The sequence below is a fragment of the Streptomyces sp. NBC_01006 genome, from assembly GCF_045162725.1.
Lineage (GTDB): Bacteria > Actinomycetota > Actinomycetes > Streptomycetales > Streptomycetaceae > Streptomyces.
The window spans coordinates 4,814,130-4,928,387 of sequence record NZ_CP108700.1; the positions used below are offsets into that span (position 1 = coordinate 4,814,130).

Here is a 114,258-nt window from a genome sequence, read left to right on the forward strand (position 1 = left end):
GACACGGCGGTGGAGTTCGTTCACCGCGGCAGCGACGTCAGCTCGGTCACCAGCGTCACAGACATCACTGTCCCAGCGAATTGGGAGCAGGCCCCCCACCTCTCTCTGGATACGCATTCATTTCTTTACCGTGCCGCGCTGCGCTGCCTGCTGGGAAAGGGTTGGCAGCGGGGGGATGCGGTCTACACATATGACTACGAATGGCGGTTGAAGCCGCTTTCGGTAACGCCGGGCGAAAATGAGGTCCGCATCCACTATGAGGCAGTCGCATGGGTTCAGAATCTCAATACGTATGAGGTGGGCCTCTGGACGCTGACGGCGAGGAGAGACCGGTGGACAATCCAACTGAGGCTTCCCCCAAATCTGGCCAAGGCGACCTGGAAGAATGTAGCCGTACGATTGGGCGGGCCGGCCGCTTTGACGGCTGTGCCACCGACGGCGGTCGGTAAAGGGCGCGCCGAGGTGATCTGGGACAAGAAGAAGCCGAACGAGGCCCCTCAGGTTGAGTTCCGGCCACCCGTAGCGCAGCAATGGGCCGCCATTTCCCAGTCACCCGGACAGGGCTGGGAAATACTGGGCGGTGGCGGTGTGTCAGGCGCGTTCGGGATTTTCGCGACAGGCATTCTAGCCTTCATTGCCGGCCGGCGGCTCCGACTAGGCCTTGGGCGAAACCCCCTCCCGGAAGAGGAGGAGGCGCTCCGGGGGCTGCGCTCATGGGCACTGATCCTGGTGCTCATCAGCCTGGTTGTCTATTTGGGCGACGATTTCTATGGTTTCCTTCAGTCGCGATTCTCCTGGAAGAGTGATTACGGGCCGGTAGTTGCCCTGTTTTCGGTGGTGTTCATCGGTGTTGCTCTGTGTTTCTTTGGGAAGCTGCGCAGATCGCTGCTCATTGCTGTGTGTGTGCTCGCTGCTTGCGCCGCTGCGCTCTACGTGAGCGCCGAAATGTCCACTTCCGGGCTGCTTCCCACCAGTGACTTTCTGATCTGGGGTCCTGGTCTGAAGCTGGCGTTGGTGTTCAATTCGCTGCCGATCTTGCTGTGTTGCCTGGGCCTCGTCTCCAGTGGGCAGCGCCTTCTGATCCTGGGTGGTAGGGGGCTGTCGCAGTGGGCGATGGTCGGTGTGGCAGCCGGGGTTTCGGCAATGACACTGCTCTGGGCATACCGTTCCTTCGGTCGCAGCTGGGAGCGCAGGACCTGGCTCAACGACTCCGTGCCGAATGCCCCTGACGCGCCGCAGATCCGCAAGTACGACCAGTGGTGGTGGTGGTTCGCCAGCGACGCAATGCCCGTACTGGCGGACATTGCGTTCTTCCTGACTCCGCTGGCCCTGCTGGTAGCCCTGCGTGTCTGTAGGGCCGAACAGTACGAGAATGACTCCTTCACGCCCAATGTGTCCGAAAAAACGCTCCTGGTAATCTTCTTCGCCGTCATTGTGGTGCCCAATTATGCAACCTATTTCGGATTCTCTGGATACATCGCGACGCTGGTTCTTGGTATTCTCGCCGCGTGGGCCCTGCTGACTGTGGGGCGGGTCAGGTCCGTTCTTGAGCAGCCCGCGGCGGAAAATGCTTCCCTGGGTCAGGTCGTTTTGCGTACTGACCGATCGGAATTGTTGCGAATGGTGCGACGATACAGGGACCTTCAGTCTCGTCTGCGTCGTCCCGCAGCGGATTCGTCGGCCGAACGGTCCGAGTCGCATGAGGCCGTCGAACGGGAAATTGAACGCATGGACCAGTGTCTGCCGCAAGGGGTCAGGCCGATTGACCTGCCCTTCGCCTTCGGCCCGATGGCCTCGTGGTGGGGAAATGCCTGCAGGTGTGCGCTTATCGCCAGCTTCATCGGCCTCCCCGCCACAGGGCTGATGTACTGGCTCGACGTGGTGGGTGGTGACTCCTGGAGCCTGACGACGGAAAGCGTCAAGGGGTTTCTGACGGTGGTGTACGAGATCCTCTACTGGCAGGTGACCTGGGCGAGCGGAGGGTTCTTCCTGGGGGCGCTGTGGCGTGATCTCCCCGGTCGGAACGGGCCGACGAAGGCCCTCTCTGTTGCCGTCGCTTTCGCCGTACCGGTCGGCGTCCACGAGATCATCGCGCAGATGACCGGCCAGGGCCTCCAGAACACGGTCCCCGCCATTGCCGCATTCGCCTCGGTGATGACCTTCTCCGGCCTGGTCATGGATGTCCAGACCTTCCGGACCGAACGACGCTATCGCTCCTCCAGCGCCAGCCTGTTGGTGTATATCTACCGGATGCCCATCGCCTCGGTGGCGGTCCTTCTCGCGCAACTCGTGGCGCTGGTCACGATCTTGAAGTACTTCCGCGAAGGAGGGTCGGTATGGCCGTTCGACATGCCCGGCGGGGATCAAGACAAGAAGCCCGAACCTGATTGATGAGAAGTCCTCGGCAGCAGCCGTCCCTGGCTCGGCTGCCCGAAGCGATCCGGTACGCGCCCGGGGTCGTGCCCGTCCAGCGGCGGAAGGCGCGGTGGAAGGCCGTGTCCTCCGAGAAGCCGAGGCGGGCCGCCAGGTCCGCTATCGGCTCGCCGCTCTCCGCCAGCCCCGCGATCGCCGCGTCCCGCCGGACGTGGTCCTTCAGCTGCTGGAACGACGTGCCCTCCTGCTGCAGCCGCCGCCGCAGCGTCGCCGGGGACACCGCCAGCCGCGCCGCCACCTCCGCCAGCGCCGGCAGCCGCGGCGAGGTACGCAACTGCCGTGCCAGGGCCCGGCGGACCTGCTCCGCGACCGTCGTCCCGTACTCCGGCCGCGACAGCAGGTCGAACGGGGCCCGCCGCAGCATCGCGTCCAGCGCCGCCTCGTCCCGTACGAGCGGTGCGGCCAGCCAGTGCGCGTCGAAGGCGGCCCCCGTACGGTCCGCCCCGAAGCGGACCGGGCAGTCGAACAGGATCTCGTACTCCGCCTCGTGCGGCGGCGGAGGATACGCGAACGCCGCGTACGCGAGCGGGATGCGCCGCCCGATCAGCCAGCTGCTCAGCCGGTGCCAGATGGCGAGCACGCACTCGGTCAGGAACCGCTCCTCGTCCCGGGTGAAGTCGTTCTGCACCGTGAAGCGCGCCTCGGCGCCCGTCACTTCCAGCGCGAGCTCCGGGCCGCCCGGGAACAGGCCGTAGAAGGTCGCGGCACGCTCCACCGCCGCGCCGAGGTCCCGGCAGCCCAGCGAGGCGCAGCACATCATCGCGAACGTCCCCGGGCGGCTCGGCACCGCCGACAGGCCGAGGAACTCGTCCTGCGTGGTCCGGTACAGCGCCCGGAACAGCCGCGCGAACTGCGCCGGCGTGATCCGCGCCCGGTCGTCGCCGAGCAGCAGCGGCGGGATCTGCGCCTCCTGGAGCAGCGGCACGGTGTCGATGCCGCCGCGCGCCGCCCCCGCGAGCACGGCACGCACATGGTGCACGGTGATCGTCCGCCTCCCCATGGGTCCGACGGTAGCCCGGATGAGCGCTGTGGTCAGGGGGCGTGACGCTTCCGGTCATGCCGCGCGCAGGGGTTGGCGCTCTAGCGTCGGTCCGACGTACGTCGTACGTACCCCAGGGAGGCGAACGCGATGGACGCTGTGCGACCGGAGACGACGGCGGTGTTCACGGAGTGGACGGGGGAGCGGTACGGCGGCGAGAGCGCCCTGCGCCACCGGGCCCCGGACGGGGGGTGGGCCACCGTCATGTACGCCGAACTGCGCGACCGCGTACGGCGAACCGGGCGGGCGCTGATCGCACTGGGGGTCGGGCCCGGCGAGCGGGTGGCGGTCCTGGCCGAGACCCGGCCGGCGTGGACGTACACCCACTTCGGGATCCTGGCGGCGGGCGCCGTCCTCGTACCGGTCTACCCGACGGCGGGGGAGGAGGAGCTGGCCTGGGTCCTCTCGGACGCGGAGGCGGTGGCCGTCGTCTGCGACGACGCGGCGCAGGCGGACCGGGTGGAGGCGCTGCGGGCGAAGCTGCCGGCGCTGCGCGCGGTCGTACGGATGGACGCGCTGGCGGAGCTGGAACAGGCGCCGGAAGCCGAACTCCTCGAACGGGCCCGGCGGGTGACGCCGTCCCACGACGCGTCCATCGTCTACACCTCCGGCACGACCGGCCTGCCGAAGGGCTGCCGCCTCACGCACGGCAACCTGGGCGCCGTCCAGGCCGCGACGCAGCCGCTGATCCAGGGCGGACCGGGCGACTCCACGTACCTCTACCTCCCCCTCGCGCACCTGCTGGCGCAGCTGATCCAGTTCACGACCCTCCTGGCGGGCGGGGAGCTGTGCTACTTCGGCGGCCGGATCGAGGACGTACTGTCCGAGCTGGCCGAGGCGCGGCCCACCCATCTCCCGTCCGTGCCGCGCCTGTTCGAGAAGGTGCATTCCGTGGTTCTGTCCATGGCGCAGGCGCAGGAGGGCGGCGCCGAGCGCTTCCGGGAGGCGGTGCGCCTCGGGGTGCTGGAGGCCGAGGGCCGCCTGCCCGAGGCCGACCGGCCGGCCTACGAGGAGGCGGAGAAGAACCTGTACTCCCTGGTCAGGGGCGTCTTCGGGGGCCGGCTGGGCTGGGCGGTGACCGGAGGAGCGCCGATCGCCCCGGCGACCTTGGACTTCCTGCGGGCCTGCGGGATCCCGGTGTACGAGGGCTACGGAATGACCGAGTCCGCCGGGCTCATCAGCTTCAACCACCCGCAGGCCGTGCGCCACGGCACGGTGGGCCGGCCGATCGCGGGCTGCGAGGTCCGCATCGCGGCGGACGGCGAGGTGCTGGCCCGGGGCCCGATGATCTTCCCTGGCTACCACGCGAACCGGGCCGCGACGACGCAGGCGCTGGACGCGCAGGACTGGCTGCACACCGGGGACCTGGGGGAACTGGACGCCGACGGGTTCCTGTCGATCACGGGCCGCAAGAAGGAGCTGATCATCACTTCGGCGGGCAAGAACATCACCCCGACGGAGGTCGAGTTCGCCGTACAACGCTCCCCGTACGTATCGCGGGCGGTCCTGATCGGCGACCGTCGGCCCCACCCGGTCGCGCTGATCACCCTGGACGCGGAGGAGATCACGTCGTGGGCGCGGCGGGAGGGCCTCGACGGCCTCGACCTGCCCGCCGCGGCCGCCCACCCCGCGGTCCGCGCCCTGGTCGAGGAGGCGGTCACGGCGGCCAACGCCACGGTCTCCCGCCCGGCCCGCATCCGCGCCTTCCACATCCTCCCCGAGGAGTTCACCATCGAGGCCGGCACCCTGACCCCGACCCTGAAACTGCGCCGCAAGGCGGTGGCGGAACGCTACGCGGCGCAGATCGACGCGCTGTACGGGTAGGCGGGCTCGGCTGAGCAGGATGCATTGTCAGTGGGGGCCGCTACGGTGCCGGCCATGGCGAACTTCGTACTGGTGGCAGGCACATGGCTCGGCTCGTGGGCGTGGGAGGAGGTGGCCGCGCCGCTGCGCGCGGCGGGGCACGGCGTCCACCCGCTGACACTGTCCGGCCTGGCCGAACGGCAGGGCGTACCGGCCGGCCAGCGGACGCACGTACGGGACATCGTGGCCGAGGTCGAGCGCCTCGACCTGCGTGACGTGGTCCTGGTCGGCCACAGCTACGCGGGCATCCCGGTCGGCCAGGCGGCCGAGCGGATCGGCGACCGGCTGGAGCGGGTGGTGTTCGTGGACGCCAACGTCCCGGTGGACGGCGGCTCGTTCGTCTCGGCCTGGCCGGACGGCCGGGCGATGGTCGAGGCGGCGATCGCCGCCAACGGCGGATTCTGGCCGCCGCTGGCGGCGGACGAGTACGCGGGCCAGGGCCTGGACGAGGAGCAGATCACCCGCATCGTCACGGCGACCCCCCACCCGGGCGCCACCCTGACGGAACCGGCGGAGCTGAAGGCTCCGCTCTCCGAGCTCCCGGCGCTGTACGTGAAGTGCCTGCTGGACGGCGAGGACCCGGGCCCGGAGGTGTCCGCGCTCCTGAAGAGCGAGCGCTGGACCCTGGTCCGGATGAACACCGGCCACTGGCCGATGTTCTCGCAGCCGGCGGAACTGGCGCAGCTCCTGGCGGGGGCGGCGGGGTAGGGGACCTCCTTCGGCGGCCGGTGGCCGGCGGGCGGCGACCGGGTCAGCCGAACTGGCCCGGCTGGTAGCCGCCGGCCGGCTGCTGGACGATCACGTTCATCCGGTTGTAGGTGTTGATCAGGGCGATGAGGGAGACCAGGGCCGCCATCTGGTCCTCGTCGTAGTACTTGGAGGCGTCCGCCCAGGCCTCGTCCGTGACACCGCCGGCCGCGTCGGCGATGCGCGTGCCCTGCTCCGTCAGCTCCAGGGCCGCCCGCTCGGCGTCGGTGAACACCGTGGCCTCGCGCCAGGCCGCGACCATGTTGAGCCGCACTCCGTCCTCCCCGGCGTGCACGGCGTCCTTGTAGTGCATGTCCGTGCAGAAGCCGCAGCCGTTGATCTGGCTGGCCCGCAGCTTGACCAGCTCCTGCGTCGCGTGCGGCAGGGTCGAGTCCGAGATGACCTTGCCCGCCGAGTTGATGTACCGCGAGAACTTGGCGGCGAGGGCGTTGCCGAAGAAGTCGAGTCGAGCGTCCATGATGATCTCCTTGCCGTGTGGGCCTGTGGACCGTTACACAGCTCTGACGGAACAGCCCCGCCAGATGTGACAGCTCGCCGACACGACCGCACGACACGTACGCCTCACCCGGGTCGGCGGGGTGGGGCGAGCCAGTCGGGGTGCAGGGGTCGGGAGCCCCTGGTTCATCCGCACCCCGCCCAGCGGGACCACCAAGCCCGGGGAGCCCGGGGGCGCGTCAGATCGCTACGCGCTCCTCTCGGCATGGCGTCCGACGGCCGTCTGGGGCTGGGGACGGCACCCGACTTGATCGGGCACAGGATGTCGGGTCCGGCATGGTGGGCGCTGCCTAGCGTGGTGATCGTAAAGAGGAAGGACACCGGGCATGTTGGAGCGGCTGAACCAGGCCATGGAGCACATCGAGCGCCATCTCGACCAGGCGATCGAAGTGGATGAGCTGGCGCGCATAGCGGCCACCTCGGAGTATCACCTGCGCCGGATGTTCTCCGCGCTGTCGGGCATGCCGCTGTCGGAGTACATCCGGCGCCGTCGGCTCACCCTCGCGGGCGCCGAAGTGCTCGCGGGACGTGAGACGTTGCTGGATATCGCGGTGCGCTACGGCTACGGCTCGGGTGAGGCGTTCGCGCGGGCGTTCCGTGCCATGCACGGCATCGGACCGGGCGAGGCCCGGCGTACCGGCGCCGCGCTCAGCTCCCAGTCCCGGATGACCTTCCGTCTCAACATCGAAGGGAGTAGCAGCATGCGCTACCGCATCGTGGACAAGCCGGCCTTCACCGTCGCCGGGCCCAAGGCCCGGGTACCCCTGGTGCATGAGGGGCCGAATCAGGCGATCGTGGACTTCGTCCGCGGGATCGACCCGCAGACATTGGAGCGCCTGGAGAAGCTCTCGGACCAGGAGCCCCACGGCATCGTCGCGGTCTGCGACGACCTGGACCCCAGCCGGGCCGAAGGTACCGAACTCGACTACTACCACGGCGTGATCACGTCCGCCGCCCCGGAGAGCGCCCTGGCCGTCCAGGCCGGCACCTGGGCGGTCTTCACCGCCTCAGGGCCGATGCCGCAGGCCATCCAGGAGCTGTGGCGGGACGTGTTCACCGAATGGTTCCCGTCGAACCCGTACCGCAGCCGCTCCGGCCCTGAGATCCTCCGCGTCCGGATGTCGCCGGACAAGACCGGCGCCGAGGCCGAACTCTGGCTCCCCGTGGAGCCCGAGCACAGCTGACCACCCGGCGAGGTCGGATACGGCTGAACGGGGACGGGAGATCAGCATCGCTGATGTGGTCGTGGGCTTGGCTGTCCCCCGGACTCCCTCTGATGCCGGTTGCCGGGACCCTGCTAGCGGGAGATCCCGCCCAGGAACGCCGCCCAGGCCGTCGGCGCGACGGCCAGCTCGGGGCCGGCCGTCACCTTCGAGTCCCGGATGTGGACGGTGTTCGTGCAGGCCGCCACCTCGACGCACTGGCCGCCCTCACCGCCGCTGTAGCTCGACTTCCGCCAGTTGACGGCGACTTCGACGCACTGGCCGCCCTCGCCGTCGCTGTAGCTGCTCTTGAACCAGGCCAGGTCCGTGGTCTTCATAGCTCTCCCAGCGTCTTCTCAATCAAAGTCAGGGACTCGTCCGGCGTAAGCGCCTGTGCCCGGATGATCCCATAGCGTTCGGTGTAGATCCTTACCTGTTCTGGGTCAGTGATGAGGTGAGGACGGTTGTACGTCTCGGTGTAGGCCACCTGTTGGCGACCCTTGGGGTGGAGCAGGCTGAATGAGCCTTCCATGGCCGCGTGTTCGCCCCTACAGAACGGCATCAGCTGTAGTTCCACTGTCCGCCGGCTGCCGATCTCCACGAGGCGGCGCAGCTGCTCCTCGTGCACCTCTCGGCCGCCCACAGGGCGCATGAGCAGGCTTTGGTCTAGGACGAAGCTGAACGTCGGGGACGGCCAGCGTTCGAAGATCTGCTGCCGAGCCATGCGGTCGGCCACACGCTTCTCGATGGTCGCCTCGTCCAGGAGCGGTCGGCGCTTGGTGAATACGGCGCGCGCGTGCCTCTCCGTCTGGAGGAGACCCATGATTCCTTGACAGCTGTAGTCATGGATCGCGTTGGCCTCAGCCTCCGCCTTCGCGTAATCCTGGAACCAATCCGGATGCCGCGTCCGCGCCCGCCTCAGGGCCTCCTTCACCTCCGGGATCGCCACCAGCAGGACGCCTCTGGCGCCCAGCGCGCGGTCGGCGTTCTCCAGGAACTCCGGCTGGGGGGTGCGTACTCCCCGTTCGATCGAGGACACCAGGTCCTCGCTCACATGCACCAGCGCGGCCAGTTCCTTCTGCTGGAGGCCAGCCGCTTCTCTGAGCAGCTTGATCATTTTGCCGAGCGCTTTGAAGAGGTGTGTCGTGCCGTCGACCTCCACTGGTCGCTCCGGCTGTTCCTCGCGGTCTGACAGGTCGTTCACAGGCTGAACCGCCCTCGTCCGTACGGGCCGTACACGCAACAGGGGCCGGCCCTACGGGACTCGGCCGTAGTGCCGCCGCCACTGGAAAGCGTACGGCGCTCCGGACACGCTCGGTGAGGTGACGACCGAAATCAGTGACATTGCACAAGAAGGCCGTGAGGGCCGCGAGACCCCCGGGACGCGCGAGTCCCGGATGCTGCTCAGCGCCACCCGCCGCGGGGCGCGGCTCGCGCGGCGGCTCGTGGGGGTTCAGCTGGACGCCTGGGGGATCCCCTACGGCTGCACGCTCGCCGAGGACGTCGAGCTCGTGATCGGTGAGCTCGCCGCCAACGCCGTCGTGCACGGGCACGTACCCGGGCGGAATTTCGAGGTCGTACTCCGGTACGACGGGCGGCGGGTGTGGGTGGAGGTCAGCGATGCGCGCGGGGAGCAGCGGCCGCCGGAGGGGCCGGTGCCCGCCGGTCCGTGGTCGGCGGAGGGCGGGCGGGGGCTCGTGGTGGTGGAGGCCGTGGCCCGGGACTGGGGGGTGCGGGACCGCCCGCCCGGGCATCCGGGGAAGACGGTGTGGGCCTGCCTGTAACGGCGGCGGGTCGGGTCGGCCCTCACTCCTCCCCGGTCAGCACCTCGTCCTGCTGCACCAGGACCTGTTGCCAGGCCGCCTCGTGCCGGTCCCGGGCGGCCTCGTCGTGGAACCCCGCGTGCGTCAGCCGCACATGGGTGCCGATCGGGTGCGGGAGGAGCTCCACGGTGACCACCGTCTCGGCGCCCTCCGTGCCGCCCCGGCCCGTCACCCAGGTCAGCTCCACCAGCCGGTTCGGGACCAGGCGCAGGAAGCGCCCGTAGTGGGGGTGCCTGGTCGCCGGAGCCCCCGGCTCCGGCGTGAACTCCGTTTCGAAGAAGTACGGCGCGTTCACTTCGGCCCTCATCAGGACCGAGCCCGGCGCCGCGAACCAGCGGTCGAACTCCTCGGTCCACCCCGCGTACAGGGTGTGTTCGGTGGCGATCATCGACCGCTCTACGGTCAGCTGGTGGGGGCGGTCCGACAGGTCGGGGACGCGGACCGGCTCGGTGGTGGTCATGGCACCCCACCGTAGGTCCGGCCGGGGCCGTCTCCGGTGTGCGGCGCGTCAGGACTTCCGGTTCAGTCAAACGGTAGGATTTCGGGGCCTTTCCCTCATGGGTCAACGTCCTTTGTGCGAACGGTCGTGAGGACCCGGTGAAGCCGAGACGAATGGTGTGTCACATCTGCGGAGGCGCCGGTGAGTCGTGTCCGAATACCTGATAGACAGTGGATATCCACGGCTCGACCCGCCGTATACCTTGTCGGCCGCCTTGGGGGGATCGCCGAACTGTGAAGCCGCTTCACCGTCACCTCGTCAACACCTCGCGCAAGGTCCTGTGCACGGCCGCGCTCGCGGCCAGCCTGACGACCGCCGCAGTGGTGACCAACACGTCCACCGCCGACGCGGGCGAGTCCGAGCCCACCCCGGACAGCCCCCAGGCCACCGACCGCGGCGATGCCCGCCTCGATCTGCCCGACCCGCTCGCCGACCCGGCCGTACCGCCCACCGCGGGTGCGGGCGCCGGCGAGGGGGCCAGCGGCATACCCGCGACCGCCCTCGACGCGTACCGGCGCGCCGAACTCTCCGTGGGCGCCGCGCTCCCCGGCTGCAAGCTGCCCTGGCAGCTGCTCGCCGGCATCGGCCGCGTCGAGTCCGTTCACGCCTCGGGCTACGGGCTCAAGGCCGACGGCTACACCGAGAAGCCGATCCGCGGACCGCGCCTCGACGGCAACGGTTTCGCCGAGGTCAAGGACACCGACAAGGGCGCGTTCGACGGGGACGCGGTCTACGACCGCGCCGTCGGCCCGATGCAGTTCATCCCGTCCACCTGGGCCACCTGGGGCGCCGACGGCAACGGCGACTCCAAGCGCGACCCGAACAACATCTACGACGCGGCGCTGGGTGCGGGTCTCTACCTGTGCGCGGGCGACCGGAACCTCTCGGACGAGGCGCAGCTCGACCGGGCGATCCTCAGCTACAACAGCTCGCGCGAGTACGTGAACACCGTGGTCGGGTACATGCACCAGTACCAGAACGGTGCCGCCGGGGTGCCGAACCCGCCCGTCGGGAACTTCCCGACGCCGCCCACGACCACGCTGCCCACGCCGAGGCCGACCCCGACCCCGACTCCCACCCCGACGCCCAAGCCCACGCCCACCCCGACTCCGACCCCGACGCCCACGCCGTCGAAGCCGCAGGAGCCGCAGAAGCCCACGCCGACGCCGACGCCGAGCCTGGCCAAGCTGGAGCTGATCGGCAGCGCGGAGCTCAAGGCCGAGGCCGGGTCCGCGTTCACGGCGGTCCCGCGGATCAAGGCGGTGCTCAGCGACGGCAAGCCGGCCGCCGCGAAGCCGATCCTGTTCGAGCTCAAGGACGACACCACGGGCTCCTTCATCGGCGCCGAGGGCAAGACCTTCCTCGTGGTCGAGACCGACTCCGAGGGCATCGCTTCCCTGCCCGGCCTGAAGGCCGGTGCCAAGGCGGGCGGTTTCACCCTGCGGGTGGCGGCGTACAACACCGAGGCGCAGCTGACGGTGAACTTCACCGGCACGGTCACGGCGAAGCCGGTCCCGGTCGCGGACAAGCTGGCCCGGACCGACGCCGGTGCGGACAAGCCGCTGGAGGTCGAGGCGGGCAAGAGCCTGAAGGGCCTGGAGGTCACGGCCACGGCGAAGGGCAAGGCCGCGGAGGGTACGCAGGTCACGGCCGGGCTGGTCGAGAAGAACGAAGAGGGTGCGTGGGTCCCGGTGGACCCGGCCAAGTCCAAGGGCCCGTGGTTCAAGGACAAGGACGGCGCCAAGGTGACGAGCCTGCTCCTGGCTCCGACCGGCGCCGACGGCAAGATCGCGCTGCCGGAGCTGTTCACGACGGACGTCGCCCCGGGCACTTACCACCTGCGTCTGATCACGAAGGACAACGTGGTCCTGATCCTGGACCTGAAGATCACGGCGGCCGCGACGCCGCCGGCTTCGTAGGCCTTCCGCAAACGCAGACCGCCCCGGTCACCGTGTCGACGGTGACCGGGGCGGTCTGCGTGGAGAGCCGGTCAAGTGGGCCCTCGAACACGGGCGGAGCAAAGGCAGGAGCCCCGCGACCTCCGCTCGCACGGAGGAGGCAGGGCTCCTTGGGTACTGCTTATCCAACCGCGATTAGGTTGGCCCAGGCGACTAGGCCGGGGTGACGTTCTCCGCCTGCGGGCCCTTCGGACCCTGCGTGACGTCGAAGTTCACCATCTGGTTCTCCTCAAGGGAGCGGAAGCCAGAGGCGTTGATCGCGGAGTAGTGGACGAAGACATCCGGGCCGCCGCCGTCCTGGGCGATGAAGCCGAAGCCCTTTTCAGCGTTGAACCACTTCACGGTTCCGGTAGCCATGAGCCCTCCTATGGGCCAAAGGGTCGCCCTGCTCCAGAACCTGCTAAGAAGTCTGAAAACTACAAAAGCCTGCGGGTCACATTCTCCGCAGGCCTCGTACTGCAAGGGAAACCAAACTGCAACTTGCGACGAGCCTAGCACGCACCCTGTGGCGGAGACCAGAGGGAAAGATCACGTCACTCGGACGTTTGAGGCCCGCCCGAAGGCTGACGCGGACGCGGGGGCTAGTCTCGCGATGTGGACGTCTATCGCAGCCGGCCCCGCGTCGGCCACATTCAGTTCCTGAACTGCCTTCCGCTGTACTGGGGACTGGCCAGAACCGGCACGCTGCTGGACCTGGAGCTGACCAAGGACACCCCGGAGAAGCTCAGTGAGCGGCTCGTCCGGGGGGAGCTCGACATGGGTCCGATCACCCTCGTGGAGTTCCTCCGCAACGCCGATCAGCTCGTCGCGTTCCCCGATCTCGCGGTCGGCTGCGACGGCCCGGTGATGTCCTGCGTGATCGTCTCGCAGGTGCCGCTGGAGCAGCTGGACGGGGCGCGGGTCGCCCTCGGTTCGACCTCCCGTACCTCCGTACGCCTCGCCCAGCTGCTGCTTTCCGAGCGGTACGGGGTCCAGCCGGACTACTACACCTGCCCGCCCGACCTGGGCCTGATGATGCAGGAGGCGGACGCGGCGGTGCTGATCGGGGACGCCGCCCTGCGCGCCTCGCTGCACGACGCACCCCGGCTCGGCCTCGACGTGCACGACCTGGGGCTGATGTGGAAGGAGTGGACCGGACTGCCGTTCGTCTTCGCCGTCTGGGCCGCCCGCAAGGACTACCTCGCCCGCGAGCCGGTCGTCGTGCAGAAGGTGCACGAAGCCTTCCTCGACTCGCGCGACCTCTCCCTGGAGGAGGTCGCCAAGGTCGCCGAGCAGGCGGCCCGCTGGGAGGCCTTCGACGCCGATCTGCTGGAGCGGTACTTCACGACGCTCGACTTCCGCTTCGGGCCCGAACAGTTGGCCGGTGTAAGGGAATTCGCCCGTCGTACGGGATCGAGTACGGGCTATGCGGCCGATGTCGAGGTGGAGCTCCTGAACGGGGACGGCGCGCGCCGCTGATCGCTTCCGGCCGGTTCCCGTGATCGCTTTACCGTGCGGTAGCCGGGGTTCCGGGCAGAGGCCGGTCGGGGGAAATGTCCTTTCCCGGTAATTCCCCATCTTTTCGCTTTACAGCAGGAATGCGGAGATCCGGATTGGAGCCCGCCGGATCCGCCCCGGCGGGACCGCGACCGCTCTAAGGTGCTCTTGGCGATCAGCGCCCAGGGGAACGACGGGGGAGGGGGACGCGATGCAGCCGCTCGAAGCCGGCGAACCGCGGACCATAGGCGCGTACCGGCTGCTCGGCCGGCTCGGCTCGGGTGGCATGGGGCGGGTCTACCTCGGCCGCAGCGCCGGCGGCCGGACGGTCGCCGTCAAGATCGTGCACCCGCACTTCGCCTCCGACGAGGAGTTCCGCGCCCGCTTCCGCCGCGAGGTCGAGGCCGCGCGCCGGGTCGGCGGCGAGTGGACCGCGCCCGTGCTGGACGCCGACCCGGAGGCGGCGGTGCCGTGGGTGGCGACCGGGTACGTGGCGGGCCCCTCGCTCGGCGGTGCGGTGGCCGCGCACGGGCCCCTTCCGGAGGCCTCCGTACGGGCCGTCGGCGAAGGTCTGGCCCGCGCGCTGGTGGCCGTGCACGGGCTGGGCCTCGTCCACCGGGACGTGAAGCCGTCGAACGTGATGCTGACCCTCGACGGCCCCCGGCTCATCGACTTCGGGATCGCCCGGGCCACCGACGGGACGGCCTCCCTCACCTCCACCGGCGTCTCCATCGGCTCCCCCGGCTACATGTCCCCCGAGCAGATCCTCGGCAAGGGGATCACCGGGGCCGCCGACGTGTTCTCGCTCGGCGCCGTGCTGGCCTTCGCAGCGACCGGGCGGCCGCCGTTCACCGGGGACAACTCGGCGACCCTCCTCTACAAGGTGGTCCACGAACCGCCCGAGCTCGACGCCGTCCCGGTCGGCGGGCTGCGCGAGCTGATCGCGGCCTGCCTGGCCAAGGCGGCCTCCGACCGGCCCGCCCCGGCGGAGATCGCGGATGCGCTCGCCGGCGCCCTGCGCGCTCCCGGCTGGCTTCCCGCGCCCGTGGTGGAGGAGGCCAGCCGCGCCGCCATGGCCCTGCTGGACCTGGAGGCCGCGCCGGCGGTCCCCTCGGAGGGTTTCGCGGCGCCCGTCGGCGAATCCGCGTCGGGGCCGGTGCCGTTCACCGCCTCCTCGTACGGGGGACCCGCGGTCGGGTTCGGAGCGCCGGACCCCTCGTACGGGAGCGCCGCCGCGTCCGGCGCCGGCGGGGCGGGCCCCTCGTACGGGCCCTACGGGCCGCCGCCGACGGGCGCGGTGCACAGCCCCACCGAGACCGCCGGGGGCGGGGTGCCGCAGCCGCGGACCTCCCCCGACCAGGCGCGCCAGGTCACCTTCAACGCGGCCGGGCGGCGCTTCAGCTGCTCGCTGGTCCTCGCGGCGGCGGCCGCCCTGGCCGTGCTGTCCGGCGGCGGGCTGTACGGGCTGGGGCTGCTCCCGGGCGGCGGCGCCGACCAGCACGCGTCGGGCGACTCCGCCGCCAGGCCCCCGTCGGCGGCGGCGTCCGGCACCCCGGCCCCGAAGGAGTCGGCCACCCCCTCGGCCGAGCCCTCCGCGACCCCCTCGACGGCCAAGCCCTCGACGGGGGCGCCGACCGGCACCCGGGGCGACGTCCCCAAGGAGCTGACGGGCACGTGGAAGGGGACGGTCACCACCGCCCGCGCCGGGGTCTCCAGCGAGTTCGAGATCACCATCAAGGCCGGCAAGGTCGGCGAGGTCGTCGCCCGGGACAAGTCGATCGTCCCGATCTTCGGCACCGACTGCAGCGGCGACTGGAAGCTGGCCTCCGCCACCGACCGTTCGCTCGTCCTGGACACGGCGGGTGGCCCCAACCCGGCTCCAGGGGTCTGCTCCAACGGCTCCGCCGACGAGCGCTTCACCCTCAACGCCAACGGGACGCTCCACTACAAGTCGGGCGACAGCCCGGCCGGAAACCCCGAAGGCGACCTGACCCGCATCCCCTGAAACCCGTCGACGGGCCCTGGCGTACGCTGGATCGGTCCGTACCTCTTGACACCGCCGAAAGGTGACGCACCGGTGACCGACCAGGCCGCTCTCCAGTCTGTCCTCGACCGCGCCGCCGCAGGGGGCCGGATCACCAAGGAAGAGGCGCTCGACCTCTACCGGCACGCCCCGCTGCACGCGCTCGGCCAGGCGGCCGACGCGGCGCGCCGCCGCCGCTACGCCGGTACCGAGCACATCGCGACGTACATCATCGAGCGCAACATCAACTACACGAACGTGTGCGTCACGGCGTGCAAGTTCTGCGCCTTCTACGCGGCCCCGAAGGACACCAAGAAGGGCTGGTCCCGCGACCTCGACGACATCCTGCGCCGCTGCGCGGAGACCGTGGAGCTCGGCGGCACGCAGATCATGTTCCAGGGCGGACACCACCCGGACTACGGCGTGGAGTACTACGAGGAGCACTTCTCCGCCATCAAGAAGGCGTTCCCGCAGCTGGTCATCCACTCCCTCGGCGCCTCCGAGGTCGACCACATGGCCCGGATCTCCGGCGTCTCGGCCGAGGAGGCCATCCGCCGCATCCACGCGGCCGGCCTGGACTCCTTCGCGGGCGCCGGCGCCGAACTCCTGCCGGAGCGGCCGCGCAAGGCGATCGCCCCGCTGAAGGAGTCCGGCGAGCGCTGGCTGGAGATCATGGAGATCGCCCACAAGCTGGGCGTGGAGTCCACCTCCACCATGCTGATGGGCACCGGCGAGACCAACGCCGAGCGCATCGAGCACATCGCGATGATCCGGGACACGCAGGACCGCACCGGCGGCTTCCGCGCCTTCATCCCGTACACGTACCAGCCCGAGAACAACCACCTCAAGGGCCGGACCCAGGCGACGGTGTTCGAGTACCTGCGCATGATCGCGATCGCGCGGCTCTTCCTCGACAACATCGCCCACATCCAGGGCTCCTGGCTGACCGTCGGCAAGGAGGCGGGCCAGCTCTCGCTGCACTACGGCGCGGACGACCTCGGTTCGATCATGCTGGAGGAGAACGTCGTCTCCTCGGCGGGTGCGAAGCACCGCTCGAACCGCCAGGAGATCATCGACCTGATCCGCAAGGCGGGCCGCGTCCCGGCGCAGCGCGCGACCACGTACGAGCACCTCCTCGTGCACGACGACCCGGCGAACGACCCGGTCGACGACCGCGTGGTCTCGCACATCTCGTCCACGGCGATCGAGGGCGGCACGGCGCACCCCGAGCTGAAGCTCATCTCCACGAACTGACGCGGCCGTGCTGACGCTTCACACCGCCGACGTCCTGCTGTCCGGGCCCGGCCGTGCGCCGCTGCCCGCCGGGGCGGTCCTGGTCGAGGGTGACCGGATCGCCCGGGTGGGCCCGTACGAGGAGCTCGCCGCGGCCTGGCCGCACGCGCGGGTCCGGCGCTGGCCCGGGGTGCTGACCCCGGGGCTGCTGGTGCGCGGGGCGGACGTGCTGCTGGAGCGGACGTACTACCCGGACGACCCGTACGAGACCGCCGAGCTCGGGGCCGACCCGATCAGCGGGGCCGAGGCGCTGGCCGACCTGAAGCTGACCGAGGCCCGCTGGGGCAACAGCGCCCGACGGGCCACGCAGAAGCTGCTGGCCCGCGGGGTGGTGGCGGTGGCCGGGAGGCTCACGGTCCCGGCGGTCCGGACGGCGGTGGTCCGCTCGGGGCTGACGCTGCTGCCCCCGGCCGCCGCCGGGGAACCCTCGCTGGACCCCTTCGCGGGCCGCGAGTCGGCCGAGGAGGCCTTCCACGGGGTACTCGAAGCGGGCGCCCCGGCCCGCTTCGCGGTGTTCGCGGTGGCCGGCCCGGCGGAGCTCCTCGCGCAGGGGGCGACCACCTGCGTGGCCACGGTCATAGGCGGCCGCCTGCTCCACCGCCGCCGCTGACCGGTCTGGGTCTCGCGGATTCGCGGGCCAGGGCGGCCAGGAGGCAGGCCTGGAGGCGGCTGATGCCGCCCAGCTTCGCTCTTATGTTGTGGACGTGGAACTTGACGGTGCTGACGGAGAGTTGGAGCTCGTCGGCCAGCTCCGCGTTGGACGCGCCGGTCGCCAGGCACAGGAACACGGCCGACTCCTGCTCGGTGAGCCGGACCTCGTCCCGCCGCGCCTTCTCCCCGGTACAGGGCGGGAACCACACAGGGACGTTGAAGTTCACGACGCGCACGGTTTCCGCTCCTCGTCCCTGGCCGGCGGCCGGCGGCCGCTCCTCTGCCCTATGGGACGGGTGGTCCTGACAGGTAGGTTCCATTTGCGTCGAACGGCCAGGCATTGGCCTTGCAGCCGAGCAGCCCCTTGATCTGCTGCATCATCGCCGGAGCGGGCTTTCCGGGGCCCGGGCAGCTCTCGTGGTCGTGGCCCAGCTCGTGGCCCACCTCGTGGTTGACGATCAGTGCCCGGTACTCCTCCACAGCCCCTTTGAACTGCGGAGATCCCTCCAGCCAGCGTTTGAGGTTCACCACCACGGTGTGACCGGCCCGGCAGTTCGTCTCGCCGATGAGCTCCGGGGTGACCACCTCGCACAGCCGGTCGGTGGTCGTGGGTGTGGCGATCTTCACGGTGAAGTCCACCGGCTGGCCGGCCCCGACGAGCTGGAAGCCGTACGCCGGGTCCTTGATCCAGCCGCGCGGGTCCCCGAGGATCTTCTCCACGGATTGCGCGGCGGCGTTCGCGTCGACCCCGCTGCCCTCCTCGACCTCGATCCGCCACTTGCGGGCGGGCCCCTTGCCCTGCGGCTGCCCCGAGTGCGAGGAGCCCGCGAAGGTGCCCGAACCGGACTGGGGGGTCTTGCCGACGACCGGGCCGCCGCCGGGCTTCGAGGCGTCCTCAGCGGGCTTCCCCGGCGCCGAGGATCCGGCCGAGGCCGAGGGGGACGCGGCCGCGGCGGCGGGGTCCGGGCCGGGCGTGCCGGAGGCGGCACCGGGCGTACCCGAGGGCGGCGCGGCCACGGAGTCGGAGACGGAGGAGGCGTCGTCCAGCGGCACGACCGCGTACGCCGTCGCCGCGAGGGCCACCACCGCGGCCGATCCGAGGAGCGTGCGGTGGAGCCGCTTGCGCCGCTCGGCCCGCCGCTGCGCGCGGGGGCCGAGACGGGTACTTCGACCGTGACCGGTGGGATGGCCTGCCGGCATCGTGGAGCCCTTTGTTCGTGAATATCGCGTTTCAGTCGGCCTTGTTCAGGCCGTACCCGCCAGTCAACGCGGGCGCGCGCGCTCCGCGTAACTGTCCATCGGGCCAGTTGTGCCCCCGGCGGTGGGGCGCGGGGCCGCCTGCGAGAATGGCCCGGTATCCGCCCACCCGTACCGCACCGCACCTGAGGGGCCAACGCCAGTGACCCGCGCTTCCCTGGACAAGCAGCCGCACGAAGTCGCCTCCATGTTCGACGGTGTGGCGGCGAACTACGATCTCACCAACGACGTCCTCTCCCTCGGGCAGGCCCGCCTGTGGCGCAAGGAGGTCGCCAAGGCGGTCGGTGCGCGCCCCGGGCACAAGGTGCTGGACCTGGCCGCAGGGACCGCGACCTCCTCGCTGCCGTTCGCCGCGACGGGCGCGTACGTCGTCCCCTGCGACTTCTCGCTCGGGATGCTCCGCGAGGGCAAGAAGCGCCACTCCTGGCTGCCGCTGACCGCGGGCGACGCGACGAAGCTGCCGTTCAAGGACGACGTCTTCGACACGGTGACGATCTCCTTCGGACTGCGCAACGTGCAGGACACGGACGCGGCGCTGCGGGAGCTGTACCGGGTGACCAAGCCGGGCGGGCAGGTCGTGATCTGCGAGTTCTCGCAGCCCACGTGGGCCCCCTTCCGGACGGTGTACATGGAGTACCTGATGCGCGCCCTGCCGCCGGTGGCCCGCGCGGTGTCCTCCAACCCCGACGCGTACGTGTACCTCGCCGAGTCGATCCGCGAGTGGCCGGACCAGCCGGCGCTGGCCGCGCTGCTGCAGAAGGCCGGCTGGTCGAAGGTGGCGTGGCGGAACCTGAGCGGTGGCATCGTGGCGCTGCACCGCGGCGTCAAGACGGCGTAGCGGGCAGCGGGCAGAGCAGGCAGAGGGCAGTGGACTACCAGGCGCTCCTGGAGCGGATAGCGGCTGACGTCGCCCCCTTGGTGGGCAGCGGCACGCCGGCCGAGTACATCCCGGCGCTCGCGTCCGTGGATCCGGGGCAGTTCGGGATGGCCGTCGCCGATCTGGACGGGAACGTCTTCGGGGTGGGGGACTGGCAGGTTCCGTTCTCGGCCCAGTCGATCACCAAGGTCTTCGCGCTGGCCCTGGCGCTGGCCGAGGGCGGTGACAGCCTGTGGGAGCGGGTCGGCCGGGAGCCGTCGGGCAACCCGTTCAACTCCCTGGTGCAGCTGGAGTACGAGAACGGCGTTCCGCGCAATCCGTTCATCAACGCGGGTGCGCTGGTGGTCACGGACCGGCTGCAGACGCTGACGGGCGACGCGAGCAGCGAGCTGCTGAAGTTCCTCCAGGAGGAGAGCGGGAACCCGGAGCTCGGCTTCGACGCGGAGGTGGCGGCCTCGGAGCACGAGCACGGCGACCGCAACGCCGCGCTGGCGCACTTCATGGCCTCGTACGGGAACATCGACAACCCCGTGCCGGCGCTGCTGGACCACTACTTCTGGCAGTGCTCGATCGAGATGACCTGCGCCGACCTGGCGCGGGCGGCGCGGTTCCTGGCCCGGCACGGGCTGCGGGCGGACGGCTCGCGGCTGCTGACGCGCAGCGAGGCCAAGCAGGTCAACGCGGTGATGCTGACCTGCGGGACGTACGACGCGGCAGGCGAGTTCGCGTACCGCGTCGGCCTCCCCGGCAAGAGCGGTGTGGGCGGCGGCATCGTGGCGGTGGTCCCGGGCGTGTGCACGCTGGCCGTCTGGTCACCGGGCCTGGACCCGCACGGCAACTCCGTTGCGGGCGTGGCCGCCCTGGACCGCTTCACGACGCTGACCGGCCTTTCCGTTTTTTGACGCGCCGCTCGCGCGGCTCGGCCCTGGCGGGCCTCCCCGGTTTCGCGCCGCTGCTCCGGACTCCGTCCGCCGGCCCCGGGCGGAGCCGTTGCCCGCGCCCGCCGGGGCTACTCGGGAGCCAGGGTGAGTTCGTAGCGGCGGCCGTGGCGGACGCCGTTGGGGAGCAGGAAGCGGTCCGCCAGGGTCATGCCCAGGCGTTCCGCCACCGCGATCGAGCGGCGGTTCTCGTCGTTGATCATCGCCACCACCTGTCCGACCCCGGCCGCGCGCACCCGCTCCAGCGTGGCCAGGGCCGCGGCGTACGCGTAGCCCTTGCCCCACGCGGAGCGGCCCAGGCGCCAGCCGATCTCGATCTCGCCGACCGGGCCCCACGCCTTCTCCTGCGGCCACGGCTGCGCGCCGGTGAAGCCGATCACCGCGCCCTGCGCGTCCAGCAGCGTCCACAGGCAGAAGCCGAGCTGTGCGTCGTGCAGCCGCTGCCGCGCCGTGAACTCCTCGTACAGGGACAGCTCGGCGGGGCCGCCGAGGAACTCCATGACGTCGGGGTCGTCGAAGACCTCGTGCCAGGCCCGCGCGTCCTCGTCGGTCGGTACGCGCAGCCGGACGGCGGGGAGCGAGGTGGGCGAGGTGGGTGACGTGGGCGAAGCGGTCATCGGGGCAGCCCTTCGGGTTCGTGATCTCTCTCGCTGCATAGACTGCACATGTCCCGTGCCGTTGGGCACCCCTTATCGAGCCTTCGGGAGACCCCGCAGTGACCGAGCCCCTCTCCGAACACTCCGCGGATGTGATCGTCGTCGGGGCCGGGCCCGCCGGCTCGACCACCGCCTATTACCTCGCCAAGGCCGGACTCGACGTCCTGCTGCTGGAGAAGACGGCGTTCCCGCGCGAGAAGGTCTGCGGCGACGGTCTGACCCCGCGCGCCACCAAGCAGCTGGTGGCGATGGGCATCGACGTCTCCGAAGAGGCCGGCTGGCTCCGCAACAAGGGCCTGCGGATCATCGGCGGCGGCCAGCGGCTCCAGCTGGACTGGCCGGAACTCGCCTCCTTCCCGGACTACGGACTCGTCCGCAAGCGCGACGACTTCGACGAGACCCTGGCCCGCCAGGCCCAGAAGGCCGGCGCCCGCCTGTACGAGCGCTGCAACGTCGGCGAGCCCGTCCGCGACCCGCGCACCGGCCACATCACCGGCGTGCAGGCGAAGCTGGGCGAGGAGAAGACCCCGGTCACCTTCAGCGCCCCGCTCGTGGTCGCCGCCGACGGCAACTCCTCGCGGCTGTCCCTCGCGATGGGCCTGCACCGGCGCGAGGACCGCCCGATGGGCGTCGCCGTCCGTACGTACTTCACCTCGCCCCGCCACGACGACGACTACCTGGAGTCCTGGCTGGAGCTGTGGGACCGGCGCGGCGCGCAGGACCGGCTGCTGCCCGGCTACGGCTGGATCTTCGGCATGGGCGACGGCACGTCCAACGTCGGCCTCGGCATCCTCAACTCCTCCTCCGCCTTCCGGGAGCTGGACTGGCGCGAGGTCCTCAAGGCCTGGTGCGCGTCCATGCCGGAGGACTGGGGCTACACCCCCGAGAACATGACGCAGCCGATCCGCGGCGCGGCCCTGCCGATGGCCTTCAACCGGCAGCCGCACTACACCAAGGGCCTGCTGCTGGTCGGCGACGCGGGCGGGCTCGTCAACCCGTTCAACGGCGAGGGCATCGCGTACGCGATGGAATCCGGTCAGATCGCCGCCGACGTCATCGTGCAGGCGCACGCCCGGGCCACCCCGGCCCAGCGCGAGCTGGCGCTGCACAGCTACCCGAAGGTGCTCAAGGAGACGTACGGCGGCTACTACTCGCTGGGCCGCGCCTTCGTGAAGCTGATCGGCAACCCGAAGGTCATGAAGGTCGCCGCGCAGCGCGGCCTGACGCACCCGGTGCTGATGCGGTTCACGCTGAAGATGCTGGCCAACCTGACCGACCCGGCGGGCGGCGACGCGATGGACCGCATCATCAACGGCCTCTCGAAGGTGGCCCCCAAGGCCTGAGGGCGAGTCCTACGGAGCGGGTCGGGCCGGGTTTGCTCCGGTTCGGCCCGCTTCGTCGTCTTCGGGCGTGCCGGGCTCTCCGCCGTGGACCGTCCGTACGCAGCGGGCCACCAGCACCGCGCCCCACAGCAGCAGCGCGAACGCAACGGACCAGCCGAGCCCCAGGATGACGGGATGTCCGGGTTTGTGCCACGGGCGGGTGGTGTTCAGCAGCCAGCCGCCGACGGCGAGCAGGAAGAGCCCGGTGGCGGCAGGTACGGGGGTGGGGTCGGGGGTGCCGTCGTGCTCCTCGTACGCGTCGGTCATCACGGTCCGCCACCTCCTGGCCTGAATCGAGCGCTGCGCCCTGCCATCCTCTCAGGGCGCCGGCGAACGCGGAAAGGGCCGGCACTCCGCCCCCGAGCGGGGGAGTGCCGGCCCTCGGGCCGTACTGGGACGTGCCGGGACGCGCTGAGAGGGGCTCGGGAGCCCCTGGGGAGCCTCAGGGGCGGCCGGCGGACGTCAGGGAGCTCAGAGGACGCGGCGGGCGCCCGTCGGCGGGTCGTAGCTCAGGGAGCGCTCGACGACGCCCGTGCCGGAGTTCTGGGCGCCCACGAACTTGCCGCCGCCGACGTAGATGGCGACGTGGTAGGCGCTGCCGCTGGGGCCCCAGTACAGGATGTCGCCCGGCTGGAGGGCGCTCAGGGAGACCGCGGAGCCCCTGGTGGACTGGTCCTGCGACACGCGCGGCAGGGAGACGCCGACCTGGCGGTAGGCGGCCTGGACGAGGCCGGAGCAGTCGAACGAGCCGTTCGCGCCGGTGCCGCCGCTGATGTACGCCTTGCCGACCTGCGCGCGGACGTAGTTGACGATCGCGGCGGCGGAGCCGGTCGCGGGGGCGGTGACGGTGCCCGAGCCCTGCTCGCCGGAGTCGGACGCGGAGGCGTTCTGCAGCGAGGTGCGCGACGAGCTGCGGGTGGCGCGCTCGGCCTCGGCCTTGCGGTCCGCCTCCTGCTTCGCCTTCTTCTCGGCGTCGGCCTTCTGGGCGTCTTCCTTGGCCTTCTTGGCCTCGGCGGCGGCGCCCGTACGGGCCTGCTCCTCCTGGGTGCGCAGCTCACCGGTGACGGCGGCGGCGGCCGTGTTCTCGGCGGCGGTGGTGACGGCGGAGGAGACGTCGGCGGCCAGATCCAGGTTCAGGACCGGCATTTCGAGCGTCGTCTCGGTCACGGGCTCGGACGGGGACGCGCTCGCCGTGCCGGCCATCGCCAGGGTGCTGAGGACGCCACCGGCAACTCCGGCGCGGACCGCGAGCTTCGAGGCGCTGCGACGGGGCTTCCGGTGGCTGGGTATGTGAGCGGTGTGGGACATGAGGACAACCGCTATCAGGGGGTCCGGGTTTCCTTCAAGAAACGTGGTCTGCGCCACAGTTGTCCGCGAACCGGGCTAACCGGGCGCGTCGCGCGTCTTATTGACGCCGTAACGGACGTATCGGACACGCCGTCACAAGGCTGTGATCAAGGGGTTTCTGTAATAAGTCCGAATTGATCCACGACCTACCATCCATGCGGACAGATGGCCAAGCCCGCTTTCGGAACCGATTATTCGGAGTGGCGCAGGTCACAGAACCGTCTCACTGTGAGGGTGCTGTGGCCCGTCCGTGATCCGTCCGTGAACTTCCCGTGGGGTGGCACCCCCGGCGGGCCGGCCGCCCGCGCCCGCCGCTCGTGAACGCGCGCACGCGTCCCGCCCCTCTTCGGGTCCGTCCACTCCCGTCCCCGGGGCCTCCCCCGGCCGGGCGACGGCGATTTCCTTTACCGTGCAAGGCTTGATCTCGCAAATTTGCCTGCACCCGCCATCGTTTGATAGTGCCGTCAGCCTTCTACCTGCGGTAACGGGGCCAGATGTCACCTTTGGTGATCATGTGGATGCTTCGCGTATGAAGATCACAGCTCATCGGACTTCATGATCGTTCGTCAGGTGGTGGAGATCACAAACTCGTTGTTGTTACCCGTGTCGCAGATCACAGACCACCGGGCATAAGATGCGCAGCAGTCCGGCTTGTGAACTGCCTCACATGCGATCTCGTCGAGTTGGGCGATCTTCGCGGGGCGGCTCGCTCGGCGCCGGCACAGCGGTCCAACGGTCAAGGACGACTGGAAGGAGCGAGGAGCGTGAATGCGTACGCGCCCATCCTCGTGCTCGGCGCCCTCGGCGCAGGGTTTGCGATCTTCTCCGTGGTCATGGCCACGCTGATCGGCCCAAAACGGTACAACCGGGCGAAGCTTGAGGCGTACGAGTGCGGCATCGAGCCGACGCCCACGCCGGCCGGCGGCGGTCGCTTCCCCATCAAGTACTACCTGACGGCGATGCTCTTCATCGTCTTCGACATCGAAGTTGTCTTCCTCTACCCCTGGGCCGTCACCTTCGACTCCCTGGGGATCTTCGGGCTCGTCGAGATGCTGCTCTTCGTGCTCACCGTCTTCGTCGCCTACGCCTACGTGTGGCGCCGCGGCGGCCTGGAATGGGACTGAGGGGCTGAATTTCCCATGGGACTGGAAGAGAAGCTGCCGAGCGGCTTTCTGCTGACCACCGTCGAACAGGCCGCGGGCTGGGTGCGCAAGTCATCCGTGTTCCCCGCGACCTTCGGCCTGGCCTGCTGCGCCATCGAGATGATGACCACCGGAGCGGGCCGGTACGACCTGGCCCGCTTCGGCATGGAGGTCTTCCGCGGATCCCCGCGCCAGGCCGATCTGATGATCGTGGCCGGTCGGGTCAGCCAGAAGATGGCGCCGGTGCTGCGGCAGGTGTACGACCAGATGCCCGCTCCCAAATGGGTCATCTCCATGGGGGTTTGCGCATCTTCAGGCGGAATGTTCAATAACTACGCGATTGTCCAGGGCGTCGACCACATCGTCCCGGTGGACATCTATCTCCCCGGCTGCCCGCCGCGCCCCGAGATGCTGCTCGACGCGATCCTCAAGCTCCACCAGAAGATCCAGGGCGGAAAGCTCGGCGTGAATCAGGAAGAGGCGGCGCGCGAGGCGGAGGCGGCGGCCCTCAAGGCCCTCCCCACGATCGAGATGAAGGGGCTGCTCCGGTGAGCGAGACCTCCCCCGGCACCGACGACAACGGCACCGGGAACAACGTTCCTGCCCCGCGGGGCTCCGCCGGCGGCCCTGAGGTGATCGGCGTCCGCAAGGGCATGTTCGGCGCCCGGGGCGGCGGTGACACCAGCGGTTACGGCGGCCTCGTCCGCACCGTGGCCATGCCCGGCGCGAGCCACCGCCCGTACGGCTCGTACTTCGACGAGGTCGTCGACGAGCTCGAAGGGGCCCTGGAGGAGCAGGACCTGCTCCCGGAGAACGCGATCGAGAAGGTCGTCGTCGACCGGGGCGAGCTGACGCTCCACATCGCCCGCGAGCACCTCGTCCGCGTCGCGAAGACCCTGCGCGACGACCCGGCCCTGCGCTTCGAGCTCTGCACCGGGGTGTCCGGCGTCCACTTCCCCGACGACAAGAGCCGCGAGCTGCACGCCGTCTACCACCTGCGCTCGATCACCCACGGCCGGGTGGTGCGCGTGGAGGTCACGGCCCCGGACGCCGACCCGCACGTCCCGTCGCTCGTCTCCGTCTACCCGACGAACGACTGGCACGAGCGCGAGACGTACGACTTCTTCGGCCTGGTCTTCGACGGGCACCCGGCGCTCACCCGGATCATGATGCCGGACGACTGGCAGGGCTTCCCGCAGCGCAAGGACTACCCGCTCGGCGGCATCCCCATCGAGTACAAGGGCGCCCAGATCCCGGCTCCCGACCAGCGGAGGTCGTACAGCTGATGTCAACGTCAAACAACGCCTCCTCGGACCACGCGGCCTCCCGGGAGACCACCGAAGGCACCGTCTACACCGTCACCGGCGGCGACTGGGACGAGATCGTCCAGTCCGCGGCGAAGGCCGACGACGAGCGGATCGTCGTCAACATGGGCCCGCAGCACCCGTCCACCCACGGCGTGCTCCGGCTGATCCTGGAGATCGACGGCGAGACGGTCACCGAGGCCCGCTGCGGCATCGGCTACCTGCACACCGGCATCGAGAAGAACCTCGAATTCCGGAACTGGACGCAGGGCACCACCTTCGTGACGCGCATGGACTACCTGACGCCGTTCTTCAACGAGACGGCGTACTGCCTCGGCGTCGAGAAGCTGCTCGGCATCACCGACCAGATCCCGGACCGCGCCACCGTCATCCGCGTCCTGCTGATGGAGCTCAACCGGCTCTCCTCCCACCTGGTGTGCATCGCCACCGGCGGCATGGAGCTGGGCGCGACCACGATCATGATCTACGGGTTCCGGGACCGCGAGCTGATCCTCGACATCTTCGAGCTGATCACCGGCCTGCGCATGAACCACGCGTTCGTCCGCCCCGGCGGCCTCGCCCAGGACCTGCCCCCGGGCGCCGTGGACCAGCTGCGCGACTTCCTCAAGACCATGAAGAAGAACCTGCCGGAGTACGACAAGCTCGCCACCGGCAACCCCATCTTCAAGGCCCGCATGCAGGACGTCGGCTACCTCGACCTCACCGGCTGCATGGCGCTGGGCGCCACCGGCCCGATCCTGCGCTCCGCCGGTCTGCCGCACGACCTGCGCAAGTCGGACCCGTACTGCGGGTACGAGACGTACGAGTTCGACGTGCCGACCACCGAGAGCTGCGACTCGTACGGGCGGTTCCTGATCCGCCTGGAGGAGATGCGCCAGTCCCTGCGGATCGTCGAGCAGTGCCTGGAGCGGCTGGAGCCGGGCCCGGTCATGGTCGCCGACAAGAAGATCGCCTGGCCGGCGCAGCTCGCGATGGGCCCGGACGGCCTCGGCAACTCGCTCGACCACATCAAGAACATCATGGGCACCTCCATGGAGGCCCTCATCCACCACTTCAAGCTGGTGACCGAGGGCTTCCGGGTGCCGGCCGGGCAGGCGTACGCGGCAGTCGAGTCGCCCAAGGGCGAGCTCGGAGTCCACATCGTTTCCGACGGCGGCACCCGCCCCTACCGGGTCCACTTCCGCGACCCGTCCTTCACCAACCTGCAGGCCATGGCCGCGATGTGCGAGGGCGGCCAGGTCGCCGACGTCATCGTCGCCGTCGCCTCCATCGACCCCGTGATGGGAGGCGTCGACCGATGACCGACGTCCAACTGGGGATGCCGCAGCTTCCCGCCCCCGACTTCCCGGCCGACGTACGCGCCCGGCTCGAAGCGGACGCGAAGGAGGTCATCGCCCGCTACCCCGACAGCCGGTCCGCGCTGCTGCCGCTGCTGCACCTGACCCAGGCCGAGGAGGGCTTCGTCTCGCGCACCGGCATCCGGTTCTGCGCCGAGGTGCTGGGCCTGACCACCGCCGAGGTCACCGCCGTGGCCACCTTCTACACGATGTACCGGCGCAAGGCCTCGGGCGACTACCAGGTCGGCGTCTGTACGAACACCCTGTGCGCGGTCATGGGCGGCGACGCGATCTTCGACGAGCTCAAGCAGCACCTCGGGGTCGGCAACAACGAGACCACCCCGGACGGCAAGGTCACGCTGGAGCACATCGAGTGCAACGCGGCCTGCGACTACGCCCCCGTGGTGATGGTCAACTGGGAGTTTTTCGACAACCAGACCCCCGAGTCCGCCAAGGCCATGGTCGACGACCTGATCGCCGGCCGGCCCGTCGCGCCGACCCGGGGCGCGCCGCTGTGCACGTACAAGGAGACGGCCCGGATCCTGGCCGGCTTCCCGGACGAGCGCGAGGGCGCGGTCGAGGCGAGCGGCGGCGCCGGCCCCGCCTCCCTGATCGGGCTGCGCATCGCGCGCGGCGAGACCCCGCAGCTCGGCAAGGTCGTGCACCCGCGTGGTGAGGCTTCTGCTGCCACCGAGGAGGGGGAGTGATGACGGTGACTGCCGAAATGCATGAGAACGGCGCCCCGGAGAAGCTGCTGGCGCCCGTGCTGTCGGCCTTCTGGGACGAGCCGCAGTCGTGGACGCTGGAGACCTACCGGCGGCACGAGGGATACGAGGGCCTGCGCAAGGCGCTCGCGATGACCCCGGACGACCTCATCGCATACGTGAAGGACTCCGGTCTGCGCGGGCGCGGCGGCGCGGGCTTCCCCACCGGAATGAAGTGGCAGTTCATCCCGCAGGGCGACGGAAAGCCGCACTACCTCGTCGTGAACGCGGACGAGTCGGAGCCGGGAACCTGCAAGGACATCCCCCTTCTCTTCGCCAACCCGCACTCCCTCATCGAGGGAATGATCATTGCCTGCTACGCGATCCGGTCGGAGCACGCCTTCATCTACCTGCGCGGCGAGGTCGTGCCGGTGCTGCGGCGCCTGCACGAGGCGGTGCGCGAGGCGTACGAGGCCGGCTACCTCGGGGAAAACGTTCTCGGGAGCGGACTGAATCTCGACATCACGGTGCACGCGGGGGCGGGCGCGTACATCTGCGGTGAGGAGACGGCACTCCTCGACTCCCTCGAAGGCCGGCGCGGTCAGCCCCGGCTGCGTCCCCCCTTCCCTGCCGTCGAGGGGCTCTACGCGTGCCCCACTGTCGTCAACAACGTGGAGTCGATCGCCTCGGTTCCCGCGATCCTGAACCGGGGCAAGGACTGGTTCAAGGCGATGGGCACCGAGAAGTCCCCCGGCTTCACCCTGTACTCGCTCTCCGGGCACGTCGCCGGACCCGGCCAGTACGAGGCCCCGCTCGGCATCACCCTGCGCCAGCTGCTCGACATGAGCGGCGGGATGCGCCCCGGACACCGGCTGAAGTTCTGGACCCCGGGCGGCTCCTCCACCCCGATGTTCACGGCCGAGCACCTGGACGTGCCGCTGGACTACGAGGGCGTCGGCGCGGCCGGCTCCATGCTCGGCACCAAGGCGCTGCAGTGCTTCGACGAGACGACCTGCGTGGTGCGGGCCGTCACCCGCTGGACCGAGTTCTACGCCCACGAGTCCTGCGGCAAGTGCACCCCCTGCCGCGAAGGCACCTACTGGCTGGTCCAGTTGCTGCGCGACATCGAGGCCGGCAAGGGCGTCATGTCGGACCTCGACAAGCTGAACGACATCGCCGACAACATCAACGGCAAGTCGTTCTGCGCGCTCGGAGACGGCGCCGCCAGCCCGATCTTCTCCTCGCTCAAGTACTTCCGCGAGGAGTACGAGCAGCACATCACGGGCAAGGGCTGCCCCTTCGACCCCAAGAAGTCGACCCTCTGGGCTGACACGGAGGTGAACGCATGACCGTCACCACTAATGCTCCGACCGGTGGCGGAGAGGCTGCCGGGCGGCCCGAGGCCGCCGAAAACACGGTCTCCCTGACCATCGACGGCATCGAACTGTCGGTGCCCAAGGGGACCCTGGTCATCCGGGCCGCCGAGCAGATCGGCATCGAGATCCCCCGGTTCTGCGACCACCCCCTCCTCGACCCGGTGGGCGCCTGCCGCCAGTGCATCGTCGAGGTCGAGGGCCAGCGCAAGCCGATGGCCTCCTGCACCATCACCTGCACGGACGGCATGGTCGTCAAGACGCAGCTGACCTCCCCGGTCGCCGAGAAGTCCCAGCGCGGGGTGATGGAGCTGCTGCTCATCAACCACCCGCTGGACTGCCCGGTCTGCGACAAGGGCGGCGAGTGCCCGCTGCAGAACCAGGCGATGTCCCACGGGCAGAGCGACTCGCGTTTCGAGGGCAAGAAGCGCACGTACGAGAAGCCGGTCCCCATCTCCACCCAGGTGCTGCTGGACCGCGAGCGGTGCGTCCTGTGCGCGCGCTGCACCCGCTTCTCCACGCAGGTCGCGGGCGACCCGATGATCGAGATGCTCGAACGCGGGGCGCTCCAGCAGATCGGCACCGGCGAGGGCGACCCCTTCGAGTCGTACTTCTCCGGCAACACCATCCAGATCTGCCCCGTCGGCGCCCTCACCTCCGCCGCCTACCGGTTCCGCTCCCGCCCGTTCGACCTCGTCTCCTCCCCGAGCGTGTGCGAGCACTGCGCGGGCGGTTGCGCGACCCGGACCGACCACCGCCGCGGCAAGGTGATGCGCCGGATGGCCGCCGAGGACCCCGAGGTCAACGAGGAGTGGATCTGCGACAAGGGCCGCTTCGGGTTCCGCTACGCGCAGCGCCCGGACCGGCTCACCACCCCGCTGGTGCGCGGCGCCGACGGGATCCTCGCCCCGGCGAGCTGGCCCGAGGCCCTGGAGGCCGCGGCCGCCGGGCTCGCCGCCGCGCGCGGCCGGGCCGGGGTGCTGACCGGCGGGCGGCTCACCGTCGAGGACGCGTACGCGTACGCCAAGTTCGCCCGCGTCGTCCTCGACACCAACGACATCGACTTCCGGGCCCGGATCCACAGCGCGGAGGAGGCCGAGTTCCTGGCCGCCACCGTGGCCGGCACCGGCAAGGACCTCGACGGCCGCGGTGTGACGTACGCGAAGCTGGAGGCGGCGCCCGCCGTCCTGCTCGCCGGCATCGAGTCCGAGGAGGAGGCCCCGGGCGTCTTCCTGCGGCTGCGCAAGGCCCACCGCAAGCACAAGCAGCGGACCTTCGCCCTCGCCCCGTTCGCCACCCGCGGGCTGGAGAAGGCGGGCGGCACCCTGCTGGCCGCCGCCCCCGGCACCGAGCCCGAGTGGCTGGCCGCCCTGGCCTCCCGGACCGGCCTGGAGGCCGGCGGGGCCGAGGCCGCCGACGCGCTGCGCCAGTCCGGCGCGGTCATCGTCGTCGGGGAGCGGCTGGCCGGCGTGCCCGGCGCGCTGACCGCCGCGGTACGGGCCGCCGCCGCCACCGGAGCGCAGCTCGTGTGGATCCCGCGCCGGGCCGGCGAGCGGGCCGCCGTCGAGGCGGGCGCCCTGCCGTCGCTGCTGCCGGGCGGCCGTCCGGCCACCGACCCGCGGGCCCGCGACGAGGTCGCCACCGCCTGGGGGCTGGACGAACTCCCGCACCGCTACGGCCGCGACACCGGCCAGATCGTCGAAGCCGCCGCCGGGCGCGAGCTCTCCGCCCTGCTGGTCGGGGGCGTCGAGGTCGCCGACCTGCCGGACCCGGCCCGGGCGCTGGTCGCCCTCCAGGAGGCCTTCGTGGTCTCGCTGGAACTGCGGCCCGGCCAGGTCACCGACCACGCGGACGTGGTCCTGCCCGTGGCGGCCGTCGCCGAGAAGGCCGGTGCGTTCATCAACTGGGAGGGCAGGGTCCGGCCGTTCGAGGCCGCCCTCAAGCCCGACCAGATGACCCGCCGGCTCGCCCCCGCCGACGCCCGCGTGCTGCACATGCTGGCCGACGCGGCCGACCGGCCGATCGCGCTGCCCGACGTACACGCCGTACGCCGCGAGCTCGACGCGCTCGGCCCGTGGGCCGGGGAACGCGCCGCCGAGCACTCCGCGGACACCGCGCCGCTGCCCCGCCCCGGAGCGGGCGAGGCGGTCCTCGCGGGCCACCGGCTCCTGCTCGACCTGGGCCGGCTCCAGGAAGGCGACGATGCCCTGGCCGGCACCCGGCACGAGGCGAGCGCCCGGCTCTCGGCCGCCACGGCCGCCGAGACCGGCGTCAAGGACGGCGACGCCCTCGCGGTGACCGGCCCGGCCGGCTCCGTGGAACTCCCGCTGCGGATCACCGAGATGCCCGACCGGGTGGTCTGGCTCCCGCTGAACTCCACCGGGCACGGCGTCCTCGCCGACACCGGGGCCCACCCGGGCACCCTCGTACGGATCGGCCCGGCGACCCCGGCCGACAGCAGCGGCACCCCTGCGGAGGTGGGCGCGTGAACGCGGTACAGCTCGCGGCCGAGGACCTCTCCCTGTTCGGCAGGGACGTCTGGTGGCTCGTCGTCGTCAAGGCGGTGTTCTGCTTCGCCTTCCTGATGGTGACCGTGCTCTTCTCCATCGTGTGGGAGCGCAAGGTCGTCGCCTGGATGCAGCTGCGCATCGGCCCCAACCGGCACGGCCCCTGGGGCATGCTTCAGTCGCTCGCCGACGGTGTGAAGCTGATGCTCAAGGAAGACATCATCGTCAAGCGGGCCGACAAGGTGGTGTACGTCCTGGCCCCGATCATCGCGGCGATCCCGGCCTTCATGGCCATCGCGGTGATCCCGTTCGGCCCGGCCGACGACGAGGTCTCGATCTTCGGCCAGCGCACCACGATGCAGCTCACCGACCTGCCGATCGCGATGCTCTACATCCTCGCGGTCGCCTCGGTCGGCATCTACGGCATCGTCCTCGCCGGCTGGTCCTCGGGCTCGACGTACCCGCTGCTCGGCGGCCTGCGCTCCTGCGCGCAGATGATCTCGTACGAGATCGCGATGGGCGCGGCCTTCGCCTCGGTCTTCCTCTACTCCGGGTCGATGTCGACCTCGGCGATCGTGGAGGCGCAGGCGGACCGCTGGTACATCGTGCTGCTGCCGGTCTCGTTCATCATCTACGTCATCACGATGGTCGGCGAGACGAACCGCGCGCCGTTCGACATGCCGGAGTCCGAGGGCGACCTCGTCGGCGGGTTCAACACCGAGTACTCCTCCATCAAGTTCGCGCTGTTCATGCTGGCCGAGTACGTCAACATGGTCACCGTCTCGGCGGTCTCGGTCACCCTCTTCCTCGGCGGCTGGCGGGCCCCGTACCCGATCAGCCACTTCTGGGAGGGCGCGAACCACGGCTGGTGGCCGATGCTCTGGTTCGTCATCAAGGTCCAGCTGCTGCTCTTCTTCTTCATCTGGCTGCGCGGCACGCTGCCCCGCGTGCGCTACGACCAGCTGATGAAGCTCGGCTGGAAGGTCCTGATCCCGGTCTCCGTGGTCTGGCTGATGCTGGTCGCGACCGTCCGGGCGCTGCGCAACGAGAGTTACGACTTCTCGGAGATCGTCCTGTACGTCGGCGGCGCGGTCGTCGCGATCCTGCTGCTGTCCTTCGTCGCGGACCTCTTCCGCGACCGGAAGGAGAAGGTGGCCGCCGAGCGGGCCGACGAGGCCGCCGGGGCCGAGCCGTTCGACCCGCTGGCGGGCGGGTTCCCCGTACCGCCCAAGCCCGGCCAGCACCTGGCACCCGTACCGCGCAGGCGGCCTCGCAGTGAGCGGGAGCTGATTGTCAGTGGCGGGACGAATACTGACAGTGACCGAGAGGAGGGTGCTGAGAATGTCTGACAAGTCTGATGCCGAACAGGGCGAGAAGTGGCAGAACCCGGTGGCCGGCTTCGGCGTGACCTTCAAGGCCATGTTCAAGAAGCGCCTCACCGAGCAGTACCCCGAGCAGCAGAAGACCACCGCTCCGCGCTTCCACGGACGGCACCAGCTGAACCGGCACCCGGACGGCCTGGAGAAGTGCATCGGCTGCGAGCTGTGCGCCTGGGCCTGCCCCGCCGACGCCATCTACGTGGAGGGCGCGGACAACACCGAGGAGGAGCGGTACTCCCCGGGTGAGCGGTACGGGCGGGTCTATCAGATCAACTACGCCCGCTGCATCCTGTGCGGGCTGTGCATCGAGGCCTGCCCGACGCGGGCGCTGACGATGACGAACGAGTTCGAACTGGCCGACTCCAGCCGCGAATCGCTCATCTACACCAAGGAGCAGCTGCTCGCGGGCCTCACCGAGGGCATGGTGGAGTCGCCGCACTCGATCTTCCCGGGCACGGACGAGCAGGACTACTACCGCGGGCTGGTGACGGGGGCGGCTCCGGGGACGGTCCGGCAGGTGGCGCCGAACAAGGATGAAGCGGCCAAGGGCGAGACCGCGGCCGCGTCCGATGCCGAGGAGGTGCAGGCATGAGCGCCCTCGCAGCGGCCACCTCGACCTCCATGGGCGAGGCGGTCCAGTTCTGGGTCCTCGGCACCGTCGCCGTCATCGGCGCGCTGTCCACGATCCTGATGAAGAAGGCCGTGCACAGTGCGCTGAGCCTGGCCGGGACGATGATCGTCCTGGCGGTCTTCTACCTCGCCAACGGGGCGTACTTCCTGGGCGTGGTCCAGGTCATCGTCTACACCGGCGCGATCATGATGCTCTTCCTCTTCGTGGTCATGCTCGTCGGCGTCACCGCCGCCGACTCGCTGAAGGAGACCCTCAAGGGGCAGCGCTGGATGGCCGTCCTGTGCGGGCTCGGCTTCGGCGTCCTGCTGATCGCGGGCCTCGCCAACGCCAAGCTCACCCACTTCAACGGGCTCGGCCGGATCAACTCCGCCGGGAACGTGGAGGGGCTGGCCACGCTCATCTTCACCAAGTACGTGTTCGCCTTCGAGATCACCGGCGCGCTGCTGATCACGGCCGCCGTCGGTGCGATGGTCCTCACCCACCGCGAGCGCACCGAGCGGGCCGCCACGCAGCGCGAGCTCGCCGAGCGGCGCGTGCGCGAGGGCGTCCAGCTCCCGCCGCTGCCCGCGCCCGGCGTCTACGCCCGGCACAACGCGGTGGACGTCGCCGGCCTGCTGCCCGACGGCACCCCGTCCGAGCTGACCGTCAACAAGACGCTGCGCGCCCGCGGCCAGATCCGGGACGTGTCGAGCGAGGCGCTGAACGACCTGAAGGCGCTGGAGCAGGCGTCCGCGGAGCGCCTCGGCCGTGAGGAGGCATCGAAGTGAATCCGGTCAACTACCTGTACCTGGCCGCCCTGCTGTTCACCATCGGCGCGGCCGGAGTGCTCATCCGGAAGAACGCGATCGTGCTGTTCATGTGCATCGAGCTGATGCTCAACGCCTGCAACCTCGCGTTCGTCACCTTCTCCCGGATGCACGGCAACCTCGACGGCCAGATCGTCGCCTTCTTCACGATGGTCGTCGCCGCCGCGGAGGTCGTGGTGGGCCTCGCGATCATCGTGTCCGTGTTCCGTACCCGCCACTCGGCCTCGGTCGACGACGCCAGCCTGATGAAGCTGTAAGGGGCGCTCACAGTGGAGAATCTGATTGGGCTGCTGATCGCGGCGCCCCTGCTCGGAGCGGTGGTGCTGCTGTGCGGCGGCCGGCGCCTCGACAAGGCCGGCCACTGGCTCGGCACCCTGCTCGCCGCCGCCTCCTTCGGCATCGGCGTGGCCCTGTTCGCCGACATGCTCGGACGCAGCGCCGACGACCGGACCCTGTACCAGAAGCTGTACACCTGGATCCCCGTCGAGGGCTTCCAGGCGGACGTCGCCTTCCAGCTCGACCAGCTGTCGATGACGTTCGTCCTGCTGATCACCGGGGTCGGCACGCTCATCCACATCTACTCCATCGGGTACATGGAGCACGACGAGCGCCGCCGCCGCTTCTTCGGCTACCTGAACCTGTTCCTCGCGGCGATGCTCCTGCTGGTCCTCGCCGACAACTACCTGCTGCTGTACGTCGGGTGGGAGGGCGTCGGCCTCGCCTCGTACCTGCTCATCGGCTTCTGGCAGCACAAGCCCAGCGCGGCGACCGCCGCGAAGAAGGCCTTCCTGGTCAACCGGGTCGGCGACATGGGCCTGTCGATCGCGATCATGCTGCTGTTCACCACCTTCGGCACCTTCGCCTTCGGACCGGTCTTCGCCTCGGTGGGGAACGCGACGGAGGGCAAGCTGACGGCGGTCGCCCTGATGCTGCTGCTCGCCGCCTGCGGCAAGTCGGCCCAGGTGCCGCTGCAGTCCTGGCTCGGTGACGCGATGGAGGGCCCGACCCCGGTCTCGGCCCTGATCCACGCGGCGACGATGGTGACGGCGGGCGTGTACCTCATCACCCGCTCCGGGGCGATCTTCAACGCCGCGCCGGACGCGCAGACCGCGGTCGTCGTGGTCGGCGGGGTCACGCTCCTCTTCGGTGCGATCGTCGGTTGCGCGAAGGACGACATCAAGAAGGCCCTCGCCGGCTCGACGATGTCGCAGATCGGGTACATGATCCTGGCAGCGGGCCTCGGCCCCATCGGCTACGCCTTCGCGATCATGCACCTGGTGACGCACGGGTTCTTCAAGGCCGGCCTCTTCCTCGGCGCGGGTTCCGTGATGCACGGGATGAACGACGAGGTGGACATGCGGCGCTACGGCGGACTGCGCAAGTTCATGCCGATCACCTTCGTCACCTTCGGTCTCGGCTACCTCGCCATCATCGGCTTCCCGGGCCTGTCGGGCTTCTGGTCCAAGGACAAGATCATCGAGGCGGCCTTCGCGAAGGGCGGCACCGAGGGCTGGATCCTGGGCGCGGTCACCCTGCTGGGCGCGGCCATCACCGCGTTCTACATGACCCGCGTAATGCTGCTGACCTTCTTCGGCGAGAAGCGCTGGCAGCCGGATGCGGAGGGCCACGAGCCGCACCCGCACGAGTCCCCGAAGTCCATGACCCTCCCGATGGTCGTCCTGGCCTTCGGATCGGTCTTCGCCGGTGCCCTCTTCAGCTTCAACGAGTCCTTCGTGAAGTGGCTGGAGCCCGTCACCTCCTTCGAGCACGGGAACCCGCCGATCGGAGCCGCCGCCATCACCGCCTCGACGGTGGTGGTCCTGCTCATCGGCGTGGGCCTCGCCTACGTCCAGTACGGCAGGAAGCCCGTCCCGGTCGTCGCCCCGCGCGGCAGCTGGGCCACCCGGGCGGCGCGCAAGGACCTGTACCAGGACGACTTCAACCACGTCGTGCTGGTGCGCGGCGGGGAGCACCTGACCCGCTCGCTCGTGTACGTCGACCACAGCCTGGTCGACGGGGTGGTCAACGGGACGGCCGCCTCGGTCGGCGGGGCCTCGGGCCGGCTGCGCAAGCTGCAGAACGGCTACGCCCGCAGCTACGCGGTCTCGATGTTCGGGGGCACGGCGATCCTCATCGCCGCGACCCTGCTGATGAGGGCGGTGTGAGATGAGTTTCCCGCTTCTGACGGTGACGGCCGTGGTCCCCGCGGCCGGCGCCGTCCTGACGGCGGCCGTCCCGGCCGCCCGCAGGACCGCCGCCAAGTGGCTGGCGCTGGTCTTCTCCCTGGCGACGCTGGCCCTGGCCGCGCTCGTCACGGTCCGCTTCGAGCCCGGTGGCGCCCGCTACCAGCTCACCGAATCGCATGCCTGGATCCCCGACTTCGGCGTCCGCTACGAACTGGGCGTCGACGGCATCGGGGTGGCGCTGATCGCGCTCACCGCCCTGCTGATCCCGTTCGTGATCGGGGCCGGCTGGCACGACGCCGACCCGCTGGAGACCGAATCCCCGGCGAACTCGCGCTGGCGGCCGACGCAGGGCTTCTTCGCCCTGATCCTGCTGGTCGAGGCGATGGTGATCATCTCCTTCGAGGCCACCGACGTCTTCCTCTTCTACATCTTCTTCGAAGCCATGCTCATCCCGATGTACTTCCTCATCGGCGGCTTCGGGGACCGGGCCCATGCCGGGTCCGATGAGAACGCGGCCGCGCAGCGTTCGTACGCGGCGGTCAAGTTCCTCCTCTACAACCTGGTCGGCGGCCTCATCATGCTGGCCGCCGTCATCGGCCTGTACGTGGTCGCCGGGAACTTCTCGCTCCAGGAGATCACCGCAGCCCGCGCCGCGGGCACGCTCGACATGGCGACCAACACCGAGCGGCTGCTGTTCCTCGGCTTCTTCTTCGCCTTCGCGGTGAAGGCCCCGCTGTGGCCGCTGCACACCTGGCTGCCGAACGCGATGGGCGAGTCCACCGCCCCGGTCGCCGTCCTGATCACCGCGGTCGTCGACAAGGTCGGCACGTTCGCGATGCTCCGCTTCTGTCTCGGGCTGTTCCCCGACGCCAGCAAGTGGGCCACGCCGGCCATCCTCGTCCTGGCCCTGATCAGCATCGTCTACGGCGCGCTGGTCGCGGTCGGGCAGCGGGACATCAAGCGGCTGGTCGCGTACGCGTCGATCTCCCACTTCGGGTTCATCATCATGGGCATCTTCGCGATGACCTCCCAGGGACAGTCGGGCGCGACGCTGTACATGGTCAACCACGGGATCTCGACGGCCGCGCTGATGCTGGTGGCCGGCTTCCTGATCTCGCGCCGCGGCTCCCGGCTCATCGCCGACTACGGCGGTGTGCAGAAGGTGGCCCCGGTACTGGCCGGCACCTTCCTGATCGGTGGCCTCGCCACCCTGTCGCTGCCGGGCCTCGCGCCCTTCGTCAGTGAATTCCTGGTCCTGGTCGGCACGTTCGCCCGGTACCCCGTCATCGGCATCATCGCCACCATCGGCATCGTGCTGGCCGCGCTCTACACCCTGGTGCTCTACCAGCGCACGATGACCGGCCCCGTGAAGGAGGAGGTCCGCACCATGAAGGACCTGCGCCTGCGCGAGGTGCTGGTGGTCGCCCCGCTGATCGTGCTGCTGATCGGGCTGGGCGTGTACCCGAAGCCGCTCACCCAGATCGTCAACCCGGCGGTGGAGCACACCATGTCCGACGTACACGAGAAGGACCCGAAGCCACAGGTGGCCGTCGAGGCCAAGAACGGGGAGGCGGCGAAGTGAGCACGATGGCTGCTGCCCAAGGGCTGCTGACGCTGGCGGCCGGGGAGCCGGTCGACCGGATCCCGGCCCCGCACATCGAGTACGCGCAGCTCGCGCCCACGCTGATCGTGGTGGGCGCGGCGGTCCTCGGAGTCCTCGTCGAGGCCTTCGTACCGCGCAAGTCCCGCTACTACGTCCAGGTGTTCCTCGCCGTCGCCGCGCTGGCCTCGGCCTTCGCGGCGGTCGTCGGCCTCGCCGCCGGCGGGTACGGCAGCGACAAGGCGCACATCGCGGCGATGGGCGCCGTGGCCGTGGACGGCCCGGCGCTGTTCCTCCAGGGCATCATCCTGCTGTCCGCGATCGTCGCGGTCTTCACCTTCGCCGAGCGGCGCCTGGACCCGGCCGCCCACGGCAACCGGGTGGACTCCTTCGCCGCGCAGGCGGCGTCCGTACCGGGCAGCGAGAGCGAGAAGGCCGCCGTCAAGGCGGGCTTCACCACCACCGAGGTCTTCCCGCTGGCGCTGTTCGCAGTCTCCGGCATGCTGGTCTTCCCGGCGGCCAACGACCTGCTGACGCTGTTCGTGGCCCTGGAGGTCTTCTCCCTCCCGCTGTACCTGCTCTGCGCCGTCGCCCGCCGCCAGCGGCTGATGTCACAGGAGGCGGCGGTCAAGTACTTCCTGCTCGGCGCCTTCTCCTCGGCCTTCCTCCTCTTCGGCATCGCCCTGGTCTACGGGTACGCGGGCTCGGTCTCGTACGCGGCCATCGCCGACGTGGTCGACGGCACGGTCACCAAGATCGACCCGGCGCTCGCCGACACCATGGGCAACGACGCGCTGCTGCTGATCGGCGGGGCGCTGATCCTGACGGGCCTGCTCTTCAAGGTCGGCGCGGTCCCGTTCCACATGTGGACCCCGGACGTCTACCAGGGCGCCCCGACCCCGGTCACGGGCTTCATGGCGGCGGCGACGAAGGTGGCCGCGTTCGGCGCGCTGCTCCGGCTGCTGTACGTGGTCCTGCCGGGCCTGCGGTGGGACTGGCGGCCGGTGATGTGGGGCGTGGCGATCCTGACGATGCTGGCGGGCGCCGTGATCGCGGTGACCCAGACCGACGTCAAGCGGCTGCTGGCGTACTCCTCGATCGCGCACGCGGGCTTCATCCTGGCCGGTGTGATCGCGACGTCGGCGCAGGGCGTCCAGTCAGTCCTCTTCTACCTGCTCGCGTACTCCTTCGTGACGATCGGCGCCTTCGCGGTGATCACGCTGGTGCGCGACGCGGGCGGGGAGGCCACGCACCTGTCCAAGTGGGCCGGCCTGGGCCGCCGTTCGCCGCTGACGGCGGCGGTCTTCGCGGTGTTCCTGCTGGCCTTCGCCGGCATCCCGCTGACCTCGGGCTTCTCCGGCAAGTTCGCCGTGTTCAAGGCGGCGGCGGAGGGCGGCGCCGGGGTGCTGGTCGTGGTCGGTGTGATCTCGTCCGCGATCGCCGCGTTCTTCTACATCCGGGTGATCGTCCTGATGTTCTTCAGCGAGCCGAAGGCGGACGGCCCGACGGTGGCCGTCCCCTCCCCGCTGACGATGACGACGATCGCGGTGGGCGTGGCGGTGACCCTGGTCCTGGGCGTGGCCCCGCAGTACTTCCTGGACCTGGCGGGTCAGGCGAGCACGTTCGTCCGGTAGCCGTACGGCGTACGTGTCAGGGCCCGGCTCCCTTCGGGGAGCCGGGCCCTTTGCCGTGTGCCGGTTACTCCGGCCCCCGCCGTTTCGGCCAGATCTCGGTGAGGTCCAGGTCGATGGGGAAGGGGACGGAGACCTTCAGCCGGTCATGGAAGATCCCGGTACTCGTATAGGAACCGGTGGCCGGTTCGCGCTCGAAGACGTAGACCACTGCCCGGCCATCCTGGTTCTCGACCCGCCAGAAGTGGGGGATATTGGCGCGGGCGTACTTCACGGGTTTGGTCTCGCGGTCACGGCTGATCGATTCCGGGGACACCACTTCAATCGCGAGCCGGACGGACTCGGCCGGAAGCCGGGTCTGATCGGGATCCTCGTCGTCTTCCGCGGGTACCACGATGACATCCGGCTCAGGACGGTTCCGACGGTCGATGTCGATGGTGAACTTCCGAAGCACATCGAGCCCGTCCGGTGCCAAGGCGCTCAGCTGCCGTTCGAAGAAACTCACCGCACGCACGTGGAAACGGGTCTGCGGACTCACGAAAATCAGGCTCCCGTCGATCAGCTCCGTGTGCGGAGGCAGATTCGGAAGCGTGTCCAGGTCATCGGCAGTCCAGCCGCCCGCGGGCGGGATCGGCCAGCTGTATTCCGGGTTCATCAGTGCTCCCATGAACTGGAGTCTCGCGAGTCGGTCCAGCGTATCGCCGGGGATCGTTGGAGGACCGTACTCGCGTGTGAACGGTGTCGTGCTGTTGACGGAGTCAGTGGCGATTGGCATATGCGCGGACATCCGCGTCCGGGTCCGAGGCGGCCGTGGACAGGGCCGTGCGGGCCTCGGAGACGGTGTGGTGGGTGCGGAGGGAGAGGACGGCGGCCTTGCGGACGTCCGCGTTGTCGTCCTTCAGGGCCGTGGCCAGGGGGGCGACGGCCGTGGCGGGGTCGGCCGCCGCGAGGGCGGTGGCGGCGCCGGTGCGGACCTGCCATGCGGGGTCGGCCAGGGCGGCCACGGCCGTGGCGGCGTACGGGGCCGGGCAGCCGGTGGCGGCCAGCGCCGCCAGGGCCGCGGCCCGGACCAGCGGGTCCGGGTCCGTGAGGAGCGGGTCCAGCGGGTCCGGGGCCGGGGCGTGGACCGCCGCGAGCCCCTTGGCCACCGCGACCCGGACCTCCCGGGCCGGGTCCGCCGCGGCCCGCGCCAGGGCCGGGACGGCGTCCACCGAGACCAGCGCCCGTACGGCATGGATACGGACCTCCGGGTCGGGGTCCGCGAGGGACTGCGCGTACAGGCCGGCGCCACCGAGCCGCAGCGCGCGCAGGGCCTCCAGGGCGGCCGCGCGCACCACCGGATCCGGTACGGGGAGCGCCGCGCGCAGGGCGGCCCCGAGCTCCGGGTCCCCGGGCAGGACCTCCAGCAGCTCCCGCAGCGAGCCCGCGGCGGCCGCCCGTACGGCAGGATCCGCATCGCCGAGGCGGGCCGCCAGCTCCGGGCCCGCCCCGGCCGGGACGGTCTCGCCGATCGCGGTCACCGCGGCGGCCCGTACCGCCGGATCGGGGTCGGTGAGGTACGGGCGCAGGACCGCCAGGTCCGGGGACTCCTCGGCCAGGGCCAGGAGTTCGAGGATCCGGGGCGAGGCGCCGCCGACCTCCCCGGCCCCGGCGGGGGAGGCCTCGGAGGGCGCCGTGGGTTCCGGACCCCGGCCCGGGAGCGGGGCGGCCCCGCTCGGTCCCGCCGTGGCCACGCCGACCAGTTCGACCTCGCCCAGGTGGCGGGAGGGGCCGCCCTGCGGGGCGAATTCGGGGACGGGGACCACGTACGGCTCCACCGGGCGGGCCGTGAACTCCATCGCGCCCGAGGCCGACTTGCGCAGGTCCAGGTGGTGCAGCCAGGCCGGGTCCTCGCGCTCCGGGTGGTCGAGCCGCTCGTGGTACAGGCCCCAGCGGGACTCCGTCCGCGCCAGCGAGGCCCGCGCCGCCATCTCCGCGCAGTCCCGGATGAAGGACACCTCCGCGCACCGCATCAGCTCGTGCGGGGTCCGCGCCCCCATCTCCTCGATCTCGCGGCCCATCCGGGTGAAGGCCTCCACGGCCAGCGACAGCTTCGCGCCCGTCTTCGGCGGGGCCACGTAGTCGTTGACGAACCGCCGCAGCTTGTACTCCACCTGCGGCTGCGGCGGCCCGTCCGGCCGGCGCAGCGGCCGGTAGACCAGCTCGTGCGCCGCCGCCACCTGCTCCGCCGGGAGCGGGCCCTCGTACGCGGTGTACTGCGCCGCGTCCTCGCCGGCCAGGTCGCCGAAGACGAACGCCCCGATCATGTAGTTGTGCGGTACGGAGGCCAGGTCCCCGGCCGCGTACAGCCGCGGCACGGTGGTGCGCGCGTGGTCGTCGACGCGCACGCCCGACGCCGAGTGGCCCCCGCACAGTCCGATCTCCGAGATGTGCATCTCGATGTCGTGCGTGCGGTAGTCGTGGCCGCGGCCCTCGTGGAAGGTGCCGCGGGTCGGCCGCTCGGTGGTGTGCAGGATCGATTCGAGGGCGGAGACCGACTCCTCCGGGAGGTGGCTGAGCTTCAGGTACACCGGCCCCCGGTCCGAGGCGAGTTCGGCCGCGAACTCCGACATCATCTGCCCTGACCAGTAGTCGGAGTCGACGAACCGCTCCCCGTGCCGGTTGACCTGGTAGCCGCCGAAGGGGTTCGCGACGTACGCACACGCCGGTCCGTTGTAGTCCTTGATCAGCGGGTTGATCTGGAAGCACTCGATCCCGGTGAGGGCCGCGCCCGCGTGGTAGGCCATGGCGTAGCCGTCACCGGCGTTGGTGGGGTTCTCGTACGTCCCGTACAGGTATCCGGAGGCGGGGAGTCCGAGCCGGCCGCAGGGGCCGGTCGCGAGGATCACGGCGCCCGCGCGGACCGTCACGAAGGCGCCGGTACGGGTGTTGAGGGCGGCGGCTCCGATGGCCCGGCCGTCCTCGGGCGAGGTGAGGACCCGCACCGGCATCACCCGGTTCTCGATCCGGATCCGCTCGCGCATCTCGCGGCGGCGCAGCTGCCGGTAGAGGACCTTCTTGACGTCCTTGCCCTCGGGCATGGGCAGTACGTACGAGCCGGAGCGGTGGACCCGGCGGACCGCGTACTCGCCGTGCTCGTCCTTCTCGAACTTCACGCCGTACGACTCCAGGCGCTGCACCATCGCGAAGCCGCGGGTTGCGGTCCGGCGGACCGTGGACTGGTCGACGACGCCGTCGTTGGCGCGGGTGATCTCGGCTACGTAGTCGTCGGGCTCGGCGCGGCCGGGGACGACCGCGTTGTTGACCCCGTCCATGCCCATGGCGAGGGCGCCGGAGTGGCGTACGTGGGCCTTCTCCAGCAGCAGGACCCGCGCGCCGCGGCCGGCGGCGGTCAGGGCCGCCATGGTGCCGGCGGTGCCGCCGCCGATGACGAGGACGTCGCAGGAGAGTTCCTCGGCGTCGGCGAGTGCGGGGATGTCCATGGTGGGGGTTGCCCTTCGGGGGTGGTCGGGGGTCTCGGGGGTGTCGGAGGTCTCGGGGGTCACAGGGAGGCGAGGATCCGGCGGCGGAGGGCCGAATGATCCGCGGACCGGTCGCGCGGAGCCGGTACGTCGAGCACCGCGCCGGTGGCGAGGAGGGCGACGCGGTCGCCCACGAACAGGGCCTCGTCCACGTCGTGGGTGACGAAGACGACCGTCGCCCCGGTGCCGGCGAGGACCTCGACCAGAAGGTCCTGCATCCCGGCGCGGGTCTGGGCGTCGAGTGCGCCGAAGGGCTCGTCCATGAGGACGGCGCGGGGGCGCGCGGCGAGGGCGCGGGCGAGCTGTACGCGCTGGCGCTGGCCGCCGGAGAGCTGGTGGGGAAGCCTGAGGGCGTGATCGGCGAGTCCGACGCGCGCCAGCCAGTCCTCGGCGGTCCGGCGCCGCTCGGCGCGGGGCACGCGCCGGATGAGGAGCGGCAGTTCCAGGTTCCCCCGTACGGTGCGCCACGGCAGCAGGGCGTCGTCCTGGAAGACGAGCGCCCGGTCGGCGCCTGGCCCGGTGATCGGGGTTCCGTCCTGCGTGACGGTGCCGGCGAGCGGGGGCAGCAGCCCGGCGAGGGTGCGCAGCAGTGTGGACTTCCCGCATCCGGAGGGCCCGACGACGGCCAGCACCTCGCCGGGCCGGATGTCGAGGTCGAGCCGGTCGAGGACGGCCGGGCCGCCGGGCCGGCCGAGCCGGACGCCATCGAGCCGGAGGGCGGAGCCGGGCCGCGATGCCGTGGTGGTGACGGTCGTGGTGAGTGGGGCTGCTGATGTGGGCATGGGGGACCTCCGAGGGGCTTACGGGACGGCTGGTTCCGGGGCCGGCCGGCGGTGGCTCGGGTTTGGGCTCGGGCTCGGGCTCGGGGCGAAGCCTGCGGCGCGCGTCGGGAGCCAGCGGGTCAGGAGGCGTCCCAGCCGCTCCACCGCCGTCGACGTCAGCCAGCCCAGGGCGCCGATCGTGGCCATGCCGACGAAGACCCCCGGGTAGTCCACCACCGTGTAGTCCTGCCAGGTGCGGTAGCCGACGCCGTACTCACCCGAGATCATCTCCGCCGAGATCACGCAGATCCACGACACCCCGATCCCGACCGACAGGCCCCCGAAGACGCCGGGGAGGGAGCCCGGGAGGACCACCGACAGCAGCACGCGCGCCCGTGTCGCGCCCATCGTGAGGGCCGCCTCCTCCCAGACCGGCGACAGCGCCGCCACTGCGTGGCGCGTGGAGACCAGCACCGGGAAGAACGCCGCCGCGCACGTGATGAACACGATCCCCTGCTCGTTCGAGGGGAAGAGGAGGATCGCCACCGGGACCAGCGCGATGGCCGGGACCGGGCGCACGACCTCCAGGACCGGGCCGAGCACGTCCGCCGCCACCCGCGAGCGGGCGATCGCGGTGCCCACCGCCACCCCCAGGGCCGCCGCCAGCGCGAAGCCCGACACGATCCTGCGCAGGCTGGAGAAGAGGTCCTCCCAGTACGGGGCCGTCGACGCCCGCTCCGCCAGCTTCGACGCCACCTGCGTCACCGTCGGGAACTGCCCGAAGCGGAGCCAGAATTCGACGTCCAGCGAAGTCAGCAGCTGCCACGCCACCAGGGCCGCCCCGAGCGAAGCCAGCCGCAGCAGCCTGCGCCCCGGGGTCATGACGCGATGCCTTCGGCTTCGGCGAAGCCCACGATCCGCGCCCCGGATCCCGCGTGCTGGTCGACGTACGACTTCGCGCCCGCCGGCGTGACGAACGCCCGCAGCTCGGCGCCCTCCGCCACCCACACCGCCTTGTCGGCGAACCACGGGGTCCCGGTCACCGCGTCCGGCACGTACGCTGCCCGGACCGCCGCCGCGCCCGCGCCCTTCAGGGCCTTCAACAGGGCCGCCGGGGTGTCGTACGTCCGCGTGGCCGGCTCGTTCCTCAGCCACAGCTCGGGGCGGGCGGGCGCCGCCGCCGGGTAATCGGGCTCCGCCGCGGCCCGCTTGAGCGGCGCCGGGTCCACGAACGCGTCCACGTCCACGTCCCCGACCAGCTTCGCGTCCTTGAGGACCGGTACGTCCTCCTTCAGCGCCGCCAGCAGCTCCGGCCGCAGCGCCGGGTCGAAGGTCGCGATCCCGTTCGCGCCGTTGTAGAGGTACACGACCTCCGCCGGCAGCCCGGTCTCCTTCGCCACCGACTCCGCCGCCGCGACCGGCTGCGTCCGCAGGTACTCGGTCGCCTTGCGCTGCGCCCGCAGGAAGTCGTCCAGTACGCCGGCCCGCTCGGCCGCGAACTTCTGCCGCACCGTGACCCCGTGGAACGTCGGCAGGTTCAGCTCGGCGCCGTCGTACAGGGCCTTGGCCTTCCCCTCGTACGCGAGCTGCCCGGGCCAGGCCACGAACTGCGACAGCGCGTCCGCGCTGCCCGCCTGGAGGGCCGAAGCCCCCACGCTGGGCTGCTGGTTGAGCTTCTGGATGCCGCTCGCGGGATCGATCCCGGCGCGCCGCAGGGCCCGTACGAGGGTCCCGTCCGCGGCCGAGCCGACCGAGGTCGACACCTTCTTGCCGCGCAGATCGGCCAGCGAGGCGTACGTCGCACCGGGCGCGGTGACGATGGTGTTGAGGCCGCCGCGCAGGTTGTAGCCGGTCACGGAGACGAGCCGGGTCGGCTGCCCCAGCTCCTTGCCGCGCGCCGCGTTGATCAGCAGCGGGAAGTCGCCCATCGAGCCGATGTCGATCTTCCCGGCGGTCATCTGGGCGGTGATCGGCGCGCCCGTGGCGTAGTCCTGCCAGTCGACCTTGTACGTGACCCCGTCCCGCCGGCCGCGCTCCGCGAGCTGCTGCTCGAAGTAGCGGAGGGAGCGCAGCAGGGTGCCGGCGGTGACGGTGTTGATGGTCTTGGACTGGTAGCCGACGGTCACCGTCACGGTCCTGGGGCCGTCGGCCCCGGCCGCGCTCCCGCCGCACCCGCTGGCGAGCGGAACGAGGAGCACGGCGAGGGCGAGGGCGAACGGCGGTCTCGAACTGCGCATCACAGCGGGGCCTTTCACCGGAGCAGGTAGGGCATGTTGACGGTCACCGCGCCCGTGGGGCAGCGGGCGGCGCACGGGCCGCAGTACCAGCACTCGTCGACGTGCATGTACGCCTTGCCGTTGTCCTCGCGGATCGCGAGCGAGTCGAGCGGGCACATGTCGACGCAGAGGGTGCAGCCGTCGATGCACAGGGACTCGTCGATGGTCACGGGCACGTCGCCGCGCTGGGGCACCACAGGCATGGCTGTCTCCAGGAAGGTGGGTACGCAAGGGGGGCAGGGGGCGGTCAAAGGGAGCGGTGGAGCAGGCCGCTCATGGTGATCCGGTCGCCGCGGAAGCGGATGAACTCCAGGTCCACGGGCCGGCCGTCGCCCAGATGGGTGAGCCGCTCCAGCATCAGCACGGCGGCCCCGCGCGGGGCCTGCAGTACGGCGGCGGAGTGCGCGTCGGCGTTGACGGCCTCCAGGGTGATCTCGGCGTGGCCGAGGGGCTGCCCGGTCAGGGACTCCAGCAGCCGGAAGACGTCGGTGTTCTCCAGGTCGCAGCCGAGCAGCTCGGCGCCGATGTCGAGGGGGACGTACGTGAGGTCGAGGGAGAGCGGCAGCCCGTTCAGCCGCCGCAGCCGCTCGATGTAGAGCACGTCGGAGTGCTCGGGGAGCCCCAGCCGGCCGGCGACGGGGGCGGGGGCGCGCACCGGGCCGACCGTGCGGACCTCGTTGGTCACCCGGCCGTGCTCGTGCAGGGTCTCGGCCAGCCCCTGGAGGCGGTCGAGACCGTGCGGGTACTTCTCGCAGACGACGACGGTCCCGACCCCCGGCCGGCGTTCGACGAGCCGCTCGCCGCGCAGCAGGTCGAGGGCCTGGCGGACGGTGTTGCGGCCGGCTCCGTACTCGGCGGCGAGGACGTCCTCCAGCGGGAGGACCCCGCCGGGGTAGCCGCCGGCCAGGATCTGGTGGCGCAACAGGTCGGCGAGCTGGCGCGCCCGGTCCGCGCGCAGCCGCCGCCGGCGCGCGGCGGCGACCGGGACGGTGTGCTCACGGGTGCGTTCGGCTGGCATGGCACGGAACATACCGACGGCTTCCGGCCAGTGGTGTTGCCGCAGTATTGCGCCACCGCGGGGGCTCAGCGGCAGGGCTGTGACCTGCTATGACGCCGGGGTGGCGGAAAGTTCCGCCACCCCGGTGCCGTGGTCCGTCCCAAGGGCCGGATTAGCGGGATCCCACAATGCGGCCGGTGACCTCGCCGAGGCCGACGCGGGTGCCGCCCTGGCCCGGGGCCCAGGCGGTGAGGGTGACGGTGTCGCCGTCTTCGAGGAAGGTGCGCTTGCCGTCGGCGAGCTCGATGGCGTCGCGGCCGTTCCACGTCAGCTCCAGCAGCGAGCCGCGCTGCCCGACCTCGGGTCCGCTGACCGTGCCCGAGCCGTAGACGTCGCCGGTGCGCAGGGAGGCGCCGTTGACCGTCATGTGCGCGAGCTGCTGGGCGGCGGTCCAGTACATCGTCGCGAACGGCGGCTGCGCGACCTCCTGCCCGTTGATGGAGACGGTGATGCGCAGGTCGAAGCCGCCGGGCCGGTCGGCCTCGGCGTCGTCGAGGTACGGCAGCAGCGGGAAGTCGCGGGCGGGCGGGGCGACCCGGGCCGCCTCCAGGGCCTCCAGCGGGGTGACCCAGGCGGAGACGGAGGTGGCGAAGGACTTGCCGAGGAAGGGGCCGAGCGGCACGTACTCCCAGGCCTGGATGTCGCGCGCCGACCAGTCGTTGAGCAGGAACAGCCCGAATACGTGGTCCTCGAAATCGGCCAGCGGCACCGGGCGGCCCTGCTCGGACGGGGTGCCGACGACGAAGCCGACCTCCGCCTCGATGTCGAGCTTGACGGACGGGCCGAAGACGGGCGCCGCGTCGGCCGGGGCCTTGCGCTGCCCGGAGGGCCGTACGACATCCGTCCCCGAGACCACGATCGTGCCCGACCGGCCGTGGTAACCGATCGGCAGGTGCTTCCAGTTGGGGGTCAGCGCCTCGCCGTCCGGGCGGAAGATGTGGCCCACGTTGGTGGCGTGGTGCTCGCTCGCGTAGAAGTCGACGTAGTCGGCGACCTCGTACGGCAGGTGCAGGGTGACGGCGTCGAGCGGGAGGAGGTGCGGCTCGACCGTCTCGCGGTGGCCGGGGTCGGTCACCCACGCGGTCAGCGCGCGGCGCACGTCGCGCCAGGCGGTGCGGCCGGCGGCCAGCAGCGGGTTGAGCGAGGACTGCCCGAGCAGCGTGGCGTACGGGGAACCGAGCGCGGCCGCGGCCGCCCCCGCGTCGAGCACGTGTCCGCCGATGCGCACGCCGATGCGACGGCGGCCGGGCTCCGCGGAGGTGGGTCCGGGGGTGGAGAAGACGCCGTACGGGAGGTTGTGCGGCCCGAACGGGTCGCCCTCGGGGACATCGAGGGGGCTCTGCTGGGGCATGGGGTACTGCCTCGCTTTCGATGCGGTCCGGGGGTGTCCCGGCGGCTGGTTGATACGTTACGTGGCCAGTGGGGCCGGTGGGAGGCCGGATTCGGGTTCTATTTGTAGGACTTGTCCAAAGGGGTCCGTATCCTTGCGCCGTGACTTCCGCCCCGCCTTCGGCCCTCCCGTTCGCCTTGATCGCCACTGACCTGGACGGAACCCTGCTGCGCGCCGGAGACACCGTCTCCGCCCGCTCGTACGCGGCGCTCGCGAGGGCGCGCGCCGCGGGCGCCCAGCACATCATCGTCACCGGACGCCCCGTCCCGCAGGTCCGCCATGTGCTCGACGACCTCGGGTACGAGGGGCTTGCGGTGTGCGGGCAGGGCGCGCAGGTGTACGACACGGCGCGCGCCCGCCTGTTGCACTCCATCGCGCTGGACCGGGAGCTGGCCGAGGTGGCGCTCGGGAAGATCGAGGCGGAGATCGGTGAGGTGTACGCGGCGGTCAACCAGGAGGGGGTGGACGCCGAGATGCTGATAGGGCCGGGCTACCGGATGTGGCACCCGCACCTGCCGACGGTCCGGGTGCGCAGGCGCTGCGACCTGTGGGCCGCTCCGATCAACAAGGTGCTGCTCCAGCACCCGGAGCTGGACGACGACGAGCTGACGCGGGTCGCGCGTGCGGTGGTCGGGGACCTGGTGAACGTGACGATGGCGGGGGAGCACACGGTGGAGCTCCAGCCGCCGGGCGTCAGCAAGGCGAGCGGACTGGCGCTGGCGGCGCAGGTCCTGGGGGTCGGCCCGTCGTCGACGATCGCCTTCGGCGACATGCCGAACGACATCCCGATGTTCGCGTGGGCGGCGCACGGCGTGGCCATGGCCAACGCCCACCGCGAACTGATCGCCGTGGCCGACGAACTGACCCTCTCCAACGAGCAGGACGGCATCGCGGTGGTCCTGGAACGCCTCTTCCCGGGCTGATCCGGCCCCGCCGGCCAGTCCCGGCCCCGCCGGCGTTCGAGGCGCGGGGTCTGGGGCGAGCCCCAGGGAACGGGCGAAGGGCGGGTAGGGGACAGCCCCGCAGGGTCCTCAGCCCGCCGCCCTCGGCAGCCGCCGCTCCCACGTCCGGTGGAACACCACCTCCTCCCCTTCCCGGCACACCACCTCGTTCGAGGTCACGAACCCGCCCTCGTCGCAGGAGATCTCCGACCGGGTGTCGATACGGGCGTCCCACCCCGACTCCGGCCGGTGCAACCGGATCCGCCACTGCGAGCGGGTCCGGGCCGACAGCGGATCCGCCGAGTCGATCTCGTAGACCTCCTCCGCGTCCTCCCCGTACTCCAGCCCGTCCGGATACACCCGTGTGCCCCCGTACCGCGGGTCCACCTCCAGCCGCCACCGCCCGCGCGCCACGTCCCGTACGACCAGCCGCTCCGGCCGCGGCTCGTCCAGCGTGGCCGGGTACGAGACCCCCAGCGGCTCCGCCTGCTCCGGCGGCTCGAAGCCGATCTCCGGACCGGCGGCGTCCGCTCCCGCCGCCCGGACCGGCAGGACCACCGCGCTCCCCGCCGGATCCAGCGTCCACCCCGCCTGCGAACCGGCCCGCGGCCAGATCCACGGCCAGTACGCCGAGGACAGCGCGAGCCGGATCCGGTGGCCCGCGGCGAACCGGTGCCCGATGCCGTTCAGCTCGAAGACGACGTCCTCGTACGCGCCCACCGGCCACGGCACCGCCTTGTCCCGGCCCAGCCGGGCCGAGAGGTTCAGCGCGCCCCGCGTCACCAGCGTCGAGGACCCGTCGGGCGCCACGTCGCACAGCCGCGCCACCACCTGCCCGTACGGGACGTCCATCCGCAGCCGGGCCGTCACCTGCGCGCGGCCCAGGATCTCCACCGGCTCGCGCCCCACCGGGAACTCGAAGCAGGCCGACTTCGCGTCCTCCTCCCGCTGGTCCGGCGGCAGGTCCGCGTCGTTGCCGAACGGGAAGAACCGCCCCGCGTCCAGCCCCGTGTGCTGCGGCGAGGCCACGGCCACCGGCGCGCCCTGGAGCGCGTACGTGACCGCGGTGACGGCGGGGGAGGGCCACTCGGCGTCCCCGACCCAGCGGCCCGGCAGCACCTCGTACGTGGTCGCCGGCGGATGCGACTCCGAGATCCAGGACCGCAACAGGGGCTCGTCCATCACCCCGTTGTCGGCGCCCTTCAGCCAGTGGTCCCACCAGCGCAGGGTCTCCTGGAGGAACCCGATCGCCGGCCCGGGCGGCAGCCCCCGGTCCGGGTACTGGTGCGACCACGGGCCGATCAGCCCCCGCACCCGGTCGGCGGGCAGGTGCGAGACCAGCCGCAGCACGGTGTCCCGGTACGGGTCGTGCCAGCCGCCGACCGCCAGCACGGCCGCACCGATCGCCGGGTAGTCCTCGCAGACGCTGCCGTGGCGCCAGTAGTCGTCCCGCGTCTGGTGCGCCAGCCAGGTGTGGATCAGGGGTTCGACGGATTCCAGCCGCGCCAGCCACTGCTCGCGCCAGCCGTCGCCGACGAACAGCGGGTCCGGCGGCCGCGCCGCGAAGGCCAGCATGGTCGCCGCCCACGCGTGCATGTCCACGGCCAGCACCGAGCCGCCCATGTAGTGGACGTCGTTGTCGTACCGGTCGTCCGTCGAGCAGACCGTGACGACCGCTTTGAGCGCCTCGGGGGCCAGTGCCGCGATCTGGAGGGAGTTGAACCCGCCCCACGAGATCCCGAACATCCCCACCGACCCCGTGCACCACGGCTGCGCCGCCAGCCACTCCACCACCGCCGTCCCGTCGGCCAGTTCCCGCGCGTCGTACTCGTCGCCCGGGTTCCCGCCGCTGCAGCCGTGGCCCCGTACGTCCACCCGGACCGAGGCGTAGCCGTGGCCCGCGTACCAGGGGTGGCGCTGCCAGTCGCGGGGCGCGGTCCAGTCGGTCAGCCGGTACGGCAGGTACTCCAGCAGCGCCGGGACCGGCTCGTCGGTCAGCGGGCGCCAGATCCGGGCGTACAGCTCCACCCGGTCCGGCATCGGGATCCGGACGTCCTCGTGCGCCGTCTCGTACGGGAACTCGGTACGGATGATCATGCGGGAACCACCTCGTTCGCCTCAGTGGACGGGGTGCATCGTGCGCCGCAGCCACGGCGCCAGCGCGATCACGGCCAGGCCCGCCGCCACCGCGATCGTGCCGTTGACGCCGAAGTACAGAGGAGCGGACACCTGGCCGTAGACCTTGACCACCTGCGCCTGGATGCCGTTGGCCAGGGCCAGCGAGAGGAACCAGAGCGCCATGGTCTGGCTGCCGAAGGCCTTCGGGGCGAGCTTCGTGGTGGCCGACATGCCGGAGGTCTCCAGCAGGACGTCGCCGAGCCCGAGCAGCAGGTACGAGCCGACGATCCACCAGGCGGCCATCCGGTACGCCTCCCCGCCGTGCCCCGAGGTGGGGATCACCATCAGCAGGAAGGACAGGCCGCCCAGGATCACCCCAATGGCGATCTTGTTGGAGGCGTGCGGCTGGCGGCGGCCCATCCGGACCCACAGCGCGGCCACGACCGGGGCGAGCGCCACCTCGAACGCGCCGAGCGCGGAGGCGTACCAGCTCGCGGGGAAGTGGAAGCCCAGGATCTCGGTCCGGGCGTTCGTCGAGGCGAGCAGCATCATCGTCGAGTACGCCTGGAAGAGGATGAAGTTGAAGGCGACCGAGGCCAGGAAGAGCACCACGTACGGGCGCAGCCGTCCGCGCTCCTCGCGCGTCACCCGTGGGCTGCGGAACATGACCGCGAAGTAGACGGCGGGCGCGATCACCGAGACGAGCGTGAGCAGGTCGACGAAACGGCCCGTCGTCAGCCATCCGAGGGCCGCCAGAAGAGTGGCTAGCGCGCCCGCGGCGAGGAGCCCGGCGACGATCCGGCGCACGGCGCGGCGCATCGCGTCGGGGGCGAGGGCGTACTCGGCCGAGTGCTTTCGCCCGGCCAGATGGCGGCGGCCGAGGACGTACTGGACGAGGCCCGCGGTCATGCCGACGGCGGCGGCGGAGAAACCCCAGTGCCAGCCCTGGTGCTCGCCGAGCCAGCCGGTGATCAGGGGTCCGGCGAAGGCGCCGATGTTGATGGCCATGTAGTAGAGGGCGAATCCGGCGTCGCGCCGCTCGTCGTCCGTCCGGTACAGCTTGCCGACCATGCTGGCCACGTTGGGCTTGAGCAGGCCGGTGCCCGCGCTGATCAGGCCGAGGCCCGTCCAGGTCATGGCGGCGGTCGGCACCGCCATGGCGTAATGGCCGCAGGCGATCAGGATGCCGCCCCAGAGCACGGCCCGGTACGAACCGAGGATCCGGTCGGCGAGCCACCCGCCGGCGACGGAGACGAGGTAGACCATGGTCCCGTAGGCCGCCGCGACGGAGGCCGCGGTGCCCGGGTCCATCCCGAGGCCGCCGTCGGCCACCGTGTCCGCGAAGTAGAGGACGAGGATGGCCTGCATGCCGAGGAACGAGAAGCGCTCCCAGACCTCCAGTCCGGACAGCGTGGCGAGGCCCCGGGGATGCCCGAGGAAGGCGTGGTCGTCGGCGGGCGGCGGCGGGTCCGCCTCCGGGTCGACCGGTTCCGCCGGTTCCTCTGTTGCGGTGGTAGTTCTGGACAAAACGTATTCTCCGGTTGTTTCGGCTCCTCACGAACATACCGGTGCGCAACGGGCAGTGCGCGGGTGGCGACATGGCGGCCGCTCTCGGTGATCGAAAACAGACCGGATACGCTGGCTTGAGTGATGGCAGCGACACATCGACAATCCAGGTGATCGTCACCGTGATCGTCAGCAGACAGGAGTACCCCTCGTGACCGTCGTCGGGCCGTTCGGACTGAGCGTGCGGGACCAGGCTCTTGAGACCGATGTCCAGGCGGGACTGGCCGCCGTCGAGGCGGGTCTGCTGGAGGCCACCAAGAGCGAAGTCCCCTTCATCACCGATGCCGCGCAGCACCTGCTGCGCGCCGGGGGCAAGCGGTTCCGGCCGCTGCTGGTGATGCTCGCCTCCCGATTCGGCGATCCCTACGCGCCCGGCATCGTGCCCGCCGCGGTGGTCGTCGAGCTCACCCATCTGGCGACGCTCTACCACGACGACATCATGGACGAGGCGGACGAGCGCCGCGGCGTGGCCAGTGCCAACGCCCGCTGGGGCAACTCGGTGGCCGTCCTGACGGGTGACTTCCTGTTCGCCCGTGCTTCGCACATCCTGGCCGACCTCGGGCCGGAGGCGGTACGCATCCAGGCCGAGGCCTTCGAGCGGCTGGTCACCGGCCAGATCCTGGAGACGGCCGGCCCGCGCGACGGCCGCGACCCGGTCGCCCACTACCTCGACGTCATGGCCGGCAAGACCGGCTCGCTGATCGCGGTCTCCGGCCGGTTCGGCGCGCTGATGTCCGGCGCCGACGAGTCGGTCGTCGACATCCTGACCCAGTACGGGGAGCGCCTCGGCATCGCCTTCCAGCTCGCCGACGACGTCCTGGACATCGCCTCCGACTCGCACGAATCCGGCAAGACCCCGGGGACGGACCTGCGCGAGGGCATCCCCACGCTGCCCGTGCTGCGGCTGCGCGAGATGGCCGCCCGGGGCGGCGACCCCGACGACCTGGAGCTCGTGGGCCTCCTCGACGGCGACCTGACCGACGACGCCGTGCACGCCGAGGTGCTCGCCCGGCTGCGGGTGCACCCCGCGCTGGAGCAGGCCCGCCGCGACACCGTCCGGTACGCGCAGGAGGCGCGGGCCACGCTGGCGCCGCTGCCGGAGGGCTTCGCGAAGTCGGCGCTGGAGGAGCTGTGCGACGCGGTGGTGCACCGCGCCGGCTAGGACGCGGCCGGGTACGGGCCGGGCAAGGGCCGGGTACGCCCGGATACGTCCGGACAAGCCGTTCGGCAGGGGCGAGGGCCCGGCATCCCCTACGGGTGGGGGATGCCGGGCCCTCGCCGTGTCATCCCTGCGGCGTACGCCGAGTTGGCCCCGGGGAGTGACGCCCCGACCCCTCCCGCTTTGGTCAGATGGAGACACACCAGAACGGGTGACACAGAGGTAGGGCAGACATGGCAACGAACGCAAAGACCCGCAAGGCCGCCCGGTACGCCGTACCGGTAGCGGTGGCGGGTGTGGCCGCCGCGACCGTGGCGATGGTCCCGGCCTTCGCGAACTCCGGCGGCCCCGACCTGCCGAAGATGACCGCGCAGCAGCTGATCGAGAAGGTCGCCGCCTCCGACGTGCAGCAGCTGTCCGGGAGCGCGAAGATCAGCACCGACCTGGGTCTGCCGACCCTGGCGAGCGGCCTCCTCGGTGGCGGGGGCGTCGCGGGCGGCTCGGCCAACCCCGAGGACAAGATCGCGCAGCTGGCGAACGGCACGCACACGCTGCGCGTCGCGGCCGACGGCCCGGACCGCCAGAAGCTCACGTTCGTGGACGGCAAGGACGAGTACAGCCTCGTCCACAACGGCGCCGACGTCTGGGGGTACGACAGCAAGGCCAACGAGGTCTGGCACGAGAAGAACCCCGAGGCGGCGGCCGGCAAGGACGAGAAGAAGACGGCCGAGCGGCTCGGCGGCGCCTCGCCCCAGCAGCTGGCCCAGGACGTGCTGAAGGCCGCCGGCCCGACCACGGACGTCAGCGTGGGCGAGACCGCGCAGGTGGCCGGCCGGGACGCCTACCAGCTGGTGCTGAAGCCGAAGCAGAGCGGATCCACGGTCGGCTCGGTCAAGATCGCGGTGGACGCCAAGAACGGTGTGCCGCTGCGGGTGCAGCTGCTCTCGGCCGAGGGCGGCAAGCCGATCGTCGACGCCGGGTTCACCAAGGTGGACTTCGCCAAGCCGGCCGCCGACACGTTCGCGTTCACCGCGCCCAAGGGCGCCAAGGTGACCGAGGGCGCTGCCGGGGCGGGCAAGGACGGCCGCGGCCACGGCAAGGAGTTCAAGGGCCTGGACTCCTTCCCCGGCCTGGAGGCCCTGACGGGCGGCATGGGCGGCGCGGCCGGCAAGGGCGGCGAGACGAAGGTGCTCGGCGAGGGCTGGGCGACCATCGCCCGCGTCGACAGCGGTGCCGGAAAGAGTCTGAAGGACATCGAGAACGGCAAGGACACTCCCAAGGAGGCCAAGCAGTTCCTCGACTCCCTCGGGGGCAAGGTCACCGGCAAGTTCGGCGAGGGCCGGGTCTTCAAGACCCGCCTGGTCAACGCCCTGATCACGGACGACGGCAAGGTCTACGTCGGCGCGGTCACCAAGGACGCGCTGGTGAAGGCGGCCGACGCCAACAAGTAGTGCCGTACGGCGGGTAGGACTGTCCGAAGGGTGGGCGGGGACTGTGTCCCTGCCCACCCTTCGGCCGTTCCGGCCCTGTGTACAGCGGCCCCGCTGTACCGTGAAAAGCATGTCGAGACACGTCACCATCCGCCTGAACGAAGAGTTCCACGAGCGCCTCAAAGCGCGCGCGGCGGCACTGGGGACGACGGTCACCGCGCTGATCACCGAGGTGACGGAACGCGAACTCGACGAGGACCGGGAGAACTTCCTGTCCGGCATCGAGGAGTTCGCCGACCACTGGGGCTACTTCCAGGAGCGGTTCGGCAATTGAAGATCACCATGGAGTGGGCCTGGACCGCTCTGGCCCACCATCTCCCGTCAGATCCCGCCGTGTGGGATCCCTCCGGGGTGGCCGCCGCCGTCGCCCGGCACCAGAACGACCTCGTCCTGGTTCCCGAACAGCCCGCCCCGGACACCGCGTGGCGGGCCGCCGCGTTTCTGCACACCCTCGCGGTGTGCCCGGCGCTGGAATCGCCGATGAACGAGTTCTACGCGGCCGCCGCCACGCGCTCGTACCTGCGCGTGGCGGGAGCCAAGCAACTGCCCTCGCCGGAGGACCTCGGCGACCTGGTGGAGGCGGCCAAACTGGGCCGCGCCGACATCGCCGCGGTCGCCGAGGAACTCCGCGCCCTCATACAGGAGCCGCAGACGGTCCCGCCGTCCTAGACCCGCTCCTGTCTCAGAAGGTGATCTTCCAGCTGTTGATGTAGCCGGTGTCCTGCGCCGCCCCGTCCTTGACCTGGAGCTTCCAGACCCCGTTGGCCACCTCGCTCGACGCGTTGACCGTGTAGCTCTGGACGAGGTTGTCGGCGCTGCCGCCGCTGCGGTTGTGCAGGTTGTAGACCGTGCCGTCGGGGGCCACCAGGTCGACCACCAGGTCACCGCGGTAGGTGTGGACGATGTTCACGTCGACCTTGGTGGTGGCCGGGGCGTTGCCCGTGACGCCGGAGACCGTGATCGGCGAGGTCACCGCGGCGCCGGGGGAGTCCGGGATGTTCACGTCCGCGGTGTTCTCGAAGGACGGGCCCGGCGGGACCGTGGTGGCCGCCCCCAGGTTCCAGATCGCGTACGCGATGGCGTCGGAGTTGCGGTCCAGGGCGGTGTCGTCGATGTTCGCCGACGTGTCGCACGAGGCGTGGTAGCAGCGGTCGAAGGCCTGCCCGGAGGTGCCGCCCCACTTCTGCGCCTGCGCCGCCGTCTTGGTGTAGTCGGCGCCGGAGAACAGGCCGCCGACCGGGATGCCCGCGCTCTTGAACGGGGCGTGGTCGGAGCGGCCGTCGCCCTCGGTCTCGATCTCCGTCGGGATGCCGACGCCCGCGTAGTAGTTCTTGAAGGTCTGCTCGATGGTCGGGTCGTCGTCGTAGACGAAGTAGCCCGGGTTCGGCGAGCCGATCATGTCGAAGTTCAGGTACCCGGAGATCTTCGACTTCTCGGCGGCCGGCAGGTTGTTCACGTAGTACTTCGAGCCGATCGTGCCGAGCTCCTCCGCGCCCCACCAGCCGAACCGCAGGTGCTTGGTGGGCTGGAGCTGTGCGCGCGAGACGGCCAGCGCCGTCTCCAGGATGGCGGCCGAGCCGGATCCGTTGTCGTTGATGCCGGGACCGGCGGTCACCGAGTCCAGGTGCGATCCGGCCATCAGCACCGAGTTCGGGTCACCGCCCGGCCAGTCGGCGATCAGGTTGTAGCCGGTCGCGCCGCTGCTGGTGAAGGTCTGCAGGGTGGTGGTGAAGCCGGCCGCGTCCAACTTGGCCTTCACGTAGTCGATCGAGGCCTTGTAGCCGGCCCGGCCGTGGGCGCGGTTGCCGCCGTTGGCGGTGGCTATGGACTGGAGCTGCGCCAGGTGCGCCTTGACGTTGGCGACCGGGATGTCGGGCGGGGTCGGCACCGCGGTCGTCGCCGTGGGGGCGGCGAGTGCGGCGGGAGCGGTGGAGGCGAACAGGCCGGCGACCGCGATCGCGGTCACGGCGGCGAGACGCCGGGAGACGGACAGGCTCATGTGGGGGACTCCGGGATTCCGTTGGGGATTGAACGGAACGTGCGGGGTGGCGCAATTGAGCGATCGTGCGTCAGTGCGAGCCTGATGTTCAGTGGAAGGGTGACTGCCCGTCAAGACCGCGATTCGGTCAGGGTGGTTCGGAAAACGGACGATCCCCGCTACGGAGGTTCCGTAGCGGGGATCGTGGGGGTATCGGGGCGCGCGGTGGGGCTATGCCGGCTCGGGCGCGCGGCCGGCCGGGGCGGCCGCCACCGGCCCGGCGGTTGCGCGGGCCGCTTCGAGCCGGGCCCGGTTCTTGCGTGCCGTGCGCAGCGCGTCCCAGGTCAGCAGCGCCAGCGCGGCCCAGACCAGGGAGAATCCGGCCCAGCGCTCCGGCGGCATCGCCTCGTGGAAGTACACGACGCCGAGCCCGAACTGGAACACCGGGGCCAGGTACTGGAGCAGCCCGAGCGTGGAGAGCGGGACCCGGATCGCGGCCGCCCCGAAGCAGACCAGCGGGATCGCGGTGACCAGCCCGGTCGCGGCGAGCAGCGAGGCGTGCCCGAGGCCCTCCGTGGCGAAGCTCGACCGGCCCTGCGCGCCCAGCCACAGCAGGTAGCCGAGGGCGGGCAGGAACAGCAGCGCGGTCTCGGCGGCGAGCGACTCGACCCCGCCCATGTTGAGCTTCTTCTTGATCAGCCCGTACGCGGCGAAGGAGAAGGCCAGCACCAGCGAGATCCACGGCGGCCGCCCGTACCCGACGGCGAGGACCAGTACGGCGGCCACGCCGATGCCGACCGCCGCCCACTGCGCCCGGCGCAGCCGCTCGCCGAGGAGCAGCACGCCGATCGCGATGGTGACGAGCGGGTTGATGAAGTAGCCGAGGCTGGCCTCGACGACCGCGCCGTTGTTGACGGCCCAGATGTACAGGCCCCAGTTCACGGAGATCACCGACGCGGCCAGCGCGGTCAGGCCCAGCTTGCGGGGCTGGCGGAGCAGGTCACGTATCCAGGCCCAGCGGCCCATGGCCAGCAGCAGGATCCCGACCACGCCCAGCGACCACACCATGCGGTGGGCGAGGATCTCGATGGCCCCGGACGGCTTGAGCAGCGGCCAGAACAGGGGGACCAGCCCCCACATCCCGTATGCGCCGAATCCGTAGAGCAAACCCGTGCGCTGTTCGTTCTCCGCCTTCACGGGGCCCTCCAGTCGTAATTCGGCCAACCTCACGAAGGTAGCGCCGGGCGGACCGGATGTCATGCCCGTTTGCGGGAGATACTCATGACATCTCCGGGGTCTTGCGTGGCCGCGGCGACGCGGACTCAGGCCGAGACGGCTCGCTCAGGCCGAGACGGCTCGGCTCAGGCCGAGGTGGCTCGCTCAGGCCAGGGCGGAGGCGATGGCGTGGGCCACCGGGGTCGTCGGGCGGCCGATGAGTCGGGACAGGTCCCCGCCGGTGTGGGCCAGCCGGCCGCGGGAGATCGCAGCGTCCACGTCGACGAGGATCGCCGCGAAGCCCTCGGGCACCCCGGCGCCGGTCAGGATCGACAGGTGCGCCTCGGCCGGGACCTCGCTGTACGCGACCTCCTTGCCGGTCTGCGCCGCGACCTCGGCCGCGTACTCCGCCAGGCTCCACGCGGAGTCGCCGGAGAGCTCGTACACCTGGTTCAGGTGGCCTTCGCCGGTCAGTACGGCGGCCGCCGCGGCGGCGTAGTCCGCCCGCGCGGCGGAGGCGATCCTGCCCGCGCCCGCGCTGCCCACGACCGCGCCGTGCTCCAGGACGGTGCCCAGGTTGGCGGTGTAGTTCTCGTGGTACCAGCCGTTGCGCAGGAAGGTGTGGGGCAGGCCGGAGTCGAGGATGGCCTGCTCGGTGACCTTGTGCTCGGCGGCCAGGTCGAAGTCGGCCTCGGGGCCGCCGAGGATCCCGGTGTACGCGAGCTGGGCGACGCCGGCGGCCCGCGCGGCCGCGATCACGGCCAGGTGCTGCGGTACCCGGCGGCCGACCTCGTTGCCGGAGATCAGCAGGACGCGGTCGCCGGAGCGGAAGGCGCCGGCCAGGGTCTCGGGGGCGTCGTAGTCCGCGACGCGCACCTCGACCCCGCGGGCGGCCAGGTCGGCGGCCTTCTCCTCGCTGCGGACGACGACGGCGACGCGCTCGGCGGGGACCTGGTTCAGCAGTTCCTCGACGACGAGGCGGCCGAGGGATCCGGTGGCTCCGGTGACGACGATGCTCATGGGTGCGCTCCTTGCGTGGGGCCGTGTCTTGCTTCGGGGTATGGCACCACCTTAAGGAGAGCGCTAACCTTTCGTAAGTACCCACTTCAAAGTAAGGTACTGGTATGGAAGTAAGTGTGAAGGCTCCGATGTGCCCCTCCCGCGGAGTGCTGGAGCACGTCACCAGCCGCTGGGGCGTCCTGGTGCTGGCCGCGCTCGTCGAGCGCTCGTACCGGTTCAGCGAGCTGCGCCGGGAGGTGGGCGGCGTCAGCGAGAAGATGCTGGCCCAGACCCTCCAGACACTGGAGCGCGACGGATTCCTGCTGCGCGACGCCAAGCCCGTGATCCCGCCGCGCGTGGACTACTCGCTGACCGAGCTGGGACGCGAGGCCGCCGAGCAGGTGTGGGCGCTGGCCCGCTGGACCGAGCGGCGCACCACCGACGTCCAGGCGGCGCGGGCCGCGTACGACGAGGCCCGGAGCTCCTGAGGAACTCCGGGCCGTCCGTTCGGGAAGGCGCGGGTCAGCCGACGACCGTCCAGGTGTCGTTGCCGGCGAGCAGGGTGCTGAGGTCGCCCTTGCCCTTGGCGTCGACGGCCGCATCCAGCTGCTCGGCCATCAGCGTGTCGTAGACCGGCCGCTCCACGCTGCGGAAGACCCCGATGGGCGTCTGGTGCAGGGTGTGCGGGTCGGCCAGCCGGGACAGGGCGAAGGCGGTGGTCGGGCCGGTGCCGTGCGCGTCGTGGACCAGGATCCGGGACTCGTTCTCGGGGGTCACCGTGACGACCTCCAGCTCCCCGGTGGCCTCGTCGCGTACGACGCCCTTGTGTCCGTCGGCGCCGAAGCGGATCGGCTGCCCGTGCTCCAGCCGGATCACGGCCTCCTGCGCCTGGGCGTTGTCCTTGAGGACCTCGAAGGCGCCGTCGTTGAAGATGTTGCAGTTCTGGTAGATCTCCACGAGCGCCGTGCCCTGGTGGTCGGCGGCCGCGCGCAGTACCTCGGTGAGGTGTTTGCGGTCGGAGTCGACGGTCCGGGCGACGAAGGTGGCCTCCGCGCCCAGCGCCAGCGAGACCGGGTTGAAGGGCGCGTCGAGCGAGCCCATCGGGGTGGATTTGGTGATCTTGCCGACCTCGCTGGTGGGCGAGTACTGGCCCTTGGTCAGTCCGTAGATCCGGTTGTTGAAGAGCAGGATCTTGAGGTTGACGTTGCGGCGCAGGGCGTGGATCAGGTGGTTCCCGCCGATGGACAGCGCGTCGCCGTCTCCGGTGACCACCCACACCGACAGGTCGCGGCGCGAGGTGGCCAGACCCGTGGCGATGGCCGGGGCGCGGCCGTGGATCGAGTGCATCCCGTACGTGTTCATGTAGTACGGGAAACGCGAGGAGCAGCCGATCCCGGAGACGAAGACGATGTTCTCCTTCGCCAGCCCGAGCTCGGGCATGAAGCCCTGGACCGCTGCCAGTACCGCGTAGTCACCGCACCCGGGACACCAGCGGACCTCCTGGTCCGACTTGAAGTCCTTCATCGACTGCTTGGCCTCGGCCTTCGGCACGAGGGAGAGCAGATGGGGGGCGTCGGTCACCTCAGTCATTGATGGCCTCCTCGAGAACCTTCGCGAGCTGCTCGGCCTTGAACGGCATTCCGTTGACCTGGGTGTACGACTGGGCGTCCACCAGGTACTTCGCCCGGATCAGGGTGGCGAGCTGCCCGAGGTTCATCTCCGGCACCACTACCTTGTCGTAACGCTTCAGGACCTCCCCGAGATTCCTCGGGAACGGGTTGAGGTGGCGCAGATGGGCCTGTGCGATGGGGGCGGCGACATTGCGCAGGCGGCGGACGGCGGCGGTGATGGGGCCGTACGTGGAGCCCCAGCCGAGGACCAGGGTGCGGGCGCCGTCCGGGTCGTCGACCTCCAGGTCGGGGACCCGGATCCCGTCGATCTTGGCCTGGCGGGTGCGGACCATGAAGTCGTGGTTGGCGGGGTCGTACGAGATGTTGCCGGTGCCGTCCTGCTTCTCGATGCCGCCGATGCGGTGTTCGAGTCCGGGCGTGCCCGGTACCGCCCACGGGCGGGCCAGCGTCTGCGGGTCGCGCTTGAACGGCCAGAACACCTCGGTGCCGTCCGCGAGCTGCTGGTTGGGCCCGGAGGCGAACTGAACCTTCAGGTCCGGCAGGTCGGCGACGTCCGGGATCCGCCAGGGCTCGGAGCCGTTCGCGAGGTATCCGTCGGAGAGCAGGAAGACCGGGGTGCGGTACGTCAGCGCGATCCGCACGGCTTCGAGGGCGGCGTCGAAGCAGTCGGCGGGTGTCCGCGGGGCCACGACCGGCACCGGGGCCTCGCCGTTGCGCCCGTACATCGCCTGGAGCAGGTCCGCCTGCTCCGTCTTGGTCGGCAGACCCGTCGACGGACCGCCGCGCTGGATGTCCACGATCAGCAGCGGCAGCTCCAGGGAGACCGCGAGACCGATCGTCTCGGACTTGAGCGCGACTCCGGGCCCGGAGGTCGTGGTCACGCCGAGCGCGCCGCCGAAGGCCGCCCCGAGCGCCGCGCCGATGCCCGCGATCTCGTCCTCGGCCTGGAAGGTCCGTACGCCGAAGTTCTTGTGCTTGCTCAGCTCGTGCAGGATGTCCGAGGCGGGGGTGATCGGATAAGAGCCCAGGTAGAGCGGCAGATCGGCCTGCCGGCTCGCCGTGATCAGCCCGTACGACAGGGCCAGGTTCCCGGAGATGTTCCGGTACGTGCCCGTCGGGAAGGCTCGGGTCGCCGGGGCCACCTCGTACGAGACCGCGAAGTCCTCCGTGGTCTCGCCGAAGTTCCAGCCCGCCCGGAACGCGGCCACGTTCGCCTCGGCGATGTCGGGCTTCTTCGCGAACTTCTGCCGCAGGAAGTTCTCCGTGCCCTCGGTGGGCCGGTGGTACATCCAGCTCAGCAGCCCGAGCGCGAACATGTTCTTGCTGCGCTCGGCCTCCTTGCGGGAGAGCCCGAAATCCTTCAGCGCCTCGACGGTGAGCGTGGTCAGCGGCACCTGGTGGATGTTGTACGCGCCCAGCGAACCGTCTTCCAGCGGCGAGGTCTCATAGCCCACCTTCGCCATCGGGCGCTTGGTGAATTCATCGGTATTGATGATGATCTCGGCGCCGCGCGGGACGTCCCCGATGTTCGCCTTCAGCGCGGCCGGATTCATCGCGACCAGTACGTTCGGGGCGTCGCCCGGCGTCAGGATGTCGTGATCGGCGAAATGCAGCTGGAACGACGACACACCCGGCAGGGTGCCGGCGGGGGCGCGGATCTCGGCCGGAAAGTTCGGCAGCGTGGAGAGGTCGTTCCCGAAGGAAGCCGTCTCCGAGGTGAACCGGTCACCCGTGAGCTGCATGCCGTCCCCCGAGTCACCCGCGAAGCGGATGATCACCCGGTCCAGGCGGCGTACTTCCTTGCCGCCGGGGGCCGGGGGCGTCCGTTGTTCGCCGACTACGGCACCTTCGGCCCCGTCGGCCTGTTCGGCTGGACTACTGACCTGGCTGGTCACTGAACTGGACCTCCTTCGAGGCGTGGCGTTCCCGTTCCCAAGGTCAACCCTACGTCGGCAGGGCCGGCCTTCTCGGGGGACGCTCGTATTCTGGACCGTCGTCTGCGGCGGTCTGTCGAGAGAATCCCGTGGGATTACGCGGGTCCACGGGATTCCGAGAGATTCCGAGATTTCGTGCCGTGCAGAAATAGTGCGAGCCCCCGGCGGCCGGGTGCGGTAACGCCGCACCTGACAGGGTGTCAGTTGATCAAGGCTTTGATCAATGCCCCGGATCTTTCGATCAAGACCGCAGGTAGGTGAGAACGGCCAGAACTCGCCGGTGGTCCCCGTCGCTCGGTGACAGCCCGAGCTTCATGAAGATGTTGCTGACGTGCTTCTCCACCGCTCCGTCGCTGACCACGAGCTGCTTGGCCACGGCCGAATTGGTGCGACCCTCGGCCATCAGGCCCAGCACCTCGCGCTCGCGCGGGGTCAGCCCCGCCAGCACGTCCTGCTTCCGGCTGCGGCCGAGCAGCTGGGCGACCACCTCCGGGTCCAGGGCGGTCCCGCCCCGGGCCACGCGTACGACGGCGTCCAGGAACTCCCGCACGTCGGCCACCCGGTCCTTGAGCAGATACCCCACCCCGGTACTGGAACCGGCCAGCAGTTCGGTGGCGTACTGCTCCTCCACGTACTGCGACAGTACGAGCACGCCTATACCAGGATGCTCGCGCCGCAGCCGTACCGCCGCTCGTACGCCCTCGTCGGTATGCGTCGGCGGCATCCGTACGTCGGCCACCACCACATCCGGCAGTGCGTTCTCGGCGGCCAGCTCGGCCACCGTCTTGATCAGGGCTTCCGCGTCCCCGACGCCGGCCACGACGTCATGCCCCCGGTCGGTCAGCAACCGGGTCAGGCCCTCACGCAGGAGCACTGAATCCTCGGCGATGACCACCCGCACCCTGTCTTCCACGTCCAGCAGCTCCCGAGTCCACGTCGTCCGATGTACCTGACGCAGCCAAGCATCCCAGCCCGGGGGCCGGATGGAGGCGAGTCGGGATCATCGAAAAACAGGGGCTGGCCGGACGCCCCCTAACGGGAGCGCCAGGGGAGCTCGGCGGTGACGGTGGTGCCGCCGCCGGCCGGGGAGTCCACGACCAGCACCCCGTCCACGGCGTCCAGCCGCTCGGTGAGACCGGCCAGCCCGGTGCCGGCGCCTTCGCTGCTCGCGCCGCCGCGCCCGTCGTCCGCGACCTGGATCAGCAGCCGGTCCCCGGACTTCCACACGTCCACGCTCGCGGTACGGGCCCCGGAGTGCTTGCTTATGTTCTGGAGCAGCTCCGAGACGGTGAAGTACGCGATCCCCTCGACGGCGGAGGCCGGCCGGTCCGGCAGGTCCGCGGACACCCGTACCGGCACCGCGCAGCGGGAGGCCACGGAGGACAGCGCCGCGTCCAGACCGCGGTCGGTCAGCACGGCCGGGTGGATCCCGCGGGCCAGGTCGCGCAGCTCCTGGAGCGCGACCTTCACCTCTCCGTGCGCCTCGTCCACCATCCGGGCGGCGGCCTGCGGGTCCTCGGCGAGCTTCTCCTTCGCCAGTCCGAGATCCATGGCCAGCGCCACCAGGCGGGCCTGCGCCCCGTCGTGCAGATCGCGCTCGATGCGCCGCAGGTCGGCGGCGGCGGTGTCGACGACGACCCCGCGGTCGGACTCCAGCTCCGTGACCCGGTGGTCGAGGCGCGAGGGCCCGAGCAGCCCGGCGATGAGGACGCGGTCGACGGTGGTCAGGGCCCGCACCACCCAGGGCGTGGCCAGGGTGAAGGCCAGCCCGACCAGGAAGGCGAGGGCGATCTCGGCGGGGGAGTCGAGGTAGAAGGTGTAGTCGTCGTTCTGGAAGAGCTGGAGCCCGGGCCAGTCGGTGTAGGCCGGGAAGACCCAGAACCAGACCGGGTACAGCAGGAAGGCCCAGCCGTACGTCCAGAACACCAGTGCCACGGTGAAGGCGAAGACGGCCCAGGGGAGGTGGATCACGGAGTACAGCGCGTGCCGCCAGGCGCTGCCGCTCTTGAGCAGGGCCCCCATGGCGGCGAGCGGACCCCGCTTCTGGGCCCGGATCGGCGCCGGCTCGGCGATGTCGACCCCGAGCATGGCCCGAGCCCGGCCCCGCTCGACCCGCCCGAACCCGCGGCACATGGCGAGCACCCCGGCGAGGACCGGGACCCCGAGGAAGGTGACGAGCAGCCCGGCGCCGAGGCTGACCCCGGTGATCGCGAGCGAGAAGTACAGCAGGCTCAGCGGCAGCCCGAGCACCAGATACCCGAACTCCCGCCAGGTCCGCCCCTCGACGGGAGCCCGCAACGCCCGTACGAATCCCATAGCCCAACCCGCCCTCTCGACGCTTCCCGTAAGCACATCCCCACCCTCCCGCCCGGGAGCCCCCCGAACCATCGGGCGGGTAGGCGTCCCCATGGTGGGGATAACCCCACCACCGCCCGGTCCACCCGCACTGGACCCGCCGCCGTCCCGGCCGACCCCAGCCCCACCGGCGGGACCCGCAGAACATCACCAGGACCCCCAAAACACCACCGGGACCCCCGCCCCACCCGGACGGGAGTCCCGCTCAAAAGGTCGCGGTCGGCGAAATCAGCCGCGCACGCGCCACGGCAGCTCCGCCGTCACCACCGTCCCCTGCCCCTCGGGGGAGTCGACGGCGAACACCCCGTCCACCGCCCGCAGCCGCTCCGCCAGCCCCGCCAGCCCCGACCCGCCCCCCACGCCGGCCCCGCCCCGCCCGTCATCCGAAACCCGTATCAGCAGCCGCCCCGAAGCGGTCCCGGAGGTCCGCCACACCTCCACGCTCGCCCCCCGCGCCCCCGCGTGCTTGCTCACGTTCTGCAGCAGTTCCGACACCGTGAAGTACGCGATCCCCTCGATCGCGGCCGCGGGCCGCTCCTCCAGATCCACCGCCACCTTCACCGGCACCACGCACCGGGAAGCGACCGCCGACAGCGCCGCGTCCAGCCCCCGGTCCGTCAGTACCGCCGGGTGGATCCCGCGCGCCAGGTCCCGCAGCTCCTGAAGCGCCAGTTTCACTTCCCCGTGCGCTTCGTCGACCATCGCCGCCGCCGCGTCCGGATCCTCCAGCAGCTTCTCCTTCGCCAGGCCCAGCCCCATCGCGAGCGCCACCAGGCGCGCCTGCGCCCCGTCGTGCAGGTCCCGCTCGATGCGCCGCATGTCGGCCGCCGCGGTGTCCACGACCACCCCGCGGTCCGACTCCAGCTCCGCGATGCGCCGCTCCAGCTCGTCCGAGGGCGACAGCAGCCCTCGTACCATCAGCCGGTCCACGTTCGACAGCCAGCGCACCAGGTACGGCAGCACCGGCCACAGCACCAGCAGCCCCACCAGCGCCACCGTGAACGTCAGCACCCCCCACGGCAGCCGCACCAGCTCGTACAGCACGGTCCGCCACGCCACCGGGTCCTTCAGGCCCGCCCACAGCCACGGGAAGAACCCGCCGGCCCGCCGCGGCCCCGGCAGCGGAGTCGGCTCCTCCACCCGTACGCCCAGCAGCACGCGCGCCCGCGCCCGCTCCACCCGCCCCAGCTGGCGGGACCCGAGCAGACCGAGCGCGAGCAGCGGAAGACCGATCGCGGTCACGGACAGGCCGCCCGCGGTCGCCACCATGGTCACCGTGTAGACGAAACCGACGAGCGCGAGCGGAAGATTGCCCAGCAGATGGACGGTCTCTTTCCACGCCACGGCCCCCAGGGCGGGCCGTACGGGCGGAGGCCGGTCGTTGTCGGGGCCCGGGTGGGAGACTTGAATGCGCGCGGTCATGCGGCACAGCCTGCCAATTTCGGCCCGCGGGTGCCATGGGGGAGCCGGGCCCCCGTAAACGGGGGATAACCCCACCCTGTGCGGACCAGGCCCTAGACTCCCGTCCGTACCAGATCATCGACAGTGGCCAAGGAGCGAGGAACGGACGTGCCCGACCCAACGGTATCGACCGTAACCGTGCTCGCAGCGGACTATTTCCGGAGTTATTCGGTCGTCGGCCTGCTGGCCGTCCTCGGTGTGCTCTTCGTGGCCGTCGCGTTCGGCGCGGGCCGCCTGCTGAGACCGGTCGTCCCGACCCCTGAGAAGCTGCTGACGTACGAATGCGGCGTGGACCCCGTCGGCGAGGGCTGGGCGCACACCCAGGTCCGCTACTACGTCTACGCGTTCCTCTACGTCATCTTCGCCGTCGACTCGATCTTCCTCTTCCCGTGGGCGACGGTGTTCGCCGCCGCCGGCTACGGCGCCACCACGCTCGTGGAGATGTTCATCTTCCTGGGCTTCCTGGCCGTCGGCCTGCTCTACGCGTACAAGAAGGGCGTCCTCGAATGGACGTGACACCGGCCGGGACCTCGGCCGAGCCCCAGCTGCTCCCGGAGCCCAAGCGCCTGGGAGTCCTCTCCCGCCTCGCGCCCGAGCCCATGAAGGTGGTCCTGAACTGGGGCCGCCGCTACAGCCTGTGGGTCTTCAACTTCGGCCTCGCCTGCTGCGCGATCGAGTTCATCGCCGCGTCGATGGCCCGGCACGACTTCATCCGGCTCGGCGTCATCCCGTTCGCCCCCGGCCCGCGCCAGGCGGACCTGATGATCGTCTCGGGCACGGTGACGGACAAGATGGCGCCGGCCGTGAAGCGGCTGTACGAGCAGATGCCGGAGCCGAAGTACGTCATCTCCTTCGGCGCCTGCTCCAACTGCGGCGGGCCGTACTGGGACTCGTACTCGGTGACGAAGGGCGTCGACCAGATCATCCCGGTCGACGTCTACGTCCCCGGCTGCCCGCCGCGGCCGGAAGCGCTGCTCCAGGGCATCCTCAAGCTCCAGGAGAAGATCGCCAGGGAGTCGCTGGCGGACCGCTACGCGACGGACCCCTCGACCGCCCAGCTCACGAGCGGCCTGGTCAAGCCCCCGCCGGCCCCGGGAGCGGGCGCATGAACCTCTACGACTCCCTCCCCGACGCGGCCGCCACGATCTTCGGCGCGGAGGCCACCGCCTCGTACGCGTACGAAGTCCTGACGGTGGACGTCCCGGTCGGAAGCTGGATCCCGGCGCTGGAGATCGCCCGGGACAAGCTGGGCTGCACGTACTTCGACTGGCTGAGCGCGGTGGACGAGCCGGGCACGGGCTTCCGGGTCTGCGCGCACGTCGTGTCCCTCGAAAACCACCGCGTACGCCGCCTGCTCCTGCGTACGACGGTCCCGCACACGGCCCCCTCCCTCCCCTCCGCGGTCGCGGTCTACGCGGGCGCGGAATGGCACGAGCGCGAGACGTACGAGATGTTCGGAGTGGTCTTCACGGACCACCCGCACCTGGTCCCGCTCCTCCTCCCGGAAAACTTCGAAGGCCATCCGCTGCGGAAGGACTTCGTGCTGGCCGCGCGCGTCGCGAAGGCCTGGCCGGGTGCCAAGGAGCCGGGCGAGGCGCACGACCCCGACGCCCCGAAGCGCCGCCAGATGCTCCCGCCGGGCGTCCCGGACCCCAACGACTGGGGTCCCATGAAGGGCCAGCTCCCCCCGGCCCCCACCCGCCCCACCCGCGCCGCCCGCACCCCGCGCGCGGCGGCCGCGGGCGCGCCGGGAGCCGAGGCTGCCGAAGCCCCCGCCCGCCCGCCGCGCCGTACCCGCTCGGTGGCGGACGGCTCGACGAGCCAGGCCGTCCCCCCGGCGCAGCCGGAAGCCGAGGCGGCTCCGCAGACCGCCGCTCCGCAGGCCGACGCCCCGCAGGCCGACGCCCCGCCGCGCCCGCCCCGCCGTACCCGTTCGGCTTCGGACGGCTCGGCCAGCCAGGCCGTCCCCCCGGCGGAGCCTGAAGCCGAGGCCGGGCAGGCCGATGCGCCCCCGCCTCCGGAGGGCCCGGCAGTGCGCGGCCGCACCGTGGCGCCGGGCCGGCGCCCCGCCCCCCGCAGCGCGGACGCGCCCTGGCACAACCCCCAGCCCGCGTTCACGGAACCGGAGCCCACGCCCGAAGCCACGCCCGCGGCCGACCCGGGCCCGAAGGGCGAGCCGAAGACCACGCCCAAGGCCGGCCCGCGGCCCGACGCCGAGCCGGAGCCCGCACCCGGCGCGGAGTCCGCGCCCGACGGCACCCCCGAATCCGAATCCGACACCAACGGAGGCGACGCGTGAACGACGTCCTCGACGTCGCGCTGCGACTCATCGTCGTCTTCGCCGTGTTCCTCGTGCTCCCGCTCGTCGTCGGGCAGACCGAGCACAAGGTCATGGCCCACATGCAGGGCCGCCTCGGCCCCATGTACGCAGGCGGTTTCCACGGCTGGGCCCAGCTCGTCGCCGACGGCGTGAAGTTCGCGCAGAAGGAAGACATCGTCCCGGCCAATGCCGACCGCCGCATCTTCCAGCTCGCCCCCGCCGTCGCCCTGCTCCCGTACCTCCTCGTCCTCGTCGCCATCCCCATCGGGCCCGGCGAAGGCGCCGTTGGCCAGGTCATCGACGCCGGGCTGTTCTTCGTACTCGCCGTGATGGGCGTCGGAGTCCTCGGCAGCCTCATGGCCGGCTGGGCCTCCGCCAATAAGTTCTCCCTGCTCGGGGGCCTGCGCACCGCCGCGCAGCTCCTCGCGTACGAGCTCCCCATGCTGCTCGCCGCCGCATCCGTCGCGATGGCCGCCGGGACCGTGTCCCTCCCCGGCATCGTCGGCGCCTTCCAGTGGTGGTGGCTCCCCTGGCAGATCACCGGCGCGCTCGTCTTCTTCACCGCCGGCCTCGCCGAACTCCAGCGGCCACCCTTCGACATGCCCGTCGCCGACTCCGAGATCATCTTCGGCGCGTACACCGAGTACACCGGCCTGCGCTTCGCGCTGTTCCTGCTCGCCGAGTACGCCGGCATCGTCGTCCTCTGCGCCCTCACCACCGTCCTCTTCCTCGGCGGCTGGCACGGCCCGATCGCCGACGGCTGGGTCTGGACCCTGCTCAAGACCGCGGTCCTCGCCTTCGTCGTGATCTGGCTCCGCGTCAGCTACCCGCGCCTTCGCGAGGACCAGCTCCAGAAGCTCGCCTGGACCACACTCATCCCGCTCGCGCTCGCCCAGATCGCGCTCACCGGCATCGTGAAGGTGGCGATCAGCTGATGCCCATCCCCGGATCCGGCCTGGCCAAGGGCCTCGCCGTCACCCTGCGCACGATGACGAAGCGCGCGCACACCGCCCAGTACCCCGAAGTGCAGCCCGAGCTCCCGCCCCGCACCCGCGGGGTCATCGGCCTGTTCGAGGAGAACTGCACGGTCTGCATGCTGTGCGCCCGCGAGTGCCCCGACTGGTGCATCTACATCGACTCCCACAAGGAGACGGTCCCGGCCGCCGCCCCCGGCGGCCGCGAGCGCAGCCGCAACGTCCTCGACCGCTTCGCCATCGACTTCTCCCTCTGCATGTACTGCGGCATCTGCATCGAGGTGTGCCCCTTCGACGCCCTCTTCTGGTCGCCGGAGTTCGAGTACGCGGAGACGGACATCCTCGAACTCACCCACGAGCGCGACAAGCTGCGCGAGTGGATGTGGACCGTCCCGGCCCCGCCCGCCCTGGACCCGGCCGCGGAGGAGCCCAAGGAGATCGCCGCCGCCCGCAAGGCGGTGGAGAAGGCCGAAGCAGCGGCCGCCGCGGCAGCAGCCGAAGCCGCAGCAGCAGCCGCCGCCGAGACCACCGAGCCCACGACGCCCGGGACCGACACCCCCACCACCCCGGAGGGAGACGCGTGACCGACCTGACCCCCGCGGCCACCACCCTGGCCGCCGCGGCGACGGGCCACGGGTTCCTCTCCCCGACCGGCGTCGAGATCGCCTTCCTCCTCGTCGGCCTCGCCACCCTCGGCGCGGCCGCCGTCACCGTCACCACCAAGCAGCTCGTGCACGCCGCCCTGTGGCTGGTCGTCGCGCTCGGCGGCATCGCCGTCGAGTACCTGCTGCTGACCGCCGAGTTCATCGCCTGGGTCCAGGTCCTGATCTACCTCGGATCCGTGGTCGTCCTCCTCCTCTTCGGGCTGATGCTCACCAAGGCCCCCATCGGCCGCTCCCCGGATGCCGACTCGAACAACCGCTGGGTGGCCCTCGGCGTCGCCCTCGTCGCGGCCGCATCCCTGGTCTGGGTCGTCGTCGACGCCTTCCGCACCACCTGGATCGACCTCGACGGCCCCGCCCAGGGCTCGACCAAGGTCTCCGGCGAGATCCTCTTCCAGCACTGGGTGCTGCCCTTCGAAGCGCTCTCCGTCCTCCTCCTCGCGGCCCTGATCGGCGCCATCGTGCTCTCCCGCAGGGACACCGCCGCCGGTGGGTCCGACGACAACACGAAGGGGCAGCAGCGCTGATGCACCTCGCCTACCCCGCCGTGCTCGCGGTGCTCCTCTTCTGCACGGGCCTGTACGGAGTGCTCGCCCGCCGCAACGCCATCCTGGTCCTGATGTCCGTCGAGCTGATGCTCAACGCCGTCAACCTGAACCTGGTGGCCTTCGACGTCTGGCTGCGCGACGCCCTGCACGCAGGCCAGGCCCTCACCCTCTTCACGATCGCCATCGCCGCCGCGGAGATCGGCATCGGCCTCGCGATCGTGCTGATGGTGTACCGCAACCGCGGCACCTCGGACGTCGACCGGCTGCGCGACACCGCCGAGGGCCACGAGCCCGCCCCGAACGACCAGCCCGCCCCGAACAACCAGAGCGAGGTCACCGCGTGAGCACCACGACCCTCGCGGTCCTCGTCCCGCTCCTGCCCTTCCTGGGCGCGGTGGCGGGACTGCTGCTCGGCCGCCGCGCCCCCGGGTTCGTCCGGCCCCTCGCCGTGCTGCCGGTGCTGGCCGCCGCCGTGCTGGCCGTACTCGTCGCCGTCCGCCAGGGCGGCGGCAAGCCGATCACCGCCTCGACCGAGCTGACCCCGACCGGCTCCGTCCCGATCGACCTCTCGCTCTACCTGAACGGCTTCGCCGTCCTGGTCGCCGTGCTGGTCGGCCTCGTCGCCACCTGCGTACAGCTCTACTCGACGGCATACCTCCGCGAGGACCCGCGCTACCCCTCGTACGCCGCTCTGGTCTCCCTGTTCACCTCCGCCATGCTGCTCGTCGTCTACACCGGCGACCTGATGGTGCTGTTGGTCGGCTGGGAGGTCATGGGCATCTGCTCCTACTTCCTCGTCGGCCACTACTGGGAGACCGAGGCGGCCCGCTCCGCCTCCCTGAAGGCCTTCCTCGTCACCAAGCTGGGCGACGTCCCCTTCCTGATCGGCCTGTTCGCGCTCGCCACCGATGCCGACTCCTTCGAGATCCCCAAGGTCCTGGGCGCCGTCGCCGCAGGAGGACTCGACCACCCGACGCTGATCGCCCTGCTGCTGCTCGCCGGAGTCGCGGGCAAGTCCGCGCAGTTCCCGCTGCACACCTGGCTCCCGGACGCCATGGCGGGCCCCACCCCGGTCTCCGCGCTGATCCACGCCGCGACGATGGTCGCCGCCGGTGTCTACTTCGTCGCCCGCCTCCTCCCGGTCTTCGCGGCCTCCGCGGCCGCCCTGGTGGTCATGGCCGTCATGGCGGCCGTCACGATGCTCGGCTCCGGCCTCGCCGCCCTGGCCCAGGACGACATCAAGCGCGTACTCGCCTACTCCACGATCGGCCAGCTCGGCTACATGATCGGGGCCCTGGCCGTCGCCGACCGCGGCGCCGCCGTTTTCCACCTGCTGTCCCACGGTGTCTTCAAGGCGCTCCTGTTCCTCGGTGCGGGCGTGATCATCCACGCCGCCGGGACGAACTCCCTGGCCGCCATGTCCCGCATGGACGGCCTGGCCAAGCGCATCCCCGACGCCTTCTGGACCATGACGATCGCGCTGCTCGCGCTCGCCGCGATCCCGCCCTTCGCCGGCTTCTTCTCCAAGGAAGCCGTCCTCGTCGCCGCCGAGCACGCCGCCGGCGGTCACTCGGAGGCCGCTCCCAGCGCCGCGGGCTGGGTCGTCCTCGTCGCCGGCGTGCTGACCGCCCTGCTCACCGCCGCCTACGCCACCCGCCTGTGGCTGATGGCCTTCCGCGGCCGGGGCGCCGCCGCCCCCGACCACGGCAAGGAGCCCGTCGCCATGACCGGCGTGCTGTGGGTGCTCGCGATCCCGACCATCGGATTCGGCCTGTGCGCCGGGCCGATCGCCGACTGGTTCGACGGCAACGAGCTCAGCCCGACGCTGACCACCTCCGTCCTCGGCACCGGAGCCGCCGCCGTCGGCGCGGTCCTGACGTACGCCCTGTGGCAGCGGGCCACCGCGAAGGCCGCCGCGGTCGGCTACGGAGCCGGCGGATCCGCGTCCGCCGCCGCCGCGGAGTCCGCCGCCGAGACCCCCGAGGTCGCCGAGGTCACCCACGACCACCCCGCCGTCCCGGCCGGCGCGGCCCCCGACCCCGGCCGGGCCCTCCTGGGCCCCCTGCACCGCCACGCGGCCGACGGCTTCCACCTCGACGCCGTCTACGACCGGCTGTTCGTCCGCCCCGTCCGCGCCGCCGCGAGCCTCGTCCGCTTCCTCGACCGCGAGGTCGTGGACACGTACGTCAGCGGCGCGGGCGCCGGCCCCCGGCTGCTCGGCAGCCTCGTACGCCGGGCCCAGACCGGCAACGTACAGAGCTACCTGAGCGCCCTGCTCGCCGGCGCCGTGGTCCTGGCGATCGCCACCGCCGTCCTCGCCAACGTCAACGCCGGATCGTGAGCCGTGAGTCAGCCGTGATTGATATCAGCCCGTCCGTGATGCAGTTCCTTCTGGCGTTCGTCGTGGCCGCACCCCTCCTCGGAGCCGTCGCGGCCCTCCTGCCCGCCCCGCCCGGACTCAAGGGCAAGAGCCCCGAACAGGCCGTGCTGCGCCACGGCGTGACCGTGACCGGTGTGATCCTCGCCGCGGCCATCGCCCTCGCCCTGGGCTTCGACCACGACGCCCCGGCCCGCTTCCAGGCGACCACGGACATCAGCTGGATCCAGGCGCTGAACGTCCGGATCCACCTCGGCATCGACGGCATCTCGCTCCCCCTCCTCCTGATGACCGCGCTGCTGTTCTTCCTCTGCGCGCTCTACAGCTACTTCAAGCTCCCCGAAGGCCCCTCCCCGAAGGCCTTCGTCGCCCTGCTCCTCGTCCTCGAGTCCGGCACCCTCGCGACCTTCGCCGTCCTCGACCTGCTGCTGTTCTTCCTCGCCTTCGAGATGGTCCTCATCCCGATGTACTTCCTCATCGCCCGCTGGGGCGGTGCTCAGAGGCAGGCCGCCGCCTGGAAGTTCATCCTCTACACCCTCCTCGGCTCCGTGGTCATGCTGCTCGGACTGCTGCTCATCGGACTGAACAGCGGCACCTTCGACATGGTGGCACTCGCCTCTGACAACGGACGCGAACTGACCCACACCACCCAGCTCCTGGCCGTCCTCGCCATCGGCCTCGGCCTCGCCGTGAAGACCCCGATGTGGCCGCTGCACAGCTGGCTGCCCGACGCCCACACGGCCGCGCCCACCGTCGGATCCGTCCTGCTCGCCGGCGTCCTGCTCAAGATGGGCACCTACGGGTTCGTCCGCATCCTGCTCCCCATCACCCCCGACGGCATGGCGACCTTCGCCCCCTACCTGGGCGCCTTCGCCGCCGTCGGCATCGTCTACGGATCCCTCGCCTGCCTCTCGCTCGCCCGCAAGGGCAACAAGGGCGACCTCAAGCGCCTCATCGCGTACTCCTCCGTCGGCCACATGGGCTTCGTCCTCCTCGGCATCGCCTCCATGACCCCCACCGGCGTCAACGGCGCACTGTTCGCGAACATCGCCCACGGCCTGATCACCGGCCTCCTCTTCTTCCTGGTCGGGGCCCTCAAGGACCGCTACGGCACCGCCGACCTCGACACCCTCGCCGGAGCCACCGGGGCCGCCCTCTACGGCCGCGCCCCCCGCCTCGGCGCCTTCCTCGCCTTCGCCGCCGTCGCCTCCCTCGGCCTGCCCGGCCTCGCCGGCTTCTGGGGCGAGATGCTGGCCCTGTTCGGCGCGTTCGACCCTGCGCAGGGCCTGCCCCGGCCCGCCTTCCTCACGTACATGGCCTTCGGCGCGTTCGGCACCCTGCTCACCGCCGCCTACCTGCTGATCGTCGTCCGGCGCGTCTGCATGGGCGACCCCAAGGCCCGGCCCGGGCACGGGGCCGGGGCCCCGGCCGGCTCCGTACCCGCGCTCGAACTCGCCGACATCCAGCACTACGAGTTCGCCGCCTGGACCCCGCTCGTGGCCCTCACCGTCCTCGCCGGCCTGTGGCCCGCCGTCCTCCTCGGCCTCACCGACCCGGCCGTCCAGAAGCTCCTCGCAGGAGGCAACGCATGACGGCCCTGACGGCCTCCGTTCTGTCCGCCCCGTCGGCGGCCCCGGCCACCGGGTCCGCGAGCCTCGTCCAGAGCGTCGACTGGCTCGCGATCACCCCCGTGGTCCTCCCCGCCGCCGTCGCCCTGGTCGTCCTGGTCGCCGACCTCTTCCTGCCGGAGCGGCGCAAGCCGCTGCTCGGCTGGCTCTCCGTCGCCGGCCTCGCCGCCGCGACCGCCACCCTGCTGCCGCTGCGCGCCGGCGACCGGGCCACCTTCTGCCTCACCACCGACCCCGGCGCGTGCAGCTACACCGCCGACCACTTCACGCTCGTCATCCAGTTCCTGGTACTGGCCGGCGCCCTGGTCACCGCCCTGCTGTCGGTCACCGCCGTCCGTGACGCGCGCATGCCGGCCGGCGAGTACTGGTTCCTGCTGCTGTCCTCCACGGCCGGCGCCGCCCTGCTGCCCGCCTCCCGCGACCTCGCCACCCTGATCGTCGCCCTCGAAGTCGCCTCGCTGCCCGCCTTCGCCCTCGTCGGCATGCGCCGCGGCGACCGCCTCTCCTCCGAGGCCGCCCTCAAGTTCTTCCTGTCCTCCGTCACCGCCACCGCCGTGTCGCTGCTGGGCGTCAGTTTCGTCTACGCCGCCACCGGCTCCCTGCACCTCACGCAGATCGCCGACCGGCTCGAAGACGTCCCCGGACAGCTCGACACCCTCGCCATGGCCGGGGTCGCGCTCACCCTCGTCGGCTTCGCCTTCAAGACCGCAGCCGTCCCCTTCCACTTCTGGGTCCCGGACACCTACGTCGGCGCGCCGCTGCCCATCGCGGGCTACCTCTCCGTGATCGGCAAGGCCGTCGGCTTCACCGGCCTCATCCTCGTCACGGTGATCGCCTTCCCCGCGTACTCCGACATCTGGGGCCCGGCCCTCGCCGTCCTCGCCGCGCTCACCATGACCGTGGGCAACACCGCCGCGCTGCGCCAGTCCGCCGACCGCCCGAACAGCGCCGTACGGCTGCTCGCCTGGTCCTCGGTCGGCCAGGCCGGCTACCTGCTGGTCCCGATCGCCGCCGCCGCGTACTCCGGGCGCGACCAGATCGGCTCCACCGTCGCCTACGCCCTCATGTACGCCGCCGTGAACCTCGGCGCGTTCGCCGTGGCCGCCCTCGTCGGCCGTACGAAGCCGCTCCACCGGATCAGCGACTACCGCGGGCTGTACGCCGAGCGTCCGCTGGCCGCCCTCTCGCTGGCCTTCTTCCTGCTCTGCCTGGCCGGCCTGCCGCCGGGCATCATCGGGCTCTTCGCCAAGGTCACCGTCTTCCGGTCCGCGGTCGACGCGGGCCTGGGCTGGCTGGCCGCGGTCATGGCGGTCAACGTCGTCATCGCCCTCTTCTACTACCTGCGCTGGACGGCGCTGCTCTTCCGCGCCCCGCAGACCTCCGCCGAAGGCGCCCGTACGAAGGCCCCGTGGCCGGTCACCGTCGCGATCGCGGTCACCGCGGTCACCGCCGTGGTGCTGTCGGCCGCCCCGGAGCTGGTCCTGCGCTTCGCGTCGGGCAGCCTGTTCCCGCTGTAGGCGCGCAGCCCGTACGCAGGCCCGTACGCCGGCGAACCCGTACGCAGTGACCCGTACGGCCCAACGCCCGCGCACCCCCGCCGTACCCCCGCCGCCCCGGTCACCCGGACGGCGGACCCGCCGTGCCCTGGGAACCAGACGCCCTCACCTCGCGTTGAGCGGGGAGGGAGGGTCCACTGGACCGTAGACCCTCAGATCCAGGACGGGGCTCCCCTGCCGCACCATTTGGAGGGCGTACCGTGCACCGCCGGCACAACGGGCTGAAGACCGCCGTACTCCTCGGCGGGCTGTCCGCACTCATCATCGTCATCGGAAGCTTCTTCGGGCGGGGCGGCCTGATCATCGCCGTCCTCGTCGCCCTGGGGACGAACGCGTACGCGTACTGGAACAGCGACAAGCTGGCTCTACGCGCGATGCGCGCCCGTCCCGTCAGCGAGTTCGAGGCCCCGCAGCTCTACCGCATGGTGCGCGAGCTCTCCACCTCCGCGCGCCAGCCCATGCCCCGGCTCTACATCTCGCCGACCGAGGCGCCCAACGCGTTCGCCACCGGCCGCAACCCGCGCAACGCCGCGGTCTGCTGCACCGAGGGCATCCTGCGCATCCTCGACGAGCGCGAGCTGCGCGGGGTGATCGGCCACGAGCTGAGCCACGTCTACAACCGCGACATCCTGATCTCCTCCGTCGCCGGAGCCCTCGCCTCCGTCATCATGTTCCTGGTGAATTTCGCCTGGCTGATCCCGGTGGGCCGGTCCAACGACGACGAGGGGCCCGGCATCATCGGCATGCTGCTGGTCATGATCCTGGGTCCGCTGGCCGCCAGCGTGATCCAGCTGGCCATCAGCCGCTCGCGCGAGTACGAGGCGGATGCGTCCGGGGCCCAGCTCACCGGCGACCCGCTCGCCCTGGCCAGCGCCCTGCGCAAGCTGGACGCCGGCGTCAAGCAGCTCCCGCTGCCCCCCGAGCCCAGACTGGAGACCGCGAGCCACATGATGATCGCCAACCCTTTCCGCCCGGGCCAGGGCCTTTCTAAGATGTTCTCGACGCACCCTCCGATGGCCGAGCGCATCGCCCGGCTCGAACAGATGGCAGGACGTGGCCAGTGAAGACCATCCTCAACATCATCTGGCTCGTGCTCAGCGGCGTCTGGCTGTTCCTGGGCTACTGCCTCGCGGGCGTGATCCTCTGCATCACGATCATCGGCATCCCGTTCGGCATCGCGTCCTTCCGCATCGCCCGGTACGCCCTCTGGCCCTTCGGCTACACCACGGTCGAGCGCCATGACGCGGGCGCCGGGTCCTGCGTCGGCAACGTGCTGTGGCTGGTCCTGGCGGGCTGGTGGCTGGCCCTCGGGCACATCGTCACCGGCATCGCCCTGTGTGTGACGATCATCGGCATCCCGTTCGGCATCGCCAACTTCAAGATGGTCCCGCTGTCCCTGTTCCCGCTGGGCCGTGAGATCGTCCCGACCGACGCGCCGTTCGCGTCCCGGTAGGCGGCGGGGCGGCGGAACCCGGGCAGAACCCACGGGCGAACCCACGGGCAGACTCACGGACAGAACTCACGGGCAGGAAGAACCAGTGTCGGCTGCGAGCACGGCCAGGACCCTCTCGGTCATCGTGCCGATGTACAACGAGGAAGAGGCCCTCCCCGCCCTGGTGAGCCGCCTGCGCCCGGTGCTCGACGACACCGGCGTCCCGTACGAGGTCCTCGCGGTCGACGACGGAAGCACCGACCGGACCGCCGAACTCCTGGAGAAGTTCCGTACGGACTGGCCCGAGCTCCGCATCGTCCGGCTGCGCGGCAACTCCGGCCACCAGGCCGCCCTGCGCGCCGGGCTGCACAGCTCGGTCGGGGCGTACGTGGCCAGCATCGACGCCGACCTCCAGGATCCGCCGGAGAAAATTCCGGAGATGCTGGACCTGGCCCGGTCCGAGAGCCTCGACATCGTCTACGGCGTCCGCTCCGACCGCAGCACCGACACCGGCTTCAAGCGCCGCACCGCCGGCGCCTACTACTGGCTGATGCGCCGCATGGTCGGCAAGCAGGTGCCCGCGCAGGCCGGGGACTTCCGGCTGCTCAGCCGCGAGGCGGTGGAGGCCCTCAAGTCCCTGCCCGACCAGCACCAGGTGTACCGGCTTCTGGTGCCGTGGCTCGGTTTCCCGAGCGGGCAGGTGACGTACCGCCGGGGCGAGCGGGTGGCGGGCGAGACCAAGTACCCGCTGAGCAAGATGATCCGCCTCGCCGTGGACGGCATCACCAACTTCTCGGCCGCGCCGCTGCGGCTGGCGACCTGGCTCGGCGTCATCAGCTTCGTCACCTGCTTCGTGATGATCGCCTGGACGCTGGTGGTCTTCCTGCTCGGCAAGACCGTGCCCGGCTGGAGCTCGCTGTTCGTCGCCATGCTGTTCCTCGGCGGCGTGCAGCTGATCTGCGTGGGGCTGCTCGGCGAGTACATCGGCCGGATCTACACCGCCGTGCAGCGCCGGCCCACGTACTTCATCGGGTACGACTCGGCGCGGGACGACGCCGGCAAGGGCCCCGGGCAGAGCGGGAACTGACGAGGGCTCGGAGGGCATTGCTGCAGGTCGGGGCGATTGTCAGTGGCGTGGGTCACGATGGATGCATGGACGAGACCGAGCAGTTGCCGAAGCGGGCGATACCCGGGCGGGCGCTCACGCCCCGCGCGTGAGCCCCGCACGCACCCCGTAGGCCACCGCGCCCAGCGCCAGCACGGCCGCCCCCGCGAGTGCCGACGCGGCCGGCAGCGCGCAGGCCAGTACGACACAGCCGGACAGCCCGACCGCTGCCACGGCCCGGCCCTTGACACCTGAATCGAGAGTCCACGCCGAAGCGTTCGCGATCGCGTAGTAGGCCAGCACCCCGAAGGACGAGAAACCGATCGCGCCCCGCAGGTCGGTGGTCGCCGCGAGCACCGCGACCACCGCACCCACGGCGAGCTCCGCATGGTGCGGCACCTGATGCCGGGGATGTACGGCGGCCAGCGCGCGGGGGAGATGGCCGTCCCGGGCCATCGCCAGGGTGGTCCGCGACACCCCGAGCACCAGGGCCAGCAGCGAGCCCAGCGCGGCCAGGGCCGCCCCGACCCGGACCACGGGGGTCAGTCCGGGCACACCGGCCGCCCGTACCGCGTCGGCCAGCGGGGCCGGCGAAGCCGCCAGGGCCCCGGCGCCCAGCACCGACAGCGCCGCCACCGCCACCGCGGCGTAGACGAACAGGGCGATCCCCAGGGCGAGGGGCACCGCCCGCGGGATCGTGCGCTCCGGATCACGCACCTCCTCGCCCAGGGTGGTGATCCGGGCGTACCCCGCGAAAGCGAAGAACAGCAGCCCGGCCGCCTGGAGCAGACCGCCGACACCGCCCCCGCCCAGGCCGCCGAGCCGTCCCGCGTCCGCCGCGCCGGACGTCAGGCACACCACCACGACCCCGGCCAGCACGGCCAGCACCACCGCCACGATCACCCGGGCGATCCGGGCGGACTTCTGCACGCCGCCGTAGCTCGCGGCGGTCAGCGCCACCACCGCCGCGACGGCCACGGCATGCTGCTGCCCGGGCCACACGTACGCCCCCACGGTGAGCGCCATCGCCGCGCACGAGGCGGTCTTGCCGATGACGAAGCCCCAGCCGGCCAGGTATCCCCAGAACGGGCCGAGCCGCTCCCGCCCGTACACGTAGGTCCCGCCGGAGGCCGGGTAGCGGGCGGCCAGCCGCGCCGAGGAGTGCGCGTTGCAGTAGGCGATCAGGGCCGCCACCGCCAGGGCCGCGAGCAGCGCGCCGCCCGCGGGCCCCGCCGCGCCCGCCGCCGGGGCGAGCGCGGCGAAGATACCCGCCCCGACCATGGCCCCCAGCCCGACGACGACGGCGTCGAAGACCCCCAGCGTGCGTTTCAACTCGTTGTCCACGGGCGGAGGGTAGCCGCCCTAGATGACGCCTTCGCGGCCGGTCAGTGGAGTCCGGGTCTGCTCCCAGCCGTTGAGGGCCGTCAGACAGGCGTGGTCGAGGTGGCGCAGCCCGCTCAGATCGAGGCGTACGGGCTGTCCGGCAGGCAGCGCGTCCAGCTCGTCGAGCAGCTTCGGCAGCCGCAGGAAGCTGGCGCTGCCCAGCACCTGGACGTGGAGCTCCCCGCCCTCCCACACCTCCTCGATGTGCACGTGCGAGGTTTCCCAGGCCGCCTTGACCACGGCGAGCCCCAGGCCGATCAGCACCCCTTCGAAGAGGTTGGTGGCCACGACCGAGGCGGCCGTCGCCACCAGCACCACCGCCTCGCCCCGGTGCGTACGCCACAGGCCGGCGACGGCCCTGGCCGGCAGCAGTTTCCATCCGGCGTGCAGCAGCACCCCGGCCAGCGCGGCGAGCGGCACGATCTGGAGCAGCTGGGGGAGGGCGACGGCGAACAGCAGCAGCCAGCCGCCGTGCATGACCCGGGAGGCCCGGGTGCGGGCCCCGGCCTCCACGTTGGCCGCGCTGCGCACGATCACCGCGGTCATCGGCAGCGCCCCGAGCAGTCCGCAGACGGTGTTGCCGACGCCCTGTGCCACGAGCTCCCGGTCGTAGTGGGTCCGCGGCCCGTCGTGCATCCGGTCGACGGCGGCCGCGCTGAACAGGGTCTCGGCGGAGGCGATCAGCGTCAGGGCGATCACGGTGCCGAGAGCCCCGGCGGAGGCCAGCAGCCCGAAGTCCGCCCAGCCGGGCGGGGCGACGGCCCCCAGGACGCCGGTCACCGTCACCTTCTCGACGGGCAGCCGCAGCATCACCGACACGGCGGTGGCGGCCGCCACCCCGACCAGCGCGCCCGGTACGAGCCGCAGCCGGGCCGGCATCCGGCGCCAGGCCACGAGGACGGCGATGGTCCCGGCCCCGAGGGCCACGGCGGCCCAGTCGGCCTCGGCGGCGAGCGCCGGCACCGCGGCGAGCTTCTCCAGGGTCGCGCCGGGAGCCGGTACGCCGCCCAGGGCGTACAGCTGCCCCGCGATCAGTACGAGTCCGATCCCGGCGAGCATCCCGTGCACGACGGCGACGGAGATCGCCCGGAACCACCGCCCGAGCCGCAGCGCCCCCATGCACAGCTGCAGCACCCCGGCGGCCAGCACCAGGACCCCCAGGGCACGGGCCCCGTGCGTCTGCACCGCCTCGTAGACGAGCACGGTGAGCCCGGCCGCCGGCCCGCTCACCTGGAGCGAGCTCCCCGGGAACCAGCCGGTGATCAGCCCGCCCACCACCCCGGTCACGATCCCCAGCTCCGCGGGCACTCCGGAGGCGACCGCCACGCCCACGCAGAGTGGCAGCGCGACGAGCGCGACCACGACGGACGCCCCGAAGTCTTCGCGAAACGTGCCGGCCTCAGGCATCCGTGTCCCTCCCCTGTCCCGCGGTGATGAATACCGCCAGGTTGGCGGGCGCGCGCACGGTTGCCCAAGTGCCCATTGGGGGCCACTGAGGCGCACGCGCCGTGCACGCCGGGCACATGATCCGCACGCCCCCGAGGCAGCCGCGGCCTCCGGGAACAGCCGCGGCCCGGCGGTCCGAAAAGGACCGCCGGGCCGCCGGAGGGCAGGTGGGAGACCGCGATCAGCGGTAGTTCACGAACTGGATCGCGAAGTCGAGGTCCTTGCCCTTGAGGAGGGCCTGGATGGCCTGCAGGTCGTCACGGCTCTTGGAGCTGACGCGCAGCTCCTCGCCCTGGACCTGGGCCTTGACGCCCTTGGGGCCCTCGTCCCGGATGATCTTCGCGACCTTCTTGGCGTTCTCCTGGGAGATGCCTTCCTCGATCGAGGCGAAGATCTTGTACTCCTTGCCGGACAGCTGCGGCTCGCCGGCGTCGAGCGCCTTCAGCGAGATCCCGCGCTTGACCAGCTTGGTCTCGAACACGTCGAGGACGGCCTTGACGCGCTCCTCGGAGTTCGCCTCCATCAGGATCTTCTCGCCGGACCAGGCGATGGTGGCGCCGGTGCCCTTGAAGTCGTAGCGCTGCGAGAGTTCCTTGGCGGCCTGGTTGAGGGCGTTGTCGACCTCCTGCCGCTCGACCTTCGAGACGATGTCGAAACTGGAGTCGGCCATGTGCTGTGGCTCCTTGAAGTCGGCTGTCATTGCCCCGGAGGGCGCGGCCGGACATGCCCGGCCCGCTCGGCAAAGCCTAGCCACCGCGCCCGCCCGCAGTGCTGATCAATCCGGTGGCGAAGCACCCCCGAGCATCGGGTATCGTTTACGTCGTTGCCAGGGAGCGCCGCCGCAAGGCGGAAAAATGGCAGCGATCATGGCGGTGTGCCCGAGTGGCCAAAGGGAGCAGACTGTAAATCTGCCGGCTCAGCCTACCCAGGTTCGAACCCTGGCGCCGCCACGCGATGTGAGACCCCCGTTACTGCGGAAGCGCAGTGGCGGGGGTCTTCTCGTACGGCCCAACGATCCGTTCGACCGCATCGTCCGGGTCTCCTGTTCGTTCTCCGGACGTGAACTTCATTTCTGACACGCGCGGGAGGGTGGGCGGCGGCGTGCTCCTCGCCCTCCTCGGAGCCGGGATCCCGGCCCTGGTCGGGGCGGCACTGCACAGCCACGTGGGCGAGCCCTACCAGGAGACCACCCTCTATTTCGGCACCGAGCGCCCCGGCGGCCGGGCCCCCGTCGCGGAGCAGGAGTTCATGGGCTTCCTGGACCGGGAGATCACCCCGGCCTTCCCCGAGGGGCTCACCATCCTGGACGGGCGCGGCCAGTGGCAGCGGGCCGGAAAGGTCATCCGCGAGACCTCGTACGAGGTGGTGCTGCTCTACCCGGAGAAGGAGGCCGAGGAGCGCAGCGCGCGCATCGAGCGGATCCGGCAGGCCTACGAGGACCAGTACCAGCAGGACTCCGTCGGGCGCTCCGACGACAAGGTGACCGCCGAGTTCTGATGGCCGGTCACGCGGTGGGCGAAGGTCCTCCCCGGTGTCTCAGTTGCCCGCGACGGCCTTGACCGCCACCGAGATCGGGGTCGATCCCTCGACCAGCTCCAGCGTCAGGCCGGCCGTCGCCGGGGTTTCGACCAGCTCCGCCAGCACGGCCGCGACGTCGTCGCGCGGCACCGCCCCGCGGCCCGTCCACGCCTCCAGCCGCACCTGGCCGCTCCCGGGATCGTCGGTCAGCGCGCCGGGCCGCAGGACCGTCCACTCCAGGCCCAGCCGCGTCCGTACGTAGTCGTCGGCATCGCCCTTCGCCCGCAGGTAGACGTCGAAGACGTCGTCGCCCCCGTGGTGCGCGTCCGCGCCCATCGAAGAGACCATCAGGAAGCGCCGTACCCGCGCCCGTTCGGCCGCGTCCGCGAACAGCACGGCCGCGCCGCGGTCCACGCTGTCCTTGCGCGCCGCGCCGCTGCCGGGGCCCGCGCCGGCCGCGAACACCGCGACGTCCGCGCCCAGCAGAATGCCCGCCACATGCTCGACCGAAGCCGACTCCAGGTCGCAGAGCACCGGTTCGGCGCCCGCCTGCCGCAGGTCCTCGCCCTGCGCCGGGTCGCGGATGATGCCCGCGACCTCGTACCCGCGCGCGGCGAGCAGCTGCTCCAGCCGCAGCGCGATCCGACCGTGTCCACCCGCGATGACGATGCGCATGCCCCGACCGTACGACGAGCCGGGCGCCCGCGCCCGCGAAAGTGTCCGCCGCCGGGCCGGCGAAGGTTCAGGGACCGGGCTCCGTACGGCCCTGCCGGGGCAGGTCCGGGGCCACCGCGACCGCCGAGTCGCAGTACTCCCGTACGGCACTCGTCCGGGCTACCACCCGGCCGCGGTGGATCACGATGCGGCTGTACGCCAGCGACAGCACGCCCGCGATCCGGTCCCCCCGTACGGCCAGCAGCTCCGCCGGGAACCCGGCCTCCACCCGGACCTCCGGCAGGCCCATGGCCTCCCGGGCGGCGCCGCTGACCGAGGCGTAGGCCTCCGGCGCCCGCAGCCCGCCCTGGGAGGCCAGCAGGAACGCCGCCTCCAGCGGGTCGCCGCGGCCGACCGGGTTCCCTGCGTCCCGCAGCGCCCCGCTGCCGGCCGCGACCCGGACCCCGGCGGCGCGCAGCAGCCGCACGGGCGCGGTGCGCAGGCCGCGCCGCTCCAGGGCCGCGCAGTCGCCCTGGGGCAGGCAGGTCACCCGTACGCCGGCCGCGGCCAGCTGATCGGCGGCTCGGTGCGCCACGTCCAGCGGGAGCCGCGACAGACCGCCGCAGGGGCCGATCGTCACCCCCGGGCGCAGCCCGCCGGCCATCGCGGCGAGCCGGGCCAGGCGGCCGGGATCGTCACCGTCCGTATGCAGGTCGACGGGGCAGCCGTGCTCGGCGGCGAGTTCCAGGACGGCTTCGAGGAAGCCCGTCGGGTCGGGGTCCAGGTCCGGGCAGCCGCCGATGACGGAGGCGCCCATCTTGACGGCGTCCCGCAGCATGGCGAGCCCGTCGGCGCCGGCCGCGCCGGTGAGGAGGCGGGGCACGGCGACGGTGGTCAGGTCGGTGAGCCCGCGCAGCGAGCGGCGGGCCTGGAGCACGGCCTCCATGGGGCCGAGACCGTGCACGTCGCCGATCCGGACGTGGGAGCGCACGGCCGTGGCGCCGTGCCCGAGCTGGAGCAGGGCGGCCTCGGTGGCCCGGCGCTGCACCTCGTCGGGGGTGTACGAGACGGGGCCCTCGCCGTCGGCGGTCAGGGCGGTGTCCCCGTGGGCGTGTGGCTCGGCGGGGGCGGGGAGCAGCAGGTAGCCGCTGAGGTCGACCCGGGCGAGCGAGGGGGAGGGCAGGCTGCCCGCGGTGCCGACGGCCTGGATCCGGCCGCCGCCGAGCCGGACGTCGACCGTACGGCCGTCCGTGAGGCGGGCCCCGGCGAGCAGGAGCGTGGTGGACTCGGCGGCGGCCGCGTTCGCGTGGCCGGGCGGGCGCTGGGGCCCGTGGCCGCCGCTCTCGCCGCGGCCGTTGCGCGGGGAAGGGGGCGGCTGCTGCGGCTGGCTGTCGGACATCGCGCTCCTGCGGTGGCTCGGGCGGTTCCTGGGCCGAGTGGCCGCGGCCCGCGGCCCAAGATCACGCAGCGTGCTCAGAGCCTAGGGCGCAGGGCTGCCCGCTTCGGGGAAGAGCGCAATAGTCGTACCGGTGTGGTGCCCGCGCGCCGGGGCGCCCGCGTGCGCGCCCGGTCGGGCGCGGGTACTCCCTCGTCGCGGGTACTCCCTCGTCGCGGGTGCTTCCTCGTACGGGATCGGGTTGCTCAGCGTGCTCGGAGTGCCTCGTGGGGCGGGCTGGGATTGTGAGCCCGGACACAATCTGCCCCGAAATGGGCCTCGGTGACGCCCCGGGCCGATCGGGAAAGTCTTGGCCGCCCCCTCGGAGGCCAGTCCCCGCAAAGGATTTGGGCGATGGGCGGGCAACCGTGTAATGTCTTCATCGCTCGCCCCAATAGCTCAGTCGGTAGAGCGTCTCCATGGTAAGGAGAAGGTCTGCGGTTCGATTCCGCATTGGGGCTCTGGTGAGAGAGGTTCCCCACCCTCGGGTGGGGAGCTGATCACATCAAAGCGGCGTAGCTCAGTCGGTAGAGCAAGCGGCTCATAATCGCTGTGTCACCGGTTCAAGTCCGGTCGCCGCTACCCACAGTAGCCGATTGCGGGGTCGGTCTCCCGATCGGCTACTCTTTTATGCGTTCATCCGTCCCATAGTCCGTCAAGGAGCACTCACGTGGCTGCCACCGACGTCCGCCCGAAGATCACGCTGGCCTGCGTGGAGTGCAAGGAGCGGAACTACATCACCAAGAAGAACCGGCGTAACAACCCGGACCGCATGGAGATGAAGAAGCACTGCCCGCGCTGCAACTCGCACACCGCGCACCGCGAGACCCGCTGACCCCAGCGAGTCTCGGAAATACAGGCACCGTCATGAGGTCGTCCCCTTCATCGGGGGGCGGCCTCGTGTCGTTTCCGTGATCGTCGGTCTCTGATCGTTTTCCTCATGTGACCGACTTTTTCCAATCAGGAGGTAGGGAGCCATGGCGCTCGACCAGTCCTTCGTGGGTCGGAGCTACCCGCCCACCGATCCGTACGAGGTCGGCCGGGAGAAGATCCGCGAATTCGCGGTTGCGGTGGGTGACGAGAATCCCGTCTACACCGACCCCGATGCCGCCAAGGCGTTCGGGCACCTGGACGTGATCGCCCCGCCGACTTTCGTGTTCGCCATCACATTCGCTGCCGCGGGCCAGGTCGTCCAGGACCCGCAGCTGGGTCTGGACTACAGCCGCGTCGTGCACGGCGACCAGAAGTTCGCGTACGCGCGGCCCGTGCGGGCCGGTGACCGGCTGTCGGTGACCTCCACGATCGAGGCCGTGAGGTCGATGGCCGGCAACGACATCATCGACATCCGCGGCGAGGTCCACGACGAGACCGGCGAGCACGTGGTGACGGCATGGACGAAGCTCGTCTCCCGCGCCCCCGAGGAGGCCTGAGATGACCGCGCAGATCAAGTACGCCGACGTAGAGGTCGGCACCGAGCTGCCGGCGGGGTCCTTCCCGGTGACGCGCGCCACGCTGGTGCGGTACGCGGGTGCCTCGGGCGACTTCAACCCGATCCACTGGAACGAGAAGTTCGCCCTGGAGGTCGGGCTGCCGGACGTGATCGCGCACGGCATGTTCACGATGGCCGAGGCGATCCGCGTGGTCACCGACTGGGTCGGCGACCCGGGTGCGATCGTCGAGTACGGGGTCCGCTTCACGAAGCCGGTCGTCGTCCCGAACGACGGGACGGGCGCGCTGATCGAGGTCACGGCCAAGGTCGCGGCGAAGCTGGACGACAACCGCGTACGGGTGGACCTGACGGCGATGAGCGCGGGCCAGAAGGTCCTGGGCATGTCCCGGGCCCTGGTGACCCTGGCCTGAGCCGCACGCACGCACGCACGCCGACGATGCGGTCGTCGCCCTCGGCGACGGCCGCATCGTCTCGTGGACGGTCGGCCCGGCTGTGGGGGTATTGACTTAGTTAGTGATTGAGCACTAACTTCATATCCATGGCAAGGATGAGTGCGGACGAGCGGCGTGAGAGCGTCATCCGTGCGGCGATGCACGAGTTCGCCCGCGGCGGGTACCACGGGACCTCCACCGAGGCGATCGCCAAGCGCGTGGGCGTCTCGCAGCCGTACCTGTTCCGCCTCTTCCCCAACAAGCCGGCCATCTTCCTGGCCGCCGCCGAGCGCTGCCTGCGGGACACCCGCGAGGTGTTCGCGGCCGCCGCCGAGGGGCTGGAGGGCGAAGAGGCCACGCACGCCATGGCCAACGCGTACGTCCGGCTCATCAGCGAGGATCCGGACAAGCTTCAGATGCAGCTCCAGATGTACGTCACCGTCGCCGCCGCCGAGGCCGCCGGCGATCACGAGCTCGGCGAGCTCGTCCGCAAGGGCTGGATGGAGCTCTGGGACACCGTCCACGTCCCGCTCGGCGGCGATGTGAACGAGACCACGACCTTCATGGCCTACGGAATGCTGATCAACAACCTGGCCGCCATGGGCTTCCCGCCCGGGCACCGGGTCTGGGGGGCGCTGTACCCCGCCGCCCGCGTCCCGGGCCTGGAGGGTCAGCCGGGGGAGTGAGTCCCGGGTGCCCGTACGCCGCATTTTCATGGGCGCGCAAGTTAGTCAGTGATAACTAACAAACCTGTCCTCACCATCAGGGGGAATCGTGAACGGCAAGCACGACACGCAAGACACCGCACTCAGCGGCTCCGCCGTCTGGGCGCTCGTCCTCACCTCCGTCGCCGGCTTCATGGCGGCCCTCGACAACCTCGTCGTCACCACCGCCCTCCCCGCCATCCGCAAGGACCTCGGCGGTGCGCTGGAGGACCTTGAGTGGACGGTGAACGCGTACACGCTCACCTTCGCCGTCCTCCTCCTGTTCGGCGCGGCCCTCGGCGACCGCTTCGGGCGCCGCCGGCTCTTCATGGCCGGCCTCGCGATATTCACCGGCGCCTCCGCCGTCGCCGCCCTCTCGCCCGGCATCAACGAACTCATCGCCGCCCGCGCCGTCCAGGGCGTCGGCGCCGCGGTCATGATGCCGCTCACCCTCACCCTGCTCACCGCCGCCGTCCCGCCCGCCCGCCGCGGCATGGCCCTCGGGATCTTCAGCGCCGTCGGCGGCCTCGCCGTCGCCAGCGGCCCGCTCGTCGGCGGCACCCTCACCGAGCACATCTCCTGGCAGTGGATCTTCTGGCTGAACGTCCCGATCGGGCTGGCCCTGATCCCCCTCGCCCGCCTCAAGCTCGCCGAGTCCACCGCCCCGAACGCCCGTCTCGACGTCCCCGGAACGCTCCTCATCAGCGGCGGCCTCTTCGGTATCGTCTACGCCCTCGTCAACGCCAACGCCCACGGCTGGACCAGCGCCCCCGTGCTCACCGGCCTGATCGCCGGCTCCGCGCTCGTCGCCGCCTTCGTCGTCCACGGCTTCCGCAGCGCGAACCCCATGCTGCCCATGCGCCTCTTCCTGAACCGCGGCTTCCTCGGGATCAACACGGCCAGCCTGCTGATGTACCTGGGCATGTTCGGCTCGATCTTCCTGCTCAGCCAGTTCCTCCAGGGCGTCGCCGGCTACTCGCCCACCCAGGCCGGTGTGCGCATGCTCCCCTGGACCGCCATGCCGATGGTCGTCGCCCCGATCGCGGGCATCCTCTCCGACCGGATCGGCGGCCGCCCCGTCGTCGCCGCCGGGCTAGCGCTGCAGGCCCTCGGCCTCGGCTGGTTCGCGATGATCCTGAGCACCGACGTCTCGTACGCCGACCAGCTCCCCGCGCTGATCCTCAGCGGCATCGGCATGGCCCTGTACTTCGCCCCCGCCTCCAACATCCTGATGTCCACCGTGTCCTCCGCCGACCAGGGCAAGGCGTCCGGCGCCAACAACGCCCTGCGCGAGGTCGGCGGAGCCCTCGGCGTCGCCGTCCTGGCCTCGGTCTTCTCGGCCCAGGGCGGCTACGAGTCCCCGCAGGCCTTCACCGACGGGACCGTGCCCGCGCTGTGGATCGGCGCCGTCGCGGTGGCCGTGGCAGCGGCCTTCGCCCTCCTGGTCCCGGGCAAGCGGAACCTGAAGACCCCCGCACCCGTCGCCGCCGGGAACGCCGCCGACACCGGATACGCGACCTCCGCCAAGGTCCCCGCCACCCGCTGACCGCCCGGAACACCCGGACCGCTCCAACCGAAAGGAGCGCACACCATGCCCGACATCCCCTGGTCCACGCCCACCGCGCCCGCCCCCGACGCCGAGGTCTACGTCATGGCCTCCCGCTTCGAGACCCGGACCCTGGCCGGCGCCTTCCGGTTCTTCCTCAGGTCGCCCGGCATCATCCTCCAGGTCCGCAAGGCCCCCGGCGCCCACGGCGTCGCCCTCCGCGCCCGGGTCTTCAGCCGGACCTTCCTGACCCTCTCCGCCTGGGAGGGCCAGGGCGCGCTCCACCGCTTCGCCCGCAGCGAGCCGCACCGCTCCAGCTCCCGCGCCGCGGCCGCGTTCATGCGGGAATCGACCTTCACCTACTGGACCGCCCCGGCCCCGGCCCTCCCGGTCAGCTGGGCCGAAGCCGAACGCCGGCTCGCCGAGGAGGCCGCCCGCTCGTGACGTACGGTCCGTGGCCCCGCAGGGATGCGAGGGGTACGGACCGTACTCTTGTCCACGTGCAGGAACTCCACGACGCCCCCCTCGCCCCCCTGACCACCTTCCGCCTCGGTGGCCCCGCCACCCGTCTGGTCACCGCGACCACCGACGCCGAGGTGGTCGAAGCCGTCCGCGCCGCGGACGAGAGCGGCACCCCGCTCCTCGTCATCGGCGGCGGCAGCAACCTGGTCATCGGCGACCGCGGCTTCGAGGGCACCGCCCTGCGCATCGCGACCACCGGCTTCCACCTTGACGGGACGCGGCTGGAGCTCGCCGCCGGCGAGAACTGGAGCGACGCCGTCGCCCGCAGCGTCGAGGCGGGCCTGGCCGGCATCGAGTGCCTCGCCGGAATCCCCGGCTCCGCCGGGGCCACCCCGATCCAGAACGTCGGGGCGTACGGCCAGGAGGTCTGCGACACCATCACCGAGGTCGTCGCGTACGACCGCACCACCGGCGGGACGGTCACCCTCACCGCCGCCGAGTGCGCCTTCCGCTACCGCAACAGCACCTTCAAGGACCAGCCCGACCGCTACGTCGTCCTGCGCGTCCGCTTCGCCCTGGAGGACGCGGGCGGCCTGTCCGCGCCGATCAAGTACCCGGAGACCGCCCGCGCCCTCGGCGTCGAGGCCGGCGACCGGGTCCCCGCGGCACAGGCCCGCGAGACCGTACTGCGGCTGCGGGCAGGCAAGGGCATGGTCCTCGACCCCGCCGACCACGACACCTGGTCCGCCGGCTCCTTCTTCCACAACCCGATCCTGAGCGACGAGGCGTACGCCGCCTTCCTCACCCGCGTCCAGGACCGGCTCGGCTCCGAGACCGCCCCGCCCGCGTACCCCGCCGGCGAAGGCCGTACGAAGACCAGCGCGGCCTGGCTGATCGACAAGGCCGGTTTCACCAAGGGCTACGGCACCGGCCCCGCCCGGATCTCCACCAAGCACACCCTCGCGCTGACCAACCGCGGCGAGGCCACCACCGAGGACCTCCTCGCCCTGGCCCGCGAGGTCGTCGCGGGCGTCCACGCGGCCTTCGGCGTCACCCTGGTCAACGAGCCGGTGACGGTCGGCGTCAGCATCTGAGGAGTCCCGGCCGCCATGCTCTGTCCACTGCACGGGGCCGGTACGGACCCCACCCGCCTGGTGGGGCGCACGATCAGCAGGATCGTCGCGTCCTGGCACGTCTACGAGGGCGAACGCTCCGAGGCGCCGCTCGACGTCTGGCTGATCGACAGCGAGGGCGACTCCACCAGGATCAGCACCGGGTCCGACTGGTGCCTCATCGTCGAATCCGCCGCGCCGCACGAGCCGTACGACATGGGGGAGTGGGGCCGGATCGAGGTCGGCGAGGACCTCGGCGACCACCCCTTCCTGCGGCACCTCGGGGACACGGTGGTCACCGTGGCCGAGTTCGCGGCGCCGGAGACCGGGCGCACGCAGCTGGAGATCGGCTTCTCCGACGGCGACCGGGTACGGGCCGACTGCTGGGAGGGCGACCTGCGGCTCACCCGGTGAGCCTCAGGTGGCCAGCCAGTGGTCGATCCCGGCCAGCAGCTTGTCCTGTACGTCCTCCGGCGCGGCGCTGCCCCGCACCGACTGCCGGGCCAGCTCGGCGAGCTCCGCGTCCGTGAAGGCGTGGTGGCGGCGGGCGATCTCGTACTGCGCCGCCAGCCGGGACCCGAACAGCAGCGGGTCGTCCGCGCCCAGCGCCATCGGCACCCCGGCCTCGAAGAGAGTGCGCAGCGGGACGTCCTCGGGCCGCTCGTAGACCCCGAGGGCGACGTTCGACGCCGGGCAGACCTCGCAGGTGATCTGCCGGTCCGCGAGCCGCTTCAGCAACCGGGGGTCCTCGGCGGCCCGTACGCCGTGGCCGATGCGGGAGGCGTGCAGATCGTCCAGGCAGTCCCGGACGGAGGCGGGGCCGGTGAGCTCGCCGCCGTGCGGGGCCGCGAGCAGGCCGCCCTCGCGGGCGATGGCGAAGGCCCGGTCGAAATCGCGGGCCATGCCGCGGCGCTCGTCGTTGGAGAGCCCGAAGCCGACGATGCCGCGGTCGGCGTAGCGGACGGCGAGGCGGGCGAGGGTGCGGGCGTCGAGGGGGTGCTTCATGCGGTTGGCGGCGATCAGGACCCGCATGCCGAGGCCGGTCTCGCGGGAGGCCGTGTCGACGGCGTCCAGGATGATCTCGACGGCCGGGATCATGCCGCCGAGCAGGGGGGCGTAGGAGGTGGGGTCCACCTGGATCTCCAGCCAGCCGCTGCCGTCCCGTACGTCCTCCTCGGCGGCCTCGCGGACCAGGCGGCGGATGTCCTCGGGCTCGCGGAGGCAGGAGCGGGCGGCGTCGTAGAGCCGCTGGAAGCGGAACCAGCCGCGCTCGTCGGTGGCGCGGAGCTTGGGCGGCTCGCCGGCGGTCAGCGCGTCGGGGAGGCGCACGCCGTACTTGTCGGCGAGCTCCAGCAGGGTCGAGGGGCGCATCGACCCGGTGAAGTGCAGGTGGAGGTGGGCTTTCGGCAGAAGCGTGAGATCGCGTACGTGCTCCATCTGGTGATCCTGCCGTACTTGTCACCCGTTCGGCAGCCCGATTCCCTGAACGGGACCTTGCTCGAACGTAAAAACGGGGCCGCGGGCCGGATCGTGGGCGGATACGCCGGAGCGGCGGCACCCCTGGGGGCGCCGCCGCTCCGGATCCGTTCCGCGGGCCGACTCAGGCCTTGGCCTCGGCCAGCAGCTTCTGGATGCGGGACACGCCCTCGACCAGGTCCGCGTCGCCCAGGGCGTACGACAGGCGCAGGTAGCCGGGGGTGCCGAAGGCCTCGCCCGGGACGACCGCGACCTCGGCCTCGTCCAGGATCAGCGCGGCCAGCTCGACGGAGGTCTGCGGGCGCTTGCCGCGGATCTCCTTGCCGAGGAGCTCCTTGACCGACGGGTACGCGTAGAACGCGCCCTCGGGGGTCGGGCAGAACACACCGTCGATCTCGTTGAGCATCTTGACCATCGTCTGGCGGCGGCGGTCGAAGGCCTTGCGCATCTCCGCGACGGCGTCCAGGTCACCCGAGACGGCGGCCAGCGCGGCGACCTGGGCCACGTTGGAGACGTTGGACGTGGCGTGCGACTGCAGGTTGGTCGCGGCCTTGATGACGTCCTGCGGGGCGATGACCCAGCCCACGCGCCAGCCGGTCATCGCGTACGTCTTGGCGACGCCGTTGACGACGATGCACTTGTCGCGCAGGGCCGGGACCAGCACGGGCAGCGAGGTGAACTTCGCGTCGCCGTAGACGAGGTGCTCGTAGATCTCGTCCGTGAGGACCCACAGGCCGTGCTCGGCGGCCCACTCGCCGATCGCGCGGGCGTCGGCCTCGTTGTAGACCGCGCCGGTCGGGTTCGACGGGGAGACGAACAGGACGACCTTGGTGTGCTCGGTGCGGGCGGCTTCGAGCTGCTCGACGGAGACGCGGTAGCCGGTGGTCTCGTCGGCGACGACCTCGACCGGGACACCGCCGGCGAGGCGGATCGACTCGGGGTAGGTGGTCCAGTACGGAGCCGGGACGATGACCTCGTCACCCGGGTCCAGGATCGCGGCGAACGCCTCGTAGATCGCCTGCTTGCCGCCGTTGGTCACCAGGACCTGCGACGCGTCGACCTCGTAGCCCGAGTCGCGCAGCGTCTTCGCGGCGATCGCGCTCTTCAGCTCGGGAAGGCCGCCCGCCGGCGTGTAGCGGTGGTACTTCGGGTTGCGGCAGGCCTCGACCGCGGCCTCGACGATGTAGTCGGGGGTCGGGAAGTCGGGCTCGCCGGCGCCGAAGCCGATCACCGGGCGCCCGGCGGCCTTGAGGGCCTTGGCCTTGGCGTCCACGGCGAGGGTGGCGGACTCGGAAATGGCGCCGATGCGGGCGGAGACGCGGCGCTCGGCGGAAGGCGTTTCAGAGGTCATGGAGCCAATCGTCCCAGACGCCTCAGAGGCCCCGCACGCCGTTTCAGTCATCGGACGGACCGCTCGGGAATGTGCTCCGTCAGATGTCAGGTCCAGGGCTACGTTCGACGTCAGGTCCAGGAACACGTACACTCACCTGTCGTTGGCCCCTGCCGGTCACTCCAGAGCGTGAGCACTCCGTGCACCCGTCTGGATGCGGTAGGTTGGGGGACGCAACAAAGGGTCGTAGCTCAATTGGTAGAGCACTGGTCTCCAAAACCAGCGGTTGGGGGTTCGAGTCCCTCCGGCCCTGCTCCACACTCCTTCTCGGACGTGTGCGCAGGTACGTACTTCGATGCAACGCCGTGCGGCGCAACCGGGCGCGGCTACGGCCACGACCCGGATTCAGGTGAGAGACGTGACGGACGCCCTGGGCTCCATCGACATGCCTGACGCCGAGGATGACACCCGCGAGAAGAAGGCCCGCAAGGGCGGCAAGCGCGGGAAGAAGGGTCCTCTGGGTCGGCTCGCGCTGTTCTACCGCCAGATCATCGCGGAACTCCGCAAGGTCGTCTGGCCGACGCGCAACCAGCTCACGACGTACACCACCGTGGTGATTGTCTTCGTCGTCATCATGATCGGTCTGGTGACCGTGATTGACTATGGGTTCCAGGAAGCCATCAAGTTCGTCTTCGGCTGATCCCCGCGGAGGGCGGCGCCTTGATGGGTGCCGCCCGTTTTCGCATGTTCGACCACCTTTTGTATCCAGGAAGAAGCAGCCACCGTGTCTGACCCGAACCTGAACGCGAGCCCCGACTCCGTCGAGTCCGTCGAGGACGCGCTCGACATCGTCGAGGCGGCAGACGCTGTGGACCCCGACGAGGTCGAGCTGGCCGACGCCGAGGCCGGTGTCGCCGCCGAAGAGGCCGCGCTCCACGTCGAGGACGAGGCTGACGAGGTCGCGGACGACGCAGACGCCGAGGCCGGCGAGGACGCCGACGAGGATGCCGTCACCGCCGAAGCTGACGAGGCCGACGAGGACGCGGAGGAGGCCGAGGAGGCCGCCGAAGCCGAGCCCGTCGACCCCATCCAGGCCCTGCGCGACGAACTGCGCCTCCTGCCCGGTGAGTGGTACGTGATCCACACCTACGCGGGCTACGAGAAGCGCGTGAAGGCCAACCTGGAGCAGCGCGCCGTCTCGCTGAACGTCGAGGAGTTCATCTACCAGGCCGAGGTCCCCGAGGAAGAGATCGTCCAGATCAAGAACGGCGAGCGCAAGAACGTCCGGCAGAACAAGCTGCCCGGTTACGTTCTCGTCCGCATGGATCTGACGAACGAGTCCTGGGGCGTCGTCCGCAACACCCCCGGTGTCACCGGCTTCGTCGGCAACGCGTACGACCCGTACCCGCTGACGCTGGACGAGATCGTCAAGATGCTCGCCCCGGAGGCGCAGGAGAAGGCCGCCAAGCAGGCCGCCGAGGAAGCCGGTCTGCCGGCCCCCGCGGTCAAGCGCACCATCGAGGTCCTGGACTTCGAGGTCGGCGACTCGGTCACCGTCACCGACGGCCCGTTCGCGACGCTGCAGGCGACCATCAACGAGATCAACCCCGACTCGAAGAAGGTCAAGGGCCTCGTCGAGATCTTCGGTCGCGAGACCCCGGTCGAGCTCAGCTTCGACCAGATCCAGAAGAACTGACGATCTTCTGAGCCAACGCTTCCGGACAGGTCAGATCGCCCCGTGAAGGGCGGTCTGACCTGCTCGGTTTTTAGCCCCGCTCCGATACCCGTTATCGTGGTGCGGTATGCCTCCATCCGGATGACCGGATTGGCGGCGAAAAACTCTCACTAGGACCCGGAGAGAGCAATGCCTCCCAAGAAGAAGAAGATCACGGGGCTTATCAAGCTCCAGATCAAGGCCGGTGCGGCCAACCCGGCTCCGCCGGTCGGCCCCGCGCTCGGTCAGCACGGCGTCAACATCATGGAGTTCTGCAAGGCCTACAACGCCGCGACCGAGTCGCAGCGTGGCATGGTCGTGCCGGTGGAGATCACGGTCTACGACGACCGCTCCTTCACCTTCATCACCAAGACTCCGCCGGCCGCGCGCCTCATCCTGAAGGCCGCGGGCATCGAGAAGGGCTCCGGCGAGCCCCACAAGACCAAGGTCGCCAAGCTCACCGGCGCCCAGGTCCGCGAGATCGCCGAGCTGAAGATGCCCGACCTCAACGCCAACGACGTCGACGCCGCGATGAAGATCATCGCCGGCACCGCGCGTTCGATGGGCGTCACGGTCGAAGGCTGATCCAGCCACCCCCAGCACCACCTGTGGTAGGACCAAGCGCTGGTCCGCACCACGACTCCATGCCTGAAGCCGAAATACAGGAGCAGAAGTGAAGCGCAGCAAGACTCTCCGCGCTGCGGACGCCAAGGTCGACCGGGAGAAGCTGTACGCCCCGCTCGAGGCCGTCCGTCTCGCCAAGGAGACCTCCGCGACCAAGTTCGACAGCACCGTCGAGGTCGCCTTCCGCCTGGGTGTCGACCCGCGCAAGGCCGACCAGATGGTCCGTGGCACCGTGAACCTCCCGCACGGCACCGGCAAGACCGCCCGGGTCCTGGTCTTCGCGACCGGTGACCGTGCAGCGGCCGCGGAAGCCGCCGGCGCCGACATCGTCGGCGATGACGAGCTGATCAACGAGATCGCCAAGGGCAACCGCCTGAACGAGTTCGACGCGGTTGTCGCCACTCCGGACCTCATGGGCAAGGTCGGCCGCCTCGGCCGCGTGCTCGGTCCCCGTGGCCTGATGCCGAACCCGAAGACCGGCACCGTCACCATGGACGTCGCCAAGGCTGTCACCGAGATCAAGGGTGGCAAGATCGAGTTCCGTGTCGACAAGCACTCGAACCTGCACTTCATCATCGGCAAGGTCTCCTTCTCCGATGAGCAGCTGGTCGAGAACTACGGTGCGGCCCTGGACGAGATCCTTCGTCTGAAGCCGTCCGCCGCGAAGGGCCGCTACATCAAGAAGGCCGCCCTGAGCACCACGATGGGCCCCGGCATCCAGCTGGACTCGAACCGCACCCGGAACCTCCTCGTCGAGGAAGACCCGGCCGCTGTCTGAGCTCCGCTGAGCCCCCGGCTCACCTGAGTGGCTGAAACGGGCCCCTCGCCCCCTTTACAGGGCGGCGAGGGGCCCGTTTTCCGTGTTTCGGGCCACATATGCCGAACTGGGCGGTAACCGGCGCGCGAGGGCCCGACGGGGGAACGTAGGGTCGGCGTGAAAAGTGAACGATCACACGGGGTGGGGATCTCCATGTCTGCATACCGAAGGAAGGCCGCAGGCGCGGCGCTGGCCGCAGTACTGCTCGTGGGCGGGGCCACGGCGTGCGAGAACGGCAAGAAGGACGACTCCGGCAAGGCCGCCGGCGCGTCGTCCGCGCAGCCCGGCGCGCCGGTGGCGGGCGGTTCGGCCACCGAGGCCCTCGCCGCGGCCTACAAGAAGACCTCGGCCGCCAAGTCGGCCAAGGTGCGCATGACCATGAAGATGTCCGGCGCGCTCGGCGGCGAGAGCATCGAGATGACGGGCGTCCAGGGGTGGGACCCGCAGGTCATGGACATCACCATGAAGGGCGGGCTCGGCCGGTCCGGCATCGACTCCATGCGCATGGTCATGTCCAAGGACGTCATGTACATGGAGATGCCGGCCGACTCTCCGCTGTCCGCGGGCATGGACGGCAAGCGCTGGATGAAGCTCGACATGAAGGCCGCTCCCGAGGCCTCGGGAGATGCCGCGGCACTGAAGAAGCTCGGCGGCGTCGGCGGCATGGGCGGCATGAGCGGGATGGACCAGAACCAGGACCCCGCCAAGCAGCTGGCCCTGCTGCTCGCGTCGCCGAACGTGAAGCTCGTCGGCTCCGAGAAGGTCGAGGGCACCGACACCCAGCACTACAAGGGCGCTCTGACCTTCGAGGAGATGCTCGCCGCGAACGAGGGCTCCAAGGCGCTGCCGGAGGCCGACCGCGCGAAGCTCACCGAGGCCATGAAGAAGGCCGGCATCAAGGGCTACGACATGGACGTCTGGGTGAACAAGGACGGCTACCCGGCCCGTATGAAGGTCGCCATCGCCGCGCCCGGGGGCTCCCTCGACCTGGACGCCTCCTACTCGGACTACGCCACGACGGCGACCGTCCAGACTCCGCCGGAGAACGAGACCCTCGACCTCTTCGCCATGCTCAAGGACCTCGGCGCCACGGGCGCCGGAGCAGGGGCCTGACCGGCCGCAAGGCCTTTCGCAACACCAGAACCATCCATGGGGGAGAACCAATGAACACGGCCGTACTGACCCGGGCCGGCATCGCCGCGGCGGGGGCCGCACTGCTCGTGGCCGGCCTCACCGCCTGCGGGACCGACAAGGCCGACGGCAAGACGGACGGCAAGACCGACGGCAAGGCGGCGGCGAAGGCCGAGACGCCGGCGGAGGCGGTGAAGGCGTCCTACGTGAAGACGGTGGCCGCCAAGTTCGCCAAGTACGAGATGACCATCACCCCGGGCAGCGGCAAGGCCGAACAGCTCTCGGGGACGAAGGGCTGGTACCCGTCGACCACCGGCATCGACGCCAAGGGCGACGGCGCCGACCAGATCATGATCGGCGACGTCATCTACACCCACTCGGACAAGCCCCTGGAGGGCAAGTCCTGGATGAAGATGAACCTGAACAAGGACGGCAAGGCCCGCGCCCGGTTCAACGACGACCCGGCCGACTACCTCGCCGTACTCCTGGGCCAGCAGAAGCTGACGCTGGTCGGCACCGAGCAGATCGACGGCGGGGAGGCCAAGCACTTCAAGGGCAGCCTCACCAACGCCGACCTGCTCGCGGCGGACGAGTCCACCAAGGTGATGGAGGCGGCGAACCGGCAGTACCTCCACGAGGCGCTGAAGGAATACGTCACCCTCGACGTGGACCTGTGGATCGGCAAGGACGGCTACCCCGTCCGCGTCGACTCGGCGCAGGGCACCAAGGACGGCACGACGAAGGTCTCGGCGAAGTTCTCCGGCTTCGGCACCACCGCGCCGGTCACCGCGCCGCCCGCGGACCAGGTGGCCGACTTCGACGAGGTGATGAAGGGCATCGACGGCAAGCTCAAAGGCGTCGACGACACGCTGAAGGGGGCCGACCAGACCCTGAAGGACGCGGGGCTGGGCGGTCTCGGCGGCTCCTGAGTTTCCCTGGGAGCGCCCGGGAATCCCGGTCCTGCCGGGTGCTTCCGGGGCGATTTGCCTTGGCTCGGTCGGTTCACGTACTCTTCCGGAGAAGCCAAAGACCGCTGGTCGTTGTCGTGCCCGTGAGGGTGCGGCGGCCGAAGGATCCGCCAATTGCGGACGTCCTGCGCAGGTGACCTTGGAACGTTCCCGGAATTTCATTCCGGTTGAGCTACGCCCTGGCGCCTGCGCCGGGGCGTTTCGTATGTCAGCCCCTTCTGAGCGGTCCTCATCACCCGGAAGGAGGCGAACGCACCATGCCGACGCCCAACAAGGCTGCATCGGTAGCCGAGCTCAAGGACGCGTTCCAGAGCTCGAACGCCGCCGTGCTGACCGAGTACCGGGGTCTCACCGTCGCGCAGCTCAAGACGCTGCGTCGCTCTCTCGGTGAGAACGCCCAGTACGCCGTGGTGAAGAACACGCTGACCAAGATTGCGGCCAACCAGGCCGGGATCACCGCGCTGGACGAGCACTTCGCTGGTCCGACCGCGGTCGCCTTCATCACCGGTGACCCGGTGGAGTCGGCGAAGAGCCTGCGTGACTTCGCCAAGGACAACCCGAACCTCATCATCAAGGCGGGTGTCCTTGATGGTAAGGCGCTCACCGCCGATGAGATCAAGAAGCTTGCGGACCTCGAGTCCCGCGAGGTTCTGCTCAGCAAGCTGGCCGGCGCGTTCAAGGGCAAGCAGTCTCAGGCTGCCTCGCTCTTCCAGGCGCTGCCGTCGAAGTTCGTCCGCACCGCGGAAGCGCTTCGCGTCAAGCTCGCCGAGCAGGGCGGTGCCGAGTAATTCGGCTCGCGCATTGATCCACGCCGCCTAGTGCGTGGGTCGTAGCGGGCCGTTACGCCCGCCTCTATATACATCCGGCACCTGCCGAATTAGTGGAAGGATCGCCCATCATGGCGAAGCTCTCTCAGGACGACCTCCTCGCCCAGTTCGAGGAGATGACCCTCATCGAGCTCTCTGAGTTCGTGAAGGCGTTCGAGGACAAGTTCGACGTCACCGCCGCCGCGGCCGTCGCCGTTGCCGGCCCCGCCGCCGGTGGCGCTGCCCCCGAGGCCGCCGAGGAGCAGGACGAGTTCGACGTCATCCTCACCGGTGCCGGCGACAAGAAGATCCAGGTCATCAAGGTCGTGCGCGAGCTGACCTCCCTGGGCCTCAAGGAGGCCAAGGACCTCGTGGACGGCGCCCCGAAGCCCGTCCTCGAGAAGGTCGCCAAGGAGGCCGCTGACAAGGCTGCCGAGGCCCTCAAGGGTGCCGGCGCGGCTGTCGAGGTCAAGTAACACCTCTGGGGCCCTCCTGGGCCCCAACCAAAGGGCGATCACCCGTAAGGGTGGTCGCCCTTTGGCGTACCCGCAGTGCCTGACTTGCCCTGGTCTCGTTGGGGAGTAGGGTGATCATCGTTGCCCCGCAGCCGGGTCCTGAGCTGATCCGCACGGAGCAGGGGGCCTTGACGAACGGCACGCGGCGCGCAATTCTCAGTCCCGTTGTGGGATCGATCGGCTCGGTCCGAGATCCGAGGCACGGATCGACGATCCGAGGCATGGATCGACTACGAAGAGGGCAGTACTGATACGCGCTCTGTGTGCGAGAGCCCATGAGGGGCGCGTGTTGGACGCAGTGTTGCTGGGTTGCAGGGTTGGTTTAAACGACATGGGGAAGGCCTGTTGCCGGTTTCCGGAAACCTGGTCTGGACATCAGTGAGCCAAGTGGCTACACTGACCCTTTGCGCTGCCTGTTAGCTGCCCCCTGCCCGTCGCCAGGGGCATGCCCACGCTCGAGCACACTTGATCGATACGCCCTGACCAGGTCTTTTCGACCGAATCAGGGGGGCCGTCTTCTGTGTCAGCTGGGACCGGTACGCGCGTAGTGAGTCCGAGCCCTCGGAAGGACCCCCTCTTGGCCGCCTCGCGCAACGCCTCGACCAATACGAACACCGGTGCCAGCACCGCCCCGCTGCGCATCTCCTTTGCAAAGATCAAGGAGCCCCTCGAGGTTCCGAACCTCCTGGCGCTGCAGACCGAGAGCTTTGACTGGCTGCTCGGGAACGCCGCCTGGAAGTCTCGCGTCGAGTCGGCGCTTGAGAGTGGACAGGACGTCCCCACAAAGTCCGGTCTGGAAGAGATCTTCGAGGAGATCTCGCCGATCGAGGACTTCTCCGGGTCGATGTCGCTGACCTTCCGCGACCACCGTTTCGAGCCGGCGAAGAACTCTGTCGACGAGTGCAAGGACCGCGACTTCACGTTCGCGGCGCCGCTGTTCGTCACCGCCGAGTTCACGAACAACGAGACCGGAGAGATCAAGTCTCAGACGGTCTTCATGGGCGACTTCCCGCTCATGACCAACAAGGGCACCTTCGTCATCAACGGCACCGAGCGTGTCGTGGTGTCGCAGCTCGTCCGTTCCCCCGGTGTCTACTTCGACTCCTCCATCGACAAGACGTCCGACAAGGACATCTTCGCCGCCAAGATCATCCCGTCCCGGGGTGCCTGGCTCGAGATGGAGATCGACAAGCGCGACATGGTCGGTGTCCGCATCGACCGCAAGCGCAAGCAGTCCGTCACCGTCCTCCTGAAGGCTCTCGGCTGGACCACCGAGCAGATCCTCGAGGAGTTCGGCGAGTACGAGTCCATGCGCGCCACCCTGGAGAAGGACCACACCCAGGGGCAGGACGACGCGCTGCTCGACATCTACCGCAAGCTGCGTCCGGGCGAACCGCCGACCCGCGAGGCCGCTCAGACGCTGCTCGAGAACCTCTACTTCAACCCGAAGCGCTACGACCTCGCGAAGGTCGGCCGCTACAAGGTGAACAAGAAGCTCGGCGCGGATGAGCCGCTGGATGCCGGTGTGCTCACCACCGACGACATCATCGCGACCATCAAGTACCTCGTGAAGCTCCACGCGGGCGAGACCGAGACCACCGGTGAGTCGGGCCGTTCGATCGTCGTCGAGACCGACGACATCGACCACTTCGGCAACCGTCGTCTGCGCAACGTCGGCGAGCTCATCCAGAACCAGGTCCGCACGGGTCTGGCTCGTATGGAGCGCGTCGTCCGCGAGCGGATGACCACCCAGGACGTCGAGGCGATCACGCCGCAGACCCTGATCAACATCCGGCCGGTCGTCGCCTCCATCAAGGAGTTCTTCGGCACCAGCCAGCTGTCGCAGTTCATGGACCAGAACAACCCGCTGTCGGGTCTGACGCACAAGCGTCGTCTCTCGGCTCTGGGTCCCGGTGGTCTGTCCCGTGAGCGGGCCGGCTTCGAGGTCCGTGACGTGCACCCGTCGCACTACGGCCGCATGTGCCCGATCGAGACCCCTGAAGGCCCGAACATCGGTCTGATCGGCTCGCTCGCCTCCTACGGTCGCGTCAACGCGTTCGGTTTCGTGGAGACCCCCTACCGCAAGGTCGTCGAGGGCGTCGTCACCGACGAGGTCGACTACCTGACCGCGGACGAGGAAGACCGCTTCGTCATCGCCCAGGCCAACGCCGGCCTGTCCGAGGACATGCGCTTCACCGAGAACCGCGTGCTGGTGCGTCGTCGTGGCGGCGAGATCGACTACATCGCCGGCGACGACGTCGACTACATGGACGTCTCCCCGCGCCAGATGGTGTCCGTCGCGACCGCGATGATCCCCTTCCTCGAGCACGACGACGCCAACCGCGCCCTCATGGGCGCGAACATGATGCGCCAGGCCGTTCCGCTCATCAAGGCGGAGGCCCCGCTCGTCGGCACCGGCATGGAGTACCGCTGTGCGGTCGACGCCGGCGACTCGATCAAGGCGGACAAGGACGGTGTCGTCCAGGAGGTCTCGGCCGACTACATCACCGTCGCCAACGACGACGGCACGTACACCACGTACCGCGTCGCCAAGTTCTCCCGCTCGAACCAGGGCACCTCGGTCAACCAGAAGGTCATCGTCAACGAGGGCGACCGGATCGTCGAGGCCCAGGTCCTCGCCGACGGCCCGGCCACCGAAGAGGGCGAAATGGCCCTCGGCAAGAACCTGCTCGTCGCGTTCATGCCGTGGGAAGGCCACAACTACGAGGACGCGATCATCCTGTCGCAGCGCCTCGTACAGGACGACGTCCTCTCCTCGATCCACATCGAGGAGCACGAGGTCGACGCCCGTGACACCAAGCTGGGCCCCGAGGAGATCACCCGGGACATCCCGAACGTCTCCGAGGAGGTCCTCGCCGACCTCGACGAGCGCGGCATCATCCGCATCGGTGCGGACGTCGTCGCCGGCGACATCCTCGTCGGCAAGGTCACGCCCAAGGGTGAGACCGAGCTGACCCCCGAGGAGCGTCTGCTCCGCGCGATCTTCGGTGAGAAGGCCCGCGAGGTGCGTGACACCTCGCTCAAGGTCCCTCACGGTGAGATCGGCAAGGTCATCGGTGTCCGCGTCTTCGACCGCGAGGAGGGCGACGAGCTTCCTCCGGGCGTGAACCAGCTGGTCCGCGTCTACGTCGCCCAGAAGCGCAAGATCACCGACGGTGACAAGCTCGCCGGCCGCCACGGCAACAAGGGTGTCATCTCCAAGATCCTTCCGATCGAGGACATGCCCTTCCTTGAGGACGGCACGCCGGTCGACATCATCCTGAACCCGCTGGGTGTCCCGTCCCGAATGAACCCGGGACAGGTCCTGGAGATCCACCTCGGCTGGCTCGCCAGCCGCGGCTGGGACGTCTCCGGCCTCGGTGAGGAGTGGGCCGAGCGTCTGAAGGCCATCGGCGCCGACCGCGTCGAGCCCGGCACCAACGTCGCCACCCCGGTGTTCGACGGCGCCCGCGAGGATGAGCTCGCAGGCCTGTTCGAGCACACCATCCCGAACCGCGACGGTGACCGCCTGGTCCTCCCGTCCGGTAAGGCGCGTCTGTTCGACGGCCGCTCCGGTGAGCCGTTCCCGGACCCGATCTCGATCGGGTACATGTACATCCTCAAGCTCCACCACCTGGTCGACGACAAGCTCCACGCGCGGTCGACCGGTCCGTACTCGATGATCACGCAGCAGCCGCTGGGTGGTAAGGCGCAGTTCGGTGGCCAGCGCTTCGGTGAGATGGAGGTGTGGGCGCTTGAGGCTTATGGCGCCGCTTACGCCCTCCAGGAGCTGCTGACCATCAAGTCCGACGACGTCACCGGCCGCGTGAAGGTCTACGAGGCCATCGTCAAGGGCGAGAACATCCCCGAGCCGGGCATTCCCGAGTCCTTCAAGGTGCTCATCAAGGAAATGCAGTCGCTCTGCCTCAACGTGGAGGTGCTGTCCTCGGACGGCATGTCCATCGAGATGCGCGACACCGACGAGGACGTCTTCCGCGCGGCGGAGGAGCTCGGTATCGACCTGTCCCGGCGCGAGCCGAGCAGCGTCGAAGAGGTCTGACGGGCCTGACGGGGGGCTCGCTCAAGAGCCCCCCGTCATCCCCGGGACCGTTCAGACCATGATTGAGACTCGACCCCGAAAGAGGGATTGACGCACAGTGCTCGACGTCAACTTCTTCGACGAGCTGCGGATCGGCCTTGCCACCGCGGACGACATCCGAACCTGGTCGCACGGCGAGGTCAAGAAGCCGGAGACCATCAACTACCGCACCCTCAAGCCCGAGAAGGACGGACTCTTCTGCGAGAAGATCTTCGGTCCGACCCGGGACTGGGAGTGCTACTGCGGCAAGTACAAGCGTGTCCGCTTCAAGGGCATCATCTGTGAGCGCTGTGGCGTCGAGGTCACGCGCGCCAAGGTGCGTCGTGAGCGGATGGGCCACATCGAGCTTGCCGCTCCCGTCACCCACATCTGGTACTTCAAGGGCGTCCCGTCGCGCCTGGGCTACCTGCTGGACCTCGCGCCGAAGGACCTCGAAAAGGTCATCTACTTCGCCGCGTACATGATCACGTTCGTGGACGACGAGCGCCGCACCCGCGACCTCCCGTCGCTGGAGGCGCACGTCTCCGTCGAGCGCCAGCAGATCGAGAACCGCCGTGACGCGGACCTCGAAGGCCGTGCCAAGAAGCTCGAGACCGACCTGGCCGAGCTCGAGGCCGAGGGCGCGAAGGCCGACGTACGCCGCAAGGTGCGCGAAGGTGCCGAGCGCGAGATGAAGCAGCTCCGTGACCGCGCCCAGCGCGAGATCGACCGCCTCGACGAGGTGTGGGCCCGCTTCAAGAACCTCAAGGTCCAGGACCTGGAGGGTGACGAGCTGCTCTACCGCGAGCTGCGCGACCGCTTCGGTACGTACTTCGACGGTTGCATGGGTGCCGCGGCGCTGCAGAAGCGCCTGGAGTCCTTCGACCTCGACGAGGAGGCCGAGCGCCTCCGCGAGATCATCCGTACCGGCAAGGGCCAGAAGAAGACCCGTGCGCTCAAGCGCCTCAAGGTCGTCTCCGCGTTCCTGCAGACCAGCAACAAGCCCAAGGGCATGGTTCTGGACTGCGTGCCGGTGATCCCGCCGGACCTGCGTCCGATGGTGCAGCTGGACGGTGGCCGCTTCGCGACCTCCGACCTGAACGACCTGTACCGCCGCGTGATCAACCGCAACAACCGTCTGAAGCGCCTTCTCGACCTCGGTGCCCCCGAGATCATCGTGAACAACGAGAAGCGCATGCTTCAGGAGGCCGTGGACGCCCTCTTCGACAACGGTCGTCGTGGTCGTCCGGTGACCGGTCCCGGTAACCGTCCGCTGAAGTCCCTGAGCGACATGCTCAAGGGCAAGCAGGGTCGATTCCGTCAGAACCTTCTCGGCAAGCGCGTGGACTACTCCGCGCGTTCCGTGATCGTCGTCGGTCCGCAGCTGAAGCTGCACCAGTGTGGTCTGCCCAAGGCCATGGCGCTGGAGCTCTTCAAGCCGTTCGTGATGAAGCGCCTGGTCGACCTGAACCACGCGCAGAACATCAAGTCGGCGAAGCGCATGGTCGAGCGCGGCCGCACGGTCGTGTACGACGTGCTCGAAGAGGTCATCGCCGAGCACCCGGTGCTGCTGAACCGTGCGCCCACGCTGCACCGCCTCGGCATCCAGGCCTTCGAGCCCCAGCTGGTCGAAGGCAAGGCCATCCAGATCCACCCGCTCGTCTGCACCGCGTTCAACGCGGACTTCGACGGTGACCAGATGGCCGTGCACCTCCCGCTCTCCGCGGAGGCGCAGGCCGAGGCCCGCATCCTGATGCTGTCCTCGAACAACATCCTCAAGCCGGCCGACGGCCGTCCGGTCACGATGCCGACCCAGGACATGGTCCTCGGTCTGTTCTTCCTGACCACCGACGGTGAGCTCCGTGACGTCAAGGGCGAGGGCCGCGCGTTCGGCTCCACGGCCGAGGCGATCATGGCGTTCGACAACGGCGAGCTCGCGCTCCAGTCGCGCGTCGACATCCGCTTCCCGGTGGGCACCATCCCGCCGCGTGGCTGGGCGGCGCCGGTAGCCGAGGAGGGCGAGCAGGAGTTCCAGCCGGGCGACAGCTTCCGTCTGCAGACGACCCTGGGCCGTGCGCTCTTCAACGAGCTGCTGCCCGAGGACTACCCGTTCGTCGACTACTCGGTGGGCAAGAAGCAGCTCTCCGAGATCGTCAACGACCTGGCGGAGCGCTACCCCAAGGTCATCGTGGCGGCGACGCTCGACAACCTGAAGGCGGCCGGCTTCCACTGGGCGACCCGTTCGGGCGTCACCGTGGCCATCTCCGACGTCGTCGTGCCCGAGGCCAAGAAGGCCATCGTCGCGGGCTACGAGGCGATGGACGAGAAGGTCCAGAAGCAGTACGAGCGCGGTCTGATCACCAAGGACGAGCGCACGCAGGAGCTCATCGCGATCTGGACCAAGGCGACCAACGAGGTTGCCGAGGCGATGAACGCGAACTTCCCCAAGACGAACCCCATCTTCATGATGGTTGACTCGGGTGCCCGAGGAAACATGATGCAGATGCGACAGATCGCCGGTATGCGTGGTCTGGTGTCGAACGCGAAGAACGAGACCATCCCGCGTCCGATCAAGGCGTCCTTCCGTGAGGGCCTCACCGTTCTGGAGTACTTCATCTCCACGCACGGTGCCCGTAAGGGTCTGGCGGACACCGCCCTGCGTACCGCCGACTCGGGTTACCTGACCCGTCGTCTGGTGGACGTCTCGCAGGACGTGATCATCCGCGAGGAGGACTGCGGCACCGAGCGCGGCCTGAAGCTGAAGATCGCCGTTCGCGGCGAGGACGGCGTGCTGCGCAAGGCCGACGACGTCGAGACGTCCGTCTACGCCCGCATGCTGGCCGAGGACGTCGTCATCGACGGCAAGGTCATCGCGCCGGCCAACGTCGACCTCGGTGACGTCCTGATCGACGCCCTGGTCGCCAACGGCGTCGAGGAGGTCAAGACCCGCTCGGTCCTGACCTGTGAGTCCGCGGTCGGCACCTGTGCCTTCTGCTACGGACGCTCGCTCGCCACCGGCAAGCTGGTCGACATCGGTGAGGCGGTCGGCATCATCGCCGCCCAGTCCATCGGTGAGCCCGGTACCCAGCTGACGATGCGTACCTTCCACACCGGTGGTGTGGCCGGTGACGACATCACGCAGGGTCTGCCGCGTGTCGTCGAGCTCTTCGAGGCCCGTACCCCGAAGGGTGTCGCCCCGATCTCCGAGGCCGCCGGCCGCGTGCGGATCGAGGAGACCGAGAAGACGAAGAAGATCGTCATCACGCCCGACGACGGCAGCGACGAGACGGCGTTCCCGATCTCGAAGCGCGCCAAGGTCATCGTGCACGAGGGCGACCACGTCGAGGTGGGCCAGAAGCTCACCGCGGGTGCCACCAACCCGCACGACGTGCTGCGCATCCTCGGCCAGCGTGCCGTCCAGGTCCACCTGGTCGGCGAAGTCCAGAAGGTCTACAACTCGCAGGGCGTGTCGATCCACGACAAGCACATCGAGATCATCATCCGGCAGATGCTCCGCCGCGTGACGATCATCGAGTCCGGCGACGCGGAGCTCCTGCCGGGCGAGCTCGTCGAGCGCTCGAAGTTCGAGACCGAGAACCGTCGTGTGGTCACCGAGGGCGGTCACCCCGCCTCCGGCCGTCCGCAGCTGATGGGTATCACCAAGGCCTCGCTGGCGACGGAATCCTGGCTGTCGGCCGCCTCCTTCCAGGAGACGACCCGAGTCCTGACGGATGCGGCGATCAACGCCAAGTCCGACAGCCTCATCGGCCTCAAGGAGAACGTCATCATCGGTAAGCTCATCCCGGCCGGTACGGGCCTCGCCCGCTACCGCAACATCCGGGTCGAGCCCACCGAGGAAGCGAAGGCCGCGATGTACTCGGCCGTCGGCTACGACGACATCGACTACTCGCCCTTCGGCACCGGCTCCGGCCAGGCTGTCCCGCTGGAGGACTACGACTACGGCCCGTACAACGGCTAAAGGTTCGTAAGAAGAAGCCCCCCGCTGCTCCGAGAGGAGCGGCGGGGGGCTTCTTCGTGTCCGGGTCCCCGGGGGATGCCCCGGGGCCGTGGGGATGCCGTCAGGCGCGCCGGCGGCGGCGGATGCCTGCCACCGTGACCGAGAGCAGGGCCAGGAGGGCGAGGGTGGCTGCGGCCAGGCCTGGGGGGAGGCCCTTCGGGGTGAAGGTGCAGGAGACCTTGTCGGTGCCCGCGGGGATGTCCGTGGCGACCAGGCCGTGGAAGCTCTTCACCGGGGCCGTGCACTGCCAGCCCGGGACGGCGGTCATCGCGAAGACCGCCGTGCCCTTGGCGCCCTTCGGGAGGGTGGCCTCGATGGAGTGGCCGCCGGTGGTGACGTGGGTGGCGCCGGTGGACTTCAGGGAGGTGACCGCCGTGTCCAGGGCGGCGCGGTCCAGGCAGCCGATGGGGTGCTCGCCCGCCGTCGCGTCCTTGGTCCGCGTACGGACCGACACCGCGACCTTGCCGTCCGCGGGGGCCTTGCCCAGCTTGATCACGCCCGTCATCCGGTCTTCGAGGGGCTCGTCCGGGCCGTCGGAGGTGAGGGTGCCGTACAGCTGCGGGGAGAACCAGTACACCTCGGAGCCCGGGGCGCACTGGGCGGCGTACGTCTGCTCCGTGGCGGTGCCCCCGCGGATGACCTGCGGGACCCGGTAGACGGTGGCGCCGAGGACGTTCTCCTGGCGGGCGTAGACGCTGTCCGCCGGGTTCGGGGAGGCGTAGGGCTCGCTGCGGACGGTGACCAGCGGGGGAGCGGGGAACTTCTCGCCCGTCCAGGTGTTCGCAGCGGCCCCCGGGCGGACCCGGGCGCCGATCGAGAAGATCGCGTCGAGCACCGGGTTGTCGGCGCCGAAGAAGGTCCGGCCGTCGTTCTTGAACCCGTAGCCGAGCGGCTCCAGGGCCTGGTACGTGGCCTCCGGCAGGTAGCTGCTGTAGTACTGCGGGCCCTCCGCGCGCAGGGCCAGGGCGTCGTTGTACGAGCTCTGCGGCGCGCCCGGGTCGGTCCGGTATGCGGGCCAGCCGTCCACCTGCCGGACGGCGTCGAAGTGCGCGCCGATCGAGCTGTTCGAGGTGGCGACCGGCTTCGCCCAGCGCTCGCGGCTGCGGCGGGAGTCCGCACCGGCGGCCGCGACCGTGGACTCCGCGAAGACCACGCCGACCATGAGGACGGCGGCCACCGGGATCAGGTACCGCCGCTTCTCGCCCAGGGAGAGGAGGACCAGGGCCAGTACGGAGACGCCACCGCCCGCCAGCACCGCCGGCCAGGTCCAGCCGCCGAAGTCGTCGGTGTGGCGCAGCACGAAGGTGGCCGCCACCAGCAGGGCGGCCGTCAGCGCCACGTGCAGCGGGCGCGGGCGGTGGGCCAGGGCCAGCCAGGCCAGGACCACCACCATGCCGCTGAAGACGAAGGTCTCGCGGTACGGATTGCCGTTCGGCACCGCCAGCCCGTGCCATACGTACTGGGTCGGCGGGAACTGGAACGAGGCGACGACCAGCAGCGTCGCCGCCGCCCACACCAGGCGGGTCCGGCGGGCGATGGCGGCGTTGAAGAGGAAGGATCCGGCGAGGATCAGGCCCAGCGAGGCCACGTACAGCCGCGGCCGGCCGCCCCACAGGTGCGTGGCCGGGAGCATCCCGGCCAGGAAGAGCTCGATCCGTACGGGCTCGAAGGCCCCGGCCTGCGTGGGCTGGGCGGAGCCGCTGGAGAGGAACGACGGGAGCAGGAGCGGGAGGGTCAGCAGGATGCCCGTACCGGCGGCCGTCGAGGCCCGCCACAGGGCGCGCAGCCGCTGCCGGCCGGTCATGTCCCGGGTGATCAGACGGATGGCGAGCAGCACGCAGGCGGCGATCGTGGCCATCATCGCCGTGTAGAAGTTGCCGAACCAGGCGAGCGCGACGAACAGAGCCACCCCCGGCCAGCGCCGCTCCTCCAGGCACCACTCGACCGCGATGCCGAGCAGGGGGAGCGCGACCAGGCCCCACAGCCACATCGGGATGTACGAGGCGTCGCTGAGCGCCCAGCCGCAGAGCCCGTAACAGGCGCCGAGGACCCCCCGCTGCCACCATGGGCCGGGGTGCAGCTTGCCGAGGTAGACCGTCATGACGGCGGCGGCGGCGCCCATCGTGACCGGGGTGATCGCGAAGACGGCGAGGTCGACGTGGGCGCGCGGGACCAGGACGGCCAGCCAGGAGAACGGGTTGCCGAGGTACGTGTAGTAGTCGGACAGGAACTGCTGGCCGAAGCCGCCGCGCCAGGTGAAGAGCACGTCGCCGGCGGCCTGCCCGTGGACCAGGTCCCACAGCGCGCGGTGGAACGGCACGTACTGGTTGGCCTGGTCGTTGATGGCCCGGCCGGTGTTGCCGAAGGGGAAGGTGCCACGGGCGACCCAGGCCGAGCAGAACGCGGCCGAGGTGATCAGGAACGCCAGCAGGGGCCCGTACGGGCGGGCGCGCAGACGGGCGCCCAGCCGCTCGGGCAGACGGCCGAGCACCGGGTGCCGGCGGCGGGGCGACGGGAGGAGCGGACTGTCCGTCGCCGTCGTCCCCGAGGTGACCGTCCGCAATGTCCCGCTCCCTGAATGCTCGTGGATGCCCGTGCCGTTTGGGATGAACCAGTTGAACCAGCTGAATCGGCCGAATCGGCTGGATCAAGTGAATCGCTGGGGCAGTTTAGTTCTCACGGGCGGTCGCCCCGTCCGCCTCCGCTTAGCACGCCTTTACCACATGCGCGAGTCGGCAGAGCCACACCGGGGTCTCGCCCATGCGGCGCATGACCGGCGGCGATGTCCCGGTTCCCCCGCGCGGGCTTTTGTTTTGACCGGATGGGATGCGGTAGGTACGCTCAGACCTTGTGCCTGGGGTGTGCCTGGGCTCCTGTGCGTGTCCATCAACCGCATGAGAGCCGGATCAGCCACCGCGATCCATGCGTTTCCGTGCTTGCGCGGAGCTCCGCCGGATCCGACACACCCGACCGCGTGGGTCGGCAAAGTTCCAGGTTAGCTTCACTACACGGCACACAGAAACCGGAGAAGTAGTGCCTACGATCCAGCAGCTGGTCCGTAAGGGCCGGCAGGACAAGGTCGAGAAGACGAAGACGCCCGCGCTTGAGGCTTCGCCCCAGCGCCGCGGCGTCTGCACGCGTGTGTTCACGACCACCCCGAAGAAGCCGAACTCGGCGCTCCGTAAGGTCGCGCGTGTGCGTCTGACCTCCGGCATCGAGGTCACCGCTTACATTCCGGGTGAGGGACACAACCTGCAGGAGCACTCGATCGTGCTCGTGCGTGGTGGCCGTGTGAAGGACCTGCCGGGTGTTCGTTACAAGATCATCCGCGGTGCGCTTGACACCCAGGCTGTCAAGAACCGCAAGCAGGCCCGCAGCCGCTACGGCGCCAAGAAGGAGAAGTAAGAATGCCTCGTAAGGGCCCCGCCCCGAAGCGCCCGGTCATCATCGACCCGGTCTACGCATCTCCTCTGGTGACGTCGCTCATCAACAAGATCCTCCTGAACGGCAAGCGCTCCACCGCCGAGCGCATCGTTTACGGCGCCATGGAAGGCCTCCGCGAGAAGACCGGCGCTGACCCGGTCA

General features: G+C 70.5%; 104 protein-coding genes and 4 tRNA genes (2 of these 108 running past the window's edge). 71 read left to right on the forward strand and 37 right to left on the reverse strand.

Annotated features, from left to right (window positions below; all coding sequences use genetic code 11):
* A protein-coding gene (locus OG509_RS22060; protein ID WP_406184195.1) for a DUF6185 family protein crosses the window boundary here: on the forward strand, window positions 1-2,391 show its 3' portion. Its footprint begins 144 nt before the window's first position; only the last 2,391 of its 2,535 coding nucleotides appear in the window; its start codon lies beyond the left edge, outside the window; its stop codon occupies window positions 2,389-2,391.
* Here the strand turns inward: OG509_RS22060 and OG509_RS22065 are convergent.
* Window positions 2,300-3,433: an AraC family transcriptional regulator gene (locus tag OG509_RS22065; RefSeq protein WP_406184197.1), complete on the reverse strand. Its 1,134-nt coding sequence runs from the start codon at window positions 3,431-3,433 to the stop codon at window positions 2,300-2,302. The genes OG509_RS22060 and OG509_RS22065 overlap by 92 nt on opposite strands.
* A gap of 129 nt (window positions 3,434-3,562) precedes the next feature.
* Between OG509_RS22065 and OG509_RS22070 the strand changes: the two genes are divergently transcribed.
* Entirely contained in the window at window positions 3,563-5,296 is a 1,734-nt protein-coding gene (locus tag OG509_RS22070) for an AMP-dependent synthetase/ligase (protein ID WP_406184199.1), read from the forward strand.
* Between the two features lie 54 nt (window positions 5,297-5,350).
* On the forward strand, window positions 5,351-6,043 hold the full coding sequence (locus OG509_RS22075; RefSeq protein WP_406184200.1) for an alpha/beta fold hydrolase: 693 nt from the start codon (window positions 5,351-5,353) through the stop codon (window positions 6,041-6,043).
* Between the two features lie 43 nt (window positions 6,044-6,086).
* Here the strand turns inward: OG509_RS22075 and OG509_RS22080 are convergent, their stop codons facing one another.
* A complete protein-coding gene (locus tag OG509_RS22080; RefSeq protein WP_406184202.1) occupies window positions 6,087-6,560 on the reverse strand; it encodes a carboxymuconolactone decarboxylase family protein in 474 nt (157 codons plus the stop codon).
* A gap of 364 nt (window positions 6,561-6,924) precedes the next feature.
* On the opposite strand from OG509_RS22080, the gene OG509_RS22085 reads away from it, so the two are divergent.
* Complete coding sequence (locus tag OG509_RS22085; protein ID WP_406184203.1) at window positions 6,925-7,782, forward strand: GyrI-like domain-containing protein; 858 nt, start codon at window positions 6,925-6,927, stop codon at window positions 7,780-7,782.
* Window positions 7,783-7,895: 113 nt separating this feature from the next.
* Here the strand turns inward: OG509_RS22085 and OG509_RS22090 are convergent, their stop codons facing one another.
* A complete protein-coding gene (locus OG509_RS22090) occupies window positions 7,896-8,138 on the reverse strand; it encodes a DUF397 domain-containing protein (RefSeq protein WP_406184204.1) in 243 nt (80 codons plus the stop codon).
* Window positions 8,135-9,004 (reverse strand): Scr1 family TA system antitoxin-like transcriptional regulator, encoded by an 870-nt coding sequence (locus OG509_RS22095; protein WP_406184205.1) that lies wholly within the window; start codon window positions 9,002-9,004, stop codon window positions 8,135-8,137. The genes OG509_RS22090 and OG509_RS22095 overlap by 4 nt, the downstream gene beginning before the upstream one ends.
* Window positions 9,005-9,122: 118 nt before the next feature.
* Here OG509_RS22095 and OG509_RS22100 point away from each other — a divergent pair, with 118 nt between their 5' ends.
* The gene (locus OG509_RS22100) at window positions 9,123-9,584 is read left to right on the forward strand and encodes an ATP-binding protein (RefSeq protein WP_406184207.1); all 462 of its coding nucleotides are present in this window, start codon (window positions 9,123-9,125) and stop codon (window positions 9,582-9,584) included.
* Window positions 9,585-9,606: 22 nt separating this feature from the next.
* On the opposite strand, the gene OG509_RS22105 is transcribed toward OG509_RS22100, so the two are convergent.
* Window positions 9,607-10,083, reverse strand: a complete 477-nt coding sequence (locus tag OG509_RS22105) for an SRPBCC domain-containing protein (protein ID WP_406184208.1) — start codon at window positions 10,081-10,083, stop codon at window positions 9,607-9,609.
* 272 nt (window positions 10,084-10,355) lie between these two features.
* Here OG509_RS22105 and OG509_RS22110 point away from each other — a divergent pair, with 272 nt between their 5' ends.
* Window positions 10,356-12,041 carry a lytic transglycosylase domain-containing protein gene (locus tag OG509_RS22110; protein WP_406184209.1) on the forward strand — a complete coding sequence of 562 codons (1,686 nt, stop codon included), beginning with the start codon at window positions 10,356-10,358 and terminating at the stop codon, window positions 12,039-12,041.
* 192 nt (window positions 12,042-12,233) lie between these two features.
* Here OG509_RS22110 and OG509_RS22115 read toward each other — a convergent pair whose 3' ends face one another.
* Window positions 12,234-12,437, reverse strand: coding sequence for a cold-shock protein (locus OG509_RS22115; RefSeq protein ID WP_030162033.1), 204 nt, complete (start codon window positions 12,435-12,437; stop codon window positions 12,234-12,236).
* 237 nt (window positions 12,438-12,674) lie between these two features.
* Between OG509_RS22115 and OG509_RS22120 the strand changes: the two genes are divergently transcribed.
* The 4 genes from OG509_RS22120 to OG509_RS22135 all read left to right on the forward strand — a co-directional run bounded on the left by OG509_RS22120 (window position 12,675) and on the right by OG509_RS22135 (window position 17,482).
* Complete coding sequence (locus OG509_RS22120) at window positions 12,675-13,538, forward strand: menaquinone biosynthetic enzyme MqnA/MqnD family protein (protein ID WP_403742469.1); 864 nt, start codon at window positions 12,675-12,677, stop codon at window positions 13,536-13,538.
* 229 nt (window positions 13,539-13,767) lie between these two features.
* The gene (locus OG509_RS22125) at window positions 13,768-15,561 is read left to right on the forward strand and encodes a serine/threonine-protein kinase (protein WP_406184211.1); all 1,794 of its coding nucleotides are present in this window, start codon (window positions 13,768-13,770) and stop codon (window positions 15,559-15,561) included.
* A gap of 72 nt (window positions 15,562-15,633) precedes the next feature.
* The gene (mqnC, locus tag OG509_RS22130; protein ID WP_385580429.1) at window positions 15,634-16,833 is read left to right on the forward strand and encodes a cyclic dehypoxanthinyl futalosine synthase; all 1,200 of its coding nucleotides are present in this window, start codon (window positions 15,634-15,636) and stop codon (window positions 16,831-16,833) included.
* 7 nt (window positions 16,834-16,840) lie between these two features.
* Window positions 16,841-17,482: an imidazolonepropionase-like domain-containing protein gene (locus OG509_RS22135; RefSeq protein ID WP_406184212.1), complete on the forward strand. Its 642-nt coding sequence runs from the start codon at window positions 16,841-16,843 to the stop codon at window positions 17,480-17,482.
* Here the strand turns inward: OG509_RS22135 and OG509_RS22140 are convergent.
* Complete coding sequence (locus tag OG509_RS22140) at window positions 17,448-17,759, reverse strand: response regulator transcription factor (protein ID WP_406184213.1); 312 nt, start codon at window positions 17,757-17,759, stop codon at window positions 17,448-17,450. The two genes, OG509_RS22135 and OG509_RS22140, sit on opposite strands and share 35 nt — an antisense overlap.
* A 49-nt stretch (window positions 17,760-17,808) precedes the next feature.
* The gene (locus OG509_RS22145) at window positions 17,809-18,723 is read right to left on the reverse strand and encodes a DUF3152 domain-containing protein (RefSeq protein ID WP_406184214.1); all 915 of its coding nucleotides are present in this window, start codon (window positions 18,721-18,723) and stop codon (window positions 17,809-17,811) included.
* A 199-nt stretch (window positions 18,724-18,922) separates the two neighbouring features.
* Between OG509_RS22145 and OG509_RS22150 the strand changes: the two genes are divergently transcribed.
* A complete protein-coding gene (locus OG509_RS22150) occupies window positions 18,923-19,618 on the forward strand; it encodes a demethylmenaquinone methyltransferase (RefSeq protein ID WP_030162018.1) in 696 nt (231 codons plus the stop codon).
* Window positions 19,619-19,647: 29 nt separating this feature from the next.
* A complete protein-coding gene (locus OG509_RS22155) occupies window positions 19,648-20,559 on the forward strand; it encodes a glutaminase (RefSeq protein ID WP_406184215.1) in 912 nt (303 codons plus the stop codon).
* A gap of 107 nt (window positions 20,560-20,666) precedes the next feature.
* Here the strand turns inward: OG509_RS22155 and OG509_RS22160 are convergent, their stop codons facing one another.
* Window positions 20,667-21,212, reverse strand: a complete 546-nt coding sequence (locus OG509_RS22160) for a GNAT family N-acetyltransferase (protein ID WP_406184217.1) — start codon at window positions 21,210-21,212, stop codon at window positions 20,667-20,669.
* 98 nt (window positions 21,213-21,310) lie between these two features.
* On the opposite strand from OG509_RS22160, the gene OG509_RS22165 reads away from it, so the two are divergent.
* Window positions 21,311-22,594: a geranylgeranyl reductase family protein gene (locus OG509_RS22165; RefSeq protein WP_030162011.1), complete on the forward strand. Its 1,284-nt coding sequence runs from the start codon at window positions 21,311-21,313 to the stop codon at window positions 22,592-22,594.
* A 9-nt stretch (window positions 22,595-22,603) separates the two neighbouring features.
* Here OG509_RS22165 and OG509_RS22170 read toward each other — a convergent pair whose 3' ends face one another.
* Both OG509_RS22170 and OG509_RS22175 read right to left on the reverse strand, forming a co-directional pair.
* Window positions 22,604-22,900, reverse strand: coding sequence for a hypothetical protein (locus tag OG509_RS22170; RefSeq protein WP_406184218.1), 297 nt, complete (start codon window positions 22,898-22,900; stop codon window positions 22,604-22,606).
* 204 nt (window positions 22,901-23,104) lie between these two features.
* Window positions 23,105-23,941, reverse strand: coding sequence for a C40 family peptidase (locus OG509_RS22175; protein WP_406184220.1), 837 nt, complete (start codon window positions 23,939-23,941; stop codon window positions 23,105-23,107).
* 803 nt (window positions 23,942-24,744) lie between these two features.
* Between OG509_RS22175 and OG509_RS22180 the strand changes: the two genes are divergently transcribed.
* From OG509_RS22180 to nuoN, 14 genes are read left to right on the forward strand one after another with little or no spacing between them, the layout of a single operon-like run.
* On the forward strand, window positions 24,745-25,104 hold the full coding sequence (locus OG509_RS22180) for an NADH-quinone oxidoreductase subunit A (protein WP_030028256.1): 360 nt from the start codon (window positions 24,745-24,747) through the stop codon (window positions 25,102-25,104).
* A 15-nt stretch (window positions 25,105-25,119) separates the two neighbouring features.
* Complete coding sequence (locus OG509_RS22185; RefSeq protein WP_385580407.1) at window positions 25,120-25,674, forward strand: NuoB/complex I 20 kDa subunit family protein; 555 nt, start codon at window positions 25,120-25,122, stop codon at window positions 25,672-25,674.
* On the forward strand, window positions 25,671-26,408 hold the full coding sequence (locus tag OG509_RS22190) for an NADH-quinone oxidoreductase subunit C (RefSeq protein WP_406184221.1): 738 nt from the start codon (window positions 25,671-25,673) through the stop codon (window positions 26,406-26,408). Before OG509_RS22185 ends, OG509_RS22190 begins: the two co-directional genes overlap by 4 nt.
* Window positions 26,408-27,748 carry an NADH-quinone oxidoreductase subunit D gene (locus tag OG509_RS22195; protein ID WP_406184222.1) on the forward strand — a complete coding sequence of 447 codons (1,341 nt, stop codon included), beginning with the start codon at window positions 26,408-26,410 and terminating at the stop codon, window positions 27,746-27,748. Before OG509_RS22190 ends, OG509_RS22195 begins: the two co-directional genes overlap by 1 nt.
* A complete protein-coding gene (gene nuoE / locus OG509_RS22200; RefSeq protein ID WP_387282882.1) occupies window positions 27,745-28,491 on the forward strand; it encodes an NADH-quinone oxidoreductase subunit NuoE in 747 nt (248 codons plus the stop codon). Before OG509_RS22195 ends, nuoE begins: the two co-directional genes overlap by 4 nt.
* On the forward strand, window positions 28,491-29,837 hold the full coding sequence (gene nuoF, locus OG509_RS22205) for an NADH-quinone oxidoreductase subunit NuoF (protein WP_406184223.1): 1,347 nt from the start codon (window positions 28,491-28,493) through the stop codon (window positions 29,835-29,837). Before nuoE ends, nuoF begins: the two co-directional genes overlap by 1 nt.
* Window positions 29,834-32,350 (forward strand): NADH-quinone oxidoreductase subunit G, encoded by a 2,517-nt coding sequence (locus OG509_RS22210; protein ID WP_406184224.1) that lies wholly within the window; start codon window positions 29,834-29,836, stop codon window positions 32,348-32,350. The genes nuoF and OG509_RS22210 overlap by 4 nt, the downstream gene beginning before the upstream one ends.
* Window positions 32,347-33,717, forward strand: coding sequence for an NADH-quinone oxidoreductase subunit NuoH (gene nuoH, locus OG509_RS22215; protein WP_406184225.1), 1,371 nt, complete (start codon window positions 32,347-32,349; stop codon window positions 33,715-33,717). Before OG509_RS22210 ends, nuoH begins: the two co-directional genes overlap by 4 nt.
* Window positions 33,710-34,339: an NADH-quinone oxidoreductase subunit NuoI gene (gene nuoI / locus OG509_RS22220; RefSeq protein ID WP_406184226.1), complete on the forward strand. Its 630-nt coding sequence runs from the start codon at window positions 33,710-33,712 to the stop codon at window positions 34,337-34,339. The genes nuoH and nuoI overlap by 8 nt, the downstream gene beginning before the upstream one ends.
* Complete coding sequence (locus OG509_RS22225; protein ID WP_406184227.1) at window positions 34,336-35,145, forward strand: NADH-quinone oxidoreductase subunit J; 810 nt, start codon at window positions 34,336-34,338, stop codon at window positions 35,143-35,145. Before nuoI ends, OG509_RS22225 begins: the two co-directional genes overlap by 4 nt.
* Window positions 35,142-35,441 carry an NADH-quinone oxidoreductase subunit NuoK gene (gene nuoK, locus OG509_RS22230; protein WP_406184228.1) on the forward strand — a complete coding sequence of 100 codons (300 nt, stop codon included), beginning with the start codon at window positions 35,142-35,144 and terminating at the stop codon, window positions 35,439-35,441. Before OG509_RS22225 ends, nuoK (OG509_RS22230) begins: the two co-directional genes overlap by 4 nt.
* 12 nt (window positions 35,442-35,453) lie before the next feature.
* Complete coding sequence (gene nuoL / locus OG509_RS22235) at window positions 35,454-37,349, forward strand: NADH-quinone oxidoreductase subunit L (RefSeq protein WP_406184229.1); 1,896 nt, start codon at window positions 35,454-35,456, stop codon at window positions 37,347-37,349.
* A gap of 1 nt (window position 37,350) precedes the next feature.
* Window positions 37,351-38,952, forward strand: a complete 1,602-nt coding sequence (locus OG509_RS22240; protein ID WP_406184230.1) for an NADH-quinone oxidoreductase subunit M — start codon at window positions 37,351-37,353, stop codon at window positions 38,950-38,952.
* A 5-nt stretch (window positions 38,953-38,957) separates the two neighbouring features.
* Complete coding sequence (gene nuoN / locus OG509_RS22245) at window positions 38,958-40,604, forward strand: NADH-quinone oxidoreductase subunit NuoN (RefSeq protein ID WP_385580647.1); 1,647 nt, start codon at window positions 38,958-38,960, stop codon at window positions 40,602-40,604.
* A gap of 64 nt (window positions 40,605-40,668) precedes the next feature.
* Here nuoN and OG509_RS22250 read toward each other — a convergent pair whose 3' ends face one another.
* The 8 genes from OG509_RS22250 to fahA form a co-directional block, all read right to left on the reverse strand.
* A complete protein-coding gene (locus OG509_RS22250; protein ID WP_406184231.1) occupies window positions 40,669-41,268 on the reverse strand; it encodes a Uma2 family endonuclease in 600 nt (199 codons plus the stop codon).
* Between the two features lie 91 nt (window positions 41,269-41,359).
* Entirely contained in the window at window positions 41,360-44,083 is a 2,724-nt protein-coding gene (locus OG509_RS22255; protein WP_406187647.1) for a fumarate reductase/succinate dehydrogenase flavoprotein subunit, read from the reverse strand.
* Between the two features lie 59 nt (window positions 44,084-44,142).
* Window positions 44,143-44,904: an ABC transporter ATP-binding protein gene (locus OG509_RS22260; protein WP_406184232.1), complete on the reverse strand. Its 762-nt coding sequence runs from the start codon at window positions 44,902-44,904 to the stop codon at window positions 44,143-44,145.
* A gap of 18 nt (window positions 44,905-44,922) precedes the next feature.
* Window positions 44,923-45,765: an ABC transporter permease gene (locus OG509_RS22265; RefSeq protein ID WP_406184233.1), complete on the reverse strand. Its 843-nt coding sequence runs from the start codon at window positions 45,763-45,765 to the stop codon at window positions 44,923-44,925.
* Window positions 45,762-47,120, reverse strand: coding sequence for an ABC transporter substrate-binding protein (locus OG509_RS22270; RefSeq protein ID WP_406184234.1), 1,359 nt, complete (start codon window positions 47,118-47,120; stop codon window positions 45,762-45,764). The genes OG509_RS22265 and OG509_RS22270 overlap by 4 nt, the downstream gene beginning before the upstream one ends.
* Before the next feature lie 14 nt (window positions 47,121-47,134).
* Window positions 47,135-47,362: a ferredoxin family protein gene (locus OG509_RS22275; RefSeq protein WP_030011381.1), complete on the reverse strand. Its 228-nt coding sequence runs from the start codon at window positions 47,360-47,362 to the stop codon at window positions 47,135-47,137.
* Between the two features lie 44 nt (window positions 47,363-47,406).
* Window positions 47,407-48,177, reverse strand: a complete 771-nt coding sequence (locus OG509_RS22280; RefSeq protein ID WP_406184235.1) for a GntR family transcriptional regulator — start codon at window positions 48,175-48,177, stop codon at window positions 47,407-47,409.
* Between the two features lie 151 nt (window positions 48,178-48,328).
* A complete protein-coding gene (gene fahA / locus OG509_RS22285) occupies window positions 48,329-49,567 on the reverse strand; it encodes a fumarylacetoacetase (RefSeq protein ID WP_403742538.1) in 1,239 nt (412 codons plus the stop codon).
* Window positions 49,568-49,707: 140 nt separating this feature from the next.
* On the opposite strand from fahA, the gene OG509_RS22290 reads away from it, so the two are divergent.
* Window positions 49,708-50,529 (forward strand): HAD family hydrolase, encoded by an 822-nt coding sequence (locus tag OG509_RS22290; RefSeq protein WP_406184236.1) that lies wholly within the window; start codon window positions 49,708-49,710, stop codon window positions 50,527-50,529.
* 108 nt (window positions 50,530-50,637) lie between these two features.
* On the opposite strand, the gene OG509_RS22295 is transcribed toward OG509_RS22290, so the two are convergent.
* Window positions 50,638-52,644 (reverse strand): CocE/NonD family hydrolase, encoded by a 2,007-nt coding sequence (locus OG509_RS22295; protein ID WP_406184237.1) that lies wholly within the window; start codon window positions 52,642-52,644, stop codon window positions 50,638-50,640.
* Between the two features lie 21 nt (window positions 52,645-52,665).
* Window positions 52,666-54,192 carry a peptide MFS transporter gene (locus tag OG509_RS22300; protein WP_406184238.1) on the reverse strand — a complete coding sequence of 509 codons (1,527 nt, stop codon included), beginning with the start codon at window positions 54,190-54,192 and terminating at the stop codon, window positions 52,666-52,668.
* Window positions 54,193-54,382: 190 nt separating this feature from the next.
* On the opposite strand from OG509_RS22300, the gene OG509_RS22305 reads away from it, so the two are divergent.
* The 4 genes from OG509_RS22305 (at window position 54,383) to OG509_RS22320 (ending at window position 57,549) form a co-directional block, all read left to right on the forward strand.
* On the forward strand, window positions 54,383-55,393 hold the full coding sequence (locus tag OG509_RS22305; RefSeq protein WP_406184239.1) for a polyprenyl synthetase family protein: 1,011 nt from the start codon (window positions 54,383-54,385) through the stop codon (window positions 55,391-55,393).
* A 230-nt stretch (window positions 55,394-55,623) separates the two neighbouring features.
* Window positions 55,624-56,841 (forward strand): LolA family protein, encoded by a 1,218-nt coding sequence (locus OG509_RS22310; protein ID WP_406184240.1) that lies wholly within the window; start codon window positions 55,624-55,626, stop codon window positions 56,839-56,841.
* Between the two features lie 43 nt (window positions 56,842-56,884).
* Window positions 56,885-57,154, forward strand: a complete 270-nt coding sequence (locus OG509_RS22315) for a plasmid partition protein ParG (RefSeq protein WP_053688055.1) — start codon at window positions 56,885-56,887, stop codon at window positions 57,152-57,154.
* A complete protein-coding gene (locus OG509_RS22320; protein ID WP_385584265.1) occupies window positions 57,151-57,549 on the forward strand; it encodes a hypothetical protein in 399 nt (132 codons plus the stop codon). Before OG509_RS22315 ends, OG509_RS22320 begins: the two co-directional genes overlap by 4 nt.
* Window positions 57,550-57,562: 13 nt before the next feature.
* On the opposite strand, the gene OG509_RS22325 is transcribed toward OG509_RS22320, so the two are convergent.
* The 3 genes from OG509_RS22325 to OG509_RS22335 all read right to left on the reverse strand — a co-directional run bounded on the left by OG509_RS22325 (window position 57,563) and on the right by OG509_RS22335 (window position 61,093).
* Entirely contained in the window at window positions 57,563-58,879 is a 1,317-nt protein-coding gene (locus OG509_RS22325; protein ID WP_406184243.1) for a M28 family metallopeptidase, read from the reverse strand.
* Window positions 58,880-59,089: 210 nt separating this feature from the next.
* Window positions 59,090-60,055 (reverse strand): EamA family transporter RarD, encoded by a 966-nt coding sequence (gene rarD / locus OG509_RS22330; RefSeq protein ID WP_406187648.1) that lies wholly within the window; start codon window positions 60,053-60,055, stop codon window positions 59,090-59,092.
* 183 nt (window positions 60,056-60,238) lie between these two features.
* Window positions 60,239-61,093, reverse strand: coding sequence for an NAD(P)H-binding protein (locus tag OG509_RS22335; protein ID WP_406184244.1), 855 nt, complete (start codon window positions 61,091-61,093; stop codon window positions 60,239-60,241).
* A gap of 104 nt (window positions 61,094-61,197) precedes the next feature.
* Between OG509_RS22335 and OG509_RS22340 the strand changes: the two genes are divergently transcribed.
* Entirely contained in the window at window positions 61,198-61,560 is a 363-nt protein-coding gene (locus OG509_RS22340) for a winged helix-turn-helix transcriptional regulator (protein ID WP_385584255.1), read from the forward strand.
* Window positions 61,561-61,594: 34 nt separating this feature from the next.
* Here the strand turns inward: OG509_RS22340 and OG509_RS22345 are convergent, their stop codons facing one another.
* The 5 genes from OG509_RS22345 to OG509_RS22365 form a co-directional block, all read right to left on the reverse strand.
* Complete coding sequence (locus tag OG509_RS22345; RefSeq protein ID WP_406184245.1) at window positions 61,595-62,662, reverse strand: 2-oxoacid:ferredoxin oxidoreductase subunit beta; 1,068 nt, start codon at window positions 62,660-62,662, stop codon at window positions 61,595-61,597.
* The gene (locus OG509_RS22350) at window positions 62,655-64,598 is read right to left on the reverse strand and encodes a 2-oxoacid:acceptor oxidoreductase subunit alpha (RefSeq protein WP_406184246.1); all 1,944 of its coding nucleotides are present in this window, start codon (window positions 64,596-64,598) and stop codon (window positions 62,655-62,657) included. Before OG509_RS22350 ends, OG509_RS22345 begins: the two co-directional genes overlap by 8 nt.
* A 280-nt stretch (window positions 64,599-64,878) precedes the next feature.
* The gene (locus tag OG509_RS22355; RefSeq protein WP_324289370.1) at window positions 64,879-65,538 is read right to left on the reverse strand and encodes a response regulator transcription factor; all 660 of its coding nucleotides are present in this window, start codon (window positions 65,536-65,538) and stop codon (window positions 64,879-64,881) included.
* A gap of 131 nt (window positions 65,539-65,669) precedes the next feature.
* A complete protein-coding gene (locus tag OG509_RS22360; protein WP_406184247.1) occupies window positions 65,670-66,953 on the reverse strand; it encodes a sensor histidine kinase in 1,284 nt (427 codons plus the stop codon).
* Between the two features lie 267 nt (window positions 66,954-67,220).
* Window positions 67,221-68,414, reverse strand: a complete 1,194-nt coding sequence (locus OG509_RS22365; RefSeq protein WP_406184248.1) for a sensor histidine kinase — start codon at window positions 68,412-68,414, stop codon at window positions 67,221-67,223.
* Between the two features lie 147 nt (window positions 68,415-68,561).
* Between OG509_RS22365 and OG509_RS22370 the strand changes: the two genes are divergently transcribed.
* From OG509_RS22370 to OG509_RS22430, 13 genes are all read left to right on the forward strand, one after another.
* Entirely contained in the window at window positions 68,562-68,969 is a 408-nt protein-coding gene (locus OG509_RS22370; RefSeq protein ID WP_030163040.1) for an NADH-quinone oxidoreductase subunit A, read from the forward strand.
* Complete coding sequence (locus OG509_RS22375) at window positions 68,960-69,562, forward strand: NADH-quinone oxidoreductase subunit B (RefSeq protein ID WP_385584241.1); 603 nt, start codon at window positions 68,960-68,962, stop codon at window positions 69,560-69,562. The genes OG509_RS22370 and OG509_RS22375 overlap by 10 nt, the downstream gene beginning before the upstream one ends.
* Window positions 69,559-70,752 (forward strand): NADH-quinone oxidoreductase subunit C, encoded by a 1,194-nt coding sequence (locus OG509_RS22380; protein ID WP_406184251.1) that lies wholly within the window; start codon window positions 69,559-69,561, stop codon window positions 70,750-70,752. The genes OG509_RS22375 and OG509_RS22380 overlap by 4 nt, the downstream gene beginning before the upstream one ends.
* Window positions 70,749-71,708, forward strand: a complete 960-nt coding sequence (locus tag OG509_RS22385) for an NADH-quinone oxidoreductase subunit H (protein WP_385584235.1) — start codon at window positions 70,749-70,751, stop codon at window positions 71,706-71,708. Before OG509_RS22380 ends, OG509_RS22385 begins: the two co-directional genes overlap by 4 nt.
* Entirely contained in the window at window positions 71,705-72,331 is a 627-nt protein-coding gene (locus OG509_RS22390) for a NuoI/complex I 23 kDa subunit family protein (RefSeq protein WP_406187649.1), read from the forward strand. The genes OG509_RS22385 and OG509_RS22390 overlap by 4 nt, the downstream gene beginning before the upstream one ends.
* Before the next feature lie 5 nt (window positions 72,332-72,336).
* A complete protein-coding gene (locus OG509_RS22395; protein WP_406187650.1) occupies window positions 72,337-72,936 on the forward strand; it encodes an NADH-quinone oxidoreductase subunit J in 600 nt (199 codons plus the stop codon).
* The gene (nuoK, locus tag OG509_RS22400; RefSeq protein ID WP_385584232.1) at window positions 72,936-73,301 is read left to right on the forward strand and encodes an NADH-quinone oxidoreductase subunit NuoK; all 366 of its coding nucleotides are present in this window, start codon (window positions 72,936-72,938) and stop codon (window positions 73,299-73,301) included. Before OG509_RS22395 ends, nuoK (OG509_RS22400) begins: the two co-directional genes overlap by 1 nt.
* A complete protein-coding gene (locus OG509_RS22405; protein ID WP_406184252.1) occupies window positions 73,298-75,298 on the forward strand; it encodes an NADH-quinone oxidoreductase subunit L in 2,001 nt (666 codons plus the stop codon). Before nuoK (OG509_RS22400) ends, OG509_RS22405 begins: the two co-directional genes overlap by 4 nt.
* A gap of 38 nt (window positions 75,299-75,336) precedes the next feature.
* Window positions 75,337-76,926: a NuoM family protein gene (locus OG509_RS22410; RefSeq protein WP_406184253.1), complete on the forward strand. Its 1,590-nt coding sequence runs from the start codon at window positions 75,337-75,339 to the stop codon at window positions 76,924-76,926.
* On the forward strand, window positions 76,923-78,479 hold the full coding sequence (locus tag OG509_RS22415; protein ID WP_406184254.1) for an NADH-quinone oxidoreductase subunit N: 1,557 nt from the start codon (window positions 76,923-76,925) through the stop codon (window positions 78,477-78,479). The genes OG509_RS22410 and OG509_RS22415 overlap by 4 nt, the downstream gene beginning before the upstream one ends.
* Window positions 78,480-78,718: 239 nt before the next feature.
* Complete coding sequence (htpX, locus tag OG509_RS22420) at window positions 78,719-79,582, forward strand: zinc metalloprotease HtpX (RefSeq protein ID WP_387288294.1); 864 nt, start codon at window positions 78,719-78,721, stop codon at window positions 79,580-79,582.
* Complete coding sequence (locus OG509_RS22425) at window positions 79,579-79,971, forward strand: YccF domain-containing protein (protein WP_406184255.1); 393 nt, start codon at window positions 79,579-79,581, stop codon at window positions 79,969-79,971. Before htpX ends, OG509_RS22425 begins: the two co-directional genes overlap by 4 nt.
* A gap of 85 nt (window positions 79,972-80,056) precedes the next feature.
* A complete protein-coding gene (locus tag OG509_RS22430) occupies window positions 80,057-81,037 on the forward strand; it encodes a glycosyltransferase family 2 protein (protein WP_406184256.1) in 981 nt (326 codons plus the stop codon).
* Between the two features lie 114 nt (window positions 81,038-81,151).
* On the opposite strand, the gene OG509_RS22435 is transcribed toward OG509_RS22430, so the two are convergent.
* The 3 genes from OG509_RS22435 to OG509_RS22445 form a co-directional block, all read right to left on the reverse strand.
* Window positions 81,152-82,399 (reverse strand): APC family permease, encoded by a 1,248-nt coding sequence (locus OG509_RS22435; protein ID WP_406184257.1) that lies wholly within the window; start codon window positions 82,397-82,399, stop codon window positions 81,152-81,154.
* An 18-nt stretch (window positions 82,400-82,417) separates the two neighbouring features.
* Complete coding sequence (locus OG509_RS22440) at window positions 82,418-83,845, reverse strand: SulP family inorganic anion transporter (RefSeq protein ID WP_406184258.1); 1,428 nt, start codon at window positions 83,843-83,845, stop codon at window positions 82,418-82,420.
* Window positions 83,846-84,065: 220 nt separating this feature from the next.
* The gene (locus OG509_RS22445; RefSeq protein WP_030163016.1) at window positions 84,066-84,554 is read right to left on the reverse strand and encodes a YajQ family cyclic di-GMP-binding protein; all 489 of its coding nucleotides are present in this window, start codon (window positions 84,552-84,554) and stop codon (window positions 84,066-84,068) included.
* Between the two features lie 198 nt (window positions 84,555-84,752).
* Here OG509_RS22445 and OG509_RS22450 point away from each other — a divergent pair.
* Together OG509_RS22450 and OG509_RS22455 are read left to right on the forward strand one after the other, a co-directional pair.
* Window positions 84,753-84,834, forward strand: a tRNA-Tyr gene (locus OG509_RS22450).
* Window positions 84,835-84,943: 109 nt separating this feature from the next.
* Window positions 84,944-85,381, forward strand: coding sequence for a DUF3574 domain-containing protein (locus OG509_RS22455; RefSeq protein ID WP_406184259.1), 438 nt, complete (start codon window positions 84,944-84,946; stop codon window positions 85,379-85,381).
* A gap of 39 nt (window positions 85,382-85,420) precedes the next feature.
* Here OG509_RS22455 and OG509_RS22460 read toward each other — a convergent pair whose 3' ends face one another.
* Window positions 85,421-86,077: an SDR family oxidoreductase gene (locus OG509_RS22460; RefSeq protein WP_406184260.1), complete on the reverse strand. Its 657-nt coding sequence runs from the start codon at window positions 86,075-86,077 to the stop codon at window positions 85,421-85,423.
* Between the two features lie 67 nt (window positions 86,078-86,144).
* Window positions 86,145-87,455 (reverse strand): amidohydrolase family protein, encoded by a 1,311-nt coding sequence (locus tag OG509_RS22465; RefSeq protein ID WP_406184261.1) that lies wholly within the window; start codon window positions 87,453-87,455, stop codon window positions 86,145-86,147.
* 424 nt (window positions 87,456-87,879) lie between these two features.
* On the opposite strand from OG509_RS22465, the gene OG509_RS22470 reads away from it, so the two are divergent.
* The 10 genes from OG509_RS22470 (at window position 87,880) to OG509_RS22515 (ending at window position 93,610) form a co-directional block, all read left to right on the forward strand.
* Window positions 87,880-87,952, forward strand: a tRNA-Thr gene (locus OG509_RS22470).
* A gap of 48 nt (window positions 87,953-88,000) precedes the next feature.
* Window positions 88,001-88,073, forward strand: a tRNA-Met gene (locus OG509_RS22475).
* An 88-nt stretch (window positions 88,074-88,161) separates the two neighbouring features.
* Complete coding sequence (gene rpmG / locus OG509_RS22480) at window positions 88,162-88,326, forward strand: 50S ribosomal protein L33 (protein WP_007265873.1); 165 nt, start codon at window positions 88,162-88,164, stop codon at window positions 88,324-88,326.
* A 142-nt stretch (window positions 88,327-88,468) separates the two neighbouring features.
* Entirely contained in the window at window positions 88,469-88,921 is a 453-nt protein-coding gene (locus OG509_RS22485; protein WP_406184262.1) for a MaoC family dehydratase N-terminal domain-containing protein, read from the forward strand.
* A 1-nt stretch (window position 88,922) separates the two neighbouring features.
* On the forward strand, window positions 88,923-89,351 hold the full coding sequence (locus OG509_RS22490) for a MaoC family dehydratase (RefSeq protein ID WP_385584141.1): 429 nt from the start codon (window positions 88,923-88,925) through the stop codon (window positions 89,349-89,351).
* Between the two features lie 128 nt (window positions 89,352-89,479).
* Complete coding sequence (locus OG509_RS22495; RefSeq protein ID WP_406184263.1) at window positions 89,480-90,058, forward strand: TetR/AcrR family transcriptional regulator; 579 nt, start codon at window positions 89,480-89,482, stop codon at window positions 90,056-90,058.
* 88 nt (window positions 90,059-90,146) lie between these two features.
* Window positions 90,147-91,622: a DHA2 family efflux MFS transporter permease subunit gene (locus OG509_RS22500; protein WP_406184264.1), complete on the forward strand. Its 1,476-nt coding sequence runs from the start codon at window positions 90,147-90,149 to the stop codon at window positions 91,620-91,622.
* A 45-nt stretch (window positions 91,623-91,667) separates the two neighbouring features.
* The gene (locus OG509_RS22505) at window positions 91,668-92,066 is read left to right on the forward strand and encodes a DUF3291 domain-containing protein (protein WP_406184265.1); all 399 of its coding nucleotides are present in this window, start codon (window positions 91,668-91,670) and stop codon (window positions 92,064-92,066) included.
* Entirely contained in the window at window positions 92,063-93,178 is a 1,116-nt protein-coding gene (locus OG509_RS22510) for a UDP-N-acetylmuramate dehydrogenase (RefSeq protein ID WP_406184266.1), read from the forward strand. The genes OG509_RS22505 and OG509_RS22510 overlap by 4 nt, the downstream gene beginning before the upstream one ends.
* 15 nt (window positions 93,179-93,193) lie before the next feature.
* Window positions 93,194-93,610, forward strand: coding sequence for a hypothetical protein (locus OG509_RS22515; protein ID WP_406184267.1), 417 nt, complete (start codon window positions 93,194-93,196; stop codon window positions 93,608-93,610).
* A 3-nt stretch (window positions 93,611-93,613) separates the two neighbouring features.
* Here OG509_RS22515 and OG509_RS22520 read toward each other — a convergent pair whose 3' ends face one another.
* Window positions 93,614-94,633, reverse strand: coding sequence for an adenosine deaminase (locus OG509_RS22520; RefSeq protein WP_406184268.1), 1,020 nt, complete (start codon window positions 94,631-94,633; stop codon window positions 93,614-93,616).
* A gap of 163 nt (window positions 94,634-94,796) precedes the next feature.
* Complete coding sequence (locus OG509_RS22525) at window positions 94,797-96,023, reverse strand: pyridoxal phosphate-dependent aminotransferase (RefSeq protein ID WP_406184270.1); 1,227 nt, start codon at window positions 96,021-96,023, stop codon at window positions 94,797-94,799.
* Window positions 96,024-96,242: 219 nt separating this feature from the next.
* On the opposite strand from OG509_RS22525, the gene OG509_RS22530 reads away from it, so the two are divergent.
* From OG509_RS22530 to OG509_RS22580, 11 genes are all read left to right on the forward strand, one after another.
* A tRNA-Trp gene (locus OG509_RS22530) sits at window positions 96,243-96,315 on the forward strand.
* 105 nt (window positions 96,316-96,420) lie between these two features.
* Complete coding sequence (gene secE, locus OG509_RS22535) at window positions 96,421-96,702, forward strand: preprotein translocase subunit SecE (protein WP_030154653.1); 282 nt, start codon at window positions 96,421-96,423, stop codon at window positions 96,700-96,702.
* 84 nt (window positions 96,703-96,786) lie between these two features.
* Complete coding sequence (gene nusG / locus OG509_RS22540) at window positions 96,787-97,698, forward strand: transcription termination/antitermination protein NusG (protein ID WP_406184272.1); 912 nt, start codon at window positions 96,787-96,789, stop codon at window positions 97,696-97,698.
* A gap of 168 nt (window positions 97,699-97,866) precedes the next feature.
* Complete coding sequence (gene rplK, locus OG509_RS22545) at window positions 97,867-98,301, forward strand: 50S ribosomal protein L11 (protein ID WP_266934889.1); 435 nt, start codon at window positions 97,867-97,869, stop codon at window positions 98,299-98,301.
* Window positions 98,302-98,389: 88 nt separating this feature from the next.
* Window positions 98,390-99,118, forward strand: a complete 729-nt coding sequence (gene rplA, locus OG509_RS22550) for a 50S ribosomal protein L1 (RefSeq protein WP_030710300.1) — start codon at window positions 98,390-98,392, stop codon at window positions 99,116-99,118.
* Between the two features lie 192 nt (window positions 99,119-99,310).
* Window positions 99,311-100,270, forward strand: a complete 960-nt coding sequence (locus tag OG509_RS22555) for a hypothetical protein (protein WP_406184274.1) — start codon at window positions 99,311-99,313, stop codon at window positions 100,268-100,270.
* Between the two features lie 50 nt (window positions 100,271-100,320).
* On the forward strand, window positions 100,321-101,217 hold the full coding sequence (locus OG509_RS22560) for a hypothetical protein (protein WP_406184275.1): 897 nt from the start codon (window positions 100,321-100,323) through the stop codon (window positions 101,215-101,217).
* A gap of 296 nt (window positions 101,218-101,513) precedes the next feature.
* Window positions 101,514-102,044: a 50S ribosomal protein L10 gene (gene rplJ, locus OG509_RS22565; RefSeq protein ID WP_030008449.1), complete on the forward strand. Its 531-nt coding sequence runs from the start codon at window positions 101,514-101,516 to the stop codon at window positions 102,042-102,044.
* A 110-nt stretch (window positions 102,045-102,154) separates the two neighbouring features.
* Window positions 102,155-102,538, forward strand: a complete 384-nt coding sequence (gene rplL / locus OG509_RS22570) for a 50S ribosomal protein L7/L12 (RefSeq protein ID WP_406184276.1) — start codon at window positions 102,155-102,157, stop codon at window positions 102,536-102,538.
* Between the two features lie 616 nt (window positions 102,539-103,154).
* Window positions 103,155-106,637: a DNA-directed RNA polymerase subunit beta gene (rpoB, locus tag OG509_RS22575; protein WP_406184277.1), complete on the forward strand. Its 3,483-nt coding sequence runs from the start codon at window positions 103,155-103,157 to the stop codon at window positions 106,635-106,637.
* Between the two features lie 97 nt (window positions 106,638-106,734).
* Window positions 106,735-110,634, forward strand: coding sequence for a DNA-directed RNA polymerase subunit beta' (locus OG509_RS22580; RefSeq protein WP_406184278.1), 3,900 nt, complete (start codon window positions 106,735-106,737; stop codon window positions 110,632-110,634).
* Between the two features lie 100 nt (window positions 110,635-110,734).
* On the opposite strand, the gene OG509_RS22585 is transcribed toward OG509_RS22580, so the two are convergent.
* Window positions 110,735-113,236 (reverse strand): YfhO family protein, encoded by a 2,502-nt coding sequence (locus OG509_RS22585; RefSeq protein WP_406184279.1) that lies wholly within the window; start codon window positions 113,234-113,236, stop codon window positions 110,735-110,737.
* 470 nt (window positions 113,237-113,706) lie between these two features.
* On the opposite strand from OG509_RS22585, the gene rpsL reads away from it, so the two are divergent.
* Together rpsL and rpsG are read left to right on the forward strand one after the other, a co-directional pair.
* Window positions 113,707-114,078, forward strand: coding sequence for a 30S ribosomal protein S12 (rpsL, locus tag OG509_RS22590; protein ID WP_007265893.1), 372 nt, complete (start codon window positions 113,707-113,709; stop codon window positions 114,076-114,078).
* Between the two features lie 2 nt (window positions 114,079-114,080).
* Window positions 114,081-114,258, forward strand: partial view of a 30S ribosomal protein S7 gene (gene rpsG / locus OG509_RS22595; protein ID WP_266626462.1) — the start only. The gene runs 293 nt beyond the window's last position; only the first 178 of its 471 coding nucleotides appear in the window; the start codon lies at window positions 114,081-114,083; the stop codon falls past the right edge of the window.

Excerpts from the sequence above, each read along its gene's own strand:
- OG509_RS22090 (WP_406184204.1), bottom strand. The coding sequence starts at position 8,138 with ATGAAGACCACGGACCTGGCCTGGTTCAAGAGCAGCTACAGCGACGGC.
- OG509_RS22250 (WP_406184231.1), bottom strand. The coding sequence starts at position 41,268 with ATGGGAGCACTGATGAACCCGGAATACAGCTGGCCGATCCCGCCCGCG.
- OG509_RS22345 (WP_406184245.1), bottom strand. The coding sequence starts at position 62,662 with ATGACTGAGGTGACCGACGCCCCCCATCTGCTCTCCCTCGTGCCGAAG.
- fahA (WP_403742538.1), bottom strand. The coding sequence starts at position 49,567 with ATGCCCCAGCAGAGCCCCCTCGATGTCCCCGAGGGCGACCCGTTCGGG.
- OG509_RS22185 (WP_385580407.1), top strand. The coding sequence starts at position 25,120 with ATGGGACTGGAAGAGAAGCTGCCGAGCGGCTTTCTGCTGACCACCGTC.
- OG509_RS22445 (WP_030163016.1), bottom strand. The coding sequence starts at position 84,554 with ATGGCCGACTCCAGTTTCGACATCGTCTCGAAGGTCGAGCGGCAGGAG.
- OG509_RS22465 (WP_406184261.1), bottom strand. The coding sequence starts at position 87,455 with ATGTCCGACAGCCAGCCGCAGCAGCCGCCCCCTTCCCCGCGCAACGGC.
- OG509_RS22335 (WP_406184244.1), bottom strand. The coding sequence starts at position 61,093 with ATGAGCATCGTCGTCACCGGAGCCACCGGATCCCTCGGCCGCCTCGTC.
- OG509_RS22365 (WP_406184248.1), bottom strand. The coding sequence starts at position 68,414 with ATGACCGCGCGCATTCAAGTCTCCCACCCGGGCCCCGACAACGACCGG.
- nuoN (WP_385580647.1), top strand. The coding sequence starts at position 38,958 with ATGGCTGCTGCCCAAGGGCTGCTGACGCTGGCGGCCGGGGAGCCGGTC.
- OG509_RS22525 (WP_406184270.1), bottom strand. The coding sequence starts at position 96,023 with ATGACCTCTGAAACGCCTTCCGCCGAGCGCCGCGTCTCCGCCCGCATC.
- OG509_RS22295 (WP_406184237.1), bottom strand. The coding sequence starts at position 52,644 with ATGATCATCCGTACCGAGTTCCCGTACGAGACGGCGCACGAGGACGTC.
- OG509_RS22280 (WP_406184235.1), bottom strand. The coding sequence starts at position 48,177 with ATGCCAGCCGAACGCACCCGTGAGCACACCGTCCCGGTCGCCGCCGCG.
- nuoI (WP_406184226.1), top strand. The coding sequence starts at position 33,710 with ATGTCTGACAAGTCTGATGCCGAACAGGGCGAGAAGTGGCAGAACCCG.
- OG509_RS22340 (WP_385584255.1), top strand. The coding sequence starts at position 61,198 with ATGGAAGTAAGTGTGAAGGCTCCGATGTGCCCCTCCCGCGGAGTGCTG.
- OG509_RS22065 (WP_406184197.1), bottom strand. The coding sequence starts at position 3,433 with ATGGGGAGGCGGACGATCACCGTGCACCATGTGCGTGCCGTGCTCGCG.
- nuoE (WP_387282882.1), top strand. The coding sequence starts at position 27,745 with ATGACCGACGTCCAACTGGGGATGCCGCAGCTTCCCGCCCCCGACTTC.
- OG509_RS22490 (WP_385584141.1), top strand. The coding sequence starts at position 88,923 with ATGACCGCGCAGATCAAGTACGCCGACGTAGAGGTCGGCACCGAGCTG.
- OG509_RS22160 (WP_406184217.1), bottom strand. The coding sequence starts at position 21,212 with ATGACCGCTTCGCCCACGTCACCCACCTCGCCCACCTCGCTCCCCGCC.
- OG509_RS22410 (WP_406184253.1), top strand. The coding sequence starts at position 75,337 with ATGCAGTTCCTTCTGGCGTTCGTCGTGGCCGCACCCCTCCTCGGAGCC.
- OG509_RS22520 (WP_406184268.1), bottom strand. The coding sequence starts at position 94,633 with ATGGAGCACGTACGCGATCTCACGCTTCTGCCGAAAGCCCACCTCCAC.
- OG509_RS22375 (WP_385584241.1), top strand. The coding sequence starts at position 68,960 with ATGGACGTGACACCGGCCGGGACCTCGGCCGAGCCCCAGCTGCTCCCG.
- OG509_RS22415 (WP_406184254.1), top strand. The coding sequence starts at position 76,923 with ATGACGGCCCTGACGGCCTCCGTTCTGTCCGCCCCGTCGGCGGCCCCG.
- OG509_RS22360 (WP_406184247.1), bottom strand. The coding sequence starts at position 66,953 with ATGGGATTCGTACGGGCGTTGCGGGCTCCCGTCGAGGGGCGGACCTGG.
- OG509_RS22125 (WP_406184211.1), top strand. The coding sequence starts at position 13,768 with ATGCAGCCGCTCGAAGCCGGCGAACCGCGGACCATAGGCGCGTACCGG.
- OG509_RS22555 (WP_406184274.1), top strand. The coding sequence starts at position 99,311 with ATGTCTGCATACCGAAGGAAGGCCGCAGGCGCGGCGCTGGCCGCAGTA.
- nuoK (WP_385584232.1), top strand. The coding sequence starts at position 72,936 with ATGCACCTCGCCTACCCCGCCGTGCTCGCGGTGCTCCTCTTCTGCACG.
- OG509_RS22195 (WP_406184222.1), top strand. The coding sequence starts at position 26,408 with ATGTCAACGTCAAACAACGCCTCCTCGGACCACGCGGCCTCCCGGGAG.
- OG509_RS22260 (WP_406184232.1), bottom strand. The coding sequence starts at position 44,904 with ATGCCCACATCAGCAGCCCCACTCACCACGACCGTCACCACCACGGCA.
- rplL (WP_406184276.1), top strand. The coding sequence starts at position 102,155 with ATGGCGAAGCTCTCTCAGGACGACCTCCTCGCCCAGTTCGAGGAGATG.
- OG509_RS22145 (WP_406184214.1), bottom strand. The coding sequence starts at position 18,723 with ATGCCGGCAGGCCATCCCACCGGTCACGGTCGAAGTACCCGTCTCGGC.
- rplK (WP_266934889.1), top strand. The coding sequence starts at position 97,867 with ATGCCTCCCAAGAAGAAGAAGATCACGGGGCTTATCAAGCTCCAGATC.
- OG509_RS22085 (WP_406184203.1), top strand. The coding sequence starts at position 6,925 with ATGTTGGAGCGGCTGAACCAGGCCATGGAGCACATCGAGCGCCATCTC.
- OG509_RS22105 (WP_406184208.1), bottom strand. The coding sequence starts at position 10,083 with ATGACCACCACCGAGCCGGTCCGCGTCCCCGACCTGTCGGACCGCCCC.
- OG509_RS22275 (WP_030011381.1), bottom strand. The coding sequence starts at position 47,362 with ATGCCTGTGGTGCCCCAGCGCGGCGACGTGCCCGTGACCATCGACGAG.
- OG509_RS22515 (WP_406184267.1), top strand. The coding sequence starts at position 93,194 with ATGCTCTGTCCACTGCACGGGGCCGGTACGGACCCCACCCGCCTGGTG.
- nuoF (WP_406184223.1), top strand. The coding sequence starts at position 28,491 with ATGACGGTGACTGCCGAAATGCATGAGAACGGCGCCCCGGAGAAGCTG.
- OG509_RS22505 (WP_406184265.1), top strand. The coding sequence starts at position 91,668 with ATGCCCGACATCCCCTGGTCCACGCCCACCGCGCCCGCCCCCGACGCC.
- OG509_RS22075 (WP_406184200.1), top strand. The coding sequence starts at position 5,351 with ATGGCGAACTTCGTACTGGTGGCAGGCACATGGCTCGGCTCGTGGGCG.
- OG509_RS22225 (WP_406184227.1), top strand. The coding sequence starts at position 34,336 with ATGAGCGCCCTCGCAGCGGCCACCTCGACCTCCATGGGCGAGGCGGTC.
- rplJ (WP_030008449.1), top strand. The coding sequence starts at position 101,514 with ATGCCGACGCCCAACAAGGCTGCATCGGTAGCCGAGCTCAAGGACGCG.
- OG509_RS22440 (WP_406184258.1), bottom strand. The coding sequence starts at position 83,845 with ATGCCTGAGGCCGGCACGTTTCGCGAAGACTTCGGGGCGTCCGTCGTG.
- OG509_RS22240 (WP_406184230.1), top strand. The coding sequence starts at position 37,351 with ATGAGTTTCCCGCTTCTGACGGTGACGGCCGTGGTCCCCGCGGCCGGC.
- OG509_RS22560 (WP_406184275.1), top strand. The coding sequence starts at position 100,321 with ATGAACACGGCCGTACTGACCCGGGCCGGCATCGCCGCGGCGGGGGCC.
- OG509_RS22460 (WP_406184260.1), bottom strand. The coding sequence starts at position 86,077 with ATGCGCATCGTCATCGCGGGTGGACACGGTCGGATCGCGCTGCGGCTG.
- OG509_RS22175 (WP_406184220.1), bottom strand. The coding sequence starts at position 23,941 with ATGTCCCACACCGCTCACATACCCAGCCACCGGAAGCCCCGTCGCAGC.
- OG509_RS22170 (WP_406184218.1), bottom strand. The coding sequence starts at position 22,900 with ATGACCGACGCGTACGAGGAGCACGACGGCACCCCCGACCCCACCCCC.
- OG509_RS22080 (WP_406184202.1), bottom strand. The coding sequence starts at position 6,560 with ATGGACGCTCGACTCGACTTCTTCGGCAACGCCCTCGCCGCCAAGTTC.
- OG509_RS22380 (WP_406184251.1), top strand. The coding sequence starts at position 69,559 with ATGAACCTCTACGACTCCCTCCCCGACGCGGCCGCCACGATCTTCGGC.
- OG509_RS22325 (WP_406184243.1), bottom strand. The coding sequence starts at position 58,879 with ATGAGCCTGTCCGTCTCCCGGCGTCTCGCCGCCGTGACCGCGATCGCG.
- OG509_RS22070 (WP_406184199.1), top strand. The coding sequence starts at position 3,563 with ATGGACGCTGTGCGACCGGAGACGACGGCGGTGTTCACGGAGTGGACG.
- OG509_RS22485 (WP_406184262.1), top strand. The coding sequence starts at position 88,469 with ATGGCGCTCGACCAGTCCTTCGTGGGTCGGAGCTACCCGCCCACCGAT.
- OG509_RS22495 (WP_406184263.1), top strand. The coding sequence starts at position 89,480 with ATGGCAAGGATGAGTGCGGACGAGCGGCGTGAGAGCGTCATCCGTGCG.
- OG509_RS22265 (WP_406184233.1), bottom strand. The coding sequence starts at position 45,765 with ATGACCCCGGGGCGCAGGCTGCTGCGGCTGGCTTCGCTCGGGGCGGCC.
- OG509_RS22210 (WP_406184224.1), top strand. The coding sequence starts at position 29,834 with ATGACCGTCACCACTAATGCTCCGACCGGTGGCGGAGAGGCTGCCGGG.
- OG509_RS22310 (WP_406184240.1), top strand. The coding sequence starts at position 55,624 with ATGGCAACGAACGCAAAGACCCGCAAGGCCGCCCGGTACGCCGTACCG.
- OG509_RS22115 (WP_030162033.1), bottom strand. The coding sequence starts at position 12,437 with ATGGCTACCGGAACCGTGAAGTGGTTCAACGCTGAAAAGGGCTTCGGC.
- OG509_RS22255 (WP_406187647.1), bottom strand. The coding sequence starts at position 44,083 with ATGGACATCCCCGCACTCGCCGACGCCGAGGAACTCTCCTGCGACGTC.
- OG509_RS22270 (WP_406184234.1), bottom strand. The coding sequence starts at position 47,120 with ATGCGCAGTTCGAGACCGCCGTTCGCCCTCGCCCTCGCCGTGCTCCTC.